The organism is Macrococcus bovicus (genome assembly GCF_004359575.1).
In the GTDB taxonomy this organism is placed as follows: Bacteria; Bacillota; Bacilli; order Staphylococcales; family Staphylococcaceae; genus Macrococcus; species Macrococcus bovicus.
The window spans coordinates 169,753-281,720 of record NZ_SCWF01000001.1 but is presented as its reverse complement, the minus strand read 5'-3'; the positions used below and the strand labels follow the sequence as shown (position 1 = coordinate 281,720).

At 44.2% G+C, this 111,968-nt stretch carries 141 protein-coding genes and 1 tRNA gene (2 of these 142 only partly in view); 128 read left to right on the top strand and 14 right to left on the bottom strand.

Going from position 1 to position 111,968, the window contains the following annotated elements:
* The 14 genes from ERX55_RS01650 to ERX55_RS01585 all read left to right on the top strand — a co-directional run.
* Positions 1-274: the end of a tetratricopeptide repeat protein gene (locus tag ERX55_RS01650; protein ID WP_208001498.1), read on the top strand. 389 nt of this gene lie to the left of the window's left edge; only the last 274 of its 663 coding nucleotides appear in the window; its start codon lies off the left edge, out of view; it ends in the stop codon at positions 272-274.
* Between the two features lie 2 nt (positions 275-276).
* Positions 277-2,640, top strand: a complete 2,364-nt coding sequence (gene recD2, locus ERX55_RS01645; RefSeq protein WP_133450837.1) for an SF1B family DNA helicase RecD2 — start codon at positions 277-279, stop codon at positions 2,638-2,640.
* A 231-nt stretch (positions 2,641-2,871) separates the two neighbouring features.
* Entirely contained in the window at positions 2,872-5,490 is a 2,619-nt protein-coding gene (alaS, locus tag ERX55_RS01640; RefSeq protein ID WP_133450836.1) for an alanine--tRNA ligase, read from the top strand.
* A 62-nt stretch (positions 5,491-5,552) separates the two neighbouring features.
* Positions 5,553-5,822 (top strand): IreB family regulatory phosphoprotein, encoded by a 270-nt coding sequence (locus ERX55_RS01635; RefSeq protein ID WP_133450835.1) that lies wholly within the window; start codon positions 5,553-5,555, stop codon positions 5,820-5,822.
* Positions 5,815-6,237, top strand: coding sequence for a Holliday junction resolvase RuvX (gene ruvX, locus ERX55_RS01630; RefSeq protein WP_133450834.1), 423 nt, complete (start codon positions 5,815-5,817; stop codon positions 6,235-6,237). Before ERX55_RS01635 ends, ruvX begins: the two co-directional genes overlap by 8 nt.
* A gap of 12 nt (positions 6,238-6,249) precedes the next feature.
* The gene (locus ERX55_RS01625) at positions 6,250-6,576 is read left to right on the top strand and encodes a DUF1292 domain-containing protein (RefSeq protein ID WP_133450833.1); all 327 of its coding nucleotides are present in this window, start codon (positions 6,250-6,252) and stop codon (positions 6,574-6,576) included.
* Between the two features lie 15 nt (positions 6,577-6,591).
* The gene (gene mltG, locus ERX55_RS01620; protein ID WP_133450832.1) at positions 6,592-7,719 is read left to right on the top strand and encodes an endolytic transglycosylase MltG; all 1,128 of its coding nucleotides are present in this window, start codon (positions 6,592-6,594) and stop codon (positions 7,717-7,719) included.
* Positions 7,720-7,824: 105 nt separating this feature from the next.
* Complete coding sequence (locus tag ERX55_RS01615) at positions 7,825-8,451, top strand: O-methyltransferase (RefSeq protein ID WP_133450831.1); 627 nt, start codon at positions 7,825-7,827, stop codon at positions 8,449-8,451.
* 1 nt (position 8,452) lies between these two features.
* Positions 8,453-9,376 (top strand): peptidase U32 family protein, encoded by a 924-nt coding sequence (locus ERX55_RS01610; RefSeq protein ID WP_133450830.1) that lies wholly within the window; start codon positions 8,453-8,455, stop codon positions 9,374-9,376.
* Positions 9,377-9,387: 11 nt separating this feature from the next.
* The gene (locus ERX55_RS01605) at positions 9,388-10,626 is read left to right on the top strand and encodes a peptidase U32 family protein (protein WP_133450829.1); all 1,239 of its coding nucleotides are present in this window, start codon (positions 9,388-9,390) and stop codon (positions 10,624-10,626) included.
* Entirely contained in the window at positions 10,626-11,240 is a 615-nt protein-coding gene (udk, locus tag ERX55_RS01600; protein WP_133450828.1) for a uridine kinase, read from the top strand. Before ERX55_RS01605 ends, udk begins: the two co-directional genes overlap by 1 nt.
* Positions 11,241-11,263: 23 nt before the next feature.
* Positions 11,264-11,740 (top strand): transcription elongation factor GreA, encoded by a 477-nt coding sequence (gene greA / locus ERX55_RS01595; RefSeq protein ID WP_133450827.1) that lies wholly within the window; start codon positions 11,264-11,266, stop codon positions 11,738-11,740.
* A gap of 50 nt (positions 11,741-11,790) precedes the next feature.
* A complete protein-coding gene (gene mtnN / locus ERX55_RS01590) occupies positions 11,791-12,489 on the top strand; it encodes a 5'-methylthioadenosine/S-adenosylhomocysteine nucleosidase (protein ID WP_133450826.1) in 699 nt (232 codons plus the stop codon).
* A 196-nt stretch (positions 12,490-12,685) separates the two neighbouring features.
* Complete coding sequence (locus tag ERX55_RS01585) at positions 12,686-13,210, top strand: YqeG family HAD IIIA-type phosphatase (RefSeq protein WP_133450825.1); 525 nt, start codon at positions 12,686-12,688, stop codon at positions 13,208-13,210.
* A 145-nt stretch (positions 13,211-13,355) separates the two neighbouring features.
* On the opposite strand, the gene ERX55_RS01580 is transcribed toward ERX55_RS01585, so the two are convergent.
* Together ERX55_RS01580 and ERX55_RS01575 are read right to left on the bottom strand one after the other, a co-directional pair.
* Entirely contained in the window at positions 13,356-14,582 is a 1,227-nt protein-coding gene (locus tag ERX55_RS01580) for a tyrosine-type recombinase/integrase (RefSeq protein WP_133450824.1), read from the bottom strand.
* A gap of 3 nt (positions 14,583-14,585) precedes the next feature.
* Positions 14,586-15,503: a helix-turn-helix domain-containing protein gene (locus ERX55_RS01575; RefSeq protein ID WP_133450823.1), complete on the bottom strand. Its 918-nt coding sequence runs from the start codon at positions 15,501-15,503 to the stop codon at positions 14,586-14,588.
* A gap of 122 nt (positions 15,504-15,625) precedes the next feature.
* Here ERX55_RS01575 and ERX55_RS01570 point away from each other — a divergent pair, with 122 nt between their 5' ends.
* The 35 genes from ERX55_RS01570 to ERX55_RS01400 all read left to right on the top strand — a co-directional run bounded on the left by ERX55_RS01570 (position 15,626) and on the right by ERX55_RS01400 (position 36,539).
* A complete protein-coding gene (locus ERX55_RS01570) occupies positions 15,626-15,829 on the top strand; it encodes a helix-turn-helix transcriptional regulator (RefSeq protein ID WP_133450822.1) in 204 nt (67 codons plus the stop codon).
* 36 nt (positions 15,830-15,865) lie between these two features.
* Entirely contained in the window at positions 15,866-16,138 is a 273-nt protein-coding gene (locus tag ERX55_RS01565; RefSeq protein ID WP_133450821.1) for a hypothetical protein, read from the top strand.
* Between the two features lie 37 nt (positions 16,139-16,175).
* Complete coding sequence (locus ERX55_RS01560; RefSeq protein WP_133450820.1) at positions 16,176-16,628, top strand: hypothetical protein; 453 nt, start codon at positions 16,176-16,178, stop codon at positions 16,626-16,628.
* 1 nt (position 16,629) lies between these two features.
* Positions 16,630-16,821: a hypothetical protein gene (locus tag ERX55_RS01555; protein ID WP_133450819.1), complete on the top strand. Its 192-nt coding sequence runs from the start codon at positions 16,630-16,632 to the stop codon at positions 16,819-16,821.
* Entirely contained in the window at positions 16,814-17,029 is a 216-nt protein-coding gene (locus ERX55_RS01550; RefSeq protein ID WP_133450818.1) for a hypothetical protein, read from the top strand. Before ERX55_RS01555 ends, ERX55_RS01550 begins: the two co-directional genes overlap by 8 nt.
* Entirely contained in the window at positions 17,017-17,220 is a 204-nt protein-coding gene (locus ERX55_RS01545) for a hypothetical protein (protein ID WP_133450817.1), read from the top strand. Before ERX55_RS01550 ends, ERX55_RS01545 begins: the two co-directional genes overlap by 13 nt.
* 103 nt (positions 17,221-17,323) lie before the next feature.
* Positions 17,324-17,680 carry a hypothetical protein gene (locus ERX55_RS01540; RefSeq protein ID WP_133450816.1) on the top strand — a complete coding sequence of 119 codons (357 nt, stop codon included), beginning with the start codon at positions 17,324-17,326 and terminating at the stop codon, positions 17,678-17,680.
* On the top strand, positions 17,681-18,496 hold the full coding sequence (locus tag ERX55_RS01535; RefSeq protein WP_243721425.1) for a conserved phage C-terminal domain-containing protein: 816 nt from the start codon (positions 17,681-17,683) through the stop codon (positions 18,494-18,496).
* Complete coding sequence (locus ERX55_RS01530; protein WP_133450815.1) at positions 18,493-18,834, top strand: hypothetical protein; 342 nt, start codon at positions 18,493-18,495, stop codon at positions 18,832-18,834. Before ERX55_RS01535 ends, ERX55_RS01530 begins: the two co-directional genes overlap by 4 nt.
* On the top strand, positions 18,821-20,068 hold the full coding sequence (locus ERX55_RS01525) for a replicative DNA helicase (protein WP_133450814.1): 1,248 nt from the start codon (positions 18,821-18,823) through the stop codon (positions 20,066-20,068). Before ERX55_RS01530 ends, ERX55_RS01525 begins: the two co-directional genes overlap by 14 nt.
* Positions 20,068-20,271: a hypothetical protein gene (locus ERX55_RS01520; protein ID WP_133450813.1), complete on the top strand. Its 204-nt coding sequence runs from the start codon at positions 20,068-20,070 to the stop codon at positions 20,269-20,271. Before ERX55_RS01525 ends, ERX55_RS01520 begins: the two co-directional genes overlap by 1 nt.
* A gap of 37 nt (positions 20,272-20,308) precedes the next feature.
* Entirely contained in the window at positions 20,309-20,656 is a 348-nt protein-coding gene (locus ERX55_RS01515; protein WP_133450812.1) for a hypothetical protein, read from the top strand.
* Between the two features lie 2 nt (positions 20,657-20,658).
* Positions 20,659-20,865, top strand: coding sequence for a hypothetical protein (locus ERX55_RS01510; protein WP_133450811.1), 207 nt, complete (start codon positions 20,659-20,661; stop codon positions 20,863-20,865).
* Positions 20,862-21,590 carry a hypothetical protein gene (locus ERX55_RS01505; RefSeq protein ID WP_133450810.1) on the top strand — a complete coding sequence of 243 codons (729 nt, stop codon included), beginning with the start codon at positions 20,862-20,864 and terminating at the stop codon, positions 21,588-21,590. The genes ERX55_RS01510 and ERX55_RS01505 overlap by 4 nt, the downstream gene beginning before the upstream one ends.
* Positions 21,591-21,601: 11 nt before the next feature.
* Entirely contained in the window at positions 21,602-21,904 is a 303-nt protein-coding gene (locus ERX55_RS01500) for a hypothetical protein (protein ID WP_133450809.1), read from the top strand.
* 53 nt (positions 21,905-21,957) lie between these two features.
* Positions 21,958-22,317, top strand: coding sequence for a hypothetical protein (locus ERX55_RS01495; RefSeq protein WP_133450808.1), 360 nt, complete (start codon positions 21,958-21,960; stop codon positions 22,315-22,317).
* The gene (locus ERX55_RS01490; RefSeq protein ID WP_133450807.1) at positions 22,317-23,075 is read left to right on the top strand and encodes a hypothetical protein; all 759 of its coding nucleotides are present in this window, start codon (positions 22,317-22,319) and stop codon (positions 23,073-23,075) included. Before ERX55_RS01495 ends, ERX55_RS01490 begins: the two co-directional genes overlap by 1 nt.
* 315 nt (positions 23,076-23,390) lie before the next feature.
* Positions 23,391-23,753 carry a hypothetical protein gene (locus ERX55_RS01485; RefSeq protein ID WP_133450806.1) on the top strand — a complete coding sequence of 121 codons (363 nt, stop codon included), beginning with the start codon at positions 23,391-23,393 and terminating at the stop codon, positions 23,751-23,753.
* Between the two features lie 277 nt (positions 23,754-24,030).
* Positions 24,031-24,699 carry a hypothetical protein gene (locus ERX55_RS01480; protein ID WP_133450805.1) on the top strand — a complete coding sequence of 223 codons (669 nt, stop codon included), beginning with the start codon at positions 24,031-24,033 and terminating at the stop codon, positions 24,697-24,699.
* Between the two features lie 1,197 nt (positions 24,700-25,896).
* The gene (locus ERX55_RS01475) at positions 25,897-26,232 is read left to right on the top strand and encodes a hypothetical protein (RefSeq protein WP_133450804.1); all 336 of its coding nucleotides are present in this window, start codon (positions 25,897-25,899) and stop codon (positions 26,230-26,232) included.
* A complete protein-coding gene (locus ERX55_RS01470; protein ID WP_133450803.1) occupies positions 26,168-27,016 on the top strand; it encodes a prohibitin family protein in 849 nt (282 codons plus the stop codon). Before ERX55_RS01475 ends, ERX55_RS01470 begins: the two co-directional genes overlap by 65 nt.
* Positions 27,017-27,073: 57 nt before the next feature.
* Positions 27,074-27,559, top strand: a complete 486-nt coding sequence (locus ERX55_RS01465; RefSeq protein ID WP_133450802.1) for a GNAT family N-acetyltransferase — start codon at positions 27,074-27,076, stop codon at positions 27,557-27,559.
* A 93-nt stretch (positions 27,560-27,652) separates the two neighbouring features.
* Entirely contained in the window at positions 27,653-28,075 is a 423-nt protein-coding gene (locus ERX55_RS01460; protein ID WP_133450801.1) for a cupin domain-containing protein, read from the top strand.
* A gap of 98 nt (positions 28,076-28,173) precedes the next feature.
* On the top strand, positions 28,174-28,416 hold the full coding sequence (locus ERX55_RS01455) for a hypothetical protein (RefSeq protein ID WP_133450800.1): 243 nt from the start codon (positions 28,174-28,176) through the stop codon (positions 28,414-28,416).
* A 90-nt stretch (positions 28,417-28,506) separates the two neighbouring features.
* Positions 28,507-28,577: transfer RNA gene (locus ERX55_RS01450), tRNA-Gly, on the top strand.
* A gap of 103 nt (positions 28,578-28,680) precedes the next feature.
* Positions 28,681-29,778: a ribosome biogenesis GTPase YqeH gene (yqeH, locus tag ERX55_RS01445; RefSeq protein ID WP_133450799.1), complete on the top strand. Its 1,098-nt coding sequence runs from the start codon at positions 28,681-28,683 to the stop codon at positions 29,776-29,778.
* Between the two features lie 8 nt (positions 29,779-29,786).
* Positions 29,787-30,572 carry a shikimate dehydrogenase gene (gene aroE / locus ERX55_RS01440; RefSeq protein WP_133451058.1) on the top strand — a complete coding sequence of 262 codons (786 nt, stop codon included), beginning with the start codon at positions 29,787-29,789 and terminating at the stop codon, positions 30,570-30,572.
* A gap of 10 nt (positions 30,573-30,582) precedes the next feature.
* Positions 30,583-30,876 (top strand): ribosome assembly RNA-binding protein YhbY, encoded by a 294-nt coding sequence (gene yhbY, locus ERX55_RS01435; RefSeq protein ID WP_133450798.1) that lies wholly within the window; start codon positions 30,583-30,585, stop codon positions 30,874-30,876.
* A complete protein-coding gene (gene nadD / locus ERX55_RS01430; protein WP_133450797.1) occupies positions 30,873-31,439 on the top strand; it encodes a nicotinate-nucleotide adenylyltransferase in 567 nt (188 codons plus the stop codon). The genes yhbY and nadD overlap by 4 nt, the downstream gene beginning before the upstream one ends.
* Positions 31,417-31,983 carry a bis(5'-nucleosyl)-tetraphosphatase (symmetrical) YqeK gene (gene yqeK, locus ERX55_RS01425; RefSeq protein WP_133450796.1) on the top strand — a complete coding sequence of 189 codons (567 nt, stop codon included), beginning with the start codon at positions 31,417-31,419 and terminating at the stop codon, positions 31,981-31,983. The genes nadD and yqeK overlap by 23 nt, the downstream gene beginning before the upstream one ends.
* Positions 31,984-32,001: 18 nt before the next feature.
* Positions 32,002-32,346 carry a ribosome silencing factor gene (gene rsfS / locus ERX55_RS01420; RefSeq protein ID WP_133450795.1) on the top strand — a complete coding sequence of 115 codons (345 nt, stop codon included), beginning with the start codon at positions 32,002-32,004 and terminating at the stop codon, positions 32,344-32,346.
* Positions 32,343-33,071, top strand: a complete 729-nt coding sequence (locus ERX55_RS01415; protein WP_133450794.1) for a class I SAM-dependent DNA methyltransferase — start codon at positions 32,343-32,345, stop codon at positions 33,069-33,071. The genes rsfS and ERX55_RS01415 overlap by 4 nt, the downstream gene beginning before the upstream one ends.
* 66 nt (positions 33,072-33,137) lie before the next feature.
* Positions 33,138-33,758: a helix-hairpin-helix domain-containing protein gene (locus ERX55_RS01410; RefSeq protein WP_133450793.1), complete on the top strand. Its 621-nt coding sequence runs from the start codon at positions 33,138-33,140 to the stop codon at positions 33,756-33,758.
* Between the two features lie 51 nt (positions 33,759-33,809).
* Entirely contained in the window at positions 33,810-34,274 is a 465-nt protein-coding gene (locus ERX55_RS01405) for a ComE operon protein 2 (protein ID WP_133450792.1), read from the top strand.
* A gap of 12 nt (positions 34,275-34,286) precedes the next feature.
* The gene (locus ERX55_RS01400; protein ID WP_133450791.1) at positions 34,287-36,539 is read left to right on the top strand and encodes a DNA internalization-related competence protein ComEC/Rec2; all 2,253 of its coding nucleotides are present in this window, start codon (positions 34,287-34,289) and stop codon (positions 36,537-36,539) included.
* A gap of 22 nt (positions 36,540-36,561) precedes the next feature.
* Here ERX55_RS01400 and ERX55_RS01395 read toward each other — a convergent pair whose 3' ends face one another.
* A complete protein-coding gene (locus ERX55_RS01395) occupies positions 36,562-36,696 on the bottom strand; it encodes a YqzM family protein (RefSeq protein WP_133450790.1) in 135 nt (44 codons plus the stop codon).
* An 87-nt stretch (positions 36,697-36,783) separates the two neighbouring features.
* Here ERX55_RS01395 and holA point away from each other — a divergent pair, with 87 nt between their 5' ends.
* Positions 36,784-37,752: a DNA polymerase III subunit delta gene (gene holA / locus ERX55_RS01390; RefSeq protein ID WP_243721424.1), complete on the top strand. Its 969-nt coding sequence runs from the start codon at positions 36,784-36,786 to the stop codon at positions 37,750-37,752.
* 29 nt (positions 37,753-37,781) lie between these two features.
* Here holA and rpsT read toward each other — a convergent pair whose 3' ends face one another.
* Positions 37,782-38,030, bottom strand: coding sequence for a 30S ribosomal protein S20 (gene rpsT / locus ERX55_RS01385; RefSeq protein WP_133450788.1), 249 nt, complete (start codon positions 38,028-38,030; stop codon positions 37,782-37,784).
* Between the two features lie 166 nt (positions 38,031-38,196).
* Between rpsT and lepA the strand changes: the two genes are divergently transcribed.
* The 20 genes from lepA to recO all read left to right on the top strand — a co-directional run bounded on the left by lepA (position 38,197) and on the right by recO (position 55,740).
* The gene (lepA, locus tag ERX55_RS01380; protein WP_133450787.1) at positions 38,197-40,020 is read left to right on the top strand and encodes a translation elongation factor 4; all 1,824 of its coding nucleotides are present in this window, start codon (positions 38,197-38,199) and stop codon (positions 40,018-40,020) included.
* Positions 40,021-40,056: 36 nt separating this feature from the next.
* Positions 40,057-41,172, top strand: a complete 1,116-nt coding sequence (hemW, locus tag ERX55_RS01375) for a radical SAM family heme chaperone HemW (RefSeq protein ID WP_243721423.1) — start codon at positions 40,057-40,059, stop codon at positions 41,170-41,172.
* Positions 41,173-41,282: 110 nt separating this feature from the next.
* Complete coding sequence (locus ERX55_RS01370; protein ID WP_133450785.1) at positions 41,283-42,170, top strand: hypothetical protein; 888 nt, start codon at positions 41,283-41,285, stop codon at positions 42,168-42,170.
* Between the two features lie 12 nt (positions 42,171-42,182).
* On the top strand, positions 42,183-42,728 hold the full coding sequence (gene grpE / locus ERX55_RS01365) for a nucleotide exchange factor GrpE (protein WP_133450784.1): 546 nt from the start codon (positions 42,183-42,185) through the stop codon (positions 42,726-42,728).
* A 21-nt stretch (positions 42,729-42,749) separates the two neighbouring features.
* Complete coding sequence (gene dnaK, locus ERX55_RS01360; RefSeq protein ID WP_133450783.1) at positions 42,750-44,570, top strand: molecular chaperone DnaK; 1,821 nt, start codon at positions 42,750-42,752, stop codon at positions 44,568-44,570.
* A gap of 75 nt (positions 44,571-44,645) precedes the next feature.
* The gene (dnaJ, locus tag ERX55_RS01355) at positions 44,646-45,767 is read left to right on the top strand and encodes a molecular chaperone DnaJ (RefSeq protein ID WP_133450782.1); all 1,122 of its coding nucleotides are present in this window, start codon (positions 44,646-44,648) and stop codon (positions 45,765-45,767) included.
* A 2-nt stretch (positions 45,768-45,769) separates the two neighbouring features.
* Positions 45,770-46,699 (top strand): 50S ribosomal protein L11 methyltransferase, encoded by a 930-nt coding sequence (gene prmA, locus ERX55_RS01350; protein WP_133450781.1) that lies wholly within the window; start codon positions 45,770-45,772, stop codon positions 46,697-46,699.
* Between the two features lie 2 nt (positions 46,700-46,701).
* Positions 46,702-47,433: a 16S rRNA (uracil(1498)-N(3))-methyltransferase gene (locus ERX55_RS01345; protein ID WP_133450780.1), complete on the top strand. Its 732-nt coding sequence runs from the start codon at positions 46,702-46,704 to the stop codon at positions 47,431-47,433.
* 133 nt (positions 47,434-47,566) lie between these two features.
* A complete protein-coding gene (gene mtaB, locus ERX55_RS01340; RefSeq protein WP_133450779.1) occupies positions 47,567-48,907 on the top strand; it encodes a tRNA (N(6)-L-threonylcarbamoyladenosine(37)-C(2))-methylthiotransferase MtaB in 1,341 nt (446 codons plus the stop codon).
* Between the two features lie 100 nt (positions 48,908-49,007).
* A complete protein-coding gene (rpsU, locus tag ERX55_RS01335; RefSeq protein WP_133417242.1) occupies positions 49,008-49,184 on the top strand; it encodes a 30S ribosomal protein S21 in 177 nt (58 codons plus the stop codon).
* Between the two features lie 145 nt (positions 49,185-49,329).
* The gene (locus ERX55_RS01330; protein ID WP_243721422.1) at positions 49,330-49,959 is read left to right on the top strand and encodes an NfeD family protein; all 630 of its coding nucleotides are present in this window, start codon (positions 49,330-49,332) and stop codon (positions 49,957-49,959) included.
* A gap of 17 nt (positions 49,960-49,976) precedes the next feature.
* On the top strand, positions 49,977-50,966 hold the full coding sequence (floA, locus tag ERX55_RS01325; protein WP_133450778.1) for a flotillin-like protein FloA: 990 nt from the start codon (positions 49,977-49,979) through the stop codon (positions 50,964-50,966).
* 9 nt (positions 50,967-50,975) lie between these two features.
* Entirely contained in the window at positions 50,976-51,425 is a 450-nt protein-coding gene (locus ERX55_RS01320) for a hypothetical protein (protein ID WP_133450777.1), read from the top strand.
* A 52-nt stretch (positions 51,426-51,477) separates the two neighbouring features.
* Complete coding sequence (locus ERX55_RS01315) at positions 51,478-51,885, top strand: PH domain-containing protein (protein WP_165983674.1); 408 nt, start codon at positions 51,478-51,480, stop codon at positions 51,883-51,885.
* 46 nt (positions 51,886-51,931) lie between these two features.
* Positions 51,932-52,876 carry a PhoH family protein gene (locus tag ERX55_RS01310; protein WP_133450775.1) on the top strand — a complete coding sequence of 315 codons (945 nt, stop codon included), beginning with the start codon at positions 51,932-51,934 and terminating at the stop codon, positions 52,874-52,876.
* Positions 52,876-53,340, top strand: a complete 465-nt coding sequence (gene ybeY, locus ERX55_RS01305) for an rRNA maturation RNase YbeY (RefSeq protein ID WP_133450774.1) — start codon at positions 52,876-52,878, stop codon at positions 53,338-53,340. Before ERX55_RS01310 ends, ybeY begins: the two co-directional genes overlap by 1 nt.
* Positions 53,340-53,690, top strand: a complete 351-nt coding sequence (locus ERX55_RS01300) for a diacylglycerol kinase family protein (protein WP_133450773.1) — start codon at positions 53,340-53,342, stop codon at positions 53,688-53,690. The genes ybeY and ERX55_RS01300 overlap by 1 nt, the downstream gene beginning before the upstream one ends.
* Positions 53,691-53,702: 12 nt before the next feature.
* On the top strand, positions 53,703-54,107 hold the full coding sequence (gene cdd, locus ERX55_RS01295) for a cytidine deaminase (protein ID WP_133450772.1): 405 nt from the start codon (positions 53,703-53,705) through the stop codon (positions 54,105-54,107).
* A complete protein-coding gene (gene era, locus ERX55_RS01290) occupies positions 54,107-55,006 on the top strand; it encodes a GTPase Era (RefSeq protein WP_133450771.1) in 900 nt (299 codons plus the stop codon). Before cdd ends, era begins: the two co-directional genes overlap by 1 nt.
* On the top strand, positions 55,006-55,740 hold the full coding sequence (recO, locus tag ERX55_RS01285; RefSeq protein WP_133450770.1) for a DNA repair protein RecO: 735 nt from the start codon (positions 55,006-55,008) through the stop codon (positions 55,738-55,740). The genes era and recO overlap by 1 nt, the downstream gene beginning before the upstream one ends.
* Before the next feature lie 39 nt (positions 55,741-55,779).
* Here recO and ERX55_RS01280 read toward each other — a convergent pair whose 3' ends face one another.
* On the bottom strand, positions 55,780-57,165 hold the full coding sequence (locus ERX55_RS01280; protein WP_133450769.1) for a glycine--tRNA ligase: 1,386 nt from the start codon (positions 57,163-57,165) through the stop codon (positions 55,780-55,782).
* Between the two features lie 273 nt (positions 57,166-57,438).
* Here ERX55_RS01280 and ccpN point away from each other — a divergent pair, with 273 nt between their 5' ends.
* The 7 genes from ccpN (at position 57,439) to ERX55_RS01245 (ending at position 64,033) form a co-directional block, all read left to right on the top strand.
* Positions 57,439-58,071: a transcriptional regulator CcpN gene (gene ccpN / locus ERX55_RS01275; RefSeq protein WP_133450768.1), complete on the top strand. Its 633-nt coding sequence runs from the start codon at positions 57,439-57,441 to the stop codon at positions 58,069-58,071.
* A gap of 10 nt (positions 58,072-58,081) precedes the next feature.
* Positions 58,082-58,903, top strand: coding sequence for a pyruvate, water dikinase regulatory protein (locus ERX55_RS01270; RefSeq protein WP_133450767.1), 822 nt, complete (start codon positions 58,082-58,084; stop codon positions 58,901-58,903).
* A gap of 12 nt (positions 58,904-58,915) precedes the next feature.
* A complete protein-coding gene (gene dnaG, locus ERX55_RS01265) occupies positions 58,916-60,673 on the top strand; it encodes a DNA primase (protein ID WP_133450766.1) in 1,758 nt (585 codons plus the stop codon).
* A gap of 18 nt (positions 60,674-60,691) precedes the next feature.
* Positions 60,692-61,783, top strand: a complete 1,092-nt coding sequence (rpoD, locus tag ERX55_RS01260) for an RNA polymerase sigma factor RpoD (protein WP_133450765.1) — start codon at positions 60,692-60,694, stop codon at positions 61,781-61,783.
* Between the two features lie 82 nt (positions 61,784-61,865).
* On the top strand, positions 61,866-62,225 hold the full coding sequence (locus ERX55_RS01255) for a c-type cytochrome (RefSeq protein WP_133450764.1): 360 nt from the start codon (positions 61,866-61,868) through the stop codon (positions 62,223-62,225).
* A 55-nt stretch (positions 62,226-62,280) separates the two neighbouring features.
* Positions 62,281-62,958, top strand: a complete 678-nt coding sequence (locus ERX55_RS01250; RefSeq protein ID WP_133450763.1) for a tRNA (adenine(22)-N(1))-methyltransferase — start codon at positions 62,281-62,283, stop codon at positions 62,956-62,958.
* Positions 62,948-64,033 (top strand): Nif3-like dinuclear metal center hexameric protein, encoded by a 1,086-nt coding sequence (locus ERX55_RS01245; protein ID WP_165983673.1) that lies wholly within the window; start codon positions 62,948-62,950, stop codon positions 64,031-64,033. Before ERX55_RS01250 ends, ERX55_RS01245 begins: the two co-directional genes overlap by 11 nt.
* A gap of 28 nt (positions 64,034-64,061) precedes the next feature.
* Here the strand turns inward: ERX55_RS01245 and ERX55_RS01240 are convergent, their stop codons facing one another.
* Positions 64,062-65,027 carry a 4-hydroxy-3-methylbut-2-enyl diphosphate reductase gene (locus ERX55_RS01240; RefSeq protein WP_133450761.1) on the bottom strand — a complete coding sequence of 322 codons (966 nt, stop codon included), beginning with the start codon at positions 65,025-65,027 and terminating at the stop codon, positions 64,062-64,064.
* 113 nt (positions 65,028-65,140) lie between these two features.
* On the opposite strand from ERX55_RS01240, the gene ERX55_RS01235 reads away from it, so the two are divergent.
* The 5 genes from ERX55_RS01235 (at position 65,141) to ERX55_RS01215 (ending at position 69,466) form a co-directional block, all read left to right on the top strand.
* On the top strand, positions 65,141-66,469 hold the full coding sequence (locus tag ERX55_RS01235) for a DEAD/DEAH box helicase (RefSeq protein ID WP_133450760.1): 1,329 nt from the start codon (positions 65,141-65,143) through the stop codon (positions 66,467-66,469).
* An 11-nt stretch (positions 66,470-66,480) separates the two neighbouring features.
* Positions 66,481-67,371 (top strand): deoxyribonuclease IV, encoded by an 891-nt coding sequence (locus tag ERX55_RS01230; RefSeq protein ID WP_133450759.1) that lies wholly within the window; start codon positions 66,481-66,483, stop codon positions 67,369-67,371.
* 88 nt (positions 67,372-67,459) lie between these two features.
* On the top strand, positions 67,460-68,224 hold the full coding sequence (locus tag ERX55_RS01225; protein ID WP_133450758.1) for a metal ABC transporter ATP-binding protein: 765 nt from the start codon (positions 67,460-67,462) through the stop codon (positions 68,222-68,224).
* Complete coding sequence (locus tag ERX55_RS01220) at positions 68,221-69,069, top strand: metal ABC transporter permease (protein ID WP_133450757.1); 849 nt, start codon at positions 68,221-68,223, stop codon at positions 69,067-69,069. The genes ERX55_RS01225 and ERX55_RS01220 overlap by 4 nt, the downstream gene beginning before the upstream one ends.
* A complete protein-coding gene (locus ERX55_RS01215; RefSeq protein WP_133450756.1) occupies positions 69,059-69,466 on the top strand; it encodes a Fur family transcriptional regulator in 408 nt (135 codons plus the stop codon). The genes ERX55_RS01220 and ERX55_RS01215 overlap by 11 nt, the downstream gene beginning before the upstream one ends.
* Positions 69,467-69,497: 31 nt before the next feature.
* On the opposite strand, the gene ERX55_RS01210 is transcribed toward ERX55_RS01215, so the two are convergent.
* The 3 genes from ERX55_RS01210 to ERX55_RS01200 are packed head-to-tail and all read right to left on the bottom strand — an operon-like array spanning position 69,498 to position 71,909.
* Positions 69,498-70,061 (bottom strand): 5' nucleotidase, NT5C type, encoded by a 564-nt coding sequence (locus ERX55_RS01210; RefSeq protein WP_133450755.1) that lies wholly within the window; start codon positions 70,059-70,061, stop codon positions 69,498-69,500.
* Entirely contained in the window at positions 70,048-71,145 is a 1,098-nt protein-coding gene (gene ispG, locus ERX55_RS01205; protein WP_208001497.1) for a flavodoxin-dependent (E)-4-hydroxy-3-methylbut-2-enyl-diphosphate synthase, read from the bottom strand. The genes ERX55_RS01210 and ispG overlap by 14 nt, the downstream gene beginning before the upstream one ends.
* Positions 71,146-71,168: 23 nt before the next feature.
* Positions 71,169-71,909, bottom strand: a complete 741-nt coding sequence (locus ERX55_RS01200; RefSeq protein ID WP_165983672.1) for a DUF1189 family protein — start codon at positions 71,907-71,909, stop codon at positions 71,169-71,171.
* 134 nt (positions 71,910-72,043) lie between these two features.
* On the opposite strand from ERX55_RS01200, the gene ERX55_RS01195 reads away from it, so the two are divergent.
* The 13 genes from ERX55_RS01195 (at position 72,044) to ERX55_RS01135 (ending at position 83,067) form a co-directional block, all read left to right on the top strand.
* Complete coding sequence (locus tag ERX55_RS01195; protein ID WP_133450752.1) at positions 72,044-72,646, top strand: superoxide dismutase; 603 nt, start codon at positions 72,044-72,046, stop codon at positions 72,644-72,646.
* 96 nt (positions 72,647-72,742) lie between these two features.
* Positions 72,743-74,782 carry a peptidoglycan D,D-transpeptidase FtsI family protein gene (locus ERX55_RS01190; RefSeq protein WP_133450751.1) on the top strand — a complete coding sequence of 680 codons (2,040 nt, stop codon included), beginning with the start codon at positions 72,743-72,745 and terminating at the stop codon, positions 74,780-74,782.
* 163 nt (positions 74,783-74,945) lie between these two features.
* Positions 74,946-75,932, top strand: a complete 987-nt coding sequence (locus ERX55_RS01185) for a phosphate ABC transporter substrate-binding protein PstS family protein (protein WP_133450750.1) — start codon at positions 74,946-74,948, stop codon at positions 75,930-75,932.
* Between the two features lie 66 nt (positions 75,933-75,998).
* Entirely contained in the window at positions 75,999-76,928 is a 930-nt protein-coding gene (gene pstC / locus ERX55_RS01180) for a phosphate ABC transporter permease subunit PstC (protein ID WP_133450749.1), read from the top strand.
* A 1-nt stretch (position 76,929) separates the two neighbouring features.
* Positions 76,930-77,823 carry a phosphate ABC transporter permease PstA gene (pstA, locus tag ERX55_RS01175; protein WP_133450748.1) on the top strand — a complete coding sequence of 298 codons (894 nt, stop codon included), beginning with the start codon at positions 76,930-76,932 and terminating at the stop codon, positions 77,821-77,823.
* A 21-nt stretch (positions 77,824-77,844) separates the two neighbouring features.
* Positions 77,845-78,702: a phosphate ABC transporter ATP-binding protein PstB gene (gene pstB / locus ERX55_RS01170; protein ID WP_243721421.1), complete on the top strand. Its 858-nt coding sequence runs from the start codon at positions 77,845-77,847 to the stop codon at positions 78,700-78,702.
* A 1-nt stretch (position 78,703) separates the two neighbouring features.
* Complete coding sequence (gene phoU / locus ERX55_RS01165; RefSeq protein WP_243721420.1) at positions 78,704-79,345, top strand: phosphate signaling complex protein PhoU; 642 nt, start codon at positions 78,704-78,706, stop codon at positions 79,343-79,345.
* 71 nt (positions 79,346-79,416) lie between these two features.
* Complete coding sequence (gene rpmG, locus ERX55_RS01160; protein ID WP_133428994.1) at positions 79,417-79,566, top strand: 50S ribosomal protein L33; 150 nt, start codon at positions 79,417-79,419, stop codon at positions 79,564-79,566.
* Positions 79,567-79,637: 71 nt separating this feature from the next.
* The gene (locus tag ERX55_RS01155; RefSeq protein ID WP_133450746.1) at positions 79,638-80,198 is read left to right on the top strand and encodes a 5-formyltetrahydrofolate cyclo-ligase; all 561 of its coding nucleotides are present in this window, start codon (positions 79,638-79,640) and stop codon (positions 80,196-80,198) included.
* Positions 80,195-81,595: a rhomboid family intramembrane serine protease gene (locus tag ERX55_RS01150; protein WP_133450745.1), complete on the top strand. Its 1,401-nt coding sequence runs from the start codon at positions 80,195-80,197 to the stop codon at positions 81,593-81,595. Before ERX55_RS01155 ends, ERX55_RS01150 begins: the two co-directional genes overlap by 4 nt.
* A gap of 2 nt (positions 81,596-81,597) precedes the next feature.
* On the top strand, positions 81,598-81,789 hold the full coding sequence (locus tag ERX55_RS01145) for a YqgQ family protein (protein WP_133432014.1): 192 nt from the start codon (positions 81,598-81,600) through the stop codon (positions 81,787-81,789).
* Positions 81,786-82,745: an ROK family glucokinase gene (locus ERX55_RS01140; protein ID WP_133450744.1), complete on the top strand. Its 960-nt coding sequence runs from the start codon at positions 81,786-81,788 to the stop codon at positions 82,743-82,745. Before ERX55_RS01145 ends, ERX55_RS01140 begins: the two co-directional genes overlap by 4 nt.
* A 10-nt stretch (positions 82,746-82,755) precedes the next feature.
* On the top strand, positions 82,756-83,067 hold the full coding sequence (locus ERX55_RS01135) for an MTH1187 family thiamine-binding protein (protein ID WP_133450743.1): 312 nt from the start codon (positions 82,756-82,758) through the stop codon (positions 83,065-83,067).
* A gap of 26 nt (positions 83,068-83,093) precedes the next feature.
* On the opposite strand, the gene ERX55_RS01130 is transcribed toward ERX55_RS01135, so the two are convergent.
* Positions 83,094-83,333 (bottom strand): DUF2759 domain-containing protein, encoded by a 240-nt coding sequence (locus ERX55_RS01130; RefSeq protein WP_133450742.1) that lies wholly within the window; start codon positions 83,331-83,333, stop codon positions 83,094-83,096.
* A 93-nt stretch (positions 83,334-83,426) separates the two neighbouring features.
* Between ERX55_RS01130 and ERX55_RS01125 the strand changes: the two genes are divergently transcribed.
* On the top strand, positions 83,427-84,044 hold the full coding sequence (locus tag ERX55_RS01125; protein WP_133450741.1) for an MBL fold metallo-hydrolase: 618 nt from the start codon (positions 83,427-83,429) through the stop codon (positions 84,042-84,044).
* Positions 84,045-84,077: 33 nt separating this feature from the next.
* Here ERX55_RS01125 and ERX55_RS01120 read toward each other — a convergent pair whose 3' ends face one another.
* Entirely contained in the window at positions 84,078-84,326 is a 249-nt protein-coding gene (locus tag ERX55_RS01120) for a DUF2626 domain-containing protein (RefSeq protein WP_133432009.1), read from the bottom strand.
* A gap of 200 nt (positions 84,327-84,526) precedes the next feature.
* On the opposite strand from ERX55_RS01120, the gene comGA reads away from it, so the two are divergent.
* From comGA to gcvPB, 11 genes are all read left to right on the top strand, one after another.
* On the top strand, positions 84,527-85,519 hold the full coding sequence (gene comGA, locus ERX55_RS01115) for a competence type IV pilus ATPase ComGA (protein ID WP_133450740.1): 993 nt from the start codon (positions 84,527-84,529) through the stop codon (positions 85,517-85,519).
* Positions 85,488-86,522: a competence type IV pilus assembly protein ComGB gene (gene comGB / locus ERX55_RS01110; RefSeq protein WP_133450739.1), complete on the top strand. Its 1,035-nt coding sequence runs from the start codon at positions 85,488-85,490 to the stop codon at positions 86,520-86,522. The genes comGA and comGB overlap by 32 nt, the downstream gene beginning before the upstream one ends.
* Positions 86,523-86,565: 43 nt before the next feature.
* Positions 86,566-86,880: a competence type IV pilus major pilin ComGC gene (gene comGC, locus ERX55_RS01105; RefSeq protein WP_424960674.1), complete on the top strand. Its 315-nt coding sequence runs from the start codon at positions 86,566-86,568 to the stop codon at positions 86,878-86,880.
* On the top strand, positions 86,867-87,292 hold the full coding sequence (locus ERX55_RS01100; RefSeq protein WP_165983671.1) for a hypothetical protein: 426 nt from the start codon (positions 86,867-86,869) through the stop codon (positions 87,290-87,292). Before comGC ends, ERX55_RS01100 begins: the two co-directional genes overlap by 14 nt.
* Positions 87,279-87,512, top strand: coding sequence for a type II secretion system protein (locus ERX55_RS01095; RefSeq protein WP_133450736.1), 234 nt, complete (start codon positions 87,279-87,281; stop codon positions 87,510-87,512). Before ERX55_RS01100 ends, ERX55_RS01095 begins: the two co-directional genes overlap by 14 nt.
* Complete coding sequence (locus ERX55_RS01090) at positions 87,460-87,918, top strand: competence type IV pilus minor pilin ComGF (RefSeq protein ID WP_133450735.1); 459 nt, start codon at positions 87,460-87,462, stop codon at positions 87,916-87,918. The genes ERX55_RS01095 and ERX55_RS01090 overlap by 53 nt, the downstream gene beginning before the upstream one ends.
* Entirely contained in the window at positions 87,896-88,072 is a 177-nt protein-coding gene (locus tag ERX55_RS11370) for a hypothetical protein (protein ID WP_165983670.1), read from the top strand. Before ERX55_RS01090 ends, ERX55_RS11370 begins: the two co-directional genes overlap by 23 nt.
* On the top strand, positions 88,073-88,570 hold the full coding sequence (locus ERX55_RS01085) for a shikimate kinase (RefSeq protein WP_133450734.1): 498 nt from the start codon (positions 88,073-88,075) through the stop codon (positions 88,568-88,570).
* A gap of 72 nt (positions 88,571-88,642) precedes the next feature.
* Entirely contained in the window at positions 88,643-89,725 is a 1,083-nt protein-coding gene (gene gcvT / locus ERX55_RS01080) for a glycine cleavage system aminomethyltransferase GcvT (protein WP_133450733.1), read from the top strand.
* An 11-nt stretch (positions 89,726-89,736) separates the two neighbouring features.
* Complete coding sequence (gene gcvPA, locus ERX55_RS01075) at positions 89,737-91,080, top strand: aminomethyl-transferring glycine dehydrogenase subunit GcvPA (RefSeq protein ID WP_133450732.1); 1,344 nt, start codon at positions 89,737-89,739, stop codon at positions 91,078-91,080.
* Positions 91,073-92,542, top strand: coding sequence for an aminomethyl-transferring glycine dehydrogenase subunit GcvPB (gene gcvPB / locus ERX55_RS01070; protein ID WP_133450731.1), 1,470 nt, complete (start codon positions 91,073-91,075; stop codon positions 92,540-92,542). The genes gcvPA and gcvPB overlap by 8 nt, the downstream gene beginning before the upstream one ends.
* 39 nt (positions 92,543-92,581) lie before the next feature.
* On the opposite strand, the gene ERX55_RS01065 is transcribed toward gcvPB, so the two are convergent.
* Positions 92,582-92,965 carry a rhodanese-like domain-containing protein gene (locus ERX55_RS01065; RefSeq protein ID WP_133450730.1) on the bottom strand — a complete coding sequence of 128 codons (384 nt, stop codon included), beginning with the start codon at positions 92,963-92,965 and terminating at the stop codon, positions 92,582-92,584.
* 94 nt (positions 92,966-93,059) lie between these two features.
* On the opposite strand from ERX55_RS01065, the gene ERX55_RS01060 reads away from it, so the two are divergent.
* The 16 genes from ERX55_RS01060 to ERX55_RS00985 all read left to right on the top strand — a co-directional run bounded on the left by ERX55_RS01060 (position 93,060) and on the right by ERX55_RS00985 (position 107,056).
* Complete coding sequence (locus tag ERX55_RS01060; protein WP_133450729.1) at positions 93,060-93,890, top strand: lipoate--protein ligase family protein; 831 nt, start codon at positions 93,060-93,062, stop codon at positions 93,888-93,890.
* Positions 93,891-93,945: 55 nt separating this feature from the next.
* On the top strand, positions 93,946-94,998 hold the full coding sequence (locus ERX55_RS01055) for a M24 family metallopeptidase (protein ID WP_133450728.1): 1,053 nt from the start codon (positions 93,946-93,948) through the stop codon (positions 94,996-94,998).
* 24 nt (positions 94,999-95,022) lie between these two features.
* Positions 95,023-95,580: an elongation factor P gene (efp, locus tag ERX55_RS01050; RefSeq protein ID WP_133450727.1), complete on the top strand. Its 558-nt coding sequence runs from the start codon at positions 95,023-95,025 to the stop codon at positions 95,578-95,580.
* A 109-nt stretch (positions 95,581-95,689) separates the two neighbouring features.
* On the top strand, positions 95,690-96,124 hold the full coding sequence (gene accB / locus ERX55_RS01045; RefSeq protein WP_133450726.1) for an acetyl-CoA carboxylase biotin carboxyl carrier protein: 435 nt from the start codon (positions 95,690-95,692) through the stop codon (positions 96,122-96,124).
* On the top strand, positions 96,124-97,473 hold the full coding sequence (gene accC, locus ERX55_RS01040; protein WP_133450725.1) for an acetyl-CoA carboxylase biotin carboxylase subunit: 1,350 nt from the start codon (positions 96,124-96,126) through the stop codon (positions 97,471-97,473). The genes accB and accC overlap by 1 nt, the downstream gene beginning before the upstream one ends.
* Positions 97,474-97,570: 97 nt before the next feature.
* Positions 97,571-97,903 (top strand): Asp23/Gls24 family envelope stress response protein, encoded by a 333-nt coding sequence (locus ERX55_RS01035; RefSeq protein WP_133450724.1) that lies wholly within the window; start codon positions 97,571-97,573, stop codon positions 97,901-97,903.
* Positions 97,904-97,944: 41 nt separating this feature from the next.
* Positions 97,945-98,334: a transcription antitermination factor NusB gene (nusB, locus tag ERX55_RS01030; RefSeq protein WP_133450723.1), complete on the top strand. Its 390-nt coding sequence runs from the start codon at positions 97,945-97,947 to the stop codon at positions 98,332-98,334.
* Entirely contained in the window at positions 98,331-99,671 is a 1,341-nt protein-coding gene (xseA, locus tag ERX55_RS01025) for an exodeoxyribonuclease VII large subunit (RefSeq protein ID WP_133450722.1), read from the top strand. The genes nusB and xseA overlap by 4 nt, the downstream gene beginning before the upstream one ends.
* Positions 99,664-99,858 (top strand): exodeoxyribonuclease VII small subunit, encoded by a 195-nt coding sequence (xseB, locus tag ERX55_RS01020; RefSeq protein ID WP_133450721.1) that lies wholly within the window; start codon positions 99,664-99,666, stop codon positions 99,856-99,858. Before xseA ends, xseB begins: the two co-directional genes overlap by 8 nt.
* Entirely contained in the window at positions 99,855-100,709 is an 855-nt protein-coding gene (locus tag ERX55_RS01015; protein WP_133450720.1) for a polyprenyl synthetase family protein, read from the top strand. Before xseB ends, ERX55_RS01015 begins: the two co-directional genes overlap by 4 nt.
* 87 nt (positions 100,710-100,796) lie before the next feature.
* Positions 100,797-102,683, top strand: coding sequence for a 1-deoxy-D-xylulose-5-phosphate synthase (dxs, locus tag ERX55_RS01010; protein WP_133450719.1), 1,887 nt, complete (start codon positions 100,797-100,799; stop codon positions 102,681-102,683).
* Positions 102,664-103,461 (top strand): TlyA family RNA methyltransferase, encoded by a 798-nt coding sequence (locus tag ERX55_RS01005; protein ID WP_243721419.1) that lies wholly within the window; start codon positions 102,664-102,666, stop codon positions 103,459-103,461. Before dxs ends, ERX55_RS01005 begins: the two co-directional genes overlap by 20 nt.
* A gap of 80 nt (positions 103,462-103,541) precedes the next feature.
* Positions 103,542-103,994 (top strand): transcriptional regulator AhrC/ArgR, encoded by a 453-nt coding sequence (gene ahrC, locus ERX55_RS01000; RefSeq protein ID WP_133450717.1) that lies wholly within the window; start codon positions 103,542-103,544, stop codon positions 103,992-103,994.
* Between the two features lie 15 nt (positions 103,995-104,009).
* Entirely contained in the window at positions 104,010-105,677 is a 1,668-nt protein-coding gene (recN, locus tag ERX55_RS00995; protein ID WP_133450716.1) for a DNA repair protein RecN, read from the top strand.
* 17 nt (positions 105,678-105,694) lie between these two features.
* Complete coding sequence (locus ERX55_RS00990; RefSeq protein WP_133450715.1) at positions 105,695-106,348, top strand: response regulator; 654 nt, start codon at positions 105,695-105,697, stop codon at positions 106,346-106,348.
* Between the two features lie 3 nt (positions 106,349-106,351).
* Complete coding sequence (locus tag ERX55_RS00985; RefSeq protein WP_133450714.1) at positions 106,352-107,056, top strand: glycerophosphodiester phosphodiesterase family protein; 705 nt, start codon at positions 106,352-106,354, stop codon at positions 107,054-107,056.
* A 6-nt stretch (positions 107,057-107,062) separates the two neighbouring features.
* Here ERX55_RS00985 and ERX55_RS00980 read toward each other — a convergent pair whose 3' ends face one another.
* Complete coding sequence (locus ERX55_RS00980) at positions 107,063-107,293, bottom strand: DUF2627 domain-containing protein (protein ID WP_133429027.1); 231 nt, start codon at positions 107,291-107,293, stop codon at positions 107,063-107,065.
* 265 nt (positions 107,294-107,558) lie between these two features.
* Between ERX55_RS00980 and ERX55_RS00975 the strand changes: the two genes are divergently transcribed.
* The 4 genes from ERX55_RS00975 to ERX55_RS00960 all read left to right on the top strand — a co-directional run bounded on the left by ERX55_RS00975 (position 107,559) and on the right by ERX55_RS00960 (position 111,457).
* Positions 107,559-108,653 (top strand): Glu/Leu/Phe/Val dehydrogenase dimerization domain-containing protein, encoded by a 1,095-nt coding sequence (locus ERX55_RS00975; protein ID WP_133450713.1) that lies wholly within the window; start codon positions 107,559-107,561, stop codon positions 108,651-108,653.
* Positions 108,654-108,723: 70 nt separating this feature from the next.
* Positions 108,724-109,161: a BrxA/BrxB family bacilliredoxin gene (locus ERX55_RS00970; protein ID WP_133450712.1), complete on the top strand. Its 438-nt coding sequence runs from the start codon at positions 108,724-108,726 to the stop codon at positions 109,159-109,161.
* Between the two features lie 35 nt (positions 109,162-109,196).
* Positions 109,197-110,162, top strand: a complete 966-nt coding sequence (locus ERX55_RS00965) for an aromatic acid exporter family protein (RefSeq protein WP_133451056.1) — start codon at positions 109,197-109,199, stop codon at positions 110,160-110,162.
* Positions 110,163-110,347: 185 nt separating this feature from the next.
* Complete coding sequence (locus ERX55_RS00960; RefSeq protein ID WP_133450711.1) at positions 110,348-111,457, top strand: M20/M25/M40 family metallo-hydrolase; 1,110 nt, start codon at positions 110,348-110,350, stop codon at positions 111,455-111,457.
* A gap of 18 nt (positions 111,458-111,475) precedes the next feature.
* On the opposite strand, the gene ERX55_RS00955 is transcribed toward ERX55_RS00960, so the two are convergent.
* Positions 111,476-111,670, bottom strand: coding sequence for a hypothetical protein (locus tag ERX55_RS00955; RefSeq protein ID WP_133450710.1), 195 nt, complete (start codon positions 111,668-111,670; stop codon positions 111,476-111,478).
* A gap of 149 nt (positions 111,671-111,819) precedes the next feature.
* Here ERX55_RS00955 and gndA point away from each other — a divergent pair, with 149 nt between their 5' ends.
* Positions 111,820-111,968 carry the 5' end (the start) of an NADP-dependent phosphogluconate dehydrogenase gene (gene gndA, locus ERX55_RS00950; RefSeq protein ID WP_133450709.1) on the top strand. 1,255 nt of this gene lie beyond the right edge of the window, so only the first 149 of its 1,404 coding nucleotides appear in the window; it begins with the start codon at positions 111,820-111,822; its stop codon lies off the right edge, out of view.

Below are 111,968 nucleotides of genomic sequence, written 5' to 3'. Positions count from 1 at the left end.
GATGAAACCCGCTGACACTGAAGTCGGTTTTCAGTACGGGCTTGTGCTCTGTCAGCTCGAAATGTACAGTGAGGCAGTGACTGTTCTGACTGAAGTGCTGGCAGAAGAGCCTGACCATACAGATGCGCGCTATAATCTGGCACTTGCCCGTTATATGCAGGATGAGGACATCGAACAGGCGCTTGACAGTTTTCGGGAGATCACTGAACTGCAGCCGGATCATCTGCTGGCCGGGCATGCCATTAAGATGTTTGAGCAATTGAGGGAGGGTTAAGATTGGAGAACATGTCTTTATTCGAACAGTCCTATATTAAAGGCACAGTCACTCGTCTTCTTTTTCAGAATGCAGACAATTATTATACCGTGCTGAAAGTAGAAGTCCTGGAATCGAATGAAGACTTTGACGAGGAAGCGACGGTCACCGGTTATCTGCCGCATATCGGAGAAGGTGATACCTATACATTTACAGGCAAGATAGTCACGCATGCCAAGTATGGTCAACAGCTCTCCGCTGACAAATTTGAGAAAGATATGCCGCAGACAAGAGAAGGTATCATCCATTATTTGTCGAGCGATCTCTTCAAGGGCATCGGGAAGAAGCTCGCCCAGCAGATTGTGGATACGCTCGGAGAAGATGCCCTGACACAGATTATGAATGATAAGGAAGTCCTGAACCGGGTACCGAAGCTCTCGAAGGATAAGCAGGAGATGATCTACCGGACGGTGAGTGAAAATCAGGCCATTGAGAAGACGATGATCCGACTGAACGAGTGGGGTTTCGGCCCGCAGCTTGCGATGAAAATCTTTCAGTTCTATAAAGAAGAGACGCTGAAAGTCATCGAGCAGTCCCCTTATCAGCTTGTGATGGATATTCAGGGGATTGGTTTTACGAAAGCGGATGAACTGGCCAGAAAACTGGGCATTGCAGGCAGTCACCCCGAAAGGCTGCGTGCGGCACTTGTCTTTACACTGGAGCAGGCTTGTCTGCAGAATGGCCATACCTATGTTGAGGAACAGGCTTTACTGGAGGCAGCGTATCATATATTGACCGCTTCAGGTGAAGACGTTGATTCTGGTCTACTCGTCAACAAGCTGACTGAACTCAGCGAGGAAAAGATAGTGGTGAATGACCAGAACCGTATCTACATGCCGAGTCTCTTCTTTTCGGAGGTGAAGACCGTCCAGATTCTGCACCGTCTGCATCAGACAGAGGATAAGGTCAAGCAGTTTGAACAGTCAGAAGTGCTGCTCGCAATCGGTGAACTGGAGGCGCAGTTCGATGTGACTTATGCTGAAAAACAGCGTGAGGCACTTGAGACAGCGATGAGTCATAAGATGATGATTCTATCCGGGGGGCCAGGGACCGGTAAGACGACAGTGATACGCGGGATTGTGAATCTATATGCTGAACTTCATGGTCTCAGCCTTGACTATAAGGACTATGAAGGCACGGATTTTCCTGTCGCTGTCGCAGCACCGACAGGACGTGCATCTAAACGTCTGTCAGAATCCACTGGTCTGGAGGCGACGACTATCCACCGGCTGATCGGCTGGACGCGTGAGAATAAACCGGATGATATCCTGGAAAACGATATATCGGCGAAGCTTGTCATCATTGATGAGATGTCGATGGTCGATACGTGGCTGATGTTCCAGCTGATGCGTGCTGTGCCGAACGATTGCCAGATCATCTTTGTCGGTGACCAGGATCAGCTGCCGTCAGTTGGGCCCGGCCAGGTCTTCCGTGACCTGATTGATTCCAGGATCATGCCACAGGTTGAACTTGCGGAGGTCTATCGTCAGCAGGAAGGCTCATCGATCATTGAACTTGCCCATCAGATCAAGAAGAATCAGCCCTTTGATATTTCGGCGAGATACAATGACCGTTCATTTATACCATGCCGAACCGAGCAGATTCCCTCTGTTATCAATCAGGTGGTCTCAAAGGCTGTGGATAAGGGCTATGACATGCGGGACATCCAGGTGCTGGCTCCTATCTACAAAGGTAAAGCAGGCATCAAATTCCTGAATAAGGAGCTGCAGCAGATTCTCAATCCGAAAGAAGAGGACAAACGGGAGCTCGAGTTCGGTGATGTCGTATACCGGGAGGGCGATAAAGTGCTGCAGCTGGTCAACCGGCCGGAAGATAATGTTTTCAACGGTGATATCGGTGAGGTGGTCGGTATTTTTATGGCAGCAGAAAATGCGCTGAACAAGGATGTCGTCATCGTGGACTATGATGGCAATGAGGTGACCTACACGAAACAGGATCTCACTGAACTGACCCACGCCTACTGCTGTTCCATCCATAAGGCTCAAGGCTCTGAATTTCCTATTGTGATTATGCCGGTCGTCAAAGCCTATTACCGCATGCTGCAGAAAAACATCCTTTACACCGGTCTGACGCGTGCCAGACAATCCCTTGTTCTCTGCGGGGAACGCCAGGCTTTTGAGGACGGGATCCAGAGGATGGGTCTCGAGCGCATGACGTCCTTCGCTATGCATCTGCGGGATTACTTCGGCAGCGAGGAAACTGATATCCCGGTCGGTGAGATGACGGCTGAGAATATGCATCTGATTTCACCGATGATCAATATGGACGGAATTTCTCCCTATGACTATGAAACAGTTGACGCATGACGATGAAATTCATATAATTTAGATATTCAGTATAAGAGGAGTAGGAGCGACGCTGAACTTTGAGAGACATGCCGGCTGGTGAGAGGCATGCAGGAAGCTCTGAACGCTGCTTATACAGTGTAAACGAATAGAACTATGAGTGATGACTTGGTCATAACTAGGGTGGTACCGCGAACACGTTCGTCCCTTTCTGAGGGATGGACGTGTATTTTATTTTAAGGGAGAGATTGGATGAAACGTTTAACAGCAGCAGAAATCAGACAGATGTATTTAGACTTCTTTGTAGAAAAAGGACATATGATAGAACCATCAGCACCACTCGTACCGATTGATGACGATACCCTTCTCTGGATCAATTCAGGGGTTGCGACGCTGAAGAAATATTTCGATGGCAGAGTGATTCCGGCGAACCCGAGAATCACGAATGCGCAGAAGTCAATCCGGACAAATGATATTGAGAACGTCGGCTTCACAGCACGTCACCATACATTCTTCGAGATGCTCGGCAACTTCTCTATCGGCGATTACTTCAAGAAGGAAGCAGTGGCATTTGCCTGGGAGTTCCTGACGAGTGAGAGATGGATGGCCATTGAGCCGGAAAAACTGTATGTGACCATTCATCCGGAAGACACAGAAGCCTACGATATCTGGGTGAACGATATCGGACTGACAGACGACCGTATCACACGCATAGAAGGCAACTTCTGGGATATCGGTGAAGGGCCTTCTGGACCGAACACAGAGATTTTCTATGACCGGGGCGAGGCATACGGCAAGGACGATCCGGCTGAGGAAATGTATCCGGGCGGCGAAAATGAGCGCTATCTGGAAATCTGGAACCTGGTCTTCTCTGAGTTCAACCATAATCCGGACCATACGTATTCACCACTGCCGAAACAGAACATTGATACGGGTATGGGACTTGAACGTATGGCGAGCGTCTCGCAGAATGTTCCGACGAACTTTGACACCGATCTCTTCCTGCCGATCATTCAGGAGACAGAGCGTATTTCGGGTCAATCATATGGCGTAGATAAAGATCAGGACGTCGCCTTCAAAGTTATCGCGGACCATATCCGTACAGTAGCCTTTGCGATTGGTGACGGGGCACTGCCATCGAATGAAGGACGCGGATACGTCCTCCGTCGCCTGCTCCGCCGTGCAGTCCGTTTCGCTCAGAAGCTGAACATCAATGAACCGTTCATGTATCAGCTCGTTGATATCGTGGCTGCCATCATGAAAGCTTACTATCCATCAGTCGAAGAACAGAAAGATTTCATCAAACGGGTCATTAAATCTGAGGAAGACCGTTTCCATGAAACATTGGAGGAAGGTTTAATCCATTTCAATCGTCTGAAGGAGACGGCAGAGGGTGAACTGAAAGGTGAAGATGTCTTCAAGCTGTATGATACATTCGGTTTCCCGGTTGAGCTGACAGAAGAACTGGCTGAAGAGAGCGGCCTGACAGTCGATCATGCAGGATTTGAAAGCGCAATGGCTGAACAGCGGACGCGTGCCCGCGAATCACGTCAGCAGACGCAAAGTATGCAGGTACAGAATGAAACGCTTGCTAATATCACGACACCAAGTGTATTCGTGGGCTATGAGACTCTGGAAGCAACGACAGAAATAGAAGATATTCTGGTTGACGGCGTCCTCACGGATTCAGCCGAAAGCGGCGACGTCATCCAGTTTGTCCTGCGGGAGACGCCTTTCTATGCAGTGAGCGGTGGTCAGATTGCGGATACCGGGCTGGTCAGCCATGATGACTTTGAAATTGCAGTGACAGAGGTCGTTAAAGCGCCGAATGGCCAGAATTTACACACGGGAACGGTCAAATTCGGCCGTGTACACCGGGGTGCGACAGTCCTGGCGAACGTCAACCCTGAATTCCGCCACTCTATCATCAAAAACCATAGTGCGACTCACTTGATGCACGCAGCCTTGAAACAAGTGCTTGGCACGCATGTCAATCAGGCGGGCTCACTCGTGACACCAGACCGTCTGCGCTTTGACTTCTCACACTTCGGTCCGGTGACACAAGAAGAACTGAAGCAGGTGGAAGCGATTGTCAATCAGAAGATCTGGGGGAATATTCCTGTCGTGATTGAACAGATGCCGATTGCACAAGCGAAAGAAAAAGGCGCGATGGCACTGTTCGGAGAGAAGTACGGTGAAGTGGTTCGGGTTGTCGAAATGAGCGACTTCTCAATTGAGCTGTGCGGCGGTGTCCATGTACGGAATACTTCAGAAATCGGCTTGTTCAAGATTGTCTCAGAATCAGGCACAGGTGCAGGCGTCAGACGTATAGAAGCGGTAACCGGTCAGGCGGCCTTTGAATTCCTTACTCACTTTGAAGCAGTGGCAGATCAGCTGGCTGCGACATTAAAAGTGAAACATGCAGACCAGCTTGAAGCGAAAGTGGAAGAACTCGTTCAGACAGAGAGACAGCTGACTAAAGAGCTTGCAGATACGAAACGTGAACTGACGAACTTGAAGGTCGGCGATATTACGACACTGACTGAAGACTTAGGCGGCATCCGGACTTTAGCGCTGGAAGTCGAAGCGGCTGACGCGAAGGCATTACGTGATCTGATGGATGACTATAAGTCTAAGCTGCCGGATACAGTGATCTTCCTGATTGCAAAATCAGATAAACTCAGCTACATGGCCACTGTTGCTCAATCCTTAACGGACCGTGTCAAAGCCGGCGACCTGATTAAAGGTGTGGCCGGTGTGACAGGCGGTAAAGGAGGAGGCCGTCCTGATTCTGCGCAAGGCGGTTCAAACGACCCTTCTAAAGTGACAGAAGCATTACAGTTTGTTAAAGAACACATTAAATCGCTATAATTTATCGAGCATTTAAGATATGATACAATGTGAACAAATGTAATGTGAAGGGGTGTAACTTAGTGGAAAACTTTGATAAGACGATGAAATTCGACATTGAAGAATTACCGAAAGAAGAAGTACGTACCGTCCTTCTGAATGTTTATCATACTTTGGAAGAAAGAGGTTACAGCCCGATCAATCAAATTGTCGGCTACCTCTTATCAGGTGATCCCGCCTATATTCCAAGACATAATGAGGCGCGTAACCAAATCAGAAGACTGGATAGAGATGACATCATGGAGCAGCTGGTGAAGCATTATATCGAGTCAGAAACAGCGTCACATGAATAAGGTAATAGGCCTCGATGTAGGCTCCAAGACGGTCGGCATCGCATTGAGTGATGCGATGGGGTGGACGGCACAGGGACTGGAAACTTTGCGAATCAATGAAGACGCAGGTATTTTCGGCATTGACAGGCTGAAGGAGATTATTGAAGAGCATCAAGTATCTGTGGCGGTCATCGGACTGCCGAAAAATATGAACAATTCAATTGGTCCGCGCGGCGAAGCTTCTCTTCAGTACAGTCAAATGTTGAAGGAAGCGTGTCCGCATCTCGAAATCGTCATGTGGGATGAACGATTATCGACTGTCGGGGCTGAGCGCACCTTGCTTGAAGCAGATGTCTCACGTAAGAAACGGAAGGCTGTTATTGATAAGATGGCAGCGGTCTTTATTCTGCAAGGCTATCTTAATTCTAAATCCTAAAGGAGAATGACTATGACTGAATTTAAAAATGAAAATGAAGAAGTACAAGAAACATTGGATATCAACAACGAGGAAGAGCTCTTAACGTTATATGATGAAGATAACAATGAAGTGCTTTACCGCAAAGTGCTGGAGTTCTATAATCCGCAGTTCGATAAAAACTATGTGATTTTAGCGGAAGAAGGTGCTTCAGATGATGAAGAAATTGAACTTATTCCGATGATTAACGTCCCTAATGAAGAAGGTGACGGCGGCCGTTTCTTACCGGTTGAAACAGATGAAGAGTGGGATATGATTGAAGAAATCGTCAACACTGAAATCGATGAGGAAAATTTCTAAGGATAAGGTGAATCTATGAGTAAGCGAAATAAAGAGATACGTGACACGGCATCCGTATCGAGATTCGCTTCAGCGATCATCATCGGACTTTTCCTACTGGGAATTATTATTGCTGGTATTGCTGGATTGTTCTATTTCACATCCAGCCAGAAACCGTTGGACCCGGATAACAAAGCAGTGACCAAAATTGAAATACTGCCTGGCGAATCTGCAACAGCAATTGGTGAGAAACTAGAAGCAAATCATATTATCAAGAACAGCACGATGTTTAAGTATTATCTGAAATTCAACAATATCTCTGACTTTAAGGCAGGGAAGTATGAACTTTCTCCTTCTATGACATTTGAACAGATTTCTAAAAGCCTGCAAAAAGGCGAGGTGTATCTGCCGGTCTTATTCAAAATCGGTTTTCCGGAAGGTATCACTTTAGATGAAATAGGTAAAATCGTAGAAAAAAATACTTCAATCACAGCAACGGAGTTCACGAAACAAATTGACGACCCTGTGTTCGTGAAAAAAATGCAGGAAAAACACCCTAAGCTCATTACAAAAGAGGTCTATAACAAAGAAATCAAACATCCGCTTGAAGGTTACCTGTTCCCGGCGACCTATGATTTCACGGAAGAGAATCCGACAGTTGAGCAGATTGTAGATAAGATGCTGACTGCAACGGAAGATAATGCCTTTCCATTATGGGATAAATACGGCGGTGTCTTGATTAATGAAGCAGGACAGGAAAAAAGGATGACCTTCCATGAGTTCCTGACATTCAGTTCATTGATTGAACGTGAAGCATCCGGCCTGACTGATCGTGCAAAGATTGCTTCGGTATTCATCAACCGTATGGAAGAGAATCCTGAGATGCCTCTGCAGACCGATCCGACTGTTCTCTATGCACTTGGCCGTCATAAAGACGTCACTTATGAGCAGGATACAAAAGTAGATGATCCATACAATACTTATCAGAACGTCGGTCTGCCGCCCGGCCCTATTGCAGCAAGCGGCACTGAGTCAATGGAAAGCGCACTTAATCCGGCTCATACAGATTATCTGTATTTCCTCGCTGATAAGAACGGTAAAAACTACTTTGCAAAAACACTGGAAGAGCATAATGCAAATAAAGCGAAATACATCGGATTTTAATTTTTAGCTTAATAAATCCCCTGAAATGTGCTACAATAATCTGAATGATTGATGAACTCTACCAACCCTCGGGTTGGTAGTTTTTCTGTTAAAGGATTGAATAAAATGGATAATAGAGAATATATTACGCAGCTGAACGCGGTCAGTTCTTTAGACCAATTACGGGAATATGCTGAAGAGAACGCTGTACCTATCATGGACAAGGTCGCACTTGAGATGGTCAAACAGCTGATGAGAATTCACAAGGCAGAGAGCGTACTGGAAATCGGCACAGCCATCGCATACAGCGGCATGCACTTCGCGTCGGTCGATAATCAGATGCATGTGACAACGATCGAGCGGAATCCTGAAATGTATGATTTAGCGGTTCAGAACGTCAAGCATTTTAACTATGAGAAGCAGGTCAGACTGATATTTGCAGACGCGGCTGAGGCATTTGAAAAAGTAAACGACCGGGAATATGATATATTGTTTATCGATGCGGCGAAAGCGCAGTCGAAGAGATTCTTTGAACTCTATAGCCCGCTCGTTAAAAAAGGTGGACTCATCATTACTGACAATATTCTTTATCACGATTTTGTCGGCAATATCGAAATTGTCCGCAGCCGTAACGTCAAACAGATGGTCAGAAAAATTGAGAAATATAATGACTGGCTGAAAGAACAGACAGACTATACAACGAATTTCATAGATTTAGGAGATGGCATGAGCATCTCTATAAAGGAGAGGTAATATGACTGAATTATTGGTAACCCCTACGTCACTCGAACATATTGAAGAGCTCCTGGAAGCAGGCGCCGATGCCTTTGTCATCGGTGAAGCGCAGTTTGGGCTCCGTTTAGCAGGAGAATTCAACCGTGAATCCCTTGTGCAGGCCATCGACATGATTCACGCAGCAGATAAGAAAGCTTACGTGGCAGTCAACGGACTTTTTCACAATGAGCATTTAGATGCTGTAGAAGACTATATCAACTGGCTGCACGAAGTACGGCCGGATCGCATTCTTTTCGGCGACCCTGCTGTTGTGATGTATGTGAAAGAGCAGGAAAATCCGATTCCGCTGCACTGGAACCAGGAAACACTGGTGACCAACCAGTTCCAATGTAACTACTGGGGTGAACGCGGTGCTGTGCGGGCGGTTCTTGCTCGCGAACTGAGCATGGAAGAAGTGATCGAGATCAAGGAAAACACACATGTCGAGATTGAAGTCCAGGTCCATGGCATGACTTGTATGTTCCAGTCGAAGCGTCAGCTGCTCGGTAATTATTTCCTCTACATGGATAAAGCGATGAAGATTGAGAACCGTCAGGATGCCAAGAATATGCTGCTCTATGATGAGGAACGCAACAACAAATATCCTATCTATGAAGATTACAACGGCACACATATCATGAGTCCGAATGACATCTGCGTGATAGAAGAGCTGGAAGAACTGTTTGAGGCAGGGATTGACAGCTTTAAAATAGATGGTGTCCTGCATTCCGCTGACTATATCACAGAAGTGACGCGACAATACCGTAAAGCCATTGATCTTTACCATGAGGACCCCGACCTTTACGACGATGAAAAATTCGATATGATGGAAGCGATTGAAGATATCCAGCCGGAGCATCGTCCGCTAGATCAAGGCTTCCTCTATAAACAAACTGTATATTAAGGGATGATAGTATGACTAAAACAATATTAAAGAAACCGGAACTGTTAGCGCCTGCCGGCAATCTTGAGAAACTGAAGATTGCCGTTCATTACGGTGCAGATGCTGTTTTCCTGGGTGGACAGGAATATGGACTCCGTTCAAATGCTGATAATTTCACGATGGATGAGATTAAGGAAGGTGTCGACTTCGCCAAGAAGTACGGCGCAAAAATCTATGTCACAACGAACATCATTGCCCATGATGAAAATATAGAAGGGCTCGATGATTATCTGCGTCAGCTGGAAGCAACGGGCGCAACAGGTATCATTGTAGCGGATCCGCTTATTATTGAGACATGTAAACGAGTGGCACCGAAGCTTGAAATTCATTTAAGTACGCAGCAGTCGCTCTCAAACTGGAAAGCAGTGGAGTACTGGAAAAATGAAGGCTTAGAACGTGTGGTGCTGGCACGTGAAACCGGCGCAGAGGAAATGCGTCTGATGAAGGAAAAAGTGGATATTGAAATTGAGGCCTTTGTTCATGGTGCGATGTGTATCGCCTATTCAGGACGCTGTACTTTAAGTAACCATATGACAGCCCGTGACTCTAACCGCGGCGGCTGCTGTCAGAGCTGCCGCTGGGATTATGACCTGCTTACGGTGGACAATGATGAACTGGATGTAGTCTTTGAAGGTGAAGATGTGACACCATTTGCGATGAGTCCGAAAGATCTGAAGCTGATTGAATCCATTCCAAGCATGATTGATATCGGTATAGACTCGCTGAAGATTGAAGGGCGGATGAAGTCGATTCATTACATCGCGACAGTCGTCTCTGTCTATCGTAAAGTCATCGATGCCTACTGTGCTGATCCGGAGAACTTCAAAATCGATCCTGAGTGGATCATTGAACTGGGCAAATGTGCAAACCGCGATACGGCCCCTGCCTTCTTTGAAGGGGTGCCTGGCTACGAGGAGCAGATGTTCGGGCATGAGCAATCTAAGAAAACGCCTTTTGATTTCTGTGGATTAGTGTTAGACTATGATGAAAAGACCCGGATGGCAACGATACAGCAGCGTAACAACTTCAAGCCGGGAATGGAAATCGAATTCTTCGGACCTGAAATTGACAACTTCAAACAAGTGATCACAGCGATCTACGATGAAGAAGGCACTGCGCTTGATGCTGCGCGTCATCCACTGCAGCTTGTACAGATTAAAGTGGACCATCCGGTATACAAAAATAATATGATGCGGAAGGAAATGGCTTGATGACTACTATCATTGGAATTGCAGGTGGTTCGGGGTCCGGGAAGACCTCTGTAACCTCTAAAATATTAAAGAACCTGGAAGGTTACAGCGTTGCTTTAATTGAACAGGATTATTATTATAAAGATCAGACTCATCTCAGTTTCGAGGAGAGACTGAAGACCAACTATGATCATCCATTTGCTTTTGATAATGATTTACTCATCCAGAATTTGACCGACCTGCGGGACGGCAAGGCCGTCAAAGTGCCGACATATGATTACACCATCCATACAAGAAGCGAGAAAACGATTACATTTGAACCGAAAGATGTTATTATAGTAGAAGGAATTTTCGCACTGGAGAACCAGGAGCTGCGAGACTTGATGGACGTAAAAATATTTGTAGATACAGATGCAGATCTTCGTATATTACGAAGAATGACGAGAGATATAGAAGAGCGTGGTCGCACAATGGAATCCGTTATCGAGCAGTATTTAACGGTTGTCCGTCCGATGCACAATCAGTTTATTGAACCTACAAAGAAATATGCCGATATCATTATTCCTGAAGGTGGCAGCAATGAAGTCGCCATTGATATCATGACAACTAAAATACAATCATTGATCAGAAATTAAGGTCACAGAAAGAAGGAACAGTAATGGAAATCCAAAAAGAATATCCGATGACTCAAGAAGGTTATAACAAGCTTGAAGAAGAATTAGAGCATTTAAAGACGATTAAACGTCCTGAAGTAGTAGAGAAAATTAAAGTGGCACGCAGCTTCGGCGACTTATCAGAGAACTCTGAGTACGATGCTGCAAAAGACGAGCAGGGCTTCGTTGAACAGGAGATCGTCAAGATTGAGATGATGCTCCGTCACGCTAAAATCATTTCTGATGACGGTTCAAAATCAGAAGTACAGATCGGCCGCACAGTGAAATTCGTGGAAGTGCCGGACGGCGATGAAGAATCATATATGATCGTCGGTTCTGCAGAAGCGGATCCATTTGAAGGCAAGATCTCAAATGAATCACCGATCGCTAAAGCATTGATCGGCAAAAAAGTGAATGACGAAGTGAACGTACCGTTACCGAACGGTAATGAAATGCGTGTTAAAATCGTCGAAATCAGCTAAAATTCAAGTAGATTCTTTAGGAATCTACTTTTTATTTGAGGAGGAAAATCATGCTTGGAATTATAGGTGCAATGCAGGAGGAAGTCGAAATCCTGAAGAATGACATCGAGCATCTTGAAGTGAAAAAACATGCGCATGTCGAAGTTTATACAGGCAGTCTGTACGGTTATGAAGTGGTCCTGATGCAGAGTGGGATCGGTAAGGTGAACGCCGCATTGACGACGGCTCTTCTTATCGAACATTATCAGCCGGAAGCCATTATCAACACAGGTTCTGCTGGCGGGCTTGGCCAGGGACTGAGTGTAGGTGATATCGTTGTCAGCCGTGAGGTCCTGCATCACGATGTAGATGCGACAGAATTTGGTTATGTGCTAGGACAAGTGCCGGGTATGCCAAAGACTTATGCGGCAGACAAGAAGCTGATATCGCTGACAGAAGAAGCGATCCGGCATAACGATCTGCATGCTCATATCGGGCTGATCGTTTCTGGCGACAGCTTTATCGGTTCATTGGAGAAGAAACAGAAGATTATCGAGAACTTCCCTGATGTGCTCGCTGTTGAAATGGAAGCAGCGGCAGTGGCACAAGTCGCCTATCAGTACCAGACGCCTTTCATTATCACGCGTGCCGTCTCAGATTTGGCGAACGGAGAAGCAGGGATGACATTCGAAGAGTTCCTGAAAGTCGCTTGCGTATCGTCCAGTAAAATTGTAAAATCATTAATAGAGACATTTGCTGCGACAAAGTAGTTAGGAGGCGTTGACATGATCTTCATCATGGCATTATCAGTGATTGCAACTGCGATCATCGGCTTCATCATTTACAGTGAAACAGAAGTCGATTACGGCGACAAAGAAATCATCGAATAGCATGGACCCCCAGTTCCAAGAGAATGGGGGTTTTATTATGGTGGAATTAAGGTATGAATGAATTGAGGTGAAAACAGTGAGTATACTGAAAAAATATTTAATGCCCAGCCAATACGTGAAGAATGTCTTTGAGATCAGACCGGAAGATCTGAAGGCCCGGGGTGTTAAAGCAATCATCACAGACCTGGACAATACATTAGTCGGCTGGGATGTCGAACTGGCCACAGAAGAAGTCATCGCCTGGTTCAATCAGATGGCAAAAGCGGGTATCAAGATTACAATCGTCTCCAATAATAATGAGACCCGCGTCGCTGCATTTGCGACGCCGCTGAAGGTAGACTATATTTTTAATGCCCGAAAACCGATGGGGCAGGCGTTCAAAAAAGCGGTCAAAGCAATGGAAGTGACACCGGATGAGACAGTGGTTATCGGTGACCAGATGATGACTGATGTGCTGGCAGCGAATTCCAACGGCTTTTATTCGATCATGGTGGTACCCGTCAAATCAAATGACGAATGGAAGACGCGCGTCAACCGCATGATGGAGAGACGCTTCCTCGCCTATTTCAAACGGAAGGGTTATATCGAGTGGGAAGAGTAATATACCTTTTTATATAAACGCTTATATATCAAGGGTTTAAGTGTCAAAACTCAGAAAACAGCCGAAAAAAACGACAGAAAAACGACAATATATTATACTTTCTGCTAAAAACGACAGGAAAACGGGTGATGAGATTGAGTTCTCATCACCCGTTTTTTTCAAGTTTATTTAGTTTGAATAGCAAGTCCTTGTTCATCTGATCTGTCACATGAGTGTAAATCTGTATAGTCGTATTCTGATTGGAATGGCCCACACGTTCCATGATGGCCTTGATAGGGATGCCTAATTGAGCCAGGGTAGAGATATGAGTATGACGCAAGGTGTGCGAGGTGACTTTCTTATCCTTGAAGCTGGTAATCTCAACGACGTTCTTAAGCAGCAAGTTGATCTTGTCTAGCTGCATCGGGCTGCCATGGTTATTGGTGAAGATGAAGCCGTTATCGAAATAGTTATCATCCCACTGTTTAGTAGCCTTGTTCTCTAGTATGACTCTACGTAATATTTCACAGCTTCTTTCAGTCAGATCAATCACGCGGTAACTCGATTCATTCTTCGTCGTGTCCTTGACACCGAAAGTCTTGCCGTTCTTGTCCGGTTCGCGTACAAGTGAACCATCCACTTCAAGTTTCTTGCTGTCAAAGTCAATATTGTTTACCTTGATAGCGACTAACTCGCCGATGCGTAAGCCGTTCAATATCTGAAACTCTACAATGTTCTTGATACGCATATAGCTCCGCTTCATGAGCCGGTTACGCGTGTTCTCAATCATTTCATCAAACTTCACAAGAAGCTCCTTGACTTCACTTTCTTCAAGATAGTTATTTTTCTTAGCCTTCACCTGGTCAAGTGTCCGAGCCTTCTTAGGCACTGTAATATCCTCAAAGAATGATACGTCCTTCAAACCATAGAACGCTTTAACGTACTTGAATACACCTCTTAAGATGTTCTTGCACCTTACGAGATGGCCAAAAGTAACCTCGACATTCCACTCATTAAACCGCTTCTGTATTATCTTCGCATCCATCTTCACAATGAGCATATTATGATCGAAGTTGTTCTCGATACCATTCAGCGTGCTTCTTATCGTCTTGACAGTGGTACGCTTGCTGCCGGAAGTCTTGACGTAATGCTCGTACCATTCTTCGCACGCCTGGTAAAACGTCAGCTGATATAGTTTAGTGTTGCTGACATTATTCAGCTTGTCATCTATCTTCGAATTCAGCCGCTTCAGAGCCTCTTTCTGAGACTGTTTACCGTTCTTGTTCATGACAACGCTCACTTGCTTGCGTTTGTTCGTCAGCGGGTCTGTATAACGCTCAACGAAGCGGTATTGAGTGACACCATGCTTATTAATGAACTCTTCGCAGAACATAGGCTAGTCCTCCTTGATATTGGCTTCGGTCATCTTTTGGTCGTTTAATTCATGGTTTATCATCATTTCACTCATATTGGTCAGTTGAGCATGAAGTTTTTCTTTTCGGTTATCGGTCAGTTTATGCCAGTTAGCAAACGAAGCAAGGTCTATATTATAAGTAATGTTTACACTGCCGGAAATAATAGCTGAACCAATAGCATCATATATTTTCGGTTTGCGATGGTATTCGTAATGCTGAAAGCAGCCGTGAAATAGGCGTGTGAAAAATTCTAATGTATCTAGGTAAAGAGCCTCTTTATATCCTGATGATAATTTTTCGTCTTTGATCTCATTAAAAATTTTAATGATAAAATCCTCAACCGACTTAGCGTCGATGAAATTTTCTTGAAGGATTGCCGATATCTTTTTGAATTTCGCTGGCATTGTGGCAAATTCACCTTCATACAGAGCGTATATTTGATTTAACTCTCTTTCAAAGTCGTTTATCATATATGAGTAAAATTCAGAATCATATTCATTCTTTTCTCCCCAGGTCATAAGACGGTCAATATTTTCAGGATTGTCTTCTGAGAATTTTCTATAAAAAAAAGTAGCCCGTTCCGTTAAATATTTTTGATCGTTCTCATCGATAATTTCTTGTCTATCTAGCAACGACAATCTTGCTTTTCTAACGAAAAATTCATCTGTCATATCTGTTATCACTTCTCGAATTTCCCCATACAATAGATAAGGGACAGTGACGTTTCCAATTTCGGCTATTTTTTTTAATCGTTCTTTGTTCGGTACTTGTTTTCCATTTTCCCAGTTAGAAATAACACCTGACTTAACTCCGTCAATCTTTTCACTGAATAACACCATAGTGAGACCCTGGCCGCGTCGAATACTTTTAATTCTACGTCCTATTTTTTCTTTATTCATAAATTCACCTCACGACTATTATATAATATTTTGTTATGTTTTTCTATGAAATATATTGACCGATACGAAATAAAAAGTTATTATAATTATGTAATATATGAAAAGTTATGGAGGTGTAAATTTTGAATAAAATTATCGGTTATAGAAAAATGCTTGGCTTAACTCAAAATGATATGGCAAGGCTTTTTGGAATATCACCTCAAGCCTATCGCATGAAAGAACATGGAAAAACTGCTTTCTCTAAAAGCGAAATGTTGCTAGTTAGGAATAGTCTTAGACAAAAATTATTTCCGAATATTACAGTAGACGAGATTTTTTTCGACTAAAGTTATGTTTTTATATGTTTAAGGAGGTGAAATTATATGAATAAAGTCATTCAGTTAGACAACCCGCAGCCGCACGAAAGTATCTTGAAAGAAGAGCAAATTGTTACTCTACAACCGAAGTACATCCGTGCTTCACTCGTGCATGAGTACATTCACACAAGCAAGGCAACCGCTAACAGGATCATAGCAGCAGCGGAAGCAACAAAAGAATTTAGCGACATATCCATATCAGTATCTAGCGGATTGAAGCTGATAGTCATTGATCGACTAGATGCATATTTAGAACATGTGAACTCACGTTGGAAATAACAAATAAACCGGCCATGAGCCTAAAGGAGAAATAAACATGTCAGTAGAAAAAGCTAAAGAAATCTTAACTAATGCCGCAAACGTAGCAGATATTAAAACAAACGATAATTTCACAGTACAAGAGTATTTTCAGACTGAAATCTGTAACGCACTTGACGCCTTGGAAGCGGAAAACGTAAGAGAAGTAGTAAGACAAAAACATTTTGATGGTTTAGTAAGAAAAAATTCCTATGTTTTTGGCGTAAGTCCTGTATCAACTCGGATATTAATGTTTAGTGTCGATGAATTACTAATAGCAGCCTGCAACTCTCAAGGTTTTGCGGAGAACTTAGAAAATTTATCATTTGCCGAACTTCATTTATTACAACAGTATTTGAAAGAAAATAACTGCGATTTTGAAGATCTAAAAGCTGATTTATTCTTAGCTATTGGTAGAATCAGCAAAATTCAAGATAACATTGAGAATCTTAATCGTTTGGGGGACAAATAACATGAAAAAGAAGTATTCATTTAGACGGAGCTTATTAGGATTCTACAATTTACGCCCTGAAAAAAGTGATACCATCATTGCTACTATCCCGCTATCGTCGCTTCAAAAGTTGGTTCCAAAAGCTACTGAAGGCCGTTTTTGTGGGACGCTCAAATGTACAGATGCTGAACTTAATGAGGTGCTGAATGGTTAGGCGCGAGGGTGTAAGTGTCGAGTACGACAGACAAGGCGACGTGGTAATCACTTTCGTTCATCAAGATGCTGTTGAGGCATATCGGGCCAATAAAGAAGAGTGGCACGATGCTTTCATTGAGTTGATTCAGACTATGAAAATGCCGGTCAGATCACTGAAATTCAAGACTCTGAAAGATTACCAGGAGGGGATAGTATGCGAGGTGTAAAGATAACCATAGACGACAAGGCCGTTATATTTGAGCTTACAACGTCAGAAGCGTTTGAAGAGTATGACAGCAACAGGGAGGGTTTCAAACGATACTTCAAGGACATCATCAAGCTCAACAACCTAGCTCTAATCATCATAAAAAAGCCCCTAGCAGCGCGACCAAACACTGACCAGGGGAAAGACCAATAAATAATTATTCGACCTTAATTATAACATGCTCAGGGCGGTTTATGTACCGCCTATGTGCATTTAAACCCAAATTATTCATAGGAGGAAAGGAGGAGGGCGAAGAATGTTAAAAGATACCATCATAATCGTTAAACAAGAACCTGATGGAACGCTTGCATGTTGGGATGTTGAGTTATATCAATGTGATAATTGCTCGAAAGAATTTGATGCAAGTATCCCGCATTATGCAGATGGAGATCACCATTATTGTTGTGAATGTGCATTTTTAAAAGGCTTAATATCAGAAAATGAGTATTTAGATTATGGTTCAGGCTTTAATAGTCACATGTTTCGAGCCTATGTCGAAAATCGAGAAGTAAAGATCAAATACGGAAAATATACACCGGAAGAACTAAGGCAGCGTCGGAATAAAAAGGCTAGAGAACGTTATCAGAAAAAGAAGAAAGCGAGGGGTGATTAAGTGAATAAACCTCTCATTCCAGGCGGCTATATTCTACTTTCTCGTAAGTTGATTGAAAGTGAAATATGGAATATGTCACCGCTTCATTTAAAAGTTTGGTTGTATATTCTCATGAAAGCTAGGCACGAAGCAGATGAAACTAAAGGTTTTGAACGTGGAGAGTGTCTTATAAGCATACCTGAAATACAAGAAGTATGTAGTTATAAAGTAGGATACAGGACTGAGAAGCCTACCAAACACCAAATTGATAACATTTTACGTTGGTTACGAAAAACAAGCGAAGCTACAAATGAATACGATGTGAATACGCCTATGATTACGACCACGAAAACGACAAGAGGTATGGTCGTTAAAGTGCATAACTACAACGTTTATCAAGACCCTAAAAATTACGAATACGACAAAGAAAGCGACAACGAAAATACTACGAATACGAAGCGATTACGACAACAACCGGATACTATACACAAGAATGTAAAAGAATTAAAGAATGATAAAGAAATAAAAGATATTATCGAGTATCTCAATTCTCAGACTTCTAAATCATTTAGACATAACACCAAGAAAACTCAATCATTAATCAATGCAAGACTAAATGAGGGATATTCAGTTGATGATTTCAGGACAGTGATTGATAACAAGACAAGTCAATGGCTCAATGATCCATCTAATAACAAATACCTCAGACCTGAAACATTGTTTGGTAATAAGTTTGAATCGTATCTAAATGAACGGCTAGTACCATCAACCAATCAATCTAGTGACAACGAAACCTTTAACATTACTGACTTACTCAGTGAGGAGGATGACCGATGACAGACAAGGAAGCGGCGAGCATCGTACAGCGTGTACAGAGCCTATATCCTAACTTCAAATTAAATCGGGAGATAGGCCAGGCATGGCTAGACGCATTACGTACAGCCGACTATGAACGTACTAACAATAGATTATCGGAGTATTACCGCCAAGTGCGGTTTGCTCCTCACATTTCAGATATTGCCATGTATGAACAAATCAATGAAGCACAGCGCCAATACGAGGCCATACAGCGGGACATTGAGGCAAACAGGAATAAACCTAAGGACCCAGAGAAACAAGCGCGCATACAGGCCCGCTACGCCCGTTTAAAGGAGTATCTGAATGATGATGAATGAAAACCTAGAATATATGGTAATCGGCTCAATCGTTAAGTACCCGGAGCTTCTCAGTGATCTAACGTTGAAACCTGAAATGTTCTATGATCCATATTCTACCCGCTTCTTCTCATTCATCGAGAAGAACAATGGCCTAGAGTTGGCAGCACTTTATCACACAGCAAAGAAGTATGAAGCTGACTTCATACCCTCAGCATTAATTGAACAGTGGCGGAATGATGAACTGTTATTCAAATCACACTTCACACAATATCAAATCGAAGTGTTGGAAGTATTCAAGGCGAAAACTTTATCGGATGCAAGTATTCAATATAGCAACAATCCCACTAAAGAGAACAGGCAGCACTTGAATGAGGTCATGCAATATGTGAACAGTCTCGAAGTCTCGAAGCGTGACAGCAAGAAGGAAGTCATAGGGGAGATCGTAAAAGAGTTGAGCGGTGAAGTAAAGCCTAGCCTTATTAAGACCGGTTACAGTCAGCTAGATAACTTGATAGGCGGCTTTGAGCCTGGACAGCTTATTGTAGTGGGAGCGCGGCCGTCCACAGGGAAAACGGCCTTTGCCCTCAACCTTGCTTTGAAGCTGGCTGACAAAGGCAATCATGTATCACTGTTTTCACTAGAGACGACCAACAAGAAAATCACACAGCGCATATTGGCCACAATGAGCCGCGTACAGCTCAATAAATTTAAAGTACCTGATTCTTTCACAGATGACGAACAGGACAAGATAGCTGAATCGCTAGAAAAATACAAAGACATGTCTCTAGTGGTGCATGATAACGACCATGTGACACCCTCAATGATTAGTCGTGAGGCGTCCAGGATGAAACAGACAGCAAAGAACAATGTCATCATCATCGACTACCTAACGCTTATGATGCCGGACGGCAAGCACAGAGACAGACGATTAGAAGTTGAGGAGATCAGCCGGAAGTTAAAAATCATCGCTAAAGAACAGAAATGCGTCATCATTGCACTTTCTCAGCTGAATAGGGGAGTAGAAAGCCGCACAGAGAAGCGGCCCGTCATGAGTGATTTAAGGGAGGCCGGCGGAATCGAGCAAGATGCTGATATGGTTTTCTTATTGTACCGTGACGACTATTACAACAGGACAAAAGAGCCTGACCCTTTCGGCAAGTCAGATATTGAGTGCATCATTGCAAAAAGTAAAGACAGCGCAACAGGAACAGCCCTATTTAGCTTCTACAAGACCACAGGCGGATTCTTTTGATGAAAGAGGTATTCACGGTAGAAAAATACTTAACGACGCTCAGAGAGCTTTATATGAGCGAGGAGAGCGGTGTATTAAAAAAACAGTGGTTGAATTTAGGGCTAGAACTTAAAAAGATGATTGATAACAATGAGGTTCTGCTATTCGATAAAGCAGATGATGACTTTCAACAAGCGTTATTTGAGCGGCTTGATTCAAGTTGAGCCGCTTCATCAATAATAAATCGGAAGGAGGGACAGGATGGACCAGGAAAAAGAAGGGCTGATAATGACACAGGAACACGCCAATGTACTTAATATCATTAAATCAGCCGAACATAAGTATATATCATCAACAGATATACTCGCAAAACTAAACAAGGACAAAGACTATCACAGGAAGTTACAGCAGATCATCAGCGAACTAGTAAATGATTTTGAAATACCTATCGGTTCAAGCAGCATAGAGGGGCGCAAGGGCTACTTCTATTGTCAGAACGACTATGACTTCCATATAGCAAAACGTGCGCTTATATCGCGTGTGGATGCGCTGACAGGTCGTCTGAGTATGTTAGAGAAGTGCCATGAACAAATAAACAGGGAGGCATAACGATGAGTGACTGGGTAAGAACGCACGACGGCCGGAGCCTATATCGCACAGCAGAGGGTGACTTGATTGATCTAACTAATGCGCCACCTGACTTAGTGAGGGACATGGTGAGGGCAAGACGAGAAGAACGGAAAGCAAAGAACACATCGCTATACAACCAATCGACAAAGACAGCAGAAAACATAACAGATAAGGAGACAGGACAATGACAAATGAAATTATTGAATTGATGAACAAGACAGACTTTAACAATGGAGCGGTTAAATCGGCTTATGAGGACTTGATTAATCGTGATCCAGCTGCAAATATCGGTGACTTCGGCAAAGCGACAGATGCACGTATTGCCGAGTATAAGGATCAGTACGGTAAAACATATACGGATGGCGCGCTTAAAGAAGGCATCAGAGCGATTATCCAGGAAGAGAAGGAAAGGGCGGAGCAAGCAATTCAGCAGGCGGCACAGAGTCAGGTTGAGAAACGTAACCTCATCGTTGAAACGGCAAACAGAGCGCTGAATGAATCAGATAACCTATCATCAGACGAAATTACAAAGCGTGTTTATTACAACAGTCAGATGACTAATGAGTTGAATATGAAGATAGACAGCATCAGAACAGTAACTGATTTACGAGTGCTTTTAAGTGAGTACCTGGAAGCGGCAAAATACGACAAATACAAGGCACATGCGATCAATAACAATCTTTATCTATTCAAGAATGCAATTAAACAACTCGCAGATTTTGAGCAAGATTATGCATTAGTAAGTTTCTCGACATTCAAAAACGAAATTGACGACATTGTGACACCGCCTAAACTCAAAGTGTATCGCAAGCTGAAAGAAGAAATGGACCGTTATGCTACCGATGGCGGAGGCGCAGCTAGATTAACAATGCGATTAACGCTTGATAAATACAAAAATGAGTACGGAATTTAGGAGGATAGGACATGACTGATAACAAGGTGAATGAAGAAATCAGAAAAGAGAAAGAACGTTTCTTGAGAATATTACAGAATCAAGGCGTTAAGGCAGCAAGAGATGAATTGACTGAAAACATCAACAGAGAGAACTTTAATAATTTTTATCAGAACAAACCTCAGAATGCCAGATCAACTAATCCGGTCTTTAAAGCAATCGAAGAACTCATTGAAGACTATCAGCAAGCATTGAACGACAAAGAAGAGATGTTCAAACAGTTCGTATTGCATCACAAAGAGTTCAAGCAATGGTTGGCAGACAAAGAGAAGTAATTCAGGGTAGGGCTTAGGCCCTGCCTTTTATTAAAAGGATAGGGGAGAATTTAATGGAACTGGTAACTGTATTCGACATTATTCGTAATGAACCGCTTCAAATAGACGATAAGACACTTTTAAACCTTTTTAGAAGTGAAAATATAATTCTGGAAGAACATGAGGTAAATCAGAACGAAGATTGTGTAAGAAGACAACGGAAGCGCGTCGGTATAGTAGCTGATGAACTTAAAAATCGCGGACTATACAAGGATGCACAAAAAAAGTTGGATGAAGAGCTGAAAAAGATGGAAGAGGAGGGTTATTTTAAACAGATTGAGAGTGATTTCCTAGAAGAGATGAAACAGACAAGAGAAGTATTGCAAAATAGAGAAGCGAATCAAGATTTTAACTATTTATTGGGGTTGATGTAATGGAAGAATGTTACCTCAAATACTATCACTTATTAACAAAGTTTAACCCTGCTTTTATCAGTCTCAAAGCTCAAAAAATGCAAGACGAAATTAATGAATTATATGACTTATCAGTTGGAACGATAAAAATTGATGAGGTTAAAGGATGGTATAAAGGCGGTTGGTTGGTAGAAGATCTAGCTATAAGAATTTGTGAAAAGAAAGAGCAGCTGGATAAATTTTTGAAAAGAGCTGAAAGAGACTATGAAGATTTTTTTGAAGCTGCTGATCGCGCAAAACCTTCTCATTATCTAGCCGTCTTTAAATATCAAAAGACTGGTAAGTTTAATAATCGAGAAGCTGATAAATATAATCGCTTTCTTCTGAAGCTTCAAGAAGTGAGGGAAGAACGGACTGACAAGGGCTATCAATGTGTGGAGGACTATGAAGAGCTTACGGCGGATCAGGTAAATATATTGAGCAGTGAGATAGATGCATTTACAGAATATGAAATCGACTATGAAGCAATTAAAAAACAAAATAAAGTTGATTATTGGAATATTGGCTTTCTTGACGTTGAAACCAGAAAAGAACACCTAGAATACAAGGGAAGATTAAAAAATGGAGACCCGGAAGCGGTAAAGTGGTTTGAACATAAAGAGAAGTTTAAAAAACTGAGAGAAACCGAGCGTATCGCTGAATACCGTGCATCAATAAAAGAACGGCAAGAAAAACGTCAATCATGGACCGAAAAAGAGTACGGACTCATTAACATGTAGGCAGATGTAGGCACACAATTACTAGAAAATACTAGAATACGCATATATATATTGTGCTAGGAATTGCTAGGGTGATGCTAGCTTTTGCTAGATGGTTCAATATATGAGCATTTAGACATTTTAGACACCTAAAAAGGATGTTCCAAAATTGGAAAGCGAAAATCGGCTTTATCGGCTCCCTTAAAAAGAAAAGGAAGCCTGAAAACGCAAAATTGCGTTGGCTAAATCAGCAGTATCGGCAGCCTTAAAAAGAGAATCCGACATATCCGACACCCTAAATAGAGATTTCGGAGGCTATAAAAAAGGAGTGATGACATGGACGCTCTCAGAGACGCACAGGGACGATTTAAGCACGGTCACACGTTCAGCAAGGGAAACAGTGGGAATACTAATTCCGCTTCTAAAATCGGCAACAGAAACCGTCTCAGATATGGTACAGCGCCCGAACTCAAAGGGTACATATCGCAGCAGCCTAACAAGTACCTGGCACAGACGTATAGAGGACTGTATCACATAGATAAGTCAGTAAGTGTAATGGATCAGCACGGCATACTCTATATCAGAAAAGATGTGCTGCTTTCGATGATACACAACAAAAAACGGATAACCTGGAAGCGGAAGCGCGATATATTGCAAGAGCTGAATGAGGCTAAAGTGATTACAAGAAGAAAATTATGACAACTAAAAAAGGTTGCAATTTTATATCAAACGAACATGGTTAGAGAGGTGCAAAGGTTGCATCTCTTTTTTGTTGAAGTGTTGCAGAATGTGGCATTACTCTAAGGTTGGAAGATGACTATTAAGCGTATCACCTAACGCAACTCAAACGGAGTACAGGTGATCTGCCTAACATAACTCAGAACGGAGTACAGGCGTTTTACAGAACGGAACAGGGTTGCAATTAAAATCTATTTTTAATATGGTTTGAGTAATAATAAGTGGAGGAGTAAAACTCATGGCAAAAAACCAATTTTTGATTAAGTATGATGACCCTAATAGTTTAATAAGTGCTTTTGGATTAGGTCCAATTGGAGGAAGAATTGAAGAAAAATTGTTTGATTTATTGAACATATACGATAATAACGTATTTTTATATTCATTTGCGGAGGAAAAGTTTCAAGAAATATATGATAAAGTTATTGAAAGTGACTTTGATCTATCCCTATTAATTAAAGCCTCTTTTTATTTAAATGTTTGTTTAAGAATGATAAATACACTTGATGATATTTTACTTAAAATAATAGTTTATACTCATCTACATTTTAACGGTAAAAGTGAAAGCGAGTTAGATGATGAGAGTAATGATTATAGATATAGAAATTATTACGATAAATTTATAGCGAAAAGCAATACAGGTTACCCACAAAGAGCCACGAGAAGTAATAGAAAAACAAGAAAAATTAGGAACGATATAACTCATAGTGGAGACACATTATTAATAAGTAATCCTATCAAAGAAGATGACTCATACACAGTTGTATCTGATAAGGGATTAATGGATAGGAATGTTGAATTATATACCTCTATAATTTTTGATATGCAAGATGATATTGATGAAATTAATAAGGTTAGACAACAAATTGAAACAATAATTCTTAATGATCCTAGATTTATAAAAAAATAAATTTAATGATCTTTTAAAAGGTACTCATAACACAAAAACCTGACAAAACCTGACATTTCATTCTATATAGAAGACGCACAACACACGTGACAGGCACTCTAACTAGTAGTTATAATGCGTAAGGATTGTTTACGCCCAAAGGATGTGCAGATTATTCACACCCTGGACTAAGGATTATTGAGCGGAGACCTGACTTATGCAATATATAAGATAGGTACATGATTGAACCTATCTAAGGAACACTAGACCTGATGTAAGGATTGTTTGCATCAGGTAGCTGACGTAACGAATCGTTACCCCAGCATTATCCTTAATTCAAAAAATAGCCGTTTTTTAATTTAAGGATATGAGGTCGTGAAACGCGACCCCACCCTAAAATTGGGGATATCTAATCTATACCCCGATTCAGGGTAGTGGTCTATCATTCTTCTGTATACCACATTCCCAAAACGGCAATGTGGTTTGACCGGACGAAAGGCGAGGCCATCCCAAAAATGAGGCAGCCTTGAACTCCGCCAATTTTGACGAACTTGAAGATTTTTGTGCGGGTTCAAAAACTGTTATCCTTTTTCGACTAAGAGCTATTGTTCTTTTTTGAGCGACAGCTATTGGTTATTCCTTTTTGACTAGCCAATATTGGTTACTCATTTTTGAGTACACAAAAAAGTGTGACCAATATAGAGGTTATTGCTCAAAAAAGAGTAAGCGACATATTTGTCTTTAACCCTTGTAAAGGGAGTCGGTAAAACAGCGTGACCCTTTAGGACATAGTATGACGTCGTGAAATACGACCTCATGCCTGATATAGAGCCGAAATGTCGGCCTTAGCATCATGATCGAAAGTCCTTAAGAATCCTAAAGATTTACCGGTTTTACATGCCTTAAAAAAGGACAGGACCGCTTCTTTGGTGTATGATAATAGTGATCTGATAGAACGAAACGTTCACCCAGGTTTCAGGCATAAAAAACGACAAAAAAACGACAGCTTTATGATAATAAATAATGTTTCACTTAATATCAGAAGCGGCCTGATGACTGTTTAGCCCTTGATATACCTGAAATTGATAATGTATTACTTCTCATTTAAATGGCATCCATCAAATGGGAAGAGTAGACCATGACATTGTCATGGTTTTATTGCATTTATTTACATATAGTCATGTTATAATGGTAGTAAGCATGGAATGGAGGGATTTTATGCGTTATTTCTTAATCGGATTCATCATCCTGATTATCCTTGCGGTGATTCTCTACTTTGTATTGTCCCGTTTCTATGATTATCTGTCATTCAGAAGTGAAGTGAATGACGAGAAGCGCTTAACCAAGCACAGACAGTATGAAGAAGAACTGGAACTCGTCAGACTGGAAGAAGAACGAGAGCGTCTCATTCATGCCATTCAGATCAGAAGCAGGCACTTTCAGTCACAGCAGGCAATCAGGCAGCTGACCGAAGAATTGGAGGAAGTTAATGAACTCATCAAGCACATCGAAAGTGAAGACCGTCAGACCCGCGAAAAGACCGGTCAACCGTAAATCTTTACTGCTGACCACTATTATCGGCACATTACTGCTGTTAGGTGCCCTTATCCTGTTCATGTGTATCGAAAAGGTGCCGCAAGGTTATCAGGCCGTCATCTACTCGGTAACAGGGGTGAAGGATCAGACTAAACCAGCCGGCTGGCACATTATTTCGCCGTTAGACAAGGCTGTCCATTATCCGATCCGTACACAGACGAAGGAGTATCAGAATCTGAACGTCGCGACATCAGACGGCAAGAACCTGGATATGGATATCAGTGTCAACTATCATGTGGACCCGACTAAGGTCGTCAAGATTTTCAATAAGTTCGGTAATGCGGATATTGAAGGGCTGGAGAATGGCTTCCTGCGGACACGTGTACTGGATGGTCTGCGTCAATCTGTCGCCAAATATTCCGTGATTGAGACATTTGGTGTCAAAACCAGTGAAATCAAGAAGGCAACACTGGATGAACTGCAGAACAACCTGACAGACCAAGGATTTATCGTTGAAGATATCGCTATTTCAAGTCCGAAGGCAGATGCGGCGACGCAGGCTGCCATTGATGAACGGGTAAAAGCGAACCAGGAACTGGAGCGCGCGAAGACTGACCGCGCTATTGCTGAGCAGAATGCGGCGAAGAAGAAGATTGAAGCAAAGGGTCAGGCGGAAGCGAATGAAATCCTGGATAAATCACTGACAAATAAGATCATCAAAAAGCAGATGATCGATAAATGGGACGGTAAGCAGCCGATAACTATCGGCGGCGAAGGTGTCATTGTGGATGTGAATAAATAGGACTGCAGATGCAGTCCTATTTTTGTGTTAAGATTAAGAAAAAAGTGGAGGCATCTTATGAAAACGAGACGGGCAGAACTTCAAGACCTGGATAGAATTGTCGAAATATACAACTCCACAATAGCAGGCCGCATGGTGACAGCAGACGTGGAGCCAGTGTCAGTGGAAAGTAGAGTGGGGTGGTTTCACGACCACCATGATGCTAAACCGCTCTATGTGATTGAGAAAGGTGATGAAGTGGTCGGCTGGATGAGCTTCAGTACATTTTATGCGCGTGCCGCCTACGATCAGACGCTAGAGGTAAGCATCTATATTGATGAGCATCACCGCGGACAGGGAATCGGCCAGTATGCTCTAGAGGAACTGAAGAGACAGGCAGAAGAGCTGGGCCTGAGAACACTGCTTGCCTTTATCTTCAGCCATAATATACCCTCCATACGTCTCTTTGAGAAGAACGGCTTCACGACATATGGGCAGCTGCCGGATGTCGCTTATATGGATGATAAAGCCTATTCTTTAACTATACTTGGCTATAGAATTTAGGCTCATTAGTCACTCTTTTGTCATCGATTGATAGTTATCTTTGATATTTAAGGGTAGAAGTAAATGTATATTATTTTATAGGAGGGTTTAGAGATGGCTTATGATTTTAAAGACCACGGCAAACAGCCTGTAGTTGAGAACATTGAAGGTATGACACTTGAAAACGACAACTTCCGTACGACTATCTGGACGGGAGATAAACTTCAGGTCACATTGATGACGATTCAACCTGGCGATGATATCGGGCTTGAGATTCATCATGGTATTGAACAGTTCTTGAGAATTGAGCTAGGGGAAGGTCTATGTCAGATGGGACCAAGTGAAGACAACCTGAACTTTGAGCGTGAAGTGAAGGCAGATGATATCATTATTGTGCCTGCTGATACGTGGCATAATGTGACGAATAAAGGTGACGAACCGATTAAACTTTATTCTATCTATGCAGGGCCTGACCATGAACCTGGTACTGTCCATAAAACACATGAAGATGCTGAAAACGATCCAAATGAACAGTGATTTTAGACAGACTTAAAAGTTTGTCTTTTTATTTTCTATATGAGGTTATATTGTCAGAAGGTGGGTATTGATTAAGAAAACAAAAAGGAGATTTGCATATGACAGTTGATAATGATGTACTCTACAAATATTTAGACAGTGTGTCCAAAGAAGGCCGCTTTGATTCTGTGAATAATGACTATGATGAAGCGGAACTGGATTATTTATTCGACGAAGATTTAGTGGAAGGTGATAAAGCAGACTTCCAGTTAAATGGTGCTTATAGTATCGACGAAATGAAAGATCTCAAACTGACGCAGCAAGGCCAGGCGATGCTTGAAAAGCTTGAGAACAGATGGTGATTTTTCGGACTTCATAAAAAGTCCGTTTTTTTGTTGCGTAAATATTTTATCTGTGCTATTATAGATAAAGTGTTCATCAGAATTATATATGCGGATGTAGTTAAATGTTATAATACCAGTCTTCCTGGCTGGAGTCATTGGTTCAATTCCAGTCATCCGCTTACCGTCCCGGGCTACTGGGACTTTTTTTATGTCAATTTTTTGATTCAAATAGAAATGTGCTAAAATAGGGATGGATAAACATAACTTTAGGAGGAAACATATTTGTCTAACGAATTAAGATGTATCGGCTGCGGCGCTGTTCTTCAGAGTGAAGATCCGAATCAGGCGGGCTATGTGCCGAAATCTAGTCTCAATAAAGAGGATGTCATCTGCAGGCGCTGCTTCAGACTGAAGCATTACAACGAGATTCAAGATGTCAATATGTCGAGTGACGACTTTCTGACGATGCTGAATGCCCTCAGTGACCGTGAAGGTATCATCGTCAATGTCATTGATGTCTTTGATTTTCAAGGGTCATGGATCAGCGGCTTGAAACGCATTGTCGGGCAGAAAAAAGTCATTCTGGCGGCCAACAAGATCGATTTACTGCCTAAGCTGATCAATAAGAAGCGTGTAGAGAACTGGATCAAACACCTGGCAAAAGAACTGGGTATGAAGCCGGATGCAGTGGTGCTGATTTCGGCTGAGAAGAACCATGGCATAGATGAATTGCTTCAAGTGATTGAAGAGGAGCGTAACGGCCAGGATGTCTATATCGTCGGGACGACAAACGTCGGCAAATCAACACTGATCAATAAGCTGATTGAACGCAGTATCGGTGAGAAAAATGTCATTACGACTTCACATTTTCCGGGTACGACACTTGATTTAATCGATATCCCTCTAGGTGATGGTACGTTTATGTATGATACACCGGGTATCATACAGTCTCACCAGATGACGCATTACGTCACTGACGACGAATTAAAAGTCATCATGCCAAAAGAAGAGATCAAGCCGCGTAACTTCCAGCTGAATGAAGGGCAGACCCTCTTCCTGGGTGGTTTAGTACGCGTGGATTATGTGTCGGGTGGCAGACGCAGCTTGAATTGTTTTGTCTCCAATCGTCTGAATATTCACCGGACGAAGCGTGTGAATGCAGAAGATCTATGGCATCGTCAGATAGGGGAGCTTTTGACACCGCCGGGAAACAAGACATTTGATTTTAACAACCTTAAAAGACATACATTATCTGTGAAAGAGCAGAAGCAGGATATCATCATATCAGGACTCGGTTTTATCACTGTTGAAGAAGGGGCCGTGCTTGAAGTTTATGCCCCTAAACAAGTGGATGTCTATTTAAGACCGAGCATCTTATAGGGATGACGATGAATTTTGCCGTTATCGGCCACCCGATCAGCCATTCCTTATCCCCTGTGATGCATCATGCTAATTTCAGGTCGCTTGGACTCGATTATTCCTATCTGGCACTTGATATCCATCCGAATCATTTCCATCACATCCGTGATATCATGACGGCTAAGGAGATGGATGGTTTTAATGTGACAATCCCGTTCAAGACCGCTATCATGGATTATCTGGATGAAGTAGATGCTGATGCGCTGAAAATGGGTGCCGTCAATACGGTTAAAATTACCGGGGATAAGTGGACAGGCTACAATACAGACGCATCCGGCTTTATTGAAAGTCTGCCGCTACATGATTATCGCCATGTCCTGTTGATTGGAGCGGGAGGCGCCAGCAGAGCGATCGCTCAAGGATTTGCGGCCAGAGGAGCGGAGGTCACTGTAGCCAACCGCAGCCCTGAACGTCTGGATGACTGGCCGTTTGATGTAAACAAGATCACATTGCAGGATATTGAGCGATATGCAGACCGAACGGATTTACTGGTCAATACCACACCGGTCGGCATGACCGGCTTTAAAGATGAGGTGCTTTACGACTTCAGTTCAGTGCATCCGGATGCAGTGGTTGCAGACATCATCTATACACCGAGCAAGACGCCTTTTCTCGCGCTCGCTGACAGTCTCGGGCTGACCACGATCAATGGACTGGGGATGTTCGTCAACCAGGGCGCACAGAGCTTTAAAATCTGGACAGGTCTAGAAGCAGATCGAGCGGCTATGACCGAATGTGTGAAGAATCATTTATAGGAGGAACGATATGTTAACAGGTAAACAAAAACGTTATTTACGCGGAGAAGCCCACCATCTTGATCCGATCTTCCAGATCGGTAAAGGAGGCATCAATGACAATCTGATTGAACAGCTGAACGAAGTGCTGGAGAAGAGAGAGTTGATTAAAGTCAGCATTCTTCAGAATAATGATGATGAAAAAGAGGAGCTGGCTGAAGAGGTGGCGCGCCGCGTACACGGCGACCTCGTCCAGTTGATCGGTTCGACGATTATTCTGTATAAGCCTTCTAAAAACCACAAGAAAATTGAACTGCCGCGATGATCATACTATACGGCGGGACGTTCGACCCTCTGCACATCGGTCATCTCGTGGTGGCGAATGAGGTGCATGCGGCCTTCAGGCCAGACCGGTTTATTTTTATGCCGGCCGCGCACAGTCCGTTGAAATCACGGCATGCTGTTGCGACAGACGAGGAGAGACTGAAGATGCTGACCCTTGGCATCGCTGGACTGGGTTTTGGCGAGGTGTCGACATTCGAGCTGGAGCGCAGAGGGCAGAGCTATACGTATGATACTGTAAAGTATCTGGCAGAAAGTGATCCGGATATCTATGTCGTCATCGGCACTGATCAGTACGATCAGCTGCACAACTGGTACCGCATAGATGAACTGCATCAGATGTGCACATTTATAGTGGTGAATCGTTCAGTTGAGTATCAGCAGGTCGAAGAGGCAGTGAGCTTCCATATTCCGCGAATTGATGTCAGCTCTACCGAGATCAGAACGCGTCTTGCTGCAGGTAAGACCGTGAAGTTCTGGCTCACTGAAGACATTGAGTCGTATGTGCGAAAGGAACGTATCTATGAAAAAGAAAAAAGCGATTAAAATAGTTGAAGAAAAATTGCCGAAAAAACGTTTTGAGCATTCCCTGCGAGTCGCTGAAACAGCCGTGAAGATGGCTGGAATTTTTGGCGGTGATGCTGAACGGGTTGAAATTGCAGGTATTCTGCACGACTATGCAAAATATGATGAGCTGTCAAAACTATATCAGAAAGTGACGAAATATGAGCTTGATAATACACTTTTAGCCTATAATTCCGAGATTCTGCATGGACCGGTCGGCGCAGCGATCATGAAAAATGAATTCGGGATAGAAGACGAAGAGATTTATCTTGCCATCTATCATCATACGACTGGACGTCCTCATATGACGCTCAGTGAAAAAATCATTTTTGTGGCTGATTATATCGAACCGGGGCGGACACAGCCCGGCGTTGATGACATCAGAAAGATGATCTTTGATGAGCAGAAACTTGATAAAGCAATCTATGAAATCTCAAAACGAACAGTCTTATATTTGGCGGAAGCCGATCACGTGATCTATCCGCTGACGATAGATTGCCTGAATTACTATAACCTCGAAAAATAACTTAAAAGGATGGATTGAATGGATTCAAAACAATTACTTGAACTCGCATTTAAAGCGTGTGACGATAAAAAGGCAGAGGAAATCATCGGTATTGATGTCAAGGAGATCAGTGGCATCACTGATTACTACGTCATCTGCCATGCCAATTCTGACCGCCAGGTACAGGCGATTGCAAGAGAAGTGAAGGAACAGGCAGAAAAAGCAGGGATTGAGGTAGGCAAGCTTGAAGGCTTCAACGAGGCGCAGTGGATACTTGTAGACCTGGATGATGTTGTAGTCCATATCTTCCACCGCGATGAACGAAGCTACTATAACTTGGAGCGTCTGTATCGTGATGCAGAGTTCATCACCTACGAAGCATGACATACGAGGCATTTGCAGTTCTCTATGATGAACTGATGTATGACCAGCCGTATGACCAGTGGATTGAGGTGACAGCCCCTTATCTGAAGGGAAAGCATTCCATACTTGACCTTGCATGTGGCACGGGTTCTTTTACGACACTGCTGCCGAAACAGCTGGAACGTGTCGGTGTGGATCTGAGTGAGGACATGTTGACAGTGGCCCAGACTAAAGACCCATCCATTCAGTGGCTGGTGCAGGATATGACAGCACTTGAACTGGACCGGACGTTTGACGTCATCACCTGTTTCTGCGACAGCCTGAATTATGTCACAGCGGAAGAAGAGCTGAATGTACTTTTCAGCCGGCTCTATAACCATCTTGAGGAAGACGGTGTATTTCTCTTTGATGTCCATTCGGTCTGGAAGATGACTCATCTGTTCAACGGACAGACTTACAGTGACGAGACGGACCGTGTGACTTATTTGTGGCAGACAGTGCCAGGCGAAGAGGAGCACAGTGTCTATCACGATATGAGTTTCTTCATGCTGGAAGAAGACGGTAAGTATCGACGTTTTGATGAATCACACTATCAGCGGACCTTTGAGCCGGAAGATTATCGAACGCTGCTAGAAAACAATGGTTTTACAGTTGAGAAGGTCTTTGCGGACTTTAAGCCGGATGAAGCAGTACCACATGATGCTGAAAGAATCTTTTATGTTGCACGTAAAAAACGTGAAAGATAATTTTTATTGTGACAGAAAAAATAAAATGATGACATCTCTCCGATTATTAAGGGGAGGTGTTTTTTTGTGGAAAAAATTCATGAACTGCTGATGACGCATAAAATGAAGCTGGGTATATGCCTCATTATACTGATGGCGGTCCTATTCATCTATCTGTCGTCCGCTAAGAAACCGGTAGAGCCGCTCGAGTCCCTGGCAGAGGAGAAACCGGCTGTCGAAAAAGTCGTGACCACTGAAGGACCTGACAAGGAACTGATCGTTGATATAAAAGGGGCGGTCAAGCATCCGGGGGTCTATCCTTCGCGAGAAAATCAGCGCGTCAACGATGTCATCGTCCTGGCTCAGCCAAGAGAAAATGCAGACCTTGAAGCGGTGAACTTGTCGATGCTGTTGACGGATCAGATGGTGATTTACGTCCCTTTTAAAGGTGAGGTCAAAGAGGAGAAGTTTGCGATGTATCACACTGAAGCAGGAAGCGGTCAAGGCCCTGAGAGCAAGGTGATCAATATCAATAAGGCGACTGAGACAGAGCTGCAGGAGATCCCGGGCATTGGACCGAAGAAAGCGGCCGACATCCTGCTTTACCGGGAGCAGCATGGGGGTTTCAAGTCGAAGGAAGAGATGAAGGAGATCAAGGGGATCGGAGACAAGACTTATATGACACTTGAACCGTTCATCGAATTGTGATTGCCAGAGCAGGATTCATTCCCTTACAATGAGACTATTGGAGGGATCATTGTGGAAAGAATTAAATGGCAGGATTATTTTATGGCGCAGAGCCAGCTACTCGCTTTACGTTCAACATGCAATAGATTAAGCGTGGGTGCGACCATCGTCAAGGAAAATAGGATGATTGCGGGCGGCTATAACGGGTCAGTTGCAGGTGAAGCACACTGCACGGATGTCGGTTGTTATCTTGAGGAAGGACACTGTATCAGAACAGTCCATGCCGAAATGAATGCGCTGCTGCAGTGCGCAAAATTAGGTGTCTCAACGGCAGGCGCTGAAATTTATGTCACGCATTTTCCGTGTATTCACTGCACGAAGTCTCTGATACAAGCAGGTATCAGCAAGATCTCCTATGCCATCGATTATAAGAACCATCCGTATGCAATAGAATTATTGCAGAAATCAGGTGTCCAAGTGGAGAAAATACCGTTTGATGCGAGGAAAGTAGCGGATTATTTTAAAATGATCGAATAAGAAGGAGGATACATGTGGTTTAATCTGGCTGTCGCCGCCTGCTGCGGTATACTGTTTCGGTCTGCGCCGTTAAGCGCATGTATCTTGTTTCTGCTCGTCATCTGTCATAGCTACCGGAAACAAAGGTTGGTCTATGTGATAGGCCTGTTTGGTGTGAGTCTCTTTTTCTATTTCTATACTTCTGCAGAAGCGGCACCAGATTTTGACTGGACGGATACTGAAAGAGGCACCATGACTTCACTGTTGTCATTTACCGACGACCAGAATGTCGATGGTGATTATTTTTCCGGGGTTGCTCTTATAGAGGATCAGCCGGTGAGGTTCAGTTATCATATTAAGTCTGAAAGTGAGCACAAGCAGCTGCTCAGCAGAATGCCTTATTTCAGGGCCTGCTCAGCTTCAGTTGAACTCAGACAGCCCTTACCGAACACCAATGGCCTGAAATTCGACTATGCCGCTTTTTTAAAGCGGCAGGGCATCCGCTATCAGGCGACAGTTAAACAGATAGACTGGTTATCCTGCAGGGAGAGAACGCTGGGTATAGTGGATAAGCTGAAGCTTTACCGTGTTCAGCTTGCCGATCACATGATGCAAAGTGGTCGCTATAATATGCGTTACGTTGTTGCGCTGACCTTGGGCGATACCCGGTATCTTGCAGCAGATGAGCTTGCGCAGCTGAAAGTTCTGGGTATTTATCATCTCTATGCAATCAGCGGCTCTCATGTAGCGTTGATCAGTGTCCAGCTCTTCTTCCTGCTGAAACGGTTCTACCTTCCTCTTCACTGGTGTACAGCTGCCATGTTCATCATCATCCCGATGTATACGGTACTGACCGGACTGTCGCCTTCTGTCATCAGGTCATCGCTTTTTATTCTGATTTATATGGCACTGAAAAGATATGGTCTTACCCTGCTGGATGCGCTGTCATTATCCTTTCTGCTTTTTCTTCTTTTTGAACCGACCGCTATCTTTGATATCGGATTTCAGCTGTCCTATTTCATCTCTTTTACCCTGATTTTTACGAGCAATCTTTATCAGGATAGGCGGCCGATTTCTCTGCTTGTGCTGACCTGCTTGATTTCTCAGCTCGCAAGTATCCCGATTCTCCTCCTCAACTTCAACAGTTTTCAGATAATAGGTTTAGTCACTAATCTTCTTTTTATCCCTTTCTTCACTGCTGTCATGTTTCCGCTTTGTACGAGTATCCTGCTGTGGATGATGCTTATGCATTCACTGCCTGACTGGTTTGATAGCTTGTTGGCGTTTGCTTTTTTCATAAACGACGCACTGATTGATGTTTTCAGTCTTATTCATCTTCCTGATATCATTCTGGCGAATCAGCGGGCTGAGGTCTATGTCATACTGACCCTGATCATTTTCTTTGTGCTATCGAGACTCGAGTTCACAGTCATCCGGTTTTTGGGCGGAGCAGCCATGCTGTTATTGCTCCTCTATGGCATCAGTGCCCTGCAGCCGCATGCGGAAGGGGTGACCTTTATCGACGTGGGACAAGGTGACAGCTCGATCGTCGAAAGCGGCGGGCAGTTACTTGTGACAGATACAGGTGGACGGATGGAAATGATGAGAGAGAAGTGGCAGAAGCGGCGAAAAGAGAGTGACGCTGTCGCCTTTCATTTACACGGCGTGCTTAAGGAAAAGGGCTACCCTAAAATAGATTATTTACTACTTACTCATCCGGATGCCGATCATTTCGGTGAGGCAGTTAACCTTTTAAGATTAATACATGTGGACTATCTGATATTAAATACAGAGGCGCCCGGTCACGATAAATATGCCGAACTGCTTGCGCTGGCGAAGGAAAGCGGCACACAGATCATCCATGCTGGACAACTTGATAAACTGCAAGTCGGCCAGGCGGTAGTGGAGCTCCTGAATACAGAAGGTCCGTTCAGCGATGAAAATGACAGCAGTATTATCACGCGCGTGACACTAGGACGTCGCTACTTACTGATGGGAGATGCACCGGCAGAAAAAGAGAGGTCGTTAATGGGTCAACTCTGCAGTGAACAAATAGATGTGCTGAAAGTGGGCCACCATGGCAGCAAAACGAGCACATCAGATGAACTGCTGGAGTGCCTTAAACCTGAATATGCCGTCATTTCAGCGGGCAGAAATAATCGTTTCGGTCATCCTCATGAGGAGGTGATGGCCAGACTGAATAAAAGCCGTGTGCATATTCTGAATACGCAGACAGATGGCAAGATAGAGTTTCTGGAGACGGTCCGAACAGCAAAAAGGCCATAAAAAAAAGACCGCTGGCGGTCTTTTATTTCGCTAAAAGATCAAAGATCTGAGCAATGATGTAGATAGCAGCAAATGCGCCGAATCCAGTACCCATTGCAAGGAGTGAATCTTTCACGTCATTGTTTTTAGATTGCACATCATGTTCAAAATGATTCATGTTATCAACCTCCATTTAGGTTAAGTATATGATATTTATGTGAAAAAAGCTATAATGAAATTAACATTCAGCAAGGGAGTTCTTAATTTGAGTGCGATTATAATCAATCATGGTGTTGTACCGGAGCTGGTGGCAGAGCGAACCGCTAAAATCGTCAGTGATTTACTGCCTGAGCAGGATGATTTTAATTTCTCCAAGTACGATTTACTGGAGACACCTATACAGACTATTATAGAGGATGCCATGACCATCCCGTTTCTCAGCGACAAAAAGGTCATTGTCGTCCAGAACAGCTATCTTTTTACCGGTGAGAAACCGCGAGTGACTGTCGAGCATCATATTGATGCGCTCGTCCAGTTTGTGGAACAGTTCACGGGGCCGAATGTCGTCATATTTGAAGTGAACAGTGAGAAGCTGGATGAACGTAAGAAAATCGTGAAAAACATGAAGAAGCTGCATGAAGTCAATAAAATAGAGGCAATGGACGAAATGGCCTTAAAGAAATGGGTCAAGCAAGAGATGAATCAACAGTTCAAAGATATCAAGCAGGATGCACTGGATGAACTGATTCAGCTCACTGGCGCCGACTACAAACTGGTGTCCAATGAGATGCATAAACTGTTGCTGTATATTGGGGACGATACCATTGTCACCAAGTCACATGTTGAAATGATTGTCTCCCGCAGTCTGGAGCAGAATGTCTTTCTGCTGACGGATTACATTACGACAAATCGGAAGAAAGAAGCGATCCTGCTGCTGAAAGATCTTGTCAATATGAAGGAAGAGCCGATTAAACTTCTGGCGCTTATCACCGGGCAGTATCGACTCTTTTATCAGACTAAGATACTGAGTCAGAAAGGTTTCAGTGAGGCACAGATGGCCAAGCAGCTGAAAATTCATCCGTACAGAGTGAAGCTTGCTCTCCGCAAAGTATCACGCCTTAATTTAAGCGATATCCTCAAGGTGATTGATCGCTGTGCTGAAACAGATTATCAGCTTAAATCCTCTTATATGGACAAAGTCCTTATTCTAGAACTGTTCATTTTAGGCATATAAAAAAAGCCCGCGGAAGCGGGCTTTCATTATTAGTTAGAACGCATAACTTGTGATTTTAAACGGTCAGCTTTGTTAGAATGGATTAAGTTGCTTTTCGCAGCTTTATCAATCTTTTTAACAGCAGTGTTCACTAAATCCTGTTTGTTATCAGCGTTGTTTTCGATAGCAGCTTTTGCGTTTTTGATAGCAGTACGCATATCATTCTTTTGAGAGATATTAGCATCTTGAGCTTTTTGACTAGTCGTCACGCGTTTAATAGCAGATTTGATGTTTGGCATGATGTCACCTCCTAAAAATATTACACCTACGTGTTTTCATTGCAACAAGAAATATTTTATCAAAATACAGGAGGCATTGCAATCGTTAATTTAAAACTGATTGAAGTAGCCTTCTATACTTGATATAATCATAATTATTGAATAGAAAAGAAAGTTGGTTCTCTGAATGAACAATGAAGAACGTTTAAAAAGACAGAATAAGATCAGGAATTTCTCCATCATTGCCCATATCGACCATGGGAAGTCCACGCTTGCGGACCGTATCCTTGAGAATACTAAATCCGTTGCATCACGTGAAATGAAATCACAGCTGCTTGATTCCATGGATTTAGAGCGCGAAAGAGGTATCACCATTAAACTGAATGCGGTCCAGCTGAACTATACTGCTAAAGACGGCGAAACGTATATTTTCCATCTGATTGATACACCCGGACACGTCGATTTCACTTATGAGGTTTCACGAAGCTTGGCTGCCTGTGAAGGTGCCATTCTCGTGGTGGATGCCGCTCAAGGGATAGAAGCACAGACGTTAGCCAACGTTTATCTTGCCCTGGATAACGATCTTGAACTGATTCCGGTGATCAATAAGATCGATCTGCCGGCAGCAGAGCCTGAACGTGTCAAGCAGGAGATAGAGGACGTCATCGGGTTGGATGCTTCTGACGCCGTACTCGCTTCAGCAAAAGCTAATATCGGTATCGATGAGATTCTGGAGCAGATTGTAGAACTGGTACCGCCACCGACCGGTGATCCGGAAGCGCCTCTGAAAGCGCTGATTTTTGACAGTGCGTTTGATGCATACCGCGGCGTTATTTCATCTATCCGTATCATCGATGGTACAGTCAAAGCCGGTGATAAAATCCGTATGATGGCGACCGGTAAGGAATTTGAAGTCGTCGAAGTCGGCATCAATACCCCTAAACAGCTGCCGGTCGCAGAACTGACGGTCGGAGATGTAGGCTATATCACAGCGTCCATTAAAAATGTCGGTGACTCACGCGTCGGTGATACCATCACGCTTGCGAACAATCCGGCACCAGAGCCGCTGCAGGGCTATAAGAAGATGAATCCGATGGTCTTCTGCGGTATCTATCCGATCGATACAAGTAAGTACAACGATCTGCGCGAGGCGCTGGAGAAGCTGCAGCTGAATGATGCCTCCCTTGAATTTGAGGCTGAAACGTCACAGGCACTCGGCTTCGGTTTCCGCGTCGGCTTCCTCGGCCTTCTTCATATGGAGATCATTCAGGAGCGTATTGAACGTGAGTTCGGTATTGAACTGATTGCGACAGCACCGTCCGTTATCTACAAATGTGTGATGACAGACGGCAGTGAAGTCATTGTTGATAATCCGTCTAAGATGCCTGACCCTCAGAAGATTGACAAGATCTTTGAACCTTATGTCAAGGCAAGTATCATGGTGCCGAACGATTATGTCGGTGCTGTCATGGAGCTCTGCCAGAAGAAGCGGGGTAACTTCAAGACGATGGATTACCTCGACGATATCCGTGTCAATATCATCTATGAGCTGCCGCTGTCCGAAATTGTCTTTGATTTCTTCGATCAGTTGAAATCAAATACGAAGGGCTATGCGTCATTTGACTATGAGCTGATCGGTTATCAGGAAAGTCGTCTCGTTAAGATGGATATTCTATTGAACGGTGATACGGTCGATGCACTCAGCTTTATTGTGCATCGTGATTTCGCTTATGATCGCGGTAAGGTCATCGTTGAAAAGCTGAAGACCCTGATCCCGCGTCAACAGTTCGAAGTACCGGTACAGGCTGCGATCGGTCAGAAAATTATTGCACGTACTAACATTAAATCGATCGGGAAGAACGTGCTCGCAAAATGTTACGGTGGTGACATCAGCCGTAAACGTAAACTGCTGGAAAAACAAAAAGCAGGTAAAGCGAAGATGAAAGCTGTCGGATCTGTTGAAATTCCGCAGGAGGCATTCCTCGCTGTCCTGAAAATGGATGAAGAATAAAAGTGGCGTCAGCCACTTTTATTCGTGAAAGGAGTTATGATGACGAGTCTTTATATTCATATCCCGTTCTGCAACCGTATCTGCACATACTGCGACTTCAATAAGTTCCTCATCAAGAACCAGCCGGTTGATGTTTATATCGACTGTCTGATAAAGGAACTGAAGGAGATCCCGGGAAATATCGACACCTTGTTCATCGGCGGGGGGACCCCGACTGCATTGAACGTAGAACAACTGGAACGGCTGCTGAGCTTCATCTCTCAGCATTTTAAGATTGCCCGTGAGTTTACCATGGAAGCGAACCCTGATGAGCTGACAGCAGATAAGATTCATATCATGAAACATTACCATGTCAACCGGCTCAGTCTCGGTGTACAGACATTCGATAATGACCTGTTGAAGCTGCTCGGACGCACGCACGTTGAAAGTGACATCAAAAAAGCGGTCGATACTGCGAAGTCCGCCGGAATAGAGTCGGTCAGCATCGATCTGATGTACCATCTGCCGACGCAGACCCTGCAGCAGGTCAAAGATGATTTAGAGCATGCGCTTGCCCTTGATATCAATCATATCTCGAGCTATTCACTCATCCTGGAACCGAAGACCCAGTTCTATAATCAGTACCGTAAAGGGATGCTGCAGCTGCCGGATGAGACGCTCGCTGCGGAAATGTATGATTATACGATCAGGCGTCTGGCGCAGTCTGATTTCAAGCAGTATGAGATTTCTAACTTCGCAAAAGAAGGTCATGAGTCCGCACATAATAAAGTCTACTGGCAGAATAAGGAATACTACGGCGCCGGGGCCGGCAGTCACGGCTATGTCAACGGCAGCCGCTACTATAATATTGCACCTGTCCCGCATTATATCAAAGCGATGACAAGAGGAAATGCGGTCAAAGAAAGACATCAGGTGACGCTTGAGGAGTCCATGGAGGAATTCATGTTCCTCGGCCTGCGCATGAATGAGGGCGTATCCAGAGCGGACTTCTTTGAGCGCTACGCCACCCAGATAGAGGACGTGTTTGGTGATGTGCTGTCACAGCTGGAGGAGAAGGGTCATCTGATACTGACAGGAGATAAAATTGCCATGACACCTGAAGGGCGTATGGTCGGTAATGATGTATTTGAACAATTTCTACTTTCTATCTAGAAGGTAGATTTTTTTATCTTCAAACTGAAGTGTTTTACATTGACATACTTTGACCAATTTGATAAATTATTATTAGCACTTCGGATACAAGAGTGCTAAAGAGGTGAAACATGCTCACTAACAGACAAAAGATTTTATTGAACACTTTGGTTGAAGATTTTGTTGAAAGTGGTGTGCCTGTAGGTTCACGTACCCTGATGAATAAACATCAGCTGACCATCAGTTCAGCGACCATCCGTGCTGAGATGAAGAAGCTTGAAGAACAGGGCTTTATTGAAAAGACCCATATTTCTTCAGGCCGCATCCCTTCAATTGAAGGCTATAAACACTATATCAGCACCTTGCAGACTGAACATGCTGCAAGCACCTTCAGTCATAAGAACTTTGATGAGCTTGCGGATAAAGTGGCTGCTGCTACGCATTATTTTGCTGTTGTGACCGGCTATCATAAAGCCAGAAAAATAGCAGCGATCCATCTGGCTGCCGTCGCTCATTCATTGCTGATTGTATTGATTTACAGTGACGGTGAAGTTGAGCATGAGCAGCTGGGCTGGCACAGTCCGTTATCAGCGGAAGAACTGCTAGAACTCAACCAGTATTTTAATGCCATGCTTCATCATGAGAACAATACGTTTACACCACTTAACAAGCAGCTTGTATCGATGGTAAATCATTATGTCAACAGACGACTCGATAAGCCTGATCCAGTGATTCATAAGGCAGGGCAGGAGTTTCTGTTTGATGCGGTCCCGAAAGACTTGGACGGTGTCCGAGATTTGATGTCTTACATCGAATCGGATCTGTTCATTGCCAAGCTTATTAGTATGAATGACGATTTGATTAATGTTAAGATAGGACAGGAAATCGATGATAAGCTTAATCATGTCTCACTCGTCACTAAACCGGTTCAGACTGAAGAAGTGGACGGACGGGTTGCTGTAATCGGACCTATTAAAATGAGCTATCGGAAAGTTTTTGAGGGACTTAGCGCACTCTAAGGAGGATATTGAATGACGGAAGAGAAAAACGTCCAGGAAGAAACAGTTCCTGAAGAAGAAGTAACTGCTGAAGCGCCTGTCGACACGACACCGATCGATGTTGACGGTGACGGTCTGGAGCAAAAGGTAGCAGATCTGGAAGCGGCGCTCGCAGCTAGTGAAGAAAAATATTTAAGATTATACGCTGAGTTTGACAACTATAAGAAACGGACGCGTACGGAACTTGAAACGGAGAAAACCTATCGTTCTCAGGCAGTACTGCGTGATGTGATTCCGACGCTTGATAATATCGAGCGTGCACTTGCTCAGAAGAGTGAGGATGAAACACTGATCAAAGGTGTGCAGATGGTATATGACAACTTAGTCAGTGCCCTGAAGGAACATGGGCTTGAAACAATCGAAGCACAGGATCAGCCTTTTGATCCGAACTTCCATCAGGCAGTCATGCAGGAAAAAGATGATTCTAAAGAATCAGGCATTGTGCTGGATGAACTGCAAAAAGGCTATAAATTAAAAGAACGTGTCTTAAGACCGTCAATGGTTAAAGTCAACGAATAATATAAACTGGAGGAATTCTAAATGAGTAAAGTAATCGGTATTGACTTAGGAACAACAAATTCATGTGTAGCTGTACTTGAAGGCGGAGAACCGAAAGTAATCGCTAACCCTGAAGGCAACCGCACAACTCCATCTGTTGTGGCATTCAAAAACGGTGAAACTCAGATCGGTGAAGTGGCGAAACGTCAGGCTATCACTAACCCAAATACAATCATCTCCATCAAACGTGAGATGGGTACTGACCACAAAGTGGAAGTGGATGGCAAACAATATTCACCGCAGGAAATCTCAGCGATGATTCTGCAGAACTTAAAAGCGACAGCTGAAGCCTACCTCGGCGAAACAGTTTCTAAAGCGGTCATCACAGTGCCGGCTTACTTCAATGATGCAGAACGTCAGGCGACTAAGGATGCAGGTAAAATCGCTGGTTTAGAAGTTGAACGTATTATCAATGAACCGACAGCAGCAGCACTTGCGTACGGCTTAGATAAAACAGACAAAGACCAGAAAATCCTTGTCTTTGACTTAGGTGGCGGTACATTTGACGTCTCTATCCTTGAACTGGGTGATGGTGTATTCGAAGTCCTTTCAACAGCGGGTGATAACAGACTCGGTGGGGATGATTTTGACCAGGTGATTATCGACTTCTTAGTAGAAGAATTCAAGAAAGAAAACGGCTTAGATCTGTCTAAAGATAAAATGGCGATGCAACGTCTGAAAGATGCTGCTGAAAAAGCGAAAAAAGACTTATCAGGTGTCTCTTCAACGCAAATTTCATTACCATTCATTTCAGCGGGAGAAGCAGGTCCTCTTCACCTTGAAGTGACACTATCCCGTGCTAAATTTGAAGACTTATCTCGCAACCTAGTGGAAAAAACGATGGGCCCTACTCGTCAGGCATTAAAAGATGCGTCATTATCAGCATCTGATATCGATGAAGTGATTCTTGTCGGCGGTTCTACGCGTATTCCAGCGGTTCAGGAAGCAATCAAAAAAGAACTGAATAAAGAACCGAATAAAGGCGTTAACCCGGATGAGGTTGTAGCGATGGGTGCTGCCATCCAAGGTGGCGTTATCACAGGTGACGTTAAAGACATCGTTCTTCTTGATGTGACCCCATTATCACTTGGTATTGAAACGATGGGCGGTGTATCGACTGTTCTGATTGAACGTAACACAACGATCCCGACTTCAAAATCACAAGTATTCTCTACAGCAGCTGATAATCAGCCGGCAGTAGATGTCCACGTTCTCCAAGGGGAACGTCAGATGGCAGCGGACAACAAAACACTCGGTCGCTTCCAGCTGACTGATATTCCACCGGCACCACGCGGTGTACCGCAAATCCAAGTGACATTTGATATCGATAAAAATGGTATCGTTAATGTAACTGCTAAAGATTTAGGCACTCAGAAAGAACAGAAAATCACGATTCAGTCATCTTCAGCGTTATCAGATGAAGAGATCGACCGTATGGTGAAAGATGCTGAAGCGAACGCAGAAGCAGATAAAAAACGCCGTGAAGAAATCGATACACGTAACGAAGCGGATCAGATGGTCTTCACTGTAGAAAAAACATTAAAAGACCTTGAAGGTAAAGTGGACGATGCTGAGAAAGAAAAAGCAGAAGCTGCGAAAGAAGAACTGAAGAAAGCCCTTGAAGGTAATGACATCGAAGACATCAAAACGAAAAAAGATGCGCTGAATGAAATCATTCAGGCTTTATCAATGAAGCTGTATGAACAGATGGCTCAAGAGCAACAGGCTCAGGGTGAAGCAGCACCTCAGGATGATGTAATGGATGCTGATTTTACAGAAGTAAAAGATGACGATAAAAAATAATAGCTGCCTCTAAAAAGTCAAAGTCAATTTATTGACTTTGACTTTTTCTGTAACAGCGGAAAAGGAGAATGACGAGTGGCAAAAAGAGATTATTATGAAGTGCTGGGATTATCAAAAGGCGCTTCAAAAGATGAAATAAAAAAAGCATACAGAAAACTGTCTAAAAAATATCATCCGGATATCAACAAAGAAGAAGGCGCAGACGAGAAGTTCAAGGAACTTTCAGAAGCCTATGAAGTGTTAAGCGATGACCAGAAGAAGGCGCAGTATGACCAGTTCGGTCATGCTGGCATGGGTCAGGGCGCAGGTTTCGGCGGCGCGGACTTCGGTGGCGGCTTCGGCGGCTTTGAAGATATTTTCAGCTCATTCTTCGGCGGCGGTGCCAGACGTGATCCAAATGCACCGAGAAAAGGGAATGACCTGCAATACCAGATGGACATCGATTTTAAAGAGGCTGTCTTCGGTGCGAATAAAGAAATTAAAGTCCGTAAAGAAGTCGTGTGTGACACATGTGACGGCTCTGGTGCGAAGCCGGGTACTGAAGTAAAACGCTGCTCGACATGTCACGGGCGCGGTCAGGTCGGCGTCGAACAGGAGACACCGTTCGGCCGTATCCGGACAGAGCGACCTTGTCCGGACTGTCAGGGAACAGGTAAGGAATACGAGGAGAGATGTACGGACTGCCGCGGTACCGGCGTAAAAGTAAAAGACGTCACAATCGATGTCACTATTCCTGCCGGCGTTGACAACGGTCAGCAGGTACGTGTAGCAGGACAAGGGGAGCCAGGTATCAACGGCGGACCAGCCGGAGATCTCTATGTCGTCTTCCGGGTAGCTGAACATCCTGACTTTGACCGTGACGGCGATGATATCTTCTATAATCTTAAACTATCATTTGCACAGGCTGCGCTCGGTGATGAGATTGAAGTACCGACCTTAGACAGCCGCGTCAAGCTGACGATTCCTGCTGGAACACAGACAGGGAAACGCTTCCGTCTGAAAGACAAAGGGGTGCAGAATGTCCACGGCTACGGCAAAGGAGACCTTTACGTCACGGTGACTGTTGTAACACCTACGAAGATGACAGACCATCAGATTGAACTGCTGCGTGAATTCGCTGAAATTGATGGTGAAGAGCTGAATGAACAGAATGATAATTTCTTCGAAAAAACAAGACGCTTCTTCAGAGGAGAATAAACATGGATTATAAAGAAATCACGCTGATGATCAATCATGAAGTCGAGCCTTTTATTGCAGAGATTCTCAATGAACTGGGTGCAAACGGGGTCGTCATCGAAGATAGTCTGGAGCTGCAGAAAGGGCGGATTGAAACGTTCGGTGAAATCTATGAACTGAATCCGGCAGATTATCCTGAGCAAGATGTGCGGGTCAAATGCTACTACAGTGAATATGATTACAAGGATGAGCTGCTTTCTGACATAGAGAAGGCCGTGAGAGCCTTGCAGGATGTAGAAGTGACACGTTTTGAAATAGAGACGGCTGATATTAAGGACGAGGACTGGGAGAATGAATGGAAGAATCATTTTCATGCATTCAAGGCCTCTGAACGCTTTACGGTTGTGCCGAGCTGGGAAGATTATCAGCCGGCAGATGACGAAGAGATCATTCATTTAGATCCGGGTATGGCTTTCGGTACAGGCGATCATGCGACGACTTCTATGTGTCTGCGGCTTGTTGAGGAATATGTGAAGCCTGGTATGTCCGTAATCGATGTCGGTACGGGTTCAGGTATCTTAAGTATCGCCGCACATCGTATGGGTGCAGCACCTATTCGTGCGGTTGACCTCGATAAAGTCGCGGTGAGAGTCGCTGAGGAGAACTTTAGAATCAATCACTGCGCTGACGCGATCGAGACCGATACCGGCAATCTTCTGGTCGGTGAAACAGAGAAACGTGATGTCGTCATCGCTAACATCCTCGCCCATATTGTTGATTTAATGATAGATGATGCCTTTACGCTCTTAAATGACGAAGGACTCTTCATTGCGTCAGGCATCATTGAGGAAAAAGAACAGATGATTACTGAGCATATGACTGAAGCAGGCTTTTCAATCAGAACAATCAGACGCGAAAAAGGCTGGGTAGCCATCCTCGCAGAGAAGGCCTAGCCATGCAGCGTTATTTTCTGGAGGAGTCGGCTGAAGCAGGCAGAACATTTGTCATCGATGCAAAAGAGGATGTCCACCATATTAAAAATGTGATGAGGCAGCAGCCAGGAGACGCACTGGTCATTAACTTTACGGACGGCACCTATCAAGCCACGATAGAGGAACTGTCGGAGAAAGTGTGGGTGCGGGTCACTGAGAAACTTGAACTTGATACAGAGCTTCCGGTTCATATCACAATAGCCAGCGGTCTTCTCAAAAATGATAAATATGAATGGATGCTGCAGAAAGCGACCGAATTAGGGGCGAGCCAGTTCCTGCCGTTTCAAGGCGAATTTTCTGTCGTCAGATGGGATGCGAAAAAAGCGGATAAAAAGCTTGAACGTTACCGTAAAATTATTAAAGAAGCAGCTGAACAGAGTTACCGTCAGCAGCTGCCGGTTATCGAGTTCACGTCTCAGCTGGCCGAGTTAAACGGCCGGTTTGATCATCTGATCATCGCGTATGAAGAAAGTGCGAAGCATCATGAGCAGCAAGCGTTCAAGCAGGCTGTCAGCCGGTTCCGTCGAGGTGACCGTGTGCTTCTGGTCTTCGGACCTGAAGGCGGTCTGAGCCCGAAGGAAGTGGCGATGCTTGAAGGTATAACGGCCGGTCTCGGTCCCCGGATTCTGCGGGCTGAAACAGCGCCGCTTTATGCACTATCAGCCATCAGTTACCATATGGAGCTACTGGATTAAAAGGCAGGATTCAGCTGAGTCCTGTCTTTTCTGGTGTCGGCCACTTGATTTTCAGCGGAGAAAAATAGTAAAATGTTAAGGTTATCGAAAAGCCGAGTGATAAATAGAAATTTGAAATAAAGAGGTGGACATTATGTCAACAGTTGCATTCCATACATTGGGCTGTAAAGTGAATCATTATGAGACAGAAGCCATCTGGCAGCTCTTCAAGGATGACGGTTATGACCGTGTAGATTTTGAGACAAATGCCGATGTCTATGTCATCAATACGTGTACTGTAACGAATACAGGCGATAAAAAAAGCCGGCAGGTCATCCGTCGTGCAATCCGTCGTAATCCAGATGCAGTCATCTGTGTAACAGGGTGTTATGCTCAGACATCACCCGCAGAAATTATGGACATTCCCGGTGTCGATATCGTCGTAGGCACACAGGACCGCCATAAAATGCTGCCTTATATCGAGGAGTTCAAGACAGCACGTCAGCCGATCAACGGCGTGACCAATATTATGAAGAATCGGACATATGAAGAACTTGATGTCCCTTATTTTACAGACAGAACACGTGCATCCCTTAAGATTCAGGAAGGGTGCAATAACTTCTGTACCTTCTGTATCATCCCATGGGCCCGCGGTCTCATGCGTTCCCGTGATCCGAAGGAAGTCGTCAGACAAGCAAGCCAGCTTGTGGATGCCGGCTATCAGGAGATTGTTTTGACAGGGATTCATACCGGCGGCTACGGGGAAGATCTGAAGAACTACAATCTCGCGCAGCTGCTGCGTGACCTTGAACAGATTGAAGGTCTGAAACGTATTCGGATCTCCTCTATTGAAGCGAGTCAGCTGACAGATGAGGTCATTGATGTCATTGATCAGAGTGAGAAAGTCGTGCGTCATCTGCATATCCCGCTTCAATCAGGCAGTGACACCGTCCTGAAACGGATGCGCCGGAAGTATACGATGGCTCATTTCTCTGAGCGGCTGCAGAAGCTCCATGCCATTATGCCAGGACTCGCTGTGACGAGTGATGTGATTGTCGGCTTCCCGGGAGAGACTGAGGAAGAATTCATGGAAACCTATCGCTTCATTGAATCGCATAAATTCTCTGAACTGCATGTCTTTCCCTATTCAATGCGTACCGGAACTCCGGCAGCCCGCATGACGGACCAGATTGATGAAGACATTAAAAATAACCGTGTCCATCAGCTGATCAGCTTATCCGATCAGCTTGCTAAAGAATATGCAAGCAAGTTTGAAGGGGAAGTACTGGAAGTCATTCCGGAGGAAAAAGGTTCGGCTGATGGTCAGCTCATCGGTTATACAGATAATTATCTCAAAGTTCAGTTCGAAGGCAGCGAAACACTGATCGGTGAGCTGGTTAAAGTGAAGATCACGGAGGCGGGTTATCCCGTGAATCACGGTCAGTTTGTCAAGGTCATGCCGAAGGTGCAGACTGTCGCAGCAGCTGGCAGATAAATTCACTATTGACCAGTTAAAACGAGTATATTATAATATTTGAGTACATAGTTATCTATGTTTAATTAGTTCCGCTGATATTTGGAGGGAGGGAAATTTAATGTCTAAAACAGTTGTTCGTAAAAACGAATCTATTGAAGATGCTTTACGTCGTTTCAAACGTACAGTTTCTAAAAGTGGTACGATTCAAGATGCTCGTAAACACGAATTCTACGAAAAACCAAGTGTTAAACGTAAAAAGAAATCAGAAGCTGCACGTAAACGTAAATTCAAATAATATTTGATCTCCCTCAAATATTATCTATAGATAAGCACAGGCTGACGCCTGTGCTTTTTTGTTACCTTAAAATTTTCTTAAATTTTGTTGTAATTGTTATAAGATACTTCCACATCATGTATAATAAGGGCAAGGAGGTGGCTTTTTGTCGTTCACATCATATGAGATGATACTTCTGATATTGATGGTTGTCATTTTTTTATCGGCTGTTGCTCAGTTGTTTTCATCCAGACTCTCTGCTGCTGGCATCATCCTGCTCTTCGCATGTGCAGGATTTGTCATCATGACAGGAATGACCGGTGAGCTGGAAATGATCTCAGTGATCCTGTTTGTCACAGGTGTCATTTTAATGATACTGGAGTTATTTGTGATTGGTGCTGTTCTGGGGATATTGGGAGCACTCATGGTCTTCAGCAGTTTCCTCCTCATCGGCGAAGATATTTCAATGATGGCAGTTTTCCTCGCAGTCAGTCTGGCATCAGCATTATTGGAGTGGATAGTGATGGTCAAATTTTTTGGTAAATCTATTCCGCTCTTCAGAAACGTAATACTGACGGATTCAACGTCAAAGGAAGCAGGCTATTCCTCACATGATGACAGAAGTCACCTTGTAGGTCAGATTGCGCTGACGATGACACCGCTGAGACCGTCTGGCATTATAACTTTTGAAGGCAAGCGGATAGACGCAGTCAGTGAAGGGTCCTTCATCGACGAAGACCGGGAAGTCAGAATTATTTTAGTCGAAGGGACCCGAGTTGTCGTTAGAGCATTATAGTAGAAGGAGTGTTTAGAATGGAATGGATAGCATTGCTTATTATTTTGGGACTTGTTTTAGTGTTCCTGATGGTATTGTTCACCTTTGTTCCTGTCGGTCTGTGGATTTCAGCCCTGGCAGCAGGCGTTAAAGTCGGTATCGGGACGCTGGTCGGTATGCGGTTACGGCGTGTATCTCCGCGTCGTGTCATTGACCCGCTGATTAAAGCGCATAAAGCCGGTCTGCACTTAACGACCAATCAGCTTGAGTCCCACTATTTAGCGGGTGGGAATGTGGACCGCGTGGTCGACGCGATTATTGCAGCGCAACGTGCCGACATCAACCTGCCTTTTGAAAGAGGCGCGGCGATTGACCTTGCCGGCCGTGACGTACTGGAGGCAGTCCAGATGTCGGTTAACCCTAAAGTGATTGAAACACCCTTTATCGCCGGTGTGGCCATGAACGGGATTGAAGTGAAAGCGAAAGCTAGAATCACAGTACGGGCTAATATTGAAAGACTCGTCGGTGGAGCGGGGGAAGAGACAATCGTCGCCCGTGTCGGTGAAGGGATCGTCTCTACCATCGGCTCAAGTCAGTCCCATACTTCAGTACTTGAAAATCCGGATATGATCTCGCAGACGGTCCTGGGGAAGGGACTGGACTCCGGTACGGCCTTTGAAATTCTGTCAATCGATATAGCGGATGTCGATATCGGCAAGAATATCGGTGCTGACCTGCAGACAGAGCAGGCGATGGCAGACAAGAACATCGCTCAGGCTAAAGCAGAGGAACGCCGTGCAATGGCTGTCGCTCAGGAGCAGGAGATGAAAGCCCGCGTCCAGGAAATGCGCGCGAAAGTAGTGGAGGCGGAAGCAGAAGTACCGCTTGCGATGGCTAAGGCACTGCAGGAAGGCAATATCGGAGTCATGGATTACTATAACCTGAAAAATATCGAATCAGATACAGGGATGCGCAACGCCATCAACAAGTTGACGGATCAAGGTGAGCAGACGCCACCTAGAAAGTAGGTGGACGCGATGTCAATAGGAACGATTATTTTCATCATCGGGATTATTATCACAATCGGCCAGTCAGTCGTAGAGAAGATGGGCAAGAAGGAAGACGTCAAGCCTGTCATCAGTAAACTGCAGGACTTTGAACAGCGCGTGCAGCAGAACATCCATAAGCAATCTGAGACGTATCAGGCTGCTCAGAGGAGGGCTCAGGAAGTCATTCAAGAAGTTTCTCCGGCGAGTGGACTCCGCCAGACGAAGAGTCAAGCAGCGAGACCGAGAAAGGTCGATCAGGTTGAAAAAGTGCTGACTGATACACATCTGACCCCACAACAGAAAGCACATCGGTTAGAAGCGATCAAAAGCCAGGATCTGACGGAGCCGGATAACTTTAAGTTTGAGATAACGAATGAAAATCTGGTCCATAGTCTCATCATGGCTGAACTGTTAGCACCACCTAAATCGAAAAGGTAAGAGAGCATTCGCTCTCTTTTTTTGTGCTAAAATGGAGAAAAGAGGTGAGCATATGAAATTTCAGAGCCAGGGCAATCCGTTGTTTTATGGTATCACTGTGATACTGATCTCTATGCTTGTATTTTATTATTTCATCAGTTCTTTTCCCATGTTCCTTTTCATTTTTCTTTTGACGGCGTTGTTAATTACCATGCTGCTGAGGGAATACTATATCATCAGCAGTGTACTGACCGTTCATAGAGGTATCGGCCGGATTCAGATCGATATCATGCAGATCGAAGTGCTCAATGTGGCTCTCTACGGCAGCCGGGTAGGTGTCGAAATCTGCTCGAAAGACGCTGATAAAATTGTGGTCTTTCCGGTTGAAACAGAACGTTTCGTCAAGCTGCTGCTGAAGCGTAATCCGAAGATCTATCTACAGAATCAGCAGAACATGGATGCGGTAAGATGCAACTTGTAGTCTGCTATGGTAAATTTAAAGTAATCAATCATAAAGGAGTTTTTGAATGCCACAGACAATTGGTATAGAAGATGTTAATGAAGCGCAGGCCCTTTTAGGTAACCACGATGAACATATCAGTTACCTGGAAGAAGCTTTCAATGTGGAGATTCATACACGTGGCGGTCAGGTGACAGTCAGCGGAGATGAAGAAGACGTTGAAAAAGCTGAGGCTGTCATCGTTAACTTATTGAAGGTGATTCAAAAAGGGATGAACATCTCATTAAAAGATGTCCAGTCAGCTGCCCGGATGGCTGAGAAAGGGACAGTGCACTACTTGACAGATCTCTACGATGAAGAGATAACGAAGGATGCATTCGGCAAGTCTATTCGTGCCAAAACAATGGGGCAACGACTTTATGTGCATCAGATCAAGAAAAATGACCTGGTCTTCGGCATCGGGCCTGCGGGGACAGGGAAGACATTTCTCGCGGTTGTGATGGCGGCTAAAAGTCTGCGTGCAGGCAAGGTCAAGCGTATTGTACTGACACGGCCGGCCGTTGAAGCGGGTGAGTCACTGGGCTTTCTGCCGGGGGATTTGAAGGAGAAGGTGGATCCTTATCTCCGTCCTCTCTATGACGGTCTCCATCATGTTCTTGGAGCAGAGCAGACAGCACGCCTGATAGAGCGCGGTGTCATTGAAGTTGCGCCGCTTGCCTATATGCGTGGACGCACACTTGATGATGCCTTTATCATACTCGATGAAGCGCAGAACACGACCCATGCCCAGATGAAGATGTTCTTAACCCGTCTCGGCTTCGGCTCTAAAATGGTCATCACGGGCGATAAGACACAGATCGACCTGCCGAAGAATACGAAAAGCGGCCTGGTTGAAGCTGAAGCCCGCCTCAGCCATGTGCCGGGCATCGCAATCCAGGAATTTGAATCAGCAGATGTTGTCCGCCATCCACTGGTCGGAAAAATAATTAAAGCATATGAAGGTGATGAATAATGCTGACAGTTGAATTTATTGATGAACAACAGACGATTGAACCGGCGTTTCTGCCGGAAGTAGAAGCATTGCTGCAGTTTGCGGCAGAAGAAGAAGGCATCACAGAAGAAGCAGAAGTCGCTGTGTCGTTTGTGACCAGTGAGGAGATCCAGGAGATCAATCGTCAGTACCGCGATAAGGACAGCGTCACAGATGTGATCAGCTTCGCACTCGAAGAAGGTGAGGAGGATTTCGAAGACCCTTCAGAAATCAGAGTGCTAGGTGACATTATTATCTGTATTGAACGTGCCAAAGAACAGGCGCAGGACTACGGCCATTCTTTTGAGCGCGAACTCGGCTTTCTGTCACTGCATGGATTGCTGCACCTGCTGGGTTACGATCATATGACAGAAGAGGAAGAGAAAATCATGTTCGGGCGTCAGGACGCCATTTTAGCGGCTTACGGGCTGACGCGAGACCGATGATGAAACGCTTTATTTATCCGCTGCAGGGTCTGCGGACTCTGCTGAAGAAAGACCGCAATTTTATTCTGCATTTACTTGCTGCTCTGATTGTCATACTGGCGGGCCTTTTTTTCAGATTGACGACGCTAGAATGGCTGTTCATCATCATTGCCATCTTCACCGTGCTTGTTGCTGAGGTGCTGAATACATCAGTCGAATTTGTGGTGGACCTTGTGACGGAGGACTATCATGAGCTGGCGAAACACGCCAAAGATACCGCTGCATTCGCAGTCGTGCTGGCCAGCTTCATGAGTGCATTGATCGGTCTGATCATCTTTATCCCTTATATATTAATGCTGCTTGCAGCTTAAGGAGGAAATAACATGGAATTTAAACAGGAATGGTACGAAGAAGTAAGAAAAGCGCAGAAGAATGCTTACACCCCTTACTCAAAGTTTAATGTCGGCGCCTATCTGATTGCGAAAGATGGCACGGCATTTCACGGCTGTAATGTAGAAAATGCGGCATACGGCGAAGCTATCTGTGCAGAACGGACAGCCCTGGTCTCAGCAGTTGCGAAGGGCTACCGGCCAGGTGATTTTGCCGCTATCGTAGTGACGACCGATACGGATAAGCCTTCTTCTCCCTGCGGTGCCTGCCGCCAGGTAATCAATGAATTATGTGACGATGACATGCCGGTCTATCTGACTAATCATAACGGTGATGTCATTGAGAGAACAGTAGCAGACTTACTGCCGCTTGGTTTCTCAGGAAAGGATCTGAATTAATGACAGCTTTTAAATCGGGGTTTGTGGCGATTATCGGACGCCCCAATGTAGGAAAATCCACTTTTATGAACCGCGTGCTCGGGCAGAAGGTCGCGATCATGTCCGATAAGGCGCAGACCACACGCAACAAAGTTCAGGGTGTCCTGACGACAGATGACGCCCAGATTATTTTTATCGATACACCCGGCATTCATAAACCGAAGCACGTCCTCGGTGACTACATGATGAAAGTGGCAAAGAATACGCTGCGTGAAGTGGATGCGATTCTCTTTATGGTGAATGTTGAAGAAAGCATCGGCCGCGGTGATGAGTTTATCATCGAGATGCTGAAAAACAGTAAGACACCGGTCTTTCTGGTGCTGAATAAAATCGACCTGATTCATCCGGATGAGCTGATTACAGAGATAGAGAAATACAAAGACTTGCTGCCGTTCGCTGAGATCGTGCCGATTTCCGCCTTACAGGGCAACAATGTTGATACATTAGTTGAGGTAATCAGCGGTTACCTGCCGCCCGGCCCTATGTACTACCCTAAGGACCAGATTTCCGATCACCCGGAACATTTCATCGTCGCGGAACTGATCAGGGAGAAGGCCCTCCATCTGACCAGCCAGGAGATTCCCCATGCAATCGGCGTGAACGTTGAGAAGATGCTCCGGCAGGATGATGACAAGGTGCATGTCGAGGCGACCATCTATGTTGAACGCGACTCTCAAAAAGGCATCGTCATCGGCAAGCAGGGCAAGATGCTGAAGGAAATCGGCATCCGGGCCCGTCAGGATATCGAACGTCTGCTAGGTTCAAAAGTCTATCTTGAACTATGGGTAAAGGTTCAGAAAGACTGGCGCAATAAGCCGAACTTCATCAGACAGATCGGTTATCGTGAAGACGAGTATTAATGCTGAATAAAGTGAATGGCATCGTCTTAAGACGGGTTCCCTACGGTGATTCTCATTTAATTATTACTTTTCTTGCCGAACGTGGCCGTAAAATTGCAGTGATGGCAAGAAATGCACGCAAATCCAAGAAATGGGGTTCATCACTCGACCTGTTTTATGAGAACCTGTTTATTTTCTCGCAGTTCAAGGGGATGGGGACACTGACCTCTGTCGATACATTTAACAGTCATTATGCACTTAGAAATGACCTCTACTCATTGACCTATGCCCAGTATATTGCCGAGCTGATTGACCGGTCGCTTGATGAGGAGGAAGAGAACAGGTTCTGTTATACGCTGCTCAAGTTTGGACTGGATAAGATTTCTGAGGGACATGATCCGGCTGTCATCGCGCTCATTGTCAGTCTCAAAATGATGCGATTATATGGTTATCAGCCTAATTTCAATAGGAGTGAAATCGATCAGTCAACTGATGCGCAGGCTTTCACTGCTTATTCGTTTAAATATAACAGTGTTCTCACAGCGGGGCAGCTTGCACAGGATATTCACGCAATTCCCGTCTCAAGTCGAGCACTTTATGTATTGAACCTGTTCATCCATCTGCCGCTGGAGCAGTTCAGTCAGATCAATATCAACAAGGACACGATTAAAGAGATGGAGCGCCTGGTCTTCAAGATGTATGATGAGTATACAGGTGTCTACCTGAAATCACGTAAAATACTTGAACAGCTCTAAAAAGAACGTCAGACTTTTATAGTCTGACGTTCTTTTCGGTTAAAATTTAATTTTTTCACTTAAGAAGTGCTTCACTTCTGAGATCGGCATGCGAATCTGTTCCATTGTATCACGGTCGCGGACAGTGACTTGATGATCTTCCAGAGAATCGAAATCAAATGTAATACAGTAAGGTGTACCGATTTCATCCTGACGACGGTAGCGTTTCCCGATTGACTGACTTTCGTCAAAGTCGATGTTGAAATCTGCGCTCAGTTCCTCAAAAACTTTCAAAGCATCTTGAGACAGTTTTTTGCTGAGCGGCAGAATCGCTGCTTTATAAGGCGCAAGAGCTGGGTGGAAACGCATAACAGTACGCGTATCATCACCTTCCAGTTTTTCTTCAGTATAGGCATCGCATAGGAAAGCGAGCGTCACACGGTCCGCACCGAGAGAAGGTTCGATGACATACGGTAAATATTTTTCATTTGTCTCTGGGTCATGGTATGTGAAGTCGTCGCCTGAATGTTCCATATGTTTTCTCAGGTCGAAATCTGTACGGCTCGCAATACCCCATAATTCACCCCAGCCGAACGGGAATTTATATTCGATGTCTGTTGTCGCATTTGAATAGTGAGACAGCTCATCTTCATCGTGATCACGAAGCTTGGTGTTTTCTTCTTTGATGCCGAGTGTTTTCAGCCAGTTCGCTGCGAAATCTTTCCAGTAGTTCTGCCATTCGATTTCTGTTCCGGGTTTGCAGAAGAATTCAAGTTCCATCTGTTCAAATTCACGTGTACGGAAAGTGAAGTTACCGGGTGTGATCTCATTACGGAATGACTTACCGATCTGACCGATACCGAACGGCAGCTTTTTACGCATTGAACGCTGCACATTCTTATAGTTGACGAAGATACCTTGTGCGGTCTCAGGACGTAGGAAGATTTCGTTTGTTGAATTCTCAGTGACACCCTGGAATGTCTTGAACATCAGGTTGAACTGACGGATATCTGTCCAGTTCGCCGTCCCAGATTCTGCACATACGATACCTTTCTCATCGATGAACTGCTTCATCTCCTCAAAGCTCATACCGTCAGCGATAAAATGTTCATCACCTTGAGCATGCATGTAGTCTTCAATCAGTTTATCAGCACGATAACGGATTTTAGAGTCCTTATTATCAATCATCGGATCATTGAAGTTTGCAAGGTGGCCGCTTGCTTCCCATGTCTTAGGATTCATCAGAATAGCCGCATCCAGTCCGACGTTATAAGGCGACTGCTGGATAAACTTCTGCCACCATGCTTTTTTGACGTTGTTCTTCAGTTCAACGCCGAGTGGGCCGTAGTCCCAGGTGTTTGCAAGACCGCCGTAGATCTCACTCCCTGGAAATACAAAGCCGCGATGTTTTGCTAATGCTACGATTGTTTCCATGTTTGTCATAATAAATACCTCCTGTAATTTTAGCGGATAAAAAAAGTCCCAAGGCCAAGGCCTTGGGACGAGTATATTTTACCCGCGGTTCCACCCAAATTAGTGTTTCCACTCATCTTTACTATTCAACTCATCAGGCCAATTCAGTGTTAAGCTTGCACCATCCTTAACTCGCTTACAAAGAATATATCATGTTTTTTTATAGAGGACAATATTTATGTCGATTAATTGTTTTTAACGCATTTAAGTCGTATAATATATTTATCTAATTATGTCTTAATAGGGGTGCTGACTATCGAACTGAACACAAGGCAGAATAAAATACTGCAAATCGTTAAAAACAATGGCCCCATCACCGGTGAGAAGATAGCTGAACAGCTCAGTTTAACTCGTGCGACTTTAAGACCGGACCTCGCGATTCTGACCATGGCAGGTTACCTGGATGCAAGACCGCGCGTCGGTTATTTCTATACGGGTAAGTCCAGTACACAGCTGTTATCAGAATCCATCAAGAAATTTTATGTCAAAGACTTTCAATCACTGCCTTCCTTAATCAAGGAAGACGTTTCTGTTTATGAGGCCATCACCAAGATGTTTCTCGATGATGTCGGTACTTTATTTATTCTGAATGAAGCGAATGAACTGGTGGGCATCTGTTCAAGGAAAGACTTACTGAGAGCGACCATGGGCGGACAGGACGTCCATGCGACACCTGTCAATATTATCATGACGCGCATGCCGAATATCGCGGTGGTCTTTCCGGATGACCTCTTATTGTATGCAGCCAATCTGCTCATCGACCGGGAGATCGATTCGCTGCCTGTCGTCACGCAGAAAGGCTCGGCTTTTGAAGTGACGGGTCGCATTACGAAAACAACCATCACACGTGCCTTTGTCGCACTGATAGAAGATGAATAGGAGACACATTATGGATGAAATCAGATTGATCATTGCCTCAGACTCTGTCGGTGAAACAGCTGAACTTGTCACGAAAGCATGCACTTCGCAGTTCAATCAGTTTGGTAAGGCACTTGACACTGTCAGATTACCTTACATTGAAACACCTGAAAATGTTGATGAAGTGATCTCTATAGCCAAAGAACAGCAGTCCATTGTTATCTATACGCTCGTCATGCCGGCGATCCGCCAGTATATGAAGGAGCAGCTGGAAGCAAATCAATTAAAACACGTGGATATCATGGGACCGCTCATGACTATTCTGACGGAAGAACTGAATGAACAGCCGTTAAATGAGCCGGGCATGGTGCATAAGCTCGATGAGGATTACTTCAAGAAAATTGAAGCGATAGAATTCGCGGTTAAATATGATGACGGCCGCGATCCGAGAGGTCTGACAAAGGCGGACATCGTGCTGATCGGTGTATCGAGAACCTCGAAAACACCGCTTAGCCAGTACCTCGCGCATAAACGATATAAAGTGATGAACGTACCTCTTGTACCGGAAGTTGATCCACCGGAGCTGCTATTTAAGATCGATCCGGCTAAATGTATCGCACTTAAAATCGATCCCGAGAAACTGAATGCCATTCGTAAGGAAAGGCTGGTGCAGCTGGGCTTAAACGATGATGCCAGCTATGCACAGGATCAGCGTATACATGAAGAGCTCGCTTACTTCGAGAAAATCGTTTCAAGAATCGACTGTCCAGTGATTGACGTCTCAAACAAAGCGATAGAAGAAACCGCGAATGAAATCATTAAGATCGTCACAGCAAGAAGTAGTTCTAAGTAAGTAGGTGACCCATTGCAAATCAATCAGGAAATAATCAATGAAATCAGAGAGAAAAATGATATTCTCAGTCTGGTCAGCCAATATGTGAAACTTGAAAAAAGGGGACGAAACTATGTCGGTTTATGTCCCTTTCATGATGAAAAAACCCCGTCATTTTCAGTCTCACCTGAAAAACAGATCTGTCATTGCTTCGGTTGTAAAAAAGGAGGCAATGTTTTTCAGTTTTTAGAGCAGATTGAGAATATCTCATTTGTCGAGGCGGTCAGACGTCTCGGTGAAAATGTAGGTATAGAAGTAGCAGGTGAACAGAAGGTCGTTGTCGCGAATGACAACATGAAGATGATTGAGATGCATGAACTGCTGCGTGATTATTATCATTATGTGCTTAAAGCGATCAAAGAAGCAGAGCCCGCCCTCCAGTATCTTTATGACCGCGGCTTTACTGATGAACTGATCAATCAGGAGAAAATAGGCTACAGTCCCGATATCAGTCACTTTGCTAATGACTTTCTCGAAAAAAGAGGATATGATAAAGCACTCGCTTATGAAGCGGGCCTCTTGTCCCGAAACGAGGAGAATTTCACTTACTACGACAGATTCCGCGACAGAATCATGTTTCCCATCAACAATGCACAAGGCCACACGGTAGGTTTTTCCGGCAGGACTTACAAGGATCAGCAGCCGAAATATCTGAACAGTCCTGAGACCCCGATATTCCAGAAAAGACAGCTGCTCTATCATCTGGATGTTGCACGCAAATCTATCCGCAAGCAGGATGAGGTGCTGCTACTGGAAGGCTTCATGGATGTCATTAAGGTGAATCAGGCGGGTCTGACCAACGCCATCGCGACGATGGGTACGGCACTCAGCCGGGAGCATCAGCTGCAGCTGAAAAAGCTCGCGGATAATATTACGCTGATGTTTGACGGCGATCATGCAGGGGTCGAAGCGACCTTAAGCGTGGGTGAGTCCCTTCTGAGCGCCGGCAGTAATGTATATGTCGTACCGCTCCGTAAAGACATGGACCCCGATGAGATGATCAGGGAGATGGGACGGGAACGGTTTATCAATTATGTGGAACATAATAAGATCGCTTTTGTCAGCTTCAAAATGAGACAGATGACCCATGAAGTGGCTTCAAATGATCTGATTTATGAGCAGAAGCTCAATGAAGTGATGCAGAATATCGGCCTGATTAAATCTCCGACCTTGCGCAAAAAAATATTGCATGAAGCAAGCGAATTGTTTAAAGTGGACTTTGACAGTCTGAATTTTGAGGTTTCCAAATATATCCCAAAACGTGAACAAGGGGTAACCGGGCCTGTTCAGCAGGTGTCATACTCCAAGCAGGAGCGCGCTGAACGGACGGTGCTGAAGCATTTCTTCATGGACAAGATGTTATTTACGAAGATGCAGGATGCACTGACGGTCCATCACTTTAAAAAGCCTGCGCATCAGGCGATATATCAGGCGCTAACAGGGTATTATACTACGGAGGATGAATTTCATATCAGTCAGTTTCTTTCAGGGATAAATGCTGAAGCACATAGTGACGTTATCTCTATAGACGACATGATGATCAATGAACATCCTTCAATCGAGGAGATAAATGACTATATATATGTGATTCACGCGCAGCAGGAGGAACGTCGAACGCTTCAGGAACTGAAACAAGCATTGAAACAGGCTGTAGCGGAAGGCGATATAGACAACAGAAATCGTCTTATGCAGCAGATTATTATATTGAACCGACAGAAAAAGCAGTCGTGATATTAGGAGGCAACGTGTATGGCAGTTAAGAAAACCGTAGCAGATGTTGCTCTTTCATTAGAGCAGATTAAGGCACAGTTAATAGAGACGGGTAAAAAGAATGGTCAGCTCAGCCATGAGGAGATTGCAGATAAGCTGCAGAACTTCGACATGGATGCAGATATGATGGATGAGTTCTTTGATACCATCACTGAAAATGACATTACTTTAATCAATGAAAAAGATGCCCAGGATACAGATGAAAAACTCAACCTGAATGATTTATCAGCGCCGCCAGGGGTGAAAATCAATGATCCGGTCCGTATGTATTTAAAGGAGATCGGCCGTGTGAACCTGTTAAGTGCAACAGAAGAAATTGAACTCGCTAAAAGAATTGAACAAGGTGATGAAGAAGCGAAAGCACGGCTTGCTGAAGCGAACTTACGTCTTGTGGTCAGCATCGCTAAACGTTATGTCGGCCGTGGCATGCTGTTTCTTGACTTAATTCAGGAAGGTAATATGGGTCTCATCAAAGCGGTAGAGAAATTTGACTTCACCAAAGGATTCAAATTCTCCACTTATGCGACGTGGTGGATCCGTCAGGCGATCACGCGTGCCATTGCCGACCAGGCCCGTACCATTCGGATTCCTGTTCATATGGTGGAAACCATCAATAAACTCATCCGTGTACAGCGTCAGTTACTGCAGGATTTAGGTCGCGATCCTTCACCGGAAGAAATCGGTGAGGAAATGGATCTGCCACCTGAAAAAGTCAGAGAAATTCTGAAGATTGCCCAGGAACCTGTCTCACTGGAGACGCCTATCGGTGAAGAAGATGACTCTCATTTAGGTGACTTTATCGAAGACCAGGACGCTCAGAGTCCGGCAGATCACGCTGCCTATGAGCTGCTGAAAGAACAGCTGGAGGATGTGCTTGACACATTGACTGACCGTGAGGAGAACGTGCTGCGTCTACGCTTCGGTCTTGATGACGGACGCACGCGCACGCTTGAAGAAGTGGGGAAAGTCTTTGGCGTGACACGTGAACGTATCCGTCAGATTGAAGCGAAGGCACTGCGTAAACTTCGCCATCCATCAAGAAGTAAACGACTCAAAGACTTTATGGATTAAAATTGTGAAAAGACTTTGACAATGCGCATTTTTAATATAAAATAGATATGTATATGGTCACTATAAAGGGAGGTAAAATTTAATGAATCGTAATCCAGTTGTTCCATTCATTTTAATCCTACTTATGGGCGTAGGTTTAATTTTCTTCATGTCAGCTCAAGCAGCTAATCAAGAAAAAGAAAATGCTGAAGGTGGAGAAGGTGGCGCAAAAACTGAACAGAAGTTTGATGCAGCAGCTTTCGCTAAAGATAACTGTACTTCTTGTCACGGTCAGAACCTTGAAGGTGCAATGGGGCCAAAATTAGCAGGCAGCACCAAAAAACCTGAAGAAATGAAAAAAATCATTCGTGAAGGTAAAGGTGCAATGCCGGCTCATGATGAGTCAGTTATTGCTGATAAAGACCTTGATACACTCGTGAAGTACTTAAAAGAAGCAAAATAATAAAACTAAAAAAATCTTTTGCCGCGGCAAAAGATTTTTTTGTTAGGAGTATTCTATGATTGGGACAAGACTTATGAAAGTAGCAGACTATGTAACAGGGACGTCAGTGGCAGATATCGGTTCAGATCACGCCTATCTGCCCATCTATCTGGTAGAGCAGCAGAGAATAGAGCGGGCAGTAGCAGGTGAGGTGGTCGAAGGTCCGTTTCAGGCGGCGGTCCGCAATGTCCGGAGTGAAGGCCTCGCTGACAAGATTCAGGTGCGTCTGGGCTCAGGTCTGGAAGTCATCGACAGCGGTGAGGTCGATTGCATCACCATCTGTGGGATGGGCGGCCCTTTAATCAGTGATATTCTGCTGACCGGTCGTGCAAAGCTTGCCTCGAGACCCCGGCTGATTCTGCAGAGCAATATTCATTCAGAGGCGGTCAGACAGGCCTTGCAGACGCTTGGCTACAAGATTATCGCTGAAGATATCCTCAAGGAGAAAAAGCATATCTATGAGATCATTGTTGCTGAGGAGGGTGTGATGTCACTGACAGAAGCGGAAATGAAGTTCGGGCCCTTGCTGCTGCAGGAACAGTCAGAGACGTTCAACGAAAAATGGCAGAAGGAATACCGGCATCTCACTGCTATTCTTGAGACGATTAAAGAACTACCCGCACAGCATAAGAAAAAAGAGGAGATCGAAAGACAGCTGCAACTTTATCAGGAGGTGATCCATTTTGCAGATTAGAGAGCTTTTAGGAAAGATTGATGCTGAGATTCCTTTCAGTAAAGCAGAGAGCTGGGATAATGTCGGACTTTTAATCGGTGATATGTCGAGTGAAGTGACAGGTATCCTGACGACACTCGACTGTACACTCGAAGTCGTGCAGGAAGCAGTAGCGAAGCACTGTAACACCATCATCGCCCATCATCCGCTTATTTTCTCCGGCATCAAAAGAATTGAGAATAAAGGCTACGGCGCTGTGATCCATGCTCTGATTAAAAACGATATTCAGCTGATTGCCATGCATACGAATCTGGATGCATATGATAGAGGGGTCAGCGCCATGATTGCTGACAAAATCGGGCTGACAAAGCAGCAGATTCTGCTGCCGGCCGAGCGGGAGATGGCCAAGCTGCAGATCTTTGTGCCACATGAACATGCAGAGCCATTGAAACGAGCACTGGCAGAAGCTGGTGTCGGCCGGATCGGTGATTACAGCGACTGCTTCTTCCAGCTGGAAGGACAAGGCCAGTTCAGACCGAATGAATCAGCTTCGCCTTATATAGGCACGAGCAATCAGCTTGAAGTGGTGGATGAGATCAAGCTTGAATGTGTCTTCGAACCTCATCTGCAGCAGCAAGTGGAAGCGACCATTCATACTGCACATCCTTACGAGGAGCCAGCCTATGATATTTACCGCTTCAAGGTGACGGATCAGTTCGGTACAGGTATCCGCGGAGAGCTGGAGACTGGTATCAAGGCGGAGGAATGGCTGCTGCACGTTAAAGAGCAGCTCGGCATCCAGACGCTCAGAATCATCGGGGACAGCAGTAAAATGATTAGCACCGTCGGCATTATCAGCGGGGCAGGTGTCAGTTATATGAAAGAAGTGGCCGCGACGGGTGTTGATTTATTTCTGACAGGTGATATTAAATACCACGAGGCCCATGATTTATTGATGACAGGTCTTCTGACCGCCGATATCGAGCATTATTCTGAGCAGGTCATGATTGCAGGCCTAAAAGATTTGCTGCAGTCATTTGGCTGCACGCAGGTCGAGGCATCTGAACATGCTACTCATCCATTTAAGGCCATATAAAAAACATTCGTCATTTGACGAATGTTTTTTATAATGTCTGCACGGGTTTCGGATTCTTGATTTTAGGCAGAATCTTCTCAGTCGGTACTGCAGATGCAGCGGGCAGCGGAGCAGGTTCCGCCGGATTGTAGGCCGCGATGAAATCAATGACCTCTTTGACGATAGGCGTCGGTGTCGAGGCGCCGGCAGTCACAGCAACGGTTTGTTTGCCGCTGAGCCATTCTAATTTCAGCTCACTGATGTCAGAGATACGGTAGGCTTCTGTATGCGCGATTTCCTGGGAGACCTGAGCGAGGCGGTTCGAGTTATTGCTTTTCGGGTCACCGACAACGATCAGAATATCAGCCTGGTCAGCCTGATTCGCTACAGCTTCCTGACGCACCTGTGTTGCGAGACAGATTTCTTTATGAACTTCGATATGCGGAAATTTTTTCTGCAGTTCGACCATCAGATGGGACACATCCCATTGTGACATCGTCGTCTGATTCGTCACAATCAGTTTATGGTCTTTCAGTGCATCATCAAGCGCCATAATATCATTCGTATTCTCAACGAGATGGACAATATCAGGGGCGACGCCGACTGCACCTTCAGGTTCCGGGTGCCCCTTTTTACCGATATAGATGACATGGTAACCGTCCGCCTTTTTGCTGCGGATAAGCGCGTGTGTATTCTCTACATCCGGGCAGGTGGCATCGATGCAGACAAGCCCTTTTTCCTTTGCGCGTTTCTTGACTTCCGGTGAGACACCATGCGCGGTGAAGATGACCGTCCCCGAATCAATCTTCTCAAGAATTTCCAGTCTGTTCGGGCCGTCAAGCGTGATAATGCCATCACTTTCAAAAGCATCCGTGACGTGTTTGTTATGTACAATCATGCCGAGAATATATATAGGACGTGGCAGATTCTTGTCGAGCGACGCATTGCGGGCGATAACCATCGCATCGACAACGCCGTAACAGTAGCCACGAGGTGTAATTTTAACGATATCCATATGGATGACCTCCTTATGTCTTCAGTATAGCAATTTCAACCCGGCAATTAAACTATCTTTAACCGCTACTTTCCGCTATAATACTAAAGATGAAGAAATAAAGGAGGATAACAATGGCTAAACATCCATTTGAAAATTTTGAACTTTCATCTGAATTGATAGAAGCGGTGAAAGATCTTAATTTTGATCAGCCCACTGAAATCCAGAGACGTGTCATTCCGAAACTGATAAGAGGTATAAACTTAATCGGACAATCTCAGACTGGGACAGGAAAATCACATGCGTTCCTGCTGCCGTTGATCGACCGCATTGATCCGTCTGTACATGAGCCGCAGGTCATCATACTCGCGCCTACGCGTGAACTTGCGAAGCAGCTGTACGATGCAGCACAGCATCTGCTGAGCTTTAAGGCAGAAATCAAAGCAGGGCTTTATATCGGTGGCACGGATAAACAGAAAGACATCCAGAAATCTAAAATTGAACCTCAGCTGATCATCGGCACGCCGAACCGCATCAATGATATGGCAGAAGAGTATGCCCTGAAACTGCACCTTGCCAAGTCCATCGTTATTGACGAAGCGGATTTAATGATTGACCTTGGCTTCATGCCGATGGTTGACTCAATTGCCGCGCGTCTCGGGGAAGATGCACAGATCGCAGTCTTCTCAGCAACGATACCGAAAGCACTCCATCCTTTCCTGAACAAATATTTGACGCAGCCGGAATTCGTCGAGATTGACCCGATGGAGAAGACGAATAAAAATATTGAGTTTTTCCTTATTCCGACTAAATCAAACGATAAAAAAGAAAAACTTGTTGAAGTGATGTCGACCATCAATCCTTATCTCTGTATCATTTTTGCCAACAGCCGGGAACGTGCTGATGAAGTGCTGAATTATCTGGCAGAGCAAGGCATCAAGGCAGGTATTATTCACGGCGGATTAACGCCTCGGGAACGCGTCCAGCAGATGAAACGTATCAAACAGCTGGATTTCCAGTTTGTCGTGGCCTCAGACCTTGCTTCACGTGGGATTGATATTGAAGGGGTCAGCCATGTCATCAACTATGATATCTCGCAGGACATTGATTTCTTTACTCACCGCGTCGGACGAACAGGCCGTGGTAATTATAAAGGGACTGCGATTACACTCTATACACCTGAAGAAGAAGATCTCATCAATCAGATTGAGAAAAAAGGATTCACTTTCATCCATGCTGATACAAAATCAGGTGAACTGAAGGAAATCAAGGACCGCACACAGCGTTCCGGACGTAAGAAACAGGAAGACAATATCGAACAGAAGCTGAAACATAAAGTGAAAAGCAAAAAGAAGGTGAAGCCGGGTTATAAACGGAAATTCCGTTATGAGCTGGATCAGCTTAAACGTAATGAGAAGAAATCATTTGCAAAGCGACGTAATAAAGAAGCACGTAAGAAATAGGAGGATAGTCGATGCTTATAGGTTCACATGTGTCGATGAGTGGGAAGAAAATGCTGCTTGCGGCAGCGGAAGAAGCAGCGTCATACGGTGCCTCCACTTTTATGATCTATACAGGGGCACCGCAGAACACAAGAAGAAAACCGGTGGAGGACTTGAATATTGAGGCAGGTCTGACACATATGAAGGCAAATGGACTGTCCGACATCGTTGTCCACGCACCTTATATCATCAACATTGCCAACACCGTTAAACCTGAAGTCTTCGGACTGGGCGTTGAATTCCTGCAGAAGGAGATTGAACGGACAGAAGCGCTCGGTGCCAAGGATATCGTGCTGCATCCAGGGGCTCATGTCGGTGCGGGTGAAGAGGCCGGCATCCAGAAAATTATCGAAGGCCTGAACGAAGTGCTGACCAATCAGAATGATGTACGTATCGCACTTGAAACGATGGCGGGCAAAGGGTCTGAATGCGGCAAGACATTTGAGGAACTGGCCCAGATAATAGAAGGCGTCAATCATAATGAAAGATTATCGGTCTGCTTCGATACGTGTCACGTTCATGATGCAGGTTATGATATCGTGAATGACTTTGACGGTGTCTTAGCAGAGTTCGACCGTATCGTCGGGCTTGAGCGTATCAAGGTGGTTCATGTTAATGACAGTAAAAATGTCCGCGGGGCACGCAAAGACCGGCACGCGAACTTCGGTTTCGGTGAAATCGGTTTTGAAGCATTAGAACGTATCGTTAAACATGAAGCTTTCAGCAGCATCCCGAAGATTCTCGAGACCCCGTATGTCGGAGAAGATAAAAAAAATAAGAAGCCGCCTTATCGCTTTGAAATCGATATGATCAAGCGTGGTGACTTCGACCCGTCGTTACTCGAGAAGATAATGGCGCAATAAATTTTTACGCAAGGATGAGATTTCATCCTTGCGTTTTCATTACGATTTACATTAAGATAGATGGTACTGGAAAATAGAGAGGTGACCAATGGAACCTGTATTTGAAGTTAAACATGTGGATTATCGTTATCCGGACAAAAAAGCACTTCAGGATATCAATCTGAAAATTTACCCGGGAGATTTTCTGGCTATCGTCGGACCGAACGGGTCAGGTAAGTCGACACTGCTTAAGCTGATCCTTGGTATTCTGCAGCTCCAGACAGGTGAGATCCTTGTTAACGGAGAACCCTTGAACCAGCAGAAATCAGAGCGGATTGGCTATGTCTCGCAGAAAGCGAATTCTGGCAATACAGGATTTCCTGCGTCTGTGCGAGAAGTCATCTTAAGCGGCTTGATTCAGGAGAAGAAACTGTTCCAGCGCTTTAAGAAAGAAGACCGTGAGCGGGTCAACGATATGATGACGCGCTTAAATATCGGGCATCTGGCTGAAAAGAATATCTCACAATTATCGGGCGGTCAGCAGCAGCGCGTCTTTATAGCAAGAGCGCTGATATCGAACCCGAGCATCTTGATCCTGGATGAACCCACTGTCGGTATTGATGCCAAACATGTCGCAGATTTCTATCAGCTGCTGACGCGACTGAAGTCTGAAGGAATCACCATTCTGATGGTTACGCACGACATCGGTGTCGTGGCTGATACGGCAACCAATGTGGCCTGCTTAAACCAGCATCTGCATTTTCACGGTACAGTCCAGCAGTTTAAATCATTGGACGAAGTGGAAATCTCTAAGATATACGGCCACCCGATTCAGTTTGTTGACCATAGTCATGACAGGGAGTGTTGTTTATGATCGATGCACTTCTTCACTTTGATTTTATGCGCTATTCATTTCTCTGTGGTATGCTGATCGGTATTCTTGCGCCGCTGATCGGGACGTTTATCGTAGTCAGAAGGTTGTCTCTGATTGCGGATGCGCTCAGTCATGTCACGCTCGGCGGTATTTCGTTTGGTATGCTGGTCGCAAAGTGGCTTGCGCCTATCGCCATCAGTCCCATATGGTTCGGCATCCTGTTTTCAGTGACAGGCGCTCTGCTTATTGAAAGACTGCGAAGTGTTTATAAGCACTACCAGGAACTGTCGATTCCGATCATTATGTCACTGGGTATCGGTCTCAGCGTTGTCTTTATTTCACTTGCTGATGGCTTTAACCAGGACCTGTTCGGCTACTTATTCGGCAGTATCAGTGCAGTCACACTTGCTGATCTGTTGACAATCATTGCTATATTCATTATCGTCGTCTTATTTATCTTCCTGCTATATAAAGAGCTGTTTATGCTCTCGTTCGACGAGGAATATGCTCAGATTATCGGTGTTCCTAAATATCTGCATGTTCTTTTCATGCTGATGGTCGCCCTTGTTATTTCGGCCTCTATGCGCATCGTCGGCATTCTGCTGGTCAGCAGCCTGATCACATTGCCCGTTGCAAGCGCGATGAGATTTGCGAGAGGCTACAAGGAACTGATGCTATGGAGTGTCATTTTCGGAGAAGGCTCAGTGATTTTAGGCTTGATTTTTGCTTTTTACCTTAATATCTCACCAGGAGGCGTCATCGTTTTACTTCTCATCGTCATCCTGCTTTGTGCCATTCTTTATCAGAAAAAACGAGAACAAGGAGGAATGCTGGATGAAAACTGAAGAAGCTATCCATATATTAAAAGAGAAGGGTTATAAGTATACAGATAAAAGACGTGATATGATTACAATTTTTGCTGAGGCAGACAAATACATCACAGCTAAGCAGGTGCAGCTTGAGATGCATCGGACTTATCCGGGTATTTCATTTGATACTGTCTATCGTAACCTTCATCTTTTTGCGGAACTGGGCATTGTTGAAGCGACAGAATGGAATAATGAAAAGCAGTTCAGACTGTCATGTACAAAGCACCATCATCATCACTTTATCTGTGAATCCTGTGGCCAGACAAAAGTGATAGACTACTGTCCGATGGATACATTCAAATCAGAACTGCCAGGTGTTGAAATTAAAAGCCATAAGATTGAAGTCTACGGATTATGTGAAAAGTGCCATTAAAAAAGGAAGCTGTCATCTGACAGCTTCCTTTTTATAATGTCTTCAGTAAAGTTTTTGCTTCTTCCCAGGTGTAAACGCGGTGGACATTTGCTGGAAGTTCGCTCTGATTATAGGGGGTATCGAACAGAACGACAGGAATACCAAGTTCACGGTTGATAGCTATGGCATTGTCCAGCTTATCCTCGAAAAAGACATCGACCTGATGCTGTCTGGCCGCTTCAATTTTGTCGTGGCTGCCTGTCAGCTCGATATGATGAAAAGGGACGCCGTGTTTTTCAAACCAGTCAGATGTCACGCGGTCCAGATAACCATAACGAGCGCTGATGTAGAAAAGCTCATATTGTTCCGACCATTCCTTCAGAACGGGGAGGGCCCCCTCAGCGACAGGGGAATGAGTGTAAATCTCCTCCTGGTTAGCCATGAACCAGTCATACATCTCTTCAGCTGATTTATGAAGGACGACGCCTAAATCATAAGCTGTAATATCTTCATATTTGATATGGGAACCGAAGGAGCGCTGCAAGTAAGGCACGAGGGCGGTGGGGCAGGTGACTGTTCCATCTATATCAATACCTAGTCGTTTAATTTTTTGCAAGTTCTTCTTCCTGTTTCTTGAAATATTCCTCAGCAAGTTTATCAATCTCTTTCTTGAGTTCTTCCACCATTGTTTCTTCCGGTACTTTACGGACGGTCTTCCCTTTCATAAAGAGCAGGCCTTCTCCTCGTGCACCGGCAATGCCGATATCTGCTTCACGTGCTTCACCTGGACCGTTTACGGCGCAGCCAAGGACAGCGACTTTCAGAGGGGCTTTAATCGTTGAAATGTACTCTTCCACTTCGTTGGCGATGGAAATCAGATCGATTTCGATGCGGCCGCAAGTCGGGCAGGAAATCAAAGTCGCAGCATTGCTGGCAAGCCCGAATGACTTAAGCAGTTCTCTCGCCACTTTTACTTCTTCAACAGGATCCGCTGATAATGAGACACGTAATGTGTTACCGATCCCAAGACTCATAATAGCCCCAAGACCTGCAGCAGATTTTACTGTGCCGGCGAATAAGGTCCCGCTTTCAGTGATGCCGAGATGAAGTGGATAATCAAAAGCCTGAGCCGCCTTCGTATAAGCTTCAATGGCAAGGCTGACATCACTTGCTTTCATGGAGACGATGATATCATGGAAATCAAGATCCTCTAAAATCTTGATATGATGCAGCGCACTTTCAACCATCCCGTCAGCAGTCGGATAGCCGTATTTCTTCAGGATATGTTTCTCAAGGGAGCCGGCATTGACACCGATACGGATAGGAATCCCCTTCGCCTTACAGGCCTTGACGACTTCCTCCACCTTTTCCCGGCGGCCGATATTGCCGGGATTAATACGGATTTTATCAGCGCCTCCTTCAATCGCGAGAAGTGCAAGCTTATAGTCGAAATGAATATCAACGACCAGAGGGATATTGATTCTTTTTTTGATTTCAGCTATCGCTAACGCATCCTCTTCCTTCGGACAGGCGACACGTACAATCTGACAGCCTGCTTCTTCCAGCCGCTTGATTTCAGCGACAGTCGCTTCAACATCATGTGTCTTAGTCGTCGTCATACTCTGGATGACCAGTTCGTTGGAGCCTCCGATAGTGAGATTACCTACCTTGACCGGACGGGTTTTACTTCTATGTGTAATTTCAGACATAATGATGTCTCCTTTTAATTGGTTTGACGTGTTTTTTTAATCACGGGCAAGTGATAAATAGCCAGACACGTAAGTAAAATTATTATACACCAAGACAGCGGATAGGTTAAAGTATTCGGTACCAATAACCCTGTATATTGCATGAGAACGGCAGGCGTTAAAAGAAACGTAGTGATTTTAAGCCAGTTCATATACCGTGATTTTCTACGGAAGGCCACTGCAGCCATATGAGCAGCTAAGCTGACGGAGGCGAGCTTAATGAGGATGATAAAGAACTGAATCATCACCAGTGTGAACGCGATGAGGCCGAAATAAAAATAAATGGATGAAGAAAAAGTGGTCAAAGCATCCAGCATGGAAGCTCTATCTGTTATCGTGCTGAAATTGTGATAGGATATAGGGTCAATGCCTTTGATCATGATATGGTGCTTGCTGAATGTAAACTGATCGCTCGCAAGTCCCGCATCGTTTTCCGTAAAGGTCACAGTGCCGTAAGTTAAATGAATGACTTTTTCCTGGTGACTCGGCAGATGAAGTTGCGCGTTTTTGATCGTGAAGTCAGGAATATCTTCTGACTTGTCTGCGATGAGCTGGGACAGTGAAGTCATCGACTGTAAGAACTGACTCGCTGCAGGCGCAGCCAGCAGCGTGCTGAGTATCAACAGGTGCAGGAATATATATCTGAGGGGTGTTGTACGATATAAGGCATATTTGTTAGGTTTGAATAACCGTGCAAGTGCAAGCTGGTATTTCATTAGCATCTCCTCCATTTGAAAACTTACCATATAACGTGCAAATGCGCTATTGGTTTTCAGAAGCAAAGTAGTTGAGCCATAAATAAAAGCTTGCTATGATAAATATGTACTTAATACAGAGGAGGATGAATAATATGGCTTTTGAATTACCACAATTACCATATGCATATGATGCATTAGAACCACACATCGACAAAGAGACAATGGAGATTCACCATACGAAGCATCACAACACATACGTCACAAACTTAAACGCAGCAGTAGAAGGTACAGAATATGCTGATCAGTCAATCGAAGAGTTGAACAAAAACATCGACTCATTACCCGCTGACCTTAAGACAGCTGTCCAAAACAATGGGGGCGGACATTATAACCACTCCTTATTCTGGCAACTGTTATCAGCAGAAGGCGGCGAACCTAAAGGGGAAGTTTTAGAGGCAATCAACGCTAAGTTCGGTTCTTTCGAGAAATTCCAGGAAGAATTTGCGGCAGCAGCAACTAAACGTTTCGGTTCAGGCTGGGCGTGGCTTGTTGTCAATAATGGCGAACTGGAAATCACTTCTACACCAAACCAGGATAACCCATTAAAAGAAGGCAAAACACCTATCCTGGGCTTAGATGTTTGGGAACATGCCTACTACTTGAACTACCAGAACAAACGTCCGGACTACATCAAAGCTTTCTGGAATGTAGTCAACTGGGATAAAGTGAACGAATTATACAACGCAGCAAAATAATAATTAAAGGGGCTTCGGCCTCTTTTTTTTGTCTAATGATAGAAATCGCGTCTTATTTGTTTTAATATTAAAAGATAAAGTGAGAAGCGGGGATTTATTTTGAGAAGATTGAAAAAGGAATCAAATGAGCTCAGACAGAAGCGGATCACGCAGCGCCGCCTGAATGTGGTCTTTATCGCGGTAATGACACTGATGACACTGCTGATCCTCAGGCTGGGATATTTACAGATTGTCAAAAGTGAGGATTATAAAAAAGCAGTGGCGAGCAACGAAAACATCGTCATCAATGAATCTGTCCCGAGAGGTCGGATATATGACCGGAACGGCAAGCTTCTGGTCGACAATACAGCCAAAAAATCGATTACCTATACGCGCGGTAGGATGACCACCACTGGTGAGCTCCTGGATACAGCGAAGAAACTCTCCAGGGTTATCGACATGCCGACTGATAAACTGACGGAGATGGATAAGCAGACCTATTTTATTCAGACACATCCGGAACTAGTGAGAAAGTTGATGAAGAAAGAATCCGAACAGTTCCAGAACGAGATGATCACACAGGAACAATATGACAAGCTGTTATATCAAAAGATTGCGCCGCGTGTCCAACTGTCCCGTAAAGAGCTTGAAGTCGCAGCCATTTATCGGGAGATGTCTGCCGGTAGCCAGTTGACGCCGCAGACTATCAAAAACGACCATGTCACTGAAAAGGAATATGCGCTCGTATCACAGAACCTGGCGCAGTTACCGGGCGTGAATACGACGATGGACTGGGATCGTAAATATTTATATGGCAGTACCTTGAGAACGTTATTTGGTAAAGTAACTTCAAAGGAAGAAGGCCTGCCCAAAGATAATGTGGATTACTATCTGGCGCGAGGCTATGCGCGGAATGACCGGGTAGGGCAGAGTTATCTGGAATATGAATATGAAGATGTGCTTCGCGGCCGGAAGAAAAAAATGCGATATGTGACTGATAAGTCCGGCCAGATCACGAACTCAGAAATCATTGATCCAGGCTCCAGAGGAAATGATCTGGTACTTTCAATCGATATCGATCTTCAGCAGAAAATCGAGAAAATGATAGATAAGCATATTGCTATTCTGCGGTCTGAAGGTGCTAAGACGATGGATAAAGTTCTGGTCGTCGTCCAGGATCCGAATAATGGTGATGTTCTGGCCCTGGCTGGACGCCAAATAGAGCCGAACGGGAAAATCTCGGATTATCACTACGGCACCTTCACGTCACAGTATGCAGTAGGCTCTTCTGTTAAAGGGGCGACTCTACTGACAGGCTATCATCAGCATGCGATCAAGCTGAATGAAGAAATGGTTGATGAACCGATGTCCTTTGCCGGCGGGATGACTAAACGTTCATATTTCAACCAGGACGGTAAGGTGACAATCAACGATAAGGAAGCATTGATGCATTCATCAAACGTCTACATGTTTAAAACAGCGCTGAAAATCGCCGGCACGAACTATTCTCAAGGTATGACACTGCCAAAAGATATCTCAGCAGCGGGGCGGATCTTAAGAACAGGCATGAATCAATTTGGGCTCGGCGTTAAAACAGGAATTGACCTCCCGAATGAAGTGGTGGGACAATCAGGTAAGCTGACAGATAATGCCGGTAATTATCTGGATCTCGCTATCGGACAATATGATACCTACACACCCCTTCAGTTATCACAATACATTTCGACGATCGCCAATGACGGCAGCCGTATTGCGCCCCATGTCGTCAAGGAAATCAGGACGCCATCTAAAACACAGACGCTCGGACCTGTCAAAGAAGTGATCAACGGAAAGGTGCTTAATAAAATCAACAGTACACCCGCTGAAATCAAACAGGTCAAGTCTGGATTTAACATGGTCTTCAATCAAATAGAAGGAACAGGCTACAACAGTTTTCACGATACCATCGTCCAATCGGCCGGTAAAACAGGAACAGCGGAGGTCTTCCAGAACGGAGAGTCTCGGGTAAACGCTACTTACATTGGTTATGCGCCGATGGATAAACCCGAAATATCGTTTTCGATCATTTATTCCAATCAGCCGGTACCACCACCATGGTTACCAGGCGGAGATCTGGGTAAAGATATCATTAACAGCTACTTCTCGACGAAAAAGTAAACAATAAAAGTAAAGGTAACCCGGAAGGATTTCTGGGTTACCTTTTTTTATTTACATAATCTTTACATTAGATTCATCTTTAATTAATAAAGCTATTGTAGAGTTAAGTTGTAATAAAAAACAAAAAAATATTTTCTGTCTACATTTGGGAGGAAACTTAGAAATGAAAAAATGGCAATTAGTAGGTTCTACTACTGTATTAGGTACTGCATTATTTTTAGGAGCTTGTGGCGGTGCAGCTGAAAAGTCTCAGGACAGTGGCAGCAAAGATTCTAAATCAACTGAGTCAACTGAATCAGCTGATACAGCATCTAAAGATCTTAAAGGCGAAGTAAAAGGTGATGGTTCTACAACAGTAGCACCGATCGTTGAAAAGATTAATGAAGAATTTAATACAGAATATCCAGATGTAACAGTTTCTGTAGGTACTTCAGGTACTGGTGGCGGATTCGAGAAATTCATCGCTGGAGAAACAGATTTTTCTAACGCTTCTCGTGACATCAAAGACGAAGAGAAAAAAGCCTTAGCTGACAAAAAAATCGATTACACTGAGTTCAAAGTCGCTAACGACGGCTTAACGGTAGCAGTTAACAAAGAGAACGATTTCGTTGATTACCTGACTTTTGATGAACTGAAAAAAATCTACTCAGGTGAAGCTAAAACTTGGAAAGACGTTCGTGCTGATTTCCCGGCTGAAGAAATCAAAGCATTCTCTCCAGACCAATCTCACGGTACTTACGACTTCTTCAGTGAAGAAGTATTAGACAAAGCTGATGTCAATGCTGAGAAAAATGCGGACACAAACGTAATCGTCTCTTCAGTTAAAGATAACAAAAATGGTATCGGCTTCTTCGGTTACAACTTCTACCAAGAAAACAAAGACAGCTTAAAAGCGGTTAAGATCCAAGGTAAAGACGAAAAAGAACCAGTTGAAGCAACTGAAGAAACAGTTAAAGATGGTTCATACGCACTTAGCCGTCCATTATACATCTACGCTAAAAACGAATCACTGAAAAACAATGAAGCCTTTAAAGAATTCATGAAATTCACGCTTGAAAAAGCAGGTCAAGCATCTACTGATTCAGGTTATGTAGCTCTTGAAGATAAAGACTACGAAGCAGACCTTAAAAAATTAGACGAAGTCAAATAATCTAAACAACATTTTTTAGGGGCGAACCTCGTTCGCTCCTTTTTTAAAATTAAGGAGTAAAAAACTATGAGAGAAAAACTTTCAGTTCAACAGATGATTGAGCAGAACAAAGGTAAGGGATCAAAAGCATTCATAGAAAAGATCATTCCTTTTATTCTGCTGCTGATTGCATCTGTTTCAGTGTTAACAACAATTGGTATACTGATTACTCTGCTTACTGAGACCATTACGTTCTTTTCCCGAATTCCATTAACAGAATTCTTAACGGAAAAAGACTGGAATGCATTCGGTAGCGATCCGACATATGGTATCTGGGCCTTGATTCTAGGGACGCTTAAAGTAACCTTTATCGCTACTCTTTTTGCTGTGCCTGTCGGACTTGGTGCTGCACTCTACTTAAGTGAATACGCCAGCGATACAGCGAGAAGAATCATCAAACCGATTCTTGAGATTTTGGCAGGTATTCCTACAATTGTCTATGGTTTCTTTGCATTAACATTCGTGACCCCAATACTGCGTTCAATCTGGCCGGACTTAGGCAGCTTCAACTCAATCAGTCCGGGTCTTGTCATCGGGGTTATGATTATTCCGATGATTGCAAGTTTAAGTGAGGATGCGATGAGCGCTGTTCCGCAAGCGATTCGTGAAGGGGCTCTCGGTTTAGGCTCAACTAAACTGGAAGTCGCTCTTAAAGTCGTCTTCCCGGCGGCATTATCAGGTATTCTTGCATCGATCGTCTTATCTATATCACGTGCTATCGGTGAGACCATGATTGTATCGCTTGCAGCGGGTAGTTCTCCTGACTCATCATGGAGCTTGACAGGTTCGATTCAGACGATGACGGGTTTCATTGTGCAGGTAGCAACAGGTGACGCAACGTTCGGTACAGATATTTACTACAGTATTTATGCAGTCGGTTTTACTTTATTCCTTTTCACTCTTGTGATGAACTTTATTTCACAATGGGTAACGAACCGATTCAGAGAGGAGTATTAGGATGCAGTTAATTGATCAGCAGAAAGTAGACAGCAAACTCTCTGGAAGACTTTCCAAAAACAGAATCATCAAGTTCATCTTTCTTTTATGTACATTGATCGGTTTGGTTGTCCTGGCTATTTTATTATTTGATATCATCCGTAAGGGGGCAGGGTATTTAACGCCGGCATTCTTCCAGAACTTTTCTTCTTCAACACCTGCTAAAGCAGGGATTAAAGGTGCCTTGATCGGTACTTTATGGCTGATGATGACCATCGCCCCTATCTCCGTTATTTTAGGAGTCGGCACAGCGATTTATATGGAGGAATATTCAAAAGATAACTGGTTTACCCGTTTCATCCGCATCAATATCTCAAACCTTGCCGGTGTTCCTTCCGTCGTCTTTGGTCTGCTTGGTTTGACCTTATTCGTACGTGGTGCAGGAATTGAAAGCTTGTCACTCGGCAAATCAGTATTAGCAGCTGCACTGACAATGTCGTTAATGATTCTTCCAGTTATTATCGTCTCAAGTCAGGAAGCAATCAGAGCAGTACCAGGTGCGATTCGTGAAGCAAGTCTTGGCCTCGGAGGAACAAAATGGCAGACTATCACTAACGTTGTACTTCCTGCATCTATCCCGGGTATCCTGACAGGTACAATCCTGGCATTATCCCGTGCACTGGGAGAGACAGCACCTCTGGTAGTCATCGGTATCCCGACTATCTTCCTGAAAACACCTGACGGTATTATGGACCGTTTTCAGGCACTGCCGATGCAGATTTATACTTGGGCGAAATTGCCTAAAGCAGAATTCCAGAACTTATCATCTGCAGGGATTATTGTCCTGTTAATTATCTTAATCGCGATGAACTCGATCGCTATCTATATCCGTAATAAATATCAGAAAAAATACTAATCCTTTGAGAGGAGCGTTAATATGACGCAAGACACACTGAAAACAAATGAAAAGATCGTCGTGACTGCACCATCAGCTTCAACCGAGACAGCTGGTAATCAGTCATCAGCTCAACCGGCACAAAAGAACATCGTTTATCAAACAAATAACCTGGATTTATGGTACGGTGATCATCACGCACTTCAGAACATCAACTTAGATATTATGGAAAATGAAGTCACAGCTATCATCGGCCCGTCTGGTTGCGGGAAATCAACATACATTAAAACGCTTAATCGCATGATTGAACTGATTCCTAGCGTTAAGACTTCCGGTGAGATACTTTATCGTGGCGACAATATTTTCGACAAAAACTACAAAGTTGAAAAATTAAGAACACGTGTAGGTATGGTCTTCCAGAAACCTAACCCATTCCCGAAATCAATCTATGATAACATCACTTACGGCCCAAGAATTCACGGTATCACAGATAAGAAAATTCTGGATGAAATCGTAGAAAAATCATTGCGGGGCGCAGCGATCTGGGATGAGACAAAAGACCGTTTGAATCAAAATGCATACGGCTTATCAGGCGGACAGCAGCAACGTATCTGTATCGCACGCTGTTTAGCGATAGAGCCGGACGTCATCCTGATGGATGAACCGACTTCAGCGCTGGATCCGATCTCAACGCTGAAAGTAGAAGAACTGGTACAGGAAATCAAGGATCAGTATTCAATCATCATTGTGACCCATAACATGCAGCAAGCAGCTCGTATCTCTGACAAAACTGCCTTCTTCCTCAATGGTTATGTCAATGAGTTTGATACGACGGACAAAATATTCTCTAATCCTGCTGATGAACAGACAGAACGCTATATTTCAGGGAGATTCGGTTGATATGCGTGAGATATACGAAGAAGCTTTAGAGCATTTAAAAGAAACGGTTCATACGCTTGCTGAGGAAGCTTATTATTCAATCAAGAAGGCTATGGAAGTATTGGGTAATGATGATCTTGCGGCAGCTAGAACAATCATCGCACATGACCAGGAAATCAATGCAATTGAACACGATATCAATGACCAGGTCGTCAGTCTGATCACAAAGCAGCAGCCTATTGCGACTGACTTAAGGGTTATTATGGCAAGCGTTAAAATTGCTTCTGAATTAGAACGTATTGCCGATAATGCAAGTAGTATCGCTAAAATCAGAACCCGCGTTAAATTTGAGGATGAATATATTCTGGCGCGTCTCAAAACAATGGGAAAACTCAGCATGCTGATGCTGGTCGACCTTGAGAATGCTTATAAGAATAAGGATGTCAGTTTGACGAAGGAAATCATTGAGCGCGATGCAGATATCAATGACCTTTATAAAGAGATTGTCAATACAACCTATTTAATAGACAATGACCCATTCGTCGCGGGTCAAGCGCAATTAGCAGGCCGCCATCTTGAACGTATCGGTGACCATATCACCAATATTGCTGAAAATGTTTATTACTTCATTACTGGTGAACAATTCGATCAATACGAAAAATAACACTGGAAAATTGAATCAATAGGTGTTATTATAAAAAGGTCGTATGTAACAAAGAGTAAGGAGGGAATAAAATGCGCGTTAATGTAACTTTAGCATGTACAGAATGTGGTGAAAGAAACTACATCACTAAGAAAAATAAACGAAATAACCCAGAGCGTATCGAAATGAACAAATTCTGTTCACGTGATAACAAAAAAACTTTACACAGAGAAACAAAATAAGAACAGACACTTGTGTGTCTGTTTTTTTATTAGCTGAATATTTCATGTATAATTATAGATGAGGTGACATAATGACCAATAAAGAAATTAAAAAAGATATACGTAGAAACGTTATTTCATATTTAAAAGAAACAGATAAATATTCAGCGGAAATAGAACTCCTCAAGTCATTATTTCAGTCGACGGAATGGCAGCAAGCTGATTCAATCGGCGTGACGTTAAGTATGGATCATGAGGTCAGTACAGAAAATATAATCAGGTTTGCGCTGATAGAAAACAAAAAAGTATATGTGCCTAACTGTGATTATAAGAATAAAACAATGGATTTCGTGAGATTCCATTCTCCTTCTGACCTTTATAAAGATGAAAAAGGTATTCTGGCAGTGAAGCATCCGACTGAAGTGAATAATGAAATAGATTTACTCCTCGTACCTGGACTTGCCTTTAATAGAGAAGGCTATCGTGTAGGTTACGGCGGCGGATATTATGACCGCTTTCTTTCCTCTTTTAAAGGTCAGACAGCCAGCGTTATTTTAGATGCACAGCTTATGAAGATTCCGGTTGATGATTTTGACCAGCCTGTCCATAAAATAATCACCGAGAAACGTATCATTACAGGAGTCCGGCGATGATTACTTCTAAGCAGCTTCTGGAGACCCTATATAAAATTACTCGCTACTCTGATTACAAGCTCGTCAATTCAGAGGAGCTGCTGCTTGTCAGTCAAAAATCACGGAAAGCGATCCGATTTGTCAAAGAAAAGCAGAATGTGCAGTCACTGGATTTTCTGATTCAAAAAACACATCATCAGATCAAAGACAGACTGCACTCTAATCCTGTCAGTATCACGATCTATTTAATCAACCAGTCGGTTCCTGCTGAATTCAACAGTTCTATTATTAAAGTCCATAGTCTTTCACGATACAGCGACCTGAGACATCTGGATATATCACGACAGTATCAGATATTCAGCCGTATAAAAGGTCGGCAATCAGAGCGTTATTATGAGAAACGTCTCACTACTCATCATGATATTGAACGAGCCATGCTGAAGTTCAGCCCTGTCACTGCCACGCTGATTATGCTGAATGTCCTTATTTTCCTTATCCATTCAGTTATTACTATCAGTACCGAGACAGTCAGCCTGATAGAAAAAGGGGGACTCAGTCACTTTAATTTTGTCCACGGGGAATATTACCGTGTACTGACCGCCATGTTTCTGCATCTGGATTTCTCACATTTATTGCTGAACATGCTCTCTCTTTATATTTTCGGTAAGCTGACAGAGTATTACTTCGGTCCACTTAGATTTCTACTGATCTATCTGCTCAGTGGACTGTTAGGCAATCTGCTTTCCTTATCGTTTGACACTTCGTCTGTATCGGCAGGTGCAAGCGGAGCTATTACCGGATTATTAGGCGCGCTATTTGTTCATATGATTTTAAGTCGGAAGTTCGATAGAAAACTGCTGCTACAGACCGCTGCAGGCCTTATCATCTTTTTGCTGATGAGCAATCTTTTCGGACGTGTCAATAACTGGGCGCATTTCGGCGGGCTGTTCGGCGGATTCTTTGTGGCGCTGATGTTTAAGCAGGCAAAGCTCTATCTCTACATGATGACGGTAGGACTGGCACTCATTATCATCTTGCTGTTGATGAATACGTTTAGTATCAACGAAGAAAACATCTATAATGATAAAGTGCAGGCTGCCATGGTGCAGGGTGACTTTAAGACGGCGGAAAGACTTGCTAAGGATATTTTTGCTAAAGGCTATGAAGATGCTGATACCTATCGTCTATATGGTCTGGTTCTCGCCAATAATCAGTCTTTAGCAGAGGGCATCGCCACCTGGCAGGCAGGACTGAAACGTTATCCGGCATCGGCGAGTCTTAATTATCAGATGGCACTGGCCATGCGAGCGAATGATGACTATAAGAAGGCGCAGCTGTACTTTGATAAAGCAGCACGCTATATGTCCTCGAAAGACACACAGGCATTAAAAAATGAGTTGAAAGTATTTGGTGAGTAGAGATGAAATCATTTTATGATGTACAGCAGTTGCTGAAGAAATTTGGACTGATCATCTATTTTAAAGATGAACATAATACCATTGAGATGATGAATCAGGAGCTGAAGGATATCCATCAGAGTGGATTGATATCAAACGAAGAGTTTATACAGGCACGGCTTATATTAAATCAGAGAAAGATGGGGAAACTATGATTATATTGGCGGCAGATATCGGAGGGACAACATGTAAGTTAGGGGTGTTAAGCGAGGCGCTTGATATTCTACATAAATGGGAGATACCCACAAATACAGCTGATGGTGGCAGTAGAATTCTTCATGATATCTACGAGTCCTTTAAGAAGAATGCAGGACTGAAAGATTATCAGCTTAAGGATGTTAAAGGTATTGGTTTAGGCGTACCGGGACCTGTAGACTTTGACAAGGGGACAGTGAACGGTGCCATCAATCTGAACTGGCACGGCATCAAGCATGTCCGTGATGAATTTGAAAAGATGACCGGCAAGCCCGTCTATATCGATAATGACGCGAATGCAGCCACACTAGGCGAGAAGTTCAAAGGAGCAGGTCAGAATGAACCGGATGTGGTCTGTATCACACTGGGGACAGGTGTTGGAGGAGGCATCATCGCCAATAATGAAATTGTCCATGGTCATAACGGCTCAGGCGGTGAGATCGGTCATTTCAAAGTGGACACGAAGGAACGCTTTCAGTGTAACTGCGGGCGAAGAGGATGTCTTGAGACTGTCGCCAGTGCCACAGGAGTCGTGAATCAGACCTATTATTACTATGAAGAGCTGCAGTTTAAGACGGTGCTGCAGGAAGCGATTGAAAATAGACAGGTGCAGGCGAAGATGGTCTTTGATGCAGCGAAAAAAGGCGATGAGTTTGCCACCTATATCATCCGCAAAGTAGCGAACCATCTGGCCTATGCTATCAGCGTCATCAGCGTCATGACCAACCCGAAATATGTGATTATCGGTGGCGGCGTCTCGAAAGCAGGACAGTTTCTGATTCAGCCGATTGAGTCCGCCTATGAAAAAATGACGTTTAAGCCGGCTTTAGAGGGTACGAAGATCGTGACAGCTGAACTGGGCAATGATGCCGGCATTATCGGAGCAGCCGGTCTGATTAAACAATATGTGAAATGAGGGATTGAATATGGCAATAGTCGATGTCGTCGTCATACCACTGGATGAGAAGTCGGTGAGCGTAAGTCAGTATATTGCAGACATACAGATGATTTTAAAGGAGAAAAAAGAAGCAGGCCTGATCGATTATCAGTTAACGCCGATGAGTACACTGATCGAAGGGGAGCTATCTGTTCTGCTCGAAGTCATTGGTGAGATCCATGAAGCGCCTTTTAATAAAGGGGTGAAACGGGTCTGCACTAATATCCGTATAGATGACAGAAGAGATATCTCACGCAAAATGGCTGACAAGCTGGATTCTGTCAATAAACATATCAAATAAAAAAAGACGATGAAAATCGTCTTTTTTTAGTGGTGTAAAATAGGATAACCATACGTCAGCATAGTCGCGATTGAGAAGAAACCGAAAGATGCAGCGGCGAGTAAGCCGAAGATGATACCTAATAAGTTTTTTGTTTTAAAGGAATGCATAAGTCCTTTGAGCGCCAATAAGAAAACCAAGAACATCAGAATAGCGAAAATATTAACACCGATATGAATATCGATACCAAAAAGTTTGCCCAGTTTGCCTGAATCGATAAATGGCATAGTACAACCCCCAACATTATTTCATTTATTATCACTAATTATTGTATAATTAATGATAGCTTTTGTCGAGTGTAATTTTAAGGAGTGGAAGATATGAAAGTACATGTTTTAAGCCTGGGACCTATTCAGACGAACTGCTATATCATCGAGCGTGACACCTCGCTGCTGATAGTGGATCCCGGCGCTGAATTCGAGAAAATCAGCACATTGATCAATCAACTCAATAAAAAAGTAGAGGCCATCCTGCTGACACATACCCATTTTGATCATATCGGTGCAGTGGATGAGCTGGCCGCGGCTCTTGACGTTAAGGTTTATGTAGCAGACGAGGAAAAATACTGGCTGTCAGATCCGGAAGCAAATGGTTCCGAGAAATTCAAGTCATATGGTCTTGAGGAAGTGGTTGTGAGGACGAAGCCTGAGATTTTGCATCCCGGGCATAAGACACTGGGTTCTTTCGAATTTGATATTATGCACACGCCCGGGCATTCTCCGGGCAGTCTGACCTTTATCTTCGAGGATTTTGCAGTGGTCGGAGATACGCTGTTTAAAGAAGGTATCGGCAGAACGGACCTTAAAGAAGGCAATCTTCAGACGCTGATGACTAGTATTGATGCACTCATGACATTGCCTGAAGAGACAGTGATTTACCCGGGGCACGGTCCGAAGACTACTCTTGCATACGAAAGTGCCCATAATCCATTTCTATAAAAAAAGATCCTCAAGTTAGCTTGAGGATCTTTTTTATTTATGCATACCGAAACCTGGTTCCAGTAGGAATGTAGAATAATAAGTGAATCCTACGAAACAGATGACTAAGTAAGCTGCAAAGATATACATATACATTCTTTCAGTAAGGTTTAAGTAGCCAAGAAGAATGAAGAAGCCAGTCTGTGCTACAAAAATAAAGGCAACGATATCCATGCCGCCTACGTAGAACATTACCGCAAAGATAGCTGTCCAGAATCCTAAAGTTTTATAAACTTTATCCATTTTGTGCTCCCCTCTCTGATCAATCAGTTCATGTCACTTATTATTATAAAGATTGTCACTTTAGATGTAAACCTAATTTTCACTTCAAAATATAGGTAAATAAGACGTTAATCAAGGGTGAAAAAATTTATTCAGCCTATATTTTATTCATTAAGAAAAGAATGGGGCAACTCATTCGATTATTAAGTAAGGAGGGATTTATGAAGGAAAAAGTAGACGAAATTATTTCAGCAGGTATCAAAAGTCAAGCATCAGATATTCACTTTGTCCCATCGGCAGAACGCGTGTTTTTAAAGATGCGGATTGAAGGCGTGATGGAAAGCATTTCAACGCTAGATCTCGCGACATACGAAAAGATATTGGCATACTTGAAGTTTGTCTCTCAGCTGAATGTCAGTGAGAGAAAGTCATCTCAGAGCGGTATGCTGCAGGTGACGCATGAAGATACACTTTATCATATCCGGATATCGACGCTACCCCAGTCGGTAGGGAGTGAAGCAACTGTACTTCGACTGTTGAAGGCAGAGTTCTCCGCAAGACCTATGCTGGATAATGAACTGCTGTTTCAGATGATGAAGCTTTCGCATGGACTTATACTGATCACAGGTCCGACCGGGAGCGGCAAGAGCACTTTAATGTATCATCTTCTTGCCTATGCACGTGATAAACTGCAGAAACAAATCATCACGATTGAAGATCCGGTTGAACAGACACTGCATGAGACTATACAGGTCAATGTCAATGAAAAAGCGGGTATTACTTATCGCAGCTCATTTAAAGCCATACTCCGCTGTGATCCTGATATTATCATGATTGGTGAAATCAGAGATGAGGAAACTGCAAAACAGGTCATCAATGCGGCGCTGAGCGGTCACCTGGTGCTGTCAACACTGCATGCCAATAATTGTACAGGTGCTGTTGAGCGTCTGCTTGAAATGGGTAACAACCCATCAGAAATCAAGCAGGCAGTCCAGCTTATCACAAATCAACGGCTGATCAAAATGCACAGCGGCAGGGAACTCCTGCTGGAAATGCTCAACCAGCAGCAGGTGGAAGATTACCTGTCGGAAAAAGCTGTGACTCATTTCAGTCCTATCGCTGAACAGCTGGAAACACTCTATCATTCACAGCAGATCACTTTAGCAGAACTGGAGAAGCATCGTGTGGTCCACAAATCGCTTAAAACAGTATGAGGATGATTTTTTGCTGCGCACAGCTGAATTACTGGACAATGGGTTCACTTTATATGCGGCAGTGCAGTTTTTATTCAGTCAGTACGATGGTATCAAGCAGGAAGTTAAAGAAGAGAGCCTGCTGCTTCTGGAGGCCGGCCGGCCGCTCAGTGATGTCCTTTCTACTCTGAACTATAAGAACCATATCACGCTGCAGGTTTATTTTGCGGAGCAGTATGGTAACATCAACCAATCGCTTCTGGAATGTTATCAGTATAATCAGTCTCAGAAGACAAGCAGGCAGCAGTTTTTAAAGACTATTCAGTATCCCCTGATACTCATCTCCATTTTCTTTGGTCTTATCATGGTCGTCAATCAGACTGTGCTGCCGCAGTTCAAGAATATGTACGATTCAATGGGTATCGCTATTTCTCCGGAACTCTTGTTTATGACCACCATCCTATTTGTATTGCCTAAATTACTGATTGTTCTGTTAGCATTCTCTTTCTTATTAGTGGCAGGCTACTTCGTTGTCTTCAAGAAAGCAGAGATTGCACGAAAATTATGGCTCTTAAAAAGAGTCCCTGTCATTAATAGTCTGCATCGAAAATTACTGACATACCGGGTCAGTAGTGAACTTGCTTTCTTCTTATCGAATGGAATCGCCATGTTGAAGATTATAGAGATTTTTAAAGGACAGGATAAAGACTTGCTTCTGAAATATATCGGTGAAGAGATTGATGACTCATTATTAAGCGGCTACTCACTGCCTGATGCAGTCAGTCGACTCAACTTGCTTGAACCGTCCCTTATTCACTTCATCCAGCATGGTGAGCAGAATTCCAAACTGGAAATTGAGCTCAAATACTATGCAGGCTATATCTTTAAAAAATTTGAAAGTCAGATTATGCAATATATCAAGTGGATACAGCCTGTTGTCTTTCTCTTACTCGCCCTTCTTATCGTCACCTTGTACTTGGTCATCATTTTACCGATGCTGCAAATGATGAGCGGCATCCAATAACAGGAGGAAGAAAATGAAAAGTGTAGCACTGAAAGTTAAGGAAATGATCAAACGGAGTTTTCGTACGGATGAAGGTTTCACACTTATAGAGATGCTGTTAGTTCTATTAGTCATTTCAGTTCTCATCATCGTCATTATCCCGAACATCGCTAAACAATCTGATAATGTCCAGTCCACTGGCTGTACAGCTCAGGTTAAAATGGTGCAAGGACAGATGGAAGCGTATAAACTGCAGACCGGAAAAACACCTACGAGCGTTCAGGATCTGGTGCCTGATTTCCTGAAGGAAAACCAGACGCAATGTAAGAATGGCAAGGCGATTAACATTGTAAACGGTGAAGCGGTTGCATCCTCGTAATCAGGCATTCAGTTATATTGAGATGTTGCTCGTCATGTTAATCATGCTCATCATGATTCACATGATGAGCTATCATCTGTTTGATGCGAAGAAAGCAGATATAGATGAAGTAAATCAGGAGCTTTTGGCAGTTATCAATTACTATCAGACATTAGCCGTCTCAACCGGCCAGTCGATTACCCTGACTTTCCTGCCGGGGCAGAAGGATATCCTAATTAAATCAACCCAACTGGGCATCAATACACGTTACCGTATTCGTAATGGCTACATTTATAGCGGCAATAGCTCGACTGTCACTTTTAAGGGGGAACTGGCTAATAAAGGAGCCACAATTACTTATTTTGTCAATAATCAGAGATTTCAGCTGATCATTCAGCTCGTGAGGGGAAGAGTTCGTATTGAAAGCCAGTAAAGGATTCCTGCTGATAGATGCGCTGCTCAGTCTTGCTGTCGTCTCACTGATTTGCTTGATGCTGCTCCCTATGCTGCAGACTATGAGTCAGCATTATCAAGCGTCCTATACAGAGCTGCAGATATACCGGCAAGTATACATTGAAGTCAGAAGAGGGGAAGGTGTTTATGAGCGTAATAACGAGATCTGTACCCAATATCACTGTATCAACAAACGATGAAGGCTTCACACTGCTTGAAATGCTTCTTAATTTAGCCATCGCTATCATGCTGATGAGCCTGTTCCCTCTTATTATCACCAATATCAGTGTTTTCAAGGCAACTGCCCAAGATAATTTTGATATCAATCTCGAACTTTGTCTGCGGGACTTAATTGCTGACACGAAAGATATGCGTCTTGAAGTGGTCAATAAAGAATTGATTGCCCATGAAAAAGGCACAAATAGAACATATAGCTACGCTGTAGATAGATCACGAATCATTCGCAAAGCTGACCAATCAGGTTATGTCATTTTGATGGAACGCATCAAGTCAGCTCGCTTTTATCAGCAGGATAGTTCTATCTACCTGGAGATGACTTATCAGGACAGATGGAGAGTGAACCATGAAATCTTTCAAATCCAATGACGGCCTGATGTTTCCGTTCGCACTTCTTCTGCTCGCTGTCGTTTTATTTTATGTAGGTTCCTATAGCGTCAGGTATACGGTAAAATTAAATACACTGGATAACCTGAAAGATTATTATTATCAGGAAATCATATCGGAAATCAGGAGTGAATAAATGACGATTGTATTAGTAGGTTTCATGGGAGCAGGTAAAACGACGATAGGCAGAAGGCTTGCTCAAGTTTTAGGCAGGCCCTTTATCGATCTTGACAGTTATATCGTTGAAAAAAATGGCCGGACCATCACTGAGATATTTGAATCAGAAGGCGAAGAGAAGTTCAGACAGCTTGAATCCCATGCATTAAAAGCATGTCTGAGTCAGGATATCGTACTGGCGACAGGGGGCGGGATCGTCGAAGTGCGTGACAATATACATATGCTGAAGGAAAATCAGTTGAATATCTGGCTGGACACAGATATTGATGAATTGTATTCAAGGATAATGGGAGATGAAAGCCGGCCCAATGCCAGCGGACAGACATTTTTACAAATTAAAAAGTTGTACAACAGCAGAGTTTCACGATATAATGAAATCGCATTCATGCAAGTAGATTCTAGTCAAAGTGTCGATGATTGTGTGAGAGAAATAATGAAAATACTTACCTCATTATAGCCGCTTTACTACAATTTAATTGTATGTCTTATTATTGATAATAAGATCATTTCATTTAGTGGAGGAGAAACAATGACAGAACTTAAGAAAACCCCTTTGTATGACAAATATATTGAAGATGGTGCTAAAGTAATTGATTTTTCTGGCTGGGCACTACCTGTTCAATTCTCCAGTATTAAAGAAGAACACATAGCTGTTCGTGAAAATGTCGGCATGTTTGATGTCAGCCATATGGGTGAGATTATTGTAGAAGGTGAAAAAGCATTAGATTACCTGCAATATGTACTCACAAACGACATTTCAAAAGTGACTCAGTCTCAAGCTATTTATGCAATGATGACAAATGAACAAGGCGGCGTCGTTGACGATCTTGTTGTTTATCAATTAGAAGATAATAAATATTTATTAGTAGTGAATGCAGGTAACACAGACATAGACTATAAATGGTTAACAGACCACAAAATTGACGGCGTAGAAGTTAAAAACGTCTCCAGTGAATATGGGCAAATCGCTGTACAAGGTCCTAAAGCTAAAGAATTAATGGAAAAATTGGTTGCTGTAGACATCAGTGAACTTAAAATGTTTGGTTTTATCCAGGACGTTGAGTTATTCGGCAAAACAATCATTCTTTCACAATCTGGCTATACGGGTGAGCATGGTTATGAAATCTATTGTTATGCACAAGACACAGTAGATATCTGGAATGGATTGCTTGAAGCGGGAGTAGTGCCTTGCGGTTTAGGCGCTCGTGACACATTACGCCTGGAAGCTGCGCTGCCGTTACACGGCCAGGATATAACGCCAGACATTTCTCCGATTGAAGCAAAAATGGGCTTCAGTGTTAAGTTACAAAAAGGAGACTTCATCGGCCGCGACATCATCGCTAAACAAAAAGAAGAGGGTCCAGCACGTCGTTCTGCAGGTCTTGAATTATTAGAACGTGGTATTGCACGTACAGACTATGAAGTCTTCAACAAAAATGATGAGAAAATCGGCTATGTGACGAGCGGTACACAATCACCTTCATCTGGCCGTTCAATTGCACTCGCGTTAATCGATATCAAGGAAACTGAAATCGGTAACGAAGTTTATGTTCAAGTCAGAAAAAATAGAGTACCTGCTAAAGTCGTTAAAACACCATTCCATAAAAACTAAGGAGAGAGATTATGAGCCATCGTTATATTCCATTAACTGAAACTGATAAGCAGGAAATGTTAGAGACAATTGGCATTCAGTCGATTGACGAGTTGTTTGCTGATATTCCTGAAAAAGTTCGCTTTGATCGTCCGCTTGCTATTAAAGAGAGAAAATCGGAGACTGCTCTATTAAGAGAATTGTCGGCCCTTGCCAACAAAAATATGACGAGTGAAACGCATGCTTCATTCTTAGGTGCAGGTGTTTATGATCACTACATGCCAATCGTGGTTGACCATGTCATTTCTCGTTCAGAATTTTACACAGCTTACACACCTTATCAGCCGGAGATTTCTCAAGGTGAACTACAAGCAATCTTTGAATTCCAGACAATGATCTCTGAACTGACTGGCATGGACGTAGCAAACTCTTCCATGTATGATGGTGGCACTTCTTTCGCTGAAGCGGCAATGCTTGCTTGCGGTCATACGCGTAAAAAGAAAATCGTTGTATCTAAAGCGGTAAATGATGAGTCACGCGCTGTTCTTCAGACCTATGCGAAAGGTCAGAATTTAGAAGTCGTTGAAATCGATGTTAAAGATACTGTGACTGATCTAGATGCGCTTAAAGCTGCAATCGATGCTGATACAGCATGTGTGATGGTTCAGTATCCAAACTTCTTCGGCAGTATTGAAGACTTAGAAGCAATCAAGTCATTTACTGAAGGCACTAAAGCATTATTTGTAGTATCAAGTAATCCTTTGGCACTTGGTATATTAACGCCTCCAGGTGAATTTGGTGCTGATATCGTTGTCGGTGATGCACAGGTGTTCGGTATCCCTGCTCAGTTAGGTGGACCACACTGTGGTTACTTTGCTACAACAAAAGCGTTAACACGTAAAATGCCGGGCCGTTTAGTCGGTCAGACACACGACGACGAAGGTCAACGTGGCTTCGTTTTAACTCTGCAAGCACGTGAGCAGCATATCCGTCGTGATAAAGCGACTTCAAATATCTGTTCTAACCAGGCACTGAATGCCCTGGCAGCTTCTGTAGCAATGAGTGCATTAGGTAAAAATGGTGTCGTTGAAATGGCTGAGCAGAACCTGTACAAAGCGAACTATATGAAAGACAGAATGATTGAAGCTGGATTTAATGTCTTACCGGGTACTTCATTCAATGAGTTCGTAGTTAAATTCAACAAGCCGGTTCCTGAAATCAATGAGCAGCTCCTTGAAGAAGGATTTATCGGTGGTTATGACTTAGGTCGTATCGATGATAAATACGAAGGACACATGCTGATCGCTGTTACAGAGCTTCGTACAAAAGAAGAAATCGATACATTCATTGAGAAAGTAGGTGCCTATAATGCTTAAAGGAGCAACTCCATTAATTTTCGAACGTTCTAAAGAAAATCGTTTCGCTTATTCATTACCCCCTCTTGAAGTAGAAGGCAAAAAAGTTGAGGATATTCTGGATAGCAAGTTTATCCGTAAGGAAAAAGCGATGTTACCTGAAATTGCTGAACTTGACTTAATGCGTCACTACACAGAGCTTTCCAACAAAAACCACGGGGTTGATACAGGTTTCTATCCACTTGGTTCTTGTACAATGAAATACAACCCAAAAATCAATGAACGTGTGGCCCGTATGGCTGGTTTTGCGCAGGCACATCCTTTACAGGATGAAAAAACGATTCAAGGTTCCCTTGAAGTGATCTATGACTTACAGGAACATTTAAAAGAAATCACCGGGATGGATGAAGTGACACTGCAGCCCGCTGCGGGTGCCCACGGTGAGTGGACCGCCCTTATGATGATCAGAGCTTACCACGAAGCAAATGGTGAGCACGAGCGGACAAAAGTCATCGTCCCTGACTCTGCTCACGGTACAAATCCGGCGTCAGCAACAGTTGCAGGTTTCGAAACAGTGACTGTTAAATCAAATGAGCAGGGCTTAGTGGATATTGAAGACTTAAAACGCGTTGTAGGGCCTGATACAGCAGCTATCATGCTGACAAACCCGAACACATTGGGTCTTTTTGAGGAAGATATTCTGGAAATCCGCGAAATCGTGCATGCGTCCGGCGGTAAATTATACTATGATGGCGCGAACTTAAATGCCATCATGAGTAAAGTGCGTCCTGGCGATATGGGCTTTGATGCTGTACATTTAAACTTACACAAAACATTCACGGGTCCACACGGTGGCGGCGGCCCTGGTTCGGGTCCTGTTGGTGTAAAGGCAGATCTTATTCCATTCCTGCCGAAGCCACATATCGTCAAAGAAAATGATACATTTAAATTTGACTATGACCGTCCGCAATCAATCGGTCGTGTTAAACCCTTCTACGGTAACTTCGGTATCTATTTACGTGCCTACACTTATATCCGCACAATGGGCCCGGATGGCTTGAAAGAAGTATCAGAGACTGCTGTACTGAATGCAAACTACATGATGCGTCGCCTTCAACCTTATTTCGAACTGCCGTATGACAGGCACTGTAAACATGAATTTGTCATCAGCGGTGTCAGACAGAAGAAACTGGGCGTACGTACATTAGATATGGCGAAGAGACTGCTTGACTTTAACTTCCATCCGCCTACGATCTACTTCCCGCTGAACGTTGAGGAATGTATGATGATTGAACCGACTGAAACAGAATCTAAAGAGACATTGGATAAATTCTGCGATACAATGATTCAGATCGCTAAAGAAGCAGAAGAGAATCCGGATATCGTTTTAGAGGCGCCGCATCATACAGTGATCGGCCGCTTAGATGAAACGACAGCTGCCCGTAAGCCGGTTCTACGTTATGAAGGAACAATCGAGAAATAACAAAAAAACTTCAATCCCTGAAACAGGGATTGAAGTTTTTTAGTTCTTCGATTTAATGCGGCCCTTCCATTCCTTGTAGCCGCCTTTCAGCATGAAAAGATGCTCATAGCCGTTCTTTTTCAGCATGCGGGCTGCACGGTAACTTGAGACACCGTTTTTATCGATGAAATAAATGGGTTGATCTTTACGCAGTCCGAGCATACGTGTCCGGAAAATGCTCATTGGAATATTTCTAGCACCTACAATGTGACCATATTCATAATCCGCTTTTTCACGCAAATCAATCACTTGCGCACGGCGAAGACCTGCCTGAAAGTCATCTTGACTTAGCTCTGTAACAGATTTACGATTGATATTGTAACTGATTGCGATATAAATGATAAGTGCAAGAAGGATGATTCCAAGAATAATCCATACTGTCATTCTGTTTCCTCCTCTAAATAGCATAATATCATTATAAAGATTAATAAGACGTATTTCAAAGTTAATTTACTCTATTTATATTAAGGATGGTTATATGACTGAAAAGTGGTTGTTTATTAATACAAAAAAGCAGAATCCCTATTTCAATATGGCTTTAGATGAAGCACTCCTGAACTGGGTATCAGAAGGGAAAATGCAGCCTGTGATCCGCTTCTATGGCTGGAATCCGAAAACCTTGTCAATCGGTTACTTCCAGAAGCTGCAGAAAGAAATCGATATTCAAAAAGTGAAGGAAAATGGTATAGGACTGGTCAGAAGAACGACTGGTGGACGCGGCGTTCTCCATGATAAAGAGCTGACTTATTCGGTCGTGGTGCCAGAATCTCATCCTGATATGCCGCAGACGGTGACAGAAGCCTATCGTGTCATTTCAGGCGGCTTACTGGAAGGATTCAGAGCGCTGGGTTTTGACGCTGAATTTGCCATCCCGAGAACAGCAGAGCAGCGTGCCAAGCTGAAGGATCCGAGAAGTTCCGTCTGTTTTGACGCACCGAGCTGGTATGAGCTGGTCGTCGAAGGCAGAAAGGTCGCAGGAAGCGCCCAGACGAGACAAAAAGGTGTCATCCTGCAGCACGGTTCTATCTTACAGGACATTGATGTCGATGAACTATTCGATCTCTTTATCTATCAGAATCCGAGAATGCGTGAAAAAATGCAGAATGCCTTCAGTGATAAAGCGGTTGCCATTAACGATTTATCTGACCGACATGTGACAATAGAGGAGATGGAAGAGGCCTTTCATAATGGCTTTGAGAAAGCCCTTGACATTGAACTTGTGCCCTATGACCTTAGCAATGAGCAGTTAGAAGAAGTCTACCGCATCGCTGATAAATATATGAGTGATGAATGGACCTATCGACGCTAGTCTTCAATATGGTATCATATAACGAGACAGAATTTTCAGACATGGGGGATTAATTATGAAGTTTGACAAATTACAGCAGCTGCTGGCAGACAGAAATTTAGAAGCGATCATCGTTCTTTCACCGTACAATAGACGCTACCTGTCCTTATTCACAGGCTCAAGCGGTGCACTCGTCATCACTAAAGAAGAGAATATTTTAATTACCGATTTCCGTTATACCAGCCAGGCAGCTGAACAGGCGACTGATTTCACTGTCATCAAGCAGGCAGGCGGGTTACTCGACAGTGTTAAGGCCGTTCTGCAGGAAAGAAATATCAGGACTGCGGGCTTCGAAGGAGATCTTATCACCTTCCAGCAGTATCAGGCGCTAGGGCAGAATCTGGAACTTGTAGATATCGCAGGGGAAATTGAAAAGATCCGCATGATCAAAGAACCTTTTGAAATTGAGATCATTCAGCAGGCGGCAGACATCGCGGATCAGGCATATGAGCACATTCAGACCTTTATTAAGGCCGGTAAGACAGAGCTTGAGGTCAGCAATGAACTTGAAATGTTCATGCGTCAGCTAGGTGCAAGTGGTTCTTCCTTCGATACGATTGTAGCGTCAGGTGTCAGAGGTGCACTGCCGCACGGTGTGGCGTCCGGCAAGGTGATTGAACAAGGTGATATGATCACACTGGATTATGGTGCCATTTATAATGGCTATATTTCCGACATCACACGCACGCTTGCCGTCGGTGAACCTCTGCCTGAGATGCGGAAAATCTATGACATCGTACTGGATGCCCAGGTGACAGCGCTCAAGACGATTAAACCAGGAATGACGGGGTGTGAAGCCGATCAGATCGCACGAGACATTATCGCCGATGCAGGTTATGGTGAAGCATTCGGTCATTCACTGGGGCACGGCATAGGGCTTGAAGTCCATGAAGGACCTGGTCTCTCTGTGGCTTCCGATGTACAGCTCGTACCTGATATGTGTGTCACACTGGAGCCCGGCATCTATGTTGAGAATTTAGGCGGCGTTCGGATCGAAGATGATGTTTTAGTGACTGAAAGTGGTCTAAAGCGCTTTACACATGCTTCAAAAGACCTTATTATTTTATAGAAAGCAAATTTAGGAGGATGACTCATGATTTCAGTCAATGATTTTAAAACAGGTTTAACAGTCGAAGTAGATAACGGTATCTGGCGTGTACTTGAGTTCCAGCACGTAAAACCAGGTAAAGGTGCGGCCTTCGTTCGTTCTAAACTGAGAAATTTACGTACTGGTGCGATCCAGGAGAAGACATTCCGTGCAGGTGAAAAAGTCGGTAAAGCACAGATCGATAACCGTAGAATGCAGTATCTTTATGCAAGCGGGGATTCTCATGTCTTCATGGATACAGAAACATATGACCAGACAGAACTGCCTGAAGCAAACCTGTCACATGAACTGAAGTTCCTTAAAGAGAACATGGAAGTTCATATCCAAAGCTACCAGGGGGAAACGCTCGGTGTTGAACTCCCTAACACAGTGACACTTGAAGTGACTGAAACAGAACCAGGCATTAAAGGTGACACAGCGCAAGGTGCGACTAAAGCGGCGACAGTTGAGACGGGCTATACACTTAACGTGCCGTTATTCGTCAACCAAGGCGACTTATTAGTGATCAACACGACTGATGGTTCTTACGTCTCTCGTGGATAATGATTCAGACCTCTCATCATGAGAGGTTTTTTATTTTCTCTTGAATTGGTCTGACCACTGAAGTAAAATGGGGATTAGCACATGAATTTGATTGTCAAAGGAGAACATTATGAATCTTGAACAAATTAAAGAACTGATAAAAGTACTGGAAGACTCTACACTTACATCAATTGAAATAGAAGATAATGAGCAGAAAGTAAAGCTCTTTAAGGAAACGAGAGTCAGCGAGGTTTATGCACCGGTTCAACCGGCTGTACAGGAGATTGCTGTAGAAGCGCCGCAAGCTGAGACAAAGCCGGCAGCAGAAGCGACTCAAACAATCAATGCCCCGATGGTCGGCACCTTCTATCAGTCACCGTCACCTGACAAGGGACCTTATGTCCAGATAGGGGATCATGTCACCGCAGATTCTGTTGTCTGCATTCTTGAAGCCATGAAATTATTCAATGAGATTCAGGCTGAAGTGGCCGGAGAGATTGTGGAAGTACTGGTTGAAGACGGCCAGATGGTGGAATATGGACAGCCGCTCTTCAAGGTGAAATAATGAGAAAAGTACTAATTGCCAACAGAGGAGAAATCGCAGTCAGAATTATCCGCGCTTTAAAGGAACTGGGCATTCAATCTGTCGCCATCTATTCAGAGGCGGACCGCGAGGCCTTGCATGCTCAGCTGGCGGATGAAGCCTATTGTGTCGGACCGAAGTATTCCAAGGATTCTTATCTGAACATCCCGAACATATTATCCATCGCCAGTTCGACGGGTTGTGACGGCATTCATCCAGGTTATGGCTTCCTGGCGGAGAATGCTGATTTTGCGGAGATGTGCGAGGCATGTAATATCAAGTTCATCGGGCCCGGACATGCAGCTATCAACAAAATGGGGATTAAAGATATCGCCAAAAAAGAGATGATTAAAGCGAATGTCCCGGTGGTGCCTGGCAGTGACGGGCTGGTTGACACCGTAGAAGAAGCGAAGTCAGAAGCAGAGCGTATCGGTTATCCTGTCATCATCAAGGCCACTGCGGGCGGCGGCGGCAAAGGGATTCGGGTGGCGCGTAACGAGGAGGAGCTTGAGACGGGCTTTCGCATGACAGAACAGGAAGCGGAAGTTTCGTTCGGGAACAAGGGCCTTTACATAGAGAAGTTCATTGAGAATTTCAGACATATTGAAATTCAGGTGCTGGCCGACAGCTTCGGTCACACCATTCATCTGGGTGAACGTGACTGTACCATTCAGCGCCGGATGCAGAAGCTGGTTGAAGAATCACCTAGCCCTGCCATCACAAGTGAAACAAGAGCTGAGATGGGAGCTGCGGCAGTCAGAGCGGCACAGGTCGTGGGCTATGAAAGTGCAGGGACTATCGAGTTCATCTATGATCTCGACAGTCAGCAGTTCTACTTCATGGAAATGAACACACGTATCCAGGTCGAACATCCTGTCACAGAGATGGTGACAAGCTGTGATTTAGTGAAATGGCAGATCAGAATTGCCGCCGGTGAGCCGCTGACGCTCAAGCAGGAGGATGTCCAGTTCACGGGTCATGCCATTGAGCTTAGAATCAATGCGGAGAATCCGGTGAAGAACTTTATGCCATCTGCAGGCGAAATCACACAGTACTTAGTACCGGGCGGATACGGCGTGCGCGTGGATTCTGCTTGTTATAACGGCTATACGATACCGCCTTACTACGATTCCATGGTCGCAAAACTCATCGTTCACCAGCCGACGCGTGAAGAAGCGATTCAATGTGCACTGCGTGCACTGGATGAATACATCATTATGGGCATTCATACGACGATTCCGTTCCACCAGGCGCTGCTCAAGCATCCTGTGTTCAGAAGTGCTGAATACAGCACTGACTTCCTGAATGAACATAAACTGAATATCGAATAAAGAAAGAAGCCCGAGGGCTTCTTTCTTTGCTTTTTCAGTTAAAATCACGGCAGAATAATGGTATGATAAACATATTATATGATAGGAGGCATAAGCTATGGCTAAACAGAATCTAGGAACAGTTGAAATCGCGCCTAATGTCATTGAAGTCATTACAGAAATTGCGATCAGTGAAGTTAAAGGTGTCTCACTTGCACAGAAATATAAATCATTGGATAAGCTCGGTGTCAAAAATGCTAAAGGCGTCAATGTGGAAGTCAAAGAAAGCGATATTTATATCGATGCCTACTGTATCTTTGACTACGGCACTAAAATTTCTGCCACTGCCAAACAGGTTCAGCAGAATATCAAGAACGCGCTGACCAATATGACAGCGTTAACCCCTAAAGAGATCAATATTCATATCATCAATATAAAATTTAATGACTAGGAGGATGCTTGCATCCTCTGAATTTTTGAAGGAGATTAATCATGAGTCGTAAAGAATCGAGAGAACATGCACTAAAGGTATTATTTCAGATGGAGACTAAAGAGCCGATAGATGTGTCTGATGCCAGACGTTTTATACTGGAAGCGAACGAGCAGGATCCATTTATGGATGAACTGATTGAAGGTGTGAAAAAGAATCAGGATGCAATCGATGAAGCGATTAAACCGCATCTTAAGCAGTGGACGTTAGAACGTTTGACAAAAATTGACCGCGTTCTGCTGCGTCTCGCTGTCTATGAGCTGATTTATACGGATGTGCCGGATAAGGTGGCGGTCAATGAAGCAGTTAACTTATCCAAGGAATATGGGGATGATGACAGCTATAAATTTATCAACGGTGTTCTGAGTGAAGTCATCAAACAGAAACAATGACCCAGTATCTATCTATAGGTGCGCTGACGCAGTACATCAAAGCCAAGTTTGACCGTGACCCTTATCTGGAGAAGGTCTACATTAAAGGTGAGCTGTCCAATGTCAAGCTACATTCAAGCGGCCATCTGTATTTTGCCTTGAAAGATGGCAATGCAGTGATGAATGGTATGATGTTTAAGCGTGACGCGACCCGTCTGAATTTTACGCCTAAAGAAGGAGACGGGGTTCTGATCACAGGACGTGTCTCAGTATATGAAGACAGAGGCAGCTATCAGCTCTATGCGGACAGCATGTCACTGGACGGGGTCGGTCAGCTCTATGAGAAACTGGAAGCGCTGAAACAAGAATTTAAGCAGAAGGGATATTTTGCGGCAGAACACAAAAAGAAGCTCCCCAAATATCCTTCTGCTATTGCGGTGCTGACTGCATCGACAGGTGCAGCCATACGAGATATCGAGACAACACTTAACAGACGTTATCCCCTTGCAAAAGTGCACTATATTTCAACGCTTGTTCAGGGCAATGGTGCTGCAAGTGATATCGTCAGAAATATTAGATATGCGGACGAACTCGGTGTGGATGTCATGATAGTCGGACGTGGCGGCGGTTCGATAGAAGATCTATGGGCATTTAACGAAAGGGAAGTCGTTGAAGCGATTTTTCAGGCGGAAACACCGATAATATCAGCGGTCGGCCATGAAACAGATACGACGCTCAGTGACTATGTTGCGGATATGCGTGCGCCGACACCGACAGGAGCAGCTGTCATGGCGACACCTGATCAGGTGGAATTGATGCAGCAGCTCAAGGCATCTGAGTTATTCCTGAATCAGCGCCTCGTCCAGCACATTCGTTACCAAAAAGAAAAACTGTCCCGTTATCAGCAGCATCCTTTTTTCAGAAACCCGCTGATGATGATAGAGCAGAAACAGCAGCGGATAGATGAGACCGAGCAAAGGCTTCAGTATCTGCTGAAGCAGCGCTTTAGTACTCACAGAGAGCGATACATACGTCTTGAGGTCAGGCTGACACCCGAGCGGCTGAGTCATAAGCTGCAGTTGTTCCGGTCAGACGAGAAAGAAATGAGTCTGCAGATGAAGCAGCTGCTTGACCGGAAAATGAATAAGGCAGCACATCAGCTGGATCTACAATCCCGTTTACTTAACAGTCTTAATCCGACCGGCATACTAGAACGCGGTTATAGTATCGTCCGTAACAAGAAGGGGATCGTCAGCCATATCGATGCGCTTTCAACGAACGAAGATATCTATATTCAGCTGTCAGATGGTACAGCTGAGGCAACCGTGAATTCAGTAAAGGAGAATACGCATGGCTAAAAATTTTGAAACGATGATGACGGAACTTGAGACCATCGTCAACAAACTGGACAACGATCAAGTCTCTCTTGAAGAATCAATTGAACTGTATGAAAAAGGTGTGGCATTATCAAAAGCCTGTCAGGAACAGCTGGTACAGGCGGAGAAGAAAATCAATCAGTTAAGTACCTCAGAGGCAGCAGAATGACAGCTAGAGAAAGGGTAGAACAGTATCTGTCAGATTTATATGACCAGCCAGTCAGCCCGCTTTTAGATGAGGCGATGACTTATTCACTGCTTGCTGGCGGCAAACGTATCCGTCCGGTCCTGCTCTTTTCGACACTTGACCTCTTCAATGTCTCGACGGACAAAGGACTGAAAACAGCAGCGGCCATTGAGATGATTCATACATATTCTCTTATTCATGATGACTTGCCGGCGATGGATGATGATGATTACAGAAGAGGCAAGCTGACGAATCATAAAGTGTTCGGCGAAGCGGTTGCCATTCTAGCGGGCGATGGACTGCTGACAGATAGTTTCAATCAGATCAGTCAGGATGACCATCTGACAGCTGAGCAGCGCATCAGACTGATCGCCGTGATCTCCGGTGCGGCAGGCAGCAGAGGAATGGTCGGCGGTCAGATGCTCGATATGACTTCAGAAGATAAACAATTGACATTAGATGACCTGAAAACCGTTCATCGTCATAAGACAGGCGATCTTATCCGTGCCTGCTTTGAATGTGCAGGGATTATCGCTGACCAGCCCGATGCTGTTATCCGGCAACTGGTTAAGATAGGAGAGAACTTCGGTCTGATCTTTCAGATTAAAGATGATATTCTGGACGTTGAAGGCAGCTTTGAGAAGATGGGCAAATCTGCGGGCAGCGATGTCTCAAAAGATAAATCCACCTATGTCTCATTACTAGGTTTGACAGGGGCAAAAGAAGCCATGCAGGAGATGGTCGCTGAAACAGAAGAGATGATTCATGAGTTGTCTGGTGGGGATGCATCACTTCTTGAGCTGCTGTCCTATATCACATCACGTGAAAATTAAAAAAGCCGTTATGGCTTTTTTGTTCATTATGGCTCACAGTGCTATAATATAACTTAATTAATAATTGAGACTGTAGGTGGAAAACGCATGGATGTTGACAAAATTAAGACTCCATCAGATATTAAAGGTCTGTCAGATGAGGAGCTAATCCAGTTAAGTAAAGAAATCAGAAAGTTTTTAATAGAGAAATGTGCAGTGACCGGGGGACATATCGGGGCGAATCTTGGCGTAGTTGAGCTGACGCTTGCTCTGCATAAGCATTTTGACAGTCCAAAAGACAAACTTATTTTTGACGTCGGTCACCAGGCTTATATTCATAAAATATTGACGGGCAGAGCCGACCAGTTTGATCGGTTGAGACAGCATAATGGCTTAAGCGGGTTCCCTAAACGCTCAGAAAGTGAACATGATGTATGGGAAGCAGGCCATAGCTCAACATCGCTGTCTGCTGCTATGGGGATGGCTAAAGCACGTGATATTATGGGGGAATCCTATCATGTCGTGCCTATTATCGGTGATGGCGCACTGACCGGGGGAATGGCGCTTGAAGCACTCAACCATATCGGACATGACAAAACCAATATGACGATCATTCTGAATGATAATGAAATGAGTATCGCGCCTAATGTCGGCGCCATGCACAATATGTTCGGACGTCTCCGTACCAACCAGAACTATAACCGGGCAAAAGTGGATATTGACGGCTTTCTCAGCAAGCTGCCAGGCGGTCATAAGCTGCGGGATTCAGCAGACCGTATTAAGGACAGCCTGAAGTATCTCGTTGTCGCCGGTGTTTTCTTTGAAGAGCTGGGCATCAAGTACATCGGTCCGGTCGATGGCCATAGCTTCCGGGAACTTGGCGAAGCGATTGAGACTTCTAAACGGATCAATGGTCCTGTACTGATTCATGTGATCACAAAGAAAGGAAAAGGCTACGAGCATGCTGAGAATGATAAGATCGGCACGTGGCATGGTCTTGGACCTTATAAACTGGATACAGGAGAACAGATTAAAGGCAGTGCCACTGCACCGAGCTGGAGCCAGCTGATGAGTGATAATGTCATGGCGCTTGCAGAGAAGGATAAGAGAATTGTGGCGATTACGCCTGCGATGCCAGTCGGCAGTAAACTGACGAAATTCCAGCAGCAGTTGCCTGACCAGTTCTTCGATGTGGGTATAGCTGAACAGCATGCGGTGACAATGGCGGGCGGACTTGCCGCGAATGGAATGCTGCCTTACGTAGCCATCTATTCGACATTTATGCAGCGTGCCTATGATCAGGTGCTCCATGATATTGACCGTCAGAATCTGCATGTGGTCTTCGGAATTGATCGCTCAGGACTTGTCGGCGCTGACGGCGAGACTCATCAAGGGGTATTTGACATTCCGTTCCTGACGCATCTGCCGAACATGACCGTGATGATGCCGAAAGATGAGGATGAAGCGGCGAAGATGGTCTACAGTGCGTTCAATGACTATAGCGGACCGCTTGCTATCCGTTACCCTCGTGGCAATGGCCTCGGGGTAGAAGTCACAGATAAAACGACCGGCGTACCTTATGGCAAGTGGGAAGTGCTGAGAGAAGGCCGGGATGCCGTAGTCCTGTCGTTTGGACCGACACTTCAGCCGCTTCTGGCAGCACAGGAGATACTTCTGAAAGAGGGCATCAACATTGAAGTCGTCAATGCACGGTTCATCAAGCCGCTGGATACTGCCTATCTCGATCAGTTAAATGAGCGGCAGATTCCTGTGATGACGGTGGAGGAATCCATCCTGACAGGCGGTTTCGGCTCTCTTGTGGCCAGCTATTTCAATGACAACGGTTTTGCAGTGCCTGTCAAGAGACTGGGTATCCAGGATGAATATATTGAGCAGGGTGAAGTGGACCAGCTGCTGCAGGAAATCGGGCTGACCACTGCTCATTTTGTAGATGAAATCAAGCAGATGGTACAGAATGAAAAAACAGAGAATTGATGACTGGCTCGTTGAACGTGAATATTTTGAGACTCTGGATGAAGCTCGGCGGTTTATTATGGCGGGTAAAGTACTGAATGAACACGAGCGTATTCATTCGGGCGCTGAAAAAATCAATCCTGCCGAAACTAAAATCAGAATCAAGGGACTGGACAAAAAATACGTCAGTCGCGGAGGACTGAAGCTGGAAAAAGCCATCAAGGAATTTAATCTCAAGCTGAAGGACCGTATCCACGTGGATATTGGTTCTTCTACCGGCGGCTTCACCGATTGCGCGCTGCAGAACGGTGTCAGCAGAAGCTACGCTATTGACGTAGGGACAAACCAGCTTGCCTACAGCCTGCGGATTGATCCACGGGTAACGGTAATGGAACAGACCAATTTCCGCTTCGTGACAGCGGAAAGCTTTCCTGAACTGCCCGACTTTGCGTCGATAGATGTCAGCTTCATATCGTTATCGCTGATATTACCGACCCTTCATACCATCCTGAAACCTGGGGGTGAAGTGGTCGCCTTGATCAAACCGCAGTTTGAAGCGCATAGAGAAGAAGTAGGTGACAAAGGGGTGGTCCATGATAAAGGAGTCCACAAAAGAGTGGTGAAGGAAGTCATGGCTTGTGCGTTGAAGCATCACTTCAGTGCTGAAAATCTGACGGTGTCACCTATTAAAGGTGCGAACGGTAATATTGAATATTTGATCTATCTGGTGCATGAAGAGAAGCCTCATGCCATAGAAGATGCACTGATAGAGGATATAACCTGTAAGACAGCCGATTAAAATTATTTAATCGGCTATTTTAATAGGCAAGAAGTCAGTTATATGCTAACATAATGTATAAATATACAGGGAGGACCATCATGGCGAATAAAACAATGCGTCAGATTAAAATCAGAGAAATTATCTCCAACCAGCAGATCGAAACGCAGGAAGAGCTGGTTGAAAAACTGAATGAAGTCAACCTGAACGTGACGCAGGCTACTATTTCACGTGATATTAAGGAACTTCAGCTGATCAAGATACCTACACCAAGCGGCCAATATGTCTATAGTCTGCCTAAAGACCGCAAATTTCATCCATTAGATAAACTGGGACGTTATTTAATGGATTCTTTCGTTAAACTGGACGGCACCTCAAACCTTCTGGTCTTAAAGACTTTGCCTGGCAATGCGCAGTCTATCGGCGCGATTCTGGATCAACTTGAATGGGAGGAAATTCTCGGTACCATCTGTGGGGATGATACATGTCTGATTATTTGTCGGGATGAGAAAGCAGGTCAAGTAGTCACTGAACGATTGTTCAATATGTTATAGTTGGGGGATTAATTTATGCTACAGACATTATCCATCAGGCAGTTCGCCATCATAGATGAACTGAGTATTGAAATCAAAGACGGTCTGACAGTCCTGAGCGGGGAAACAGGCGCCGGCAAATCGATTATTATTGATGCCATTTCCATGCTGATCGGTGCAAGAGCAAGCCAGAACCTTGTGCGCCACGGTGAAAATAAGGCTGTCATTGAAGGTGTCTTCGATATTGATGATAACCCGAATGTCAGACAGCTGCTTGAAGAAAAAGACATTGATCAGGATGACTTTATGATTGTTAAACGGGAGATCATGAAGACAGGTAAAAGCATCTGTAAGATCAACAGCCAGACTGTCACACTATCTGAACTGAAACAAGTGATGCAGGAGCTGCTTGACATTCATGGTCAGCACGAGACGCAGCATCTGCTGAAGTCGAAATATCATATCCGCTTGCTGGATGAGTTTTCAGGTGGCCGCTATCAGGCCATTTTAGACGAATATACAGACGCCTTTAAAATCTATCAGGAGAAGAAGGAAGAACTGAGAAAACTGGAACAGAAGGATGAATCATTGCTCCAGCGGCTTGATCTCATCAAGTTCCAGCACAATGAACTGACGCAGGCTAAACTTGTGGCGGGCGAGGTCAATCAGCTTAAGGATGATATCAATCGCCTTCGAAACTTTGAAAAGCTGAATCATGAGCTGACGAAAACGGTTAACTACTTAAGTGATGAGAACAATATCATCGATAAGTTATTCGATTTTAATGAGTCCTTGAAGGAAATCGATGAGATTCTGAAAGGGGGATATGCCTCACTGCTGGAAGAAACAAATAGTGTCTACTATTTGCTTGAAGATGCCAAGCACCGGCTATATGACGAACTGACGTCCAATGAATATGATGAAAATCTTCTGAATGACATGGAAGCAAGAATGAATCTGATTCAGCAGTTTGAGCGGAAATACGGTAAAAATCACGACGAACTGATACTGCTTATTGATGACCTCGAGACCGAGATCAATCAGATCGAGAATCTTGAAGAGAGCACCTCACAGCTGAAAAAAGAAATAGAATTACAGTATCAGAAGGTGATAGCAAAAGGGACACAGTTATCCAAGGAACGTCGGACGGATGCGCTTGACTTGCGCAACAAGATTCTTGATGAGATTCATCATCTGGAGATGAAGAGTGCTAACTTTGAAATCGCATTTTCTAAAACTGAACCTACATTAGCGGGGCTTGAGACGATTGAGTTTATGATCAGTCCGAATAAAGGCGAACCTTTGAAAGGGTTGGATAAGATTGCCTCCGGCGGTGAGTTATCTCGTATCATGCTGGCATTGAAGACGATCTTTGCTGAAAACAGAGGGCAGACCGCCATCCTTTTTGATGAAGTGGATACTGGCGTCTCAGGTCGTGTCGCCCAGAAAATGGCTGAAAAGATGAAACAGATCGCGCAGCATATACAGGTTATCTGTATATCTCATTTGCCGCAAGTAGCGGCCATCAGTGATCATCATCTCTTCATCGAAAAGCACGAGCGGGACGACCGGACGATAACCACTGTGACGGAGCTGACCGGAGATGACAAAGTGAAAGAGGTCGCACGTATGATATCTGGAGTTGAAGTGACACCTCTGACGCTGGAGCATGCAGCTGAACTCATCTCCCAGAATAAAGATTAAGATAAAGGATGAGATAAATGGCAATCCGCGTAGCAATAATAGAAGATTCACAGGAACTCGCTGCTGGTATTCATCGCTATCTTTCTTCCCAAGGAATGATGGTGACTGATATAGCCAATGACGGCCAGCGGGGCCAGGAACTGATTCAGCGGGGCAACTTTGATGTTCTGCTGCTGGATCTCATACTGCCGAACATTGACGGGCTGACACTTCTTAAAAACGATATTCCGGCTGACCGTCCCTATAAAGTGATCTGCTTCTCTGCCTTTGGCAAGGAGTCGATTCTCCATGAAGCCTTGACACTTGGCGGTGATTACTTTCTCCTAAAACCTGTCAAGCTCGAAGTCATTGCACAGACTATCCTGCGTATGACGGAACAGAAGGACTCGGATTTACTGAACGATTATTTTGCGCAGCGTTTAAAAGGGACTCAGTATATTTATGAGGCACTGAACATTCTTGAGCAGCATCCAGCCAAAATCAATCATCTTACAGGCGAACTTTATCCTGAGATTGCGCGTAAGTTTGATGTCAACAAAGCGACCATTGAACGGGCAATCAGACATGCGATTGAAAAAGCTTGGAGAAATGGTCTTGAACAGCACTGGCAGGCAGAAGGTAAAATGGTACGGCCGACGACAGGGGAACTACTAGAATATCTGATGAGGTAGAACATGAAAATTATCGCACATAGAGGATACAGAGCAAAGTATACCGAGAATACCATGACTGCATTCAAGAAGGCTGTCCAGTACGGGGCTGATGGGATTGAACTGGACGTCCATCTGTCGCGGGATGGCGAGATTGTGGTCTTTCACGATGAACAGTTCAAGCGCATGGCCGGGCATCCAGGCTTTATTCATGAGATGGATTATGAAGCGATCCGTAAAATTAAGCTGTTTTCGAAGACTGTCAGAAAAGAAAGTGTGCCGAGGCTGATTGAAGTGCTGGAACTTTTAAGAGATACCTCGTTGTCCCTGAACATAGAGATAAAGGCTGTCACTGACGGAATGCTCGAGCAGAAACTGGCTCAATTACTCATGAACTATGACACTTCTCAAACAGTGATATCCAGTTTTCATCCTGAATCCATTCTGAAGATGAAACAGCTTGCCCCTGACATAGAGACGGCACTTCTCTATACTAAATATATTGATCAGCCCTGGCTGTTAAAAGAGCGCTATCTCTTTGATGCCATACATACAGATACAAATTATACATCGCGTGAATACGCCGCATTAATCCAGTCTCACGGTGTTCCGGTCCGTATCTATACCGTCAACAAAGAGCGCGACCTGCAGTACTGGCTGGAGTCAGAAGTGGCTGCCATTATCACGGATGAAGTGGAAACGGCAGTAAAACTGAAAAAAGAGAAGTAACGTCGGTTACTTCTCTTTTTTAGGTACTCTGTTATTTCGTTTTTCCATATGCAGAATATAGCCGCCGACAAATGCAATACCGAGAACTGAAAAGACAGCCCCTAACAGGAATTGGAGCCATATGTAATGCAGTTCCGGCACGAGGACACCAAATACGGCATCTCTCATCCATTTTATGCCCAGACCGGCCAGATAAATAGGAATAATCAGCACAAGAAGTGCTAAGATTTTTTGCATAATATCACCTGACCCTATTATAACTGAATGACCGGGAAATAAAAATAAGTTAACATTTAATTTTTAAAATACTATATTAATATAGTGTTAATTCAAGTTAAGATTTCGATAGATATCGGTGTAAACGCTTTATTGATTTAAAGTATTAGCAAAATTGTGTTTTTACGCGATTCTCTTTAAATTTTTATTTATGGTTTAAAAATCAAAGTTTTTATGCAATAATATTATTGTAATAATTGAGAAAATCACGAAAAGGGGTAGAATAATGATTTTTGAGACTTTGGAGCAGTATGATTATGAGCAAGTGGTGTTCTGTCAGGATAAAGCGAGCGGACTTAAAGCGATCATCGCTATTCATGATACAACGCTTGGACCGGCACTAGGGGGCTGCCGTATGTGGCCGTATCAATCTGAAGAGGAAGCCATTGAAGACGCACTGCGTTTAGCCCGCGGCATGACCTATAAGAATGCAGCAGCTGGTCTGAACTTAGGTGGCGCTAAGACCGTGATCATCGGTGACCCTAAAAAGGATAAGTCTGAGGCGCTTTTCAGAGCACTTGGCAGATACATTGAAAGCTTGAATGGCCGTTATATCACAGCAGAAGATGTGGGGACTTCAGTCAGTGATATGGATACCATCCATGAGGAGACTGATTTTGTGGTCGGCCTCTCTGAAAGCTATGGTTCATCAGGCAATCCGAGTCCGGTGACAGCATACGGCGTCTACCAGGCGATGAAGCGTACCGCAAAAGAAGCATTCGGCACGGATTCACTGAACGGCCTTAAAGTATCAGTGCAGGGCGTCGGCAATGTCTCTTATAAGCTCTGTGAATATCTGCATGAAGAAGGTGCGGAACTGATCGTGACAGATATCTTCCAGGAGTCTATTGACCGCGCTGTCAATGCCTTCGGTGCCACTGCTGTTGAACCGGACGCGATCTACGGTGTGGAAGCGGATATTTTCGCCCCGTGCGCGCTTGGCGGCATTCTGAATGACGAGACCATCCCTCAGCTGAAAGTGAAAGCGGTCTGCGGCAGCGCGAATAACCAGCTGAAAGACATGGAGAAGCATAGCGCTCAGCTCGCTGAGCGGAATATCATCTATGCCCCTGACTTCGTAGCTAATTCGGGCGGTGTGATCAATGTAGCAGATGAGCTTCATGGCTACAACGAAAAACGGGCGACAGATAAAGTGAAGGAAATATACAATCAGATGGATAAAATCTTCGAAATAGCTAAACGTGATCAGATTTCGACTGCATTAGCCGCTGAAAAGATGGCCGAAGAACGCATCGATCAGATGATGCGTGTCAGAAGCACATTCAGCCGTCATGAACATTCACTTATTTCAAGAAGATAAACCGGTATGGTAGATATCTCTTCAAAGTTTCGGTAAGATAAGGGTATCAAAAAACTGAAGAGGTGCTAGCATGGAAATGGATTTTAATCTCTATATGAACGAAGTCGTTGATACTGCAAGACGGGAAATTGAGGATGCAGGTTATCAGCAGCTGAAAACATCAGAAGAAGTAAAAGAAGCATTCAGTAAACCGGGGACAACATTTGTCATGGTTAACTCTGTCTGTGGCTGTGCAGGCGGTATCGCTCGTCCTGCCGCTGCACATGCGCTTCATTATGATAAACTACCTGATCAGCTTGTCACCGTTTTCGCAGGACAGGATAAAGAAGCAACTGCGACAGCTCGTGACTATTTTGAAGGGTATCCACCATCAAGCCCGTCATTTGCGTTAATGAAAGACGGTAAGATCGTCTCGATGATTGAGCGTCACGAAATCGAGGGACATGATCCGATGAGTGTCATCACGAATATTCAAGCCCTATTTGAGGAATACGGGGAGGAAAGATAAGCCGAGGGAAACCTTGGCTTTATTTCATGAAGACCATGAAACTGAATCCTTACCGTATCGGTTACCGCACACTGAAGACCGCTTTTGGCATGGCTATCGCGGTGATCATTGCCAAGTATCTTGGCGTTGTCAATTTCTCCTCTGCTGCTATTCTAGTCGTATTATGTATTAAAAACACCAAAATGAAATCTGTGCAGGCAGCGTGGGCACGTCTTGTCTCATGTGTGCTGGGACTTGTATTTGCCAGCGTCATATTTGAGCTGATGGGTTATTACCCGCTGGTACTCGGACTGGTTGTCCTGCTTTTTATACCCACGACTGTCGTGCTGGGGACACAGGAAGGCGTGGTGACCGCCTGTGTCATTATTCTGCATTGTTTCAACTCACAAGGCGTCAGCATAGGCTTCATGCTGAATGAGCTGCTGTTAATCATAGTGGGTCTATCCATCGCCTTGGTGCTCAATCTTTATATGCCGAACCGGACAAAGGAGCTCGATACGTTCAAGGTGAAGATTGAACAGGAGTTTCAAGTCATTCTCTCTGAGTTCAGTGAAGCGCTTAAGTATGTGGATATTGTCCTCGATCATAAATTGATCGATCAGGCGCTCCTGACCATCGAGAAGGCTAAATCTGTGGCCTTTATGGATGTAGAGAATCACTTTGTACGGAATCAGAACTCTTATTATCACTATTTTGATATGCGGGGCAAGCAGGCGATCCTTCTTCACCGGATGGTTGACCTCATCAATGATGTCAGCCGTTCTGAGCAGCTTCACCTGCAGCTGAGTGAGCTGATTCATGAGATGGGACAGAATATCTCGAGCAATGATTACACGGCCATCCGATTGCACGACCTCTATGCCATCCAGCTGGAGATGAGAGAGCATCCTCTCCCTGATCATTATGAAGCCCTCCATTCAAGGGCATCTGCTTTTCAGTTGCTGAGAGAGCTTGAGGCCTATTTGGTGATTAAATCGAAATTCGGTTCTTTAAGAAAATAAAAAAGTAATCTACTTCTGTAGATTACATCGTTAAAAAGGGTAAAATACTGGAGAGGATGAGAGCTGCTACGACAGCGATCAACAATAGAATGATCAGAATTCTTCTTGCGTTATGATTCATGATGGATTCCTTTCTATTTTTTTATTTATTATAACAAATTATTGAGATGATGAGGAGCGTTCATATGTTAAACAAAGAGCGGTTAGTAGACACATTTTTAGAACTTGTGCAGATTGACAGTGAGACAGGTCATGAAAGAGAAATAGCCGATCATCTGACGCAGGTGATGACGGATCTAGGTTACCATGTCATTGAAGACGACAGTCAGAAAGATACAGGCTTCGGTGCAGGTAATCTCATTATCAATATCGAGGGAGATGAATCCAGAAAACCGATTTATTTCTCCTGTCATATGGATACGGTGACGCCGGGGCAGGGGGTCAAGCCTGTCATTAAAGATGATATCATCTACTCGGATGGCACGACGATTCTCGGTGCCGATGACAAAGCTGGGGTTGCAGTGCTGCTGGAAACATTGACCGTCATCAAAGAGGAGAACCTGGCGCATGGGCCTCTGCAGATCGTGATTTCAGTGGGTGAGGAAAGTCAGCTGGTGGGTGCCAAGGCCTTTGATGCTGAATATCTGACGAGTGAATTCGGTTATGCTCTCGATTCCGGCAATGAAGTGGGGACTATCGTTACCGCGGCTCCTAGCCAGGCTAAGCTCGAAGTTCATATTACCGGTAAAACCGCGCATGCAGGTCTTGCACCTGAAGAGGGTATCAGTGCCATTAATATTGCTGCTAAGGCAGTCAGCCGGATGACACTTGGGCGTATTGATGCAGAGACGACTGCGAATATCGGGCGCTTTGAAGGGGGCACCGTAACCAATATCGTTGCGGACAGCTGCTTCATTCTAGCTGAAGCACGCAGCTTGGATCAAGGTAAGCTGGATCAGCAGGTCGCGCATATGAAGGAAACATTTGAACAGACAGCCGCTGAAATGGGCGGCAGTGCTGAGGTTCAAGTGACGCCGAGCTACCCTGCCTTTAACGTAGCAGAGGACAGTGAAGTCGTACAGATTGCAAAACAAGCAGCTGAGAATGTGGGTCTGTCACCTGTCCTGAAGAAAAGTGGCGGTGGCAGCGATGCGAATATCTTCAATGGTTTCGGGGTGCCGACACTCGTTCTTGCAGTCGGTTATCAGGACATTCATACGAAGCAGGAAAAAATGCCGATCAGTGAACTGGTCAAATTAAATGAGCAGGTGCTGGAAATCATCAGCCTTGTCTAAAACGAAGAAAAACACCTGTTACAGGTGTTTTTCTTCGTGATGACGTTGAAGTGCGGCAATCATCTGCTGGTTCTGTTCAGTGAGAACCTGGAAATGGCGCTCTTTCTGCTGATAGCTTTTATTGACAAGGGATGTCACCCACCAGACTAATAAGATAATGATGATAAAGGGCAGCAGATACAAAAAGATCGCAAAGAGATTAACAAAGGCCATATCATTCCCTCCCATACAAATATTTGAAACTATTATAACATATAGCTGCTATATTCCAGTAATCTGCTGTGAATATAGTTCTCTTCTTAGTACGGTCATCCGCTCTATGTTATAATAATGAGGAAAATGAACAGGAAAGAGGTATCTACATGACGAAACAACAAATAGGTGTCATCGGACTTGCCGTAATGGGTAAGAATCTGGCTTGGAATATTGAATCTAGGGGCTATACAGTCTCTGTCTTTAACCGCTCCCCTCAGAAGACGGAGGAGATGGTAGCAGAATCTGAAGGAAAAAA

Coding starts and splice junctions, on each gene's coding strand:
- accC (WP_133450725.1), top strand. CDS start 96,124: ATGAGAAAAGTACTAATTGCCAACAGAGGAGAAATCGCAGTCAGAATT.
- mltG (WP_133450832.1), top strand. CDS start 6,592: ATGAGTAAGCGAAATAAAGAGATACGTGACACGGCATCCGTATCGAGA.
- ERX55_RS01310 (WP_133450775.1), top strand. CDS start 51,932: ATGCCACAGACAATTGGTATAGAAGATGTTAATGAAGCGCAGGCCCTT.
- accB (WP_133450726.1), top strand. CDS start 95,690: ATGAATCTTGAACAAATTAAAGAACTGATAAAAGTACTGGAAGACTCT.
- ERX55_RS01545 (WP_133450817.1), top strand. CDS start 17,017: ATGCGAGGTGTAAAGATAACCATAGACGACAAGGCCGTTATATTTGAG.
- aroE (WP_133451058.1), top strand. CDS start 29,787: ATGAATTTTGCCGTTATCGGCCACCCGATCAGCCATTCCTTATCCCCT.
- ERX55_RS00990 (WP_133450715.1), top strand. CDS start 105,695: ATGGCAATCCGCGTAGCAATAATAGAAGATTCACAGGAACTCGCTGCT.
- ERX55_RS01300 (WP_133450773.1), top strand. CDS start 53,340: ATGAAACGCTTTATTTATCCGCTGCAGGGTCTGCGGACTCTGCTGAAG.
- ERX55_RS01500 (WP_133450809.1), top strand. CDS start 21,602: ATGACTGATAACAAGGTGAATGAAGAAATCAGAAAAGAGAAAGAACGT.
- comGC (WP_424960674.1), top strand. CDS start 86,566: ATGATCAAACGGAGTTTTCGTACGGATGAAGGTTTCACACTTATAGAG.
- rpsU (WP_133417242.1), top strand. CDS start 49,008: ATGTCTAAAACAGTTGTTCGTAAAAACGAATCTATTGAAGATGCTTTA.
- nusB (WP_133450723.1), top strand. CDS start 97,945: ATGAGTCGTAAAGAATCGAGAGAACATGCACTAAAGGTATTATTTCAG.
- ERX55_RS00980 (WP_133429027.1), bottom strand. CDS start 107,293: ATGCAAAAAATCTTAGCACTTCTTGTGCTGATTATTCCTATTTATCTG.
- ERX55_RS00965 (WP_133451056.1), top strand. CDS start 109,197: ATGAAACTGAATCCTTACCGTATCGGTTACCGCACACTGAAGACCGCT.
- ERX55_RS00975 (WP_133450713.1), top strand. CDS start 107,559: ATGATTTTTGAGACTTTGGAGCAGTATGATTATGAGCAAGTGGTGTTC.
- ERX55_RS01530 (WP_133450815.1), top strand. CDS start 18,493: ATGACAGACAAGGAAGCGGCGAGCATCGTACAGCGTGTACAGAGCCTA.
- rpmG (WP_133428994.1), top strand. CDS start 79,417: ATGCGCGTTAATGTAACTTTAGCATGTACAGAATGTGGTGAAAGAAAC.
- ERX55_RS00985 (WP_133450714.1), top strand. CDS start 106,352: ATGAAAATTATCGCACATAGAGGATACAGAGCAAAGTATACCGAGAAT.
- ERX55_RS01315 (WP_165983674.1), top strand. CDS start 51,478: ATGAAATTTCAGAGCCAGGGCAATCCGTTGTTTTATGGTATCACTGTG.
- alaS (WP_133450836.1), top strand. CDS start 2,872: ATGAAACGTTTAACAGCAGCAGAAATCAGACAGATGTATTTAGACTTC.
- ERX55_RS01255 (WP_133450764.1), top strand. CDS start 61,866: ATGAATCGTAATCCAGTTGTTCCATTCATTTTAATCCTACTTATGGGC.
- ERX55_RS01195 (WP_133450752.1), top strand. CDS start 72,044: ATGGCTTTTGAATTACCACAATTACCATATGCATATGATGCATTAGAA.
- ERX55_RS01145 (WP_133432014.1), top strand. CDS start 81,598: ATGAAATCATTTTATGATGTACAGCAGTTGCTGAAGAAATTTGGACTG.
- ERX55_RS01270 (WP_133450767.1), top strand. CDS start 58,082: ATGGATGAAATCAGATTGATCATTGCCTCAGACTCTGTCGGTGAAACA.
- recO (WP_133450770.1), top strand. CDS start 55,006: ATGCTGAATAAAGTGAATGGCATCGTCTTAAGACGGGTTCCCTACGGT.
- ERX55_RS01610 (WP_133450830.1), top strand. CDS start 8,453: ATGACTGAATTATTGGTAACCCCTACGTCACTCGAACATATTGAAGAG.
- nadD (WP_133450797.1), top strand. CDS start 30,873: ATGATCATACTATACGGCGGGACGTTCGACCCTCTGCACATCGGTCAT.
- ERX55_RS01005 (WP_243721419.1), top strand. CDS start 102,664: ATGAAAAAACAGAGAATTGATGACTGGCTCGTTGAACGTGAATATTTT.
- ERX55_RS01615 (WP_133450831.1), top strand. CDS start 7,825: ATGGATAATAGAGAATATATTACGCAGCTGAACGCGGTCAGTTCTTTA.
- ERX55_RS01395 (WP_133450790.1), bottom strand. CDS start 36,696: ATGAATCATTTTGAACATGATGTGCAATCTAAAAACAATGACGTGAAA.
- ERX55_RS01625 (WP_133450833.1), top strand. CDS start 6,250: ATGACTGAATTTAAAAATGAAAATGAAGAAGTACAAGAAACATTGGAT.
- ERX55_RS11370 (WP_165983670.1), top strand. CDS start 87,896: ATGAAATCTTTCAAATCCAATGACGGCCTGATGTTTCCGTTCGCACTT.
- ERX55_RS01415 (WP_133450794.1), top strand. CDS start 32,343: ATGACATACGAGGCATTTGCAGTTCTCTATGATGAACTGATGTATGAC.
- ERX55_RS01495 (WP_133450808.1), top strand. CDS start 21,958: ATGGAACTGGTAACTGTATTCGACATTATTCGTAATGAACCGCTTCAA.
- mtnN (WP_133450826.1), top strand. CDS start 11,791: ATGCTTGGAATTATAGGTGCAATGCAGGAGGAAGTCGAAATCCTGAAG.
- ERX55_RS01035 (WP_133450724.1), top strand. CDS start 97,571: ATGGCTAAACAGAATCTAGGAACAGTTGAAATCGCGCCTAATGTCATT.
- ERX55_RS01555 (WP_133450819.1), top strand. CDS start 16,630: ATGAAAAAGAAGTATTCATTTAGACGGAGCTTATTAGGATTCTACAAT.
- xseB (WP_133450721.1), top strand. CDS start 99,664: ATGGCTAAAAATTTTGAAACGATGATGACGGAACTTGAGACCATCGTC.
- rpsT (WP_133450788.1), bottom strand. CDS start 38,030: ATGCCAAACATCAAATCTGCTATTAAACGCGTGACGACTAGTCAAAAA.
- cdd (WP_133450772.1), top strand. CDS start 53,703: ATGGAATTTAAACAGGAATGGTACGAAGAAGTAAGAAAAGCGCAGAAG.
- gcvPA (WP_133450732.1), top strand. CDS start 89,737: ATGAGCCATCGTTATATTCCATTAACTGAAACTGATAAGCAGGAAATG.
- ERX55_RS01235 (WP_133450760.1), top strand. CDS start 65,141: ATGGCTAAACATCCATTTGAAAATTTTGAACTTTCATCTGAATTGATA.
- ERX55_RS01085 (WP_133450734.1), top strand. CDS start 88,073: ATGACGATTGTATTAGTAGGTTTCATGGGAGCAGGTAAAACGACGATA.
- ERX55_RS00955 (WP_133450710.1), bottom strand. CDS start 111,670: ATGGCCTTTGTTAATCTCTTTGCGATCTTTTTGTATCTGCTGCCCTTT.
- prmA (WP_133450781.1), top strand. CDS start 45,770: ATGGATTATAAAGAAATCACGCTGATGATCAATCATGAAGTCGAGCCT.
- ERX55_RS01065 (WP_133450730.1), bottom strand. CDS start 92,965: ATGACAGTATGGATTATTCTTGGAATCATCCTTCTTGCACTTATCATT.
- ERX55_RS01155 (WP_133450746.1), top strand. CDS start 79,638: ATGACCAATAAAGAAATTAAAAAAGATATACGTAGAAACGTTATTTCA.
- ERX55_RS01060 (WP_133450729.1), top strand. CDS start 93,060: ATGACTGAAAAGTGGTTGTTTATTAATACAAAAAAGCAGAATCCCTAT.
- dnaK (WP_133450783.1), top strand. CDS start 42,750: ATGAGTAAAGTAATCGGTATTGACTTAGGAACAACAAATTCATGTGTA.
- yqeK (WP_133450796.1), top strand. CDS start 31,417: ATGAAAAAGAAAAAAGCGATTAAAATAGTTGAAGAAAAATTGCCGAAA.
- ERX55_RS01135 (WP_133450743.1), top strand. CDS start 82,756: ATGGCAATAGTCGATGTCGTCGTCATACCACTGGATGAGAAGTCGGTG.
- gcvT (WP_133450733.1), top strand. CDS start 88,643: ATGACAGAACTTAAGAAAACCCCTTTGTATGACAAATATATTGAAGAT.
- pstA (WP_133450748.1), top strand. CDS start 76,930: ATGCAGTTAATTGATCAGCAGAAAGTAGACAGCAAACTCTCTGGAAGA.
- ruvX (WP_133450834.1), top strand. CDS start 5,815: ATGAATAAGGTAATAGGCCTCGATGTAGGCTCCAAGACGGTCGGCATC.
- ERX55_RS01490 (WP_133450807.1), top strand. CDS start 22,317: ATGGAAGAATGTTACCTCAAATACTATCACTTATTAACAAAGTTTAAC.
- hemW (WP_243721423.1), top strand. CDS start 40,057: ATGATGACGAGTCTTTATATTCATATCCCGTTCTGCAACCGTATCTGC.
- lepA (WP_133450787.1), top strand. CDS start 38,197: ATGAACAATGAAGAACGTTTAAAAAGACAGAATAAGATCAGGAATTTC.
- ERX55_RS01460 (WP_133450801.1), top strand. CDS start 27,653: ATGGCTTATGATTTTAAAGACCACGGCAAACAGCCTGTAGTTGAGAAC.
- ERX55_RS01470 (WP_133450803.1), top strand. CDS start 26,168: ATGAACTCATCAAGCACATCGAAAGTGAAGACCGTCAGACCCGCGAAA.
- ERX55_RS01225 (WP_133450758.1), top strand. CDS start 67,460: ATGGAACCTGTATTTGAAGTTAAACATGTGGATTATCGTTATCCGGAC.
- ERX55_RS01520 (WP_133450813.1), top strand. CDS start 20,068: ATGAAAGAGGTATTCACGGTAGAAAAATACTTAACGACGCTCAGAGAG.
- ERX55_RS01120 (WP_133432009.1), bottom strand. CDS start 84,326: ATGGATAAAGTTTATAAAACTTTAGGATTCTGGACAGCTATCTTTGCG.
- greA (WP_133450827.1), top strand. CDS start 11,264: ATGGAAATCCAAAAAGAATATCCGATGACTCAAGAAGGTTATAACAAG.
- ERX55_RS01250 (WP_133450763.1), top strand. CDS start 62,281: ATGATTGGGACAAGACTTATGAAAGTAGCAGACTATGTAACAGGGACG.
- ERX55_RS01455 (WP_133450800.1), top strand. CDS start 28,174: ATGACAGTTGATAATGATGTACTCTACAAATATTTAGACAGTGTGTCC.
- ERX55_RS01215 (WP_133450756.1), top strand. CDS start 69,059: ATGAAAACTGAAGAAGCTATCCATATATTAAAAGAGAAGGGTTATAAG.
- ERX55_RS01540 (WP_133450816.1), top strand. CDS start 17,324: ATGTTAAAAGATACCATCATAATCGTTAAACAAGAACCTGATGGAACG.
- ERX55_RS01125 (WP_133450741.1), top strand. CDS start 83,427: ATGAAAGTACATGTTTTAAGCCTGGGACCTATTCAGACGAACTGCTAT.
- ERX55_RS01525 (WP_133450814.1), top strand. CDS start 18,821: ATGATGATGAATGAAAACCTAGAATATATGGTAATCGGCTCAATCGTT.
- udk (WP_133450828.1), top strand. CDS start 10,626: ATGACTACTATCATTGGAATTGCAGGTGGTTCGGGGTCCGGGAAGACC.
- dxs (WP_133450719.1), top strand. CDS start 100,797: ATGGATGTTGACAAAATTAAGACTCCATCAGATATTAAAGGTCTGTCA.
- ERX55_RS01055 (WP_133450728.1), top strand. CDS start 93,946: ATGAAGTTTGACAAATTACAGCAGCTGCTGGCAGACAGAAATTTAGAA.
- ERX55_RS01140 (WP_133450744.1), top strand. CDS start 81,786: ATGATTATATTGGCGGCAGATATCGGAGGGACAACATGTAAGTTAGGG.
- ERX55_RS01400 (WP_133450791.1), top strand. CDS start 34,287: ATGTGGTTTAATCTGGCTGTCGCCGCCTGCTGCGGTATACTGTTTCGG.
- ERX55_RS01130 (WP_133450742.1), bottom strand. CDS start 83,333: ATGCCATTTATCGATTCAGGCAAACTGGGCAAACTTTTTGGTATCGAT.
- pstC (WP_133450749.1), top strand. CDS start 75,999: ATGAGAGAAAAACTTTCAGTTCAACAGATGATTGAGCAGAACAAAGGT.
- ybeY (WP_133450774.1), top strand. CDS start 52,876: ATGCTGACAGTTGAATTTATTGATGAACAACAGACGATTGAACCGGCG.
- rsfS (WP_133450795.1), top strand. CDS start 32,002: ATGGATTCAAAACAATTACTTGAACTCGCATTTAAAGCGTGTGACGAT.
- ERX55_RS01560 (WP_133450820.1), top strand. CDS start 16,176: ATGTCAGTAGAAAAAGCTAAAGAAATCTTAACTAATGCCGCAAACGTA.
- xseA (WP_133450722.1), top strand. CDS start 98,331: ATGACCCAGTATCTATCTATAGGTGCGCTGACGCAGTACATCAAAGCC.
- ERX55_RS00960 (WP_133450711.1), top strand. CDS start 110,348: ATGTTAAACAAAGAGCGGTTAGTAGACACATTTTTAGAACTTGTGCAG.
- yhbY (WP_133450798.1), top strand. CDS start 30,583: ATGTTAACAGGTAAACAAAAACGTTATTTACGCGGAGAAGCCCACCAT.
- ERX55_RS01230 (WP_133450759.1), top strand. CDS start 66,481: ATGCTTATAGGTTCACATGTGTCGATGAGTGGGAAGAAAATGCTGCTT.
- mtaB (WP_133450779.1), top strand. CDS start 47,567: ATGTCAACAGTTGCATTCCATACATTGGGCTGTAAAGTGAATCATTAT.
- ERX55_RS01015 (WP_133450720.1), top strand. CDS start 99,855: ATGACAGCTAGAGAAAGGGTAGAACAGTATCTGTCAGATTTATATGAC.
- ERX55_RS00970 (WP_133450712.1), top strand. CDS start 108,724: ATGGAAATGGATTTTAATCTCTATATGAACGAAGTCGTTGATACTGCA.
- ERX55_RS01565 (WP_133450821.1), top strand. CDS start 15,866: ATGAATAAAGTCATTCAGTTAGACAACCCGCAGCCGCACGAAAGTATC.
- comGA (WP_133450740.1), top strand. CDS start 84,527: ATGAAGGAAAAAGTAGACGAAATTATTTCAGCAGGTATCAAAAGTCAA.
- ERX55_RS01605 (WP_133450829.1), top strand. CDS start 9,388: ATGACTAAAACAATATTAAAGAAACCGGAACTGTTAGCGCCTGCCGGC.
- ERX55_RS01575 (WP_133450823.1), bottom strand. CDS start 15,503: ATGAATAAAGAAAAAATAGGACGTAGAATTAAAAGTATTCGACGCGGC.
- ERX55_RS01150 (WP_133450745.1), top strand. CDS start 80,195: ATGATTACTTCTAAGCAGCTTCTGGAGACCCTATATAAAATTACTCGC.
- ERX55_RS01200 (WP_165983672.1), bottom strand. CDS start 71,909: ATGAAATACCAGCTTGCACTTGCACGGTTATTCAAACCTAACAAATAT.
- ERX55_RS01515 (WP_133450812.1), top strand. CDS start 20,309: ATGGACCAGGAAAAAGAAGGGCTGATAATGACACAGGAACACGCCAAT.
- ERX55_RS01090 (WP_133450735.1), top strand. CDS start 87,460: ATGAGCGTAATAACGAGATCTGTACCCAATATCACTGTATCAACAAAC.
- ERX55_RS01505 (WP_133450810.1), top strand. CDS start 20,862: ATGACAAATGAAATTATTGAATTGATGAACAAGACAGACTTTAACAAT.
- ERX55_RS01580 (WP_133450824.1), bottom strand. CDS start 14,582: ATGTTCTGCGAAGAGTTCATTAATAAGCATGGTGTCACTCAATACCGC.
- ERX55_RS01320 (WP_133450777.1), top strand. CDS start 50,976: ATGTCAATAGGAACGATTATTTTCATCATCGGGATTATTATCACAATC.
- efp (WP_133450727.1), top strand. CDS start 95,023: ATGATTTCAGTCAATGATTTTAAAACAGGTTTAACAGTCGAAGTAGAT.
- ERX55_RS01480 (WP_133450805.1), top strand. CDS start 24,031: ATGGCAAAAAACCAATTTTTGATTAAGTATGATGACCCTAATAGTTTA.
- ERX55_RS01240 (WP_133450761.1), bottom strand. CDS start 65,027: ATGGATATCGTTAAAATTACACCTCGTGGCTACTGTTACGGCGTTGTC.
- ERX55_RS01185 (WP_133450750.1), top strand. CDS start 74,946: ATGAAAAAATGGCAATTAGTAGGTTCTACTACTGTATTAGGTACTGCA.
- rpoD (WP_133450765.1), top strand. CDS start 60,692: ATGGCAGTTAAGAAAACCGTAGCAGATGTTGCTCTTTCATTAGAGCAG.
- era (WP_133450771.1), top strand. CDS start 54,107: ATGACAGCTTTTAAATCGGGGTTTGTGGCGATTATCGGACGCCCCAAT.
- ERX55_RS01550 (WP_133450818.1), top strand. CDS start 16,814: ATGGTTAGGCGCGAGGGTGTAAGTGTCGAGTACGACAGACAAGGCGAC.
- floA (WP_133450778.1), top strand. CDS start 49,977: ATGGAATGGATAGCATTGCTTATTATTTTGGGACTTGTTTTAGTGTTC.
- phoU (WP_243721420.1), top strand. CDS start 78,704: ATGCGTGAGATATACGAAGAAGCTTTAGAGCATTTAAAAGAAACGGTT.
- ERX55_RS01345 (WP_133450780.1), top strand. CDS start 46,702: ATGCAGCGTTATTTTCTGGAGGAGTCGGCTGAAGCAGGCAGAACATTT.
- ERX55_RS01220 (WP_133450757.1), top strand. CDS start 68,221: ATGATCGATGCACTTCTTCACTTTGATTTTATGCGCTATTCATTTCTC.
- ERX55_RS01370 (WP_133450785.1), top strand. CDS start 41,283: ATGCTCACTAACAGACAAAAGATTTTATTGAACACTTTGGTTGAAGAT.
- gcvPB (WP_133450731.1), top strand. CDS start 91,073: ATGCTTAAAGGAGCAACTCCATTAATTTTCGAACGTTCTAAAGAAAAT.
- pstB (WP_243721421.1), top strand. CDS start 77,845: ATGACGCAAGACACACTGAAAACAAATGAAAAGATCGTCGTGACTGCA.
- ERX55_RS01465 (WP_133450802.1), top strand. CDS start 27,074: ATGAAAACGAGACGGGCAGAACTTCAAGACCTGGATAGAATTGTCGAA.
- ahrC (WP_133450717.1), top strand. CDS start 103,542: ATGGCGAATAAAACAATGCGTCAGATTAAAATCAGAGAAATTATCTCC.
- grpE (WP_133450784.1), top strand. CDS start 42,183: ATGACGGAAGAGAAAAACGTCCAGGAAGAAACAGTTCCTGAAGAAGAA.
- recN (WP_133450716.1), top strand. CDS start 104,010: ATGCTACAGACATTATCCATCAGGCAGTTCGCCATCATAGATGAACTG.
- ERX55_RS01510 (WP_133450811.1), top strand. CDS start 20,659: ATGAGTGACTGGGTAAGAACGCACGACGGCCGGAGCCTATATCGCACA.
- ERX55_RS01475 (WP_133450804.1), top strand. CDS start 25,897: ATGCGTTATTTCTTAATCGGATTCATCATCCTGATTATCCTTGCGGTG.
- ERX55_RS01485 (WP_133450806.1), top strand. CDS start 23,391: ATGGACGCTCTCAGAGACGCACAGGGACGATTTAAGCACGGTCACACG.